We start from the raw sequence: 115,343 nt of genomic DNA, 5'->3' as shown, positions 1-115,343 counted from the left end.
CACGGCGCCCGCTGGGACCCACCCCACGTTATTCGGTGATGCCCCGCTGGACGCTGATGGGCGGGCCGATTCATGCTGCGGCACAGTCGAAACCGGGGGAGCGGCAGGCGCCTACCGCGCGCTCGCTGGAGAAGACGCTCGCTGCCGCGGTCGCCGCGCTGAGCGTCGCGGCCCTGGTGCACGCCCTGATCTATGTGCTGATGATCATCAATCGCACCATGCTCTTGAATCCCCTGATCGCCGGTGGCGCGGTGTGGCTGGGACGGCTGGCCGGACTGGCCGCGATCGCCGCAGTCGTCAGCTGTGCCGTGGTGCTGACCAGGTGGCTGCTCGCCCGGCGTTCGGCGGCCTTTGCCCGGTTGCACCTGCCCGATTCTCGCCCGGCCTGGGCGGTGTGGGCCGGTTGCCTGGTGCCGGTGGTCAACCTGGCCTGGGCGCCGGTGTTTGTCATGGAGCTGGCCAAGCGTGAGGACCGGCTGGACCGGCTGCGCAAACCCATCGTGGTGTGGTGGGTCGTGTGGGCCGCCAGCACGGCCGTCGCGATCTTCGCTACCGCCACTAGCTGGGCCGACGGAGCCCAGGGCATTGCCAACAACATGGTGGCGACCGTGGTGGCGTACCTCTTCGGGCTGGCAGCCGTGGTGACGGCGGCTCGGGTGGTCGAGGGATTCGAGCGGCGATCGATGGGCCGGCCCGCCCACCACTGGGTAGTGGTGGCCGATGGGCGCGATACCGCCGCTGCACCGCCGGCTCCGGCCGCGGCGCCGAAGCCGGAAGAAGATGCGGCCCCGGCCCCGGCTCTTGAGTCCGACGGACGGGAACCGGCAGCATAGGCCCATGACCCCGGCCGGCGATGTCGTCTCGGAACACCCGTTCGTGGTCGCACACCGGGGTGCGTCGATCGATCGCCCGGAACACACCCTGGCCGCCTACGACTTGGCGCTGCAAGAGGGGGCGGATGGCGTCGAGTGCGATGTGCGGCTGACCAGTGACGGCCACCTGGTCTGCGTGCACGACCGCCGGGTGGATCGGACCTCCAGCGGGGCCGGGGTGGTCAGCGAGATGACGCTGTCGCAGCTGCAGCGCCTGGACTACGGCGCGTGGCACCGTAACGGGCAAACCGGCTCAGCGGACGGTGCCGATATCGGCGACACCGGTCTGCTCACCCTCGACGCACTGGTTGCGCTGGTTCTGGACTGGCACCGGCCGGTGAAGATCTTCATCGAGACCAAGCATCCGGTGCGATATGGCTCGATGGTTGAGCGTGAGGTGCTCGCGTTGCTGCATCGATTCGGGCTCGCCGCGCCGGCGTCGGCCTCGCGGTCGCGTGCGGTGGTCATGTCGTTCTCGGCGGCTGCGGTGTGGCGGATTCGCCGGGCCGCCCCCCTGCTGCCGACGGTTCTGCTCGGGTCAGGCGCGCGCTATCTGGGTGGCGGTGCGGCGACGACGGTCGGTGCTACGGCGATCGGTCCGTCGATCGAGACGCTGCGGGAGCATCCCGAGTTGGTGGACCAGGCCGCCGCACGGGGGCGCGCGCTGTATTGCTGGACCGTCGACCGCCATGAAGACGTCGACTTCTGTAGGGATGTCGGGGTCGCGTGGATTGCGACAAATCAGCCCGCCCGAACCAAGGCGCGGTTGCGGGCGGGCTGATCGGCGGGCGAGGGGTTTACCCGCCGGCGATACGCGGGGCGCCGGCTTCTTGGCCGACCGTGACCTCGCGTGCGAGGAAGGTCTCCAACTCGAACAGGTTGTGCCCGGCGCGGTCGGCGACCCGCAGCAGCCGGGTCATCACGGCGACCTCCTCGACCTGTTCGCGCAGGAACCACTGCATGAACTGCTCGCCGAGGTAGTCGCCCTCGTCGCGCGCGGCGCTGGCGAGCCGGCTGATCTGCTCGGTGACGGTCCGCTCCTGCTCCAGTGTCAGCGCCAGTGCATCCCGCGGGGCGTCGAAGTGGTTGCGCACCGCGTCGACGCCGGGAATCTCGACGCGGATGTCCCGGTCGAGCAGGTACTGCACCAGCATCATCGCGTGGTTACGTTCCTCGACGGCCTGGGCGTAAAAGAATTTAGCCAATTGAGGCAAATCCTCGCCGTCGAAATAAACCGCGACCGCGACATATTGCTGTGCCGCGGTAAATTCGTGATAGATCTGCTCTTGAAGCAGTGCGTGGAATTTCGTCTTGTGGCTGTCGTTGTCGATCATGAACGCGATGCTACCCCTGGTCAGAGTGGGTTTGCATCCAAGGCGAGGCTTACTCAGGTCAGCATTGCCTAAGTAAAGATAGGGTAGGCTGAAATTGCGCAATCGCGGGTGATAATTAGGTTCGACTCAATTGTCGGCGCTCGATGGGGGCGGTGTATCTCGGCGCAATGCCTCGAATAGCTGGGTGGCCTCTGCGTGGTTCCAGACCACCGCGTCGCCGACGTTGGTCCGGAGGAACTCACCGATCGGCACGGTCAGCGTGGTGGTGGTGCCATGCAGCGCCCAGCCCAGGGCCGCCAGGTCGATGACGCCGGAGCTGTCGTCCAGGGTCACCGCGTGTGCGGCAGCGTGGGGCACGGTGTACCAGCGCAGCGGATTGAGCCAGACGGCCGGATCGGCGATGCGGGCCAGCAACGCCGACAGGAACAACCGCTGGTGGGCCATCCGGTCCAGATCGGCGCGCGGCGTGGCCCGACTACGCACGTAGCCGAGCGCGGCCGCGCCGGAGAGCTGCTGGCAGCCGGCCGGCAGATTCAGCCCGGCTAGCGGGTCGTCGATCGGTTCGTCCGGGCACAAGATGACGCCGCCGAGGGCGTCGACGAGCGAGGCGAACCCGCCGAATCCGATCTCCAAGTAGTGGTCCAGCCGCAGGCCGGTGGCCTGTTCCACCGTCCGGGTCAGAAGGGGAGCCCCGCCGAGGGTGTACGCGGCGTTGATCTTCTCGTGGCCGTAGCCGGGGACGGGCACATAGGAGTCGCGTGGGATCGACACCACGGTTGCCGGGGAGTCCGAGCCCGGACCCGGCAGGTGGATGAGCAGCAGGGTGTCGGTGCGCCCATTGCCGACGTCCCCGCCGGTGCTCAGGTGCTGCTGCTGCTCCTCGTTGAGATCGGCGCGGCTGTCCGAGCCGACTAGCAGCCACGTCGTCCCGCGGCCTGGCGTCGGACGGTCGGCGTAACCGGCGAACGCCGCGGTCCGCTGCAGCGCGGTGTCGAGCCAGGCCGCAGCGCCGACCAGGGACGCGGTGGCGAGCAAGGTCAGCAGCGCAGCGAGCACCAACAGGCGGCGCGGCCAAGATCGGCGTCGGCGCGAACCGGGAGGCCGCGGCGTGTGGGGACGTGCAGCGGGCGGGCGCGGTGCCGGCGGGCGTGGTACGGGTGGGGCCGCCGGGTAAACGCGGGGTTCTGCGGCACGCGGCGGGGGCTGAGTTGCCGGCCGCCCGACGGCCCGCGGCGGGGACTGAACCGGCCGGCCATGGGGGCCGCGGTACAACATCGGCGGCGGTTCACGACGCGGCGGTGGAAGGTGCCAGGGCTGGCCCGGCCCGCGATCGCCGTTCACCTGCCCAATCTACGTAGCGAAAGGCGTCGGGGCGATCTCGAAGGCCGGCCCAACTGGGCGGTGGATGCCGAACTTTCCCAGTTTGTTGCCCGATTTCCGCGGGATTCTCAGCGATTATTAGTAATCTTCCGAAGAAATCGTTATCTTGGCCACGTCATTCGCCGCCGCGATCATGGAGAGAGGTCTACCCGCAGATGACTCGTCAGTGCAGCACGAAGCGGAGCCGCCGGGTCAATGCGGCGGTCCCAGCTTCGCCTCTCCTACGTCGATCCTCGCTGAACCGCCGGGTGGGTACGGCCGTGGGGGCGTTTCTGGCGTTCGGGGTGATGCCCCTGGCGCCGGCGCCGGTCGCGTCTGCCGAGGGCTTCGAGGACGTGTTCGATCAGGTGCTGGCTCCGTTTATGGATACGACCACCGGCGGCCTGGACTGGGATGCGGTGTTCAGCCCCGCGGCCTGGGACGCGTTCGCCTCCTCGGCCAACTGGGATGGTCTGCTGGCCGGGTCGGCAGCTGCGTCGTTGAACTGGGAGAGCCTGCTCTACCCGGACATTGCGGGGATGGTCCAGAACTGGGTCTACAACCCGCTCTACACCGGTATCGACAGCTTGGTCAGTAGCTCGTTGATGGCACCGGTCGTCGACGGCTTCAACCAACTCAGTAGCGCGCTGGGCCTGGGCCTGATGATCGGCGATGGCGCGGCCGGTACGGCGGAGCATGCCGCCGGTGGTGCCGGCGGCTGGTTGTTCGGTGACGGCGGGGCCGGCTGGGACAACACCGAGACTGGCGGCGCCGGTGGAGCCGGTGGCTCGGCCGGGTTCTTCGGCAACGGCGGCGCCGGTGGTGAGGGCGGCGAGGGCGGCAGCGGTGGTAGCGGCGGCGCCGGTGGGTGGTACATGGGCGTCGGTGGCGCGGGCGGGGCCGGTGGCGACGGCGTCAACGGTGGCATCGGTGGGGCCGGTGGCGACGGGCGCGGCTGGATGCTCGGGATCGGCGGCGCCGGCGGCGACGGCGGCGACGGCACCCACCTGGGCGGCAACGGCGGTGACGGCGGCAACGGGTCGCTCTGGTTCGGCGGGGGTGGGGCCGGTGGTGACGGCGGCAACGGCGTCTACCTGGGCCAGGGTGATTTGCCTGCGCTGGGCGGAGCCGGCGGCCTCGCCGGCTCGCTGGGCACCCACGGCGCGGTGGGCCACTTCGGCGCCCTGGACGGAGCGCCGGAGAAGGCGCTGGCCGAACTCCACACGGCCGGCAAGTGGATCGTCGACCAGGACGGCCGGGTGGTCATCCTGCAGGGCGTCAACCAGGTGTACAAGTCGCCGCCGTTCACGCCGGGCGGCGACGGGTTCGGCGCCGACGACGCGGCGTTCCTGGCCGCCAACGGCTTCACCGCCGTGCGGCTGGGCCTGTACTGGGACCAGATCGAACCGCAGCCCGGGGTGTACAACTGGGCCTACCTCGAGTCGGTCAAGGAGACCATCGAGACGCTCAAGTCGCACGGCATCGTCAGCATCCTCGACATGCACCAGGACCTCTACGGTGTGGACGTCGGCGGCCATGGCGCACCGGACTGGGCGACGATGTTCAACCCCGACAGCAACGACACCACCCAGCCGTTCCCGTTCGCCTACGCGCTCAACCCGGCGCAGAACCAGGCTTGGGATGCGTTCTGGGCCAACGAGAAGGTCGACGGCATCGGCCTGCAGAACTACTACGCCCGGATGTGGCAGACGGTCGCCGACTACTTCGGCGGCACGCCCGGCGTGGCCGGCTACGAGATCATGAACGAGCCGTGGGCGGGCTCGCCCTGGTTGGCCAGCCTGCTCGGCAACCCGCACTTCGACCGCGAGACGCTGACCCCGTTCTACGACCAGGTGACTTCGGCGATCCGGTCGGTCGACCCGAACACCACGGTGTACTACGAGCCGAACGTGTTGTTCGGCAACGCAACCGCGCTCACCAACCTGCGCCCCATTGACGACGACAACGCCGTGTTCGCGTTCCACGACTACTGCATCTTCGACGCCCTGGGCGCCGGCAGTTCCGCCGGTTGCTCGCTGTGGGACGGGATGATGATGGAAGGCGCCCAGCGCTTCGTCGATCGCTACAACGTCCCGGGGGTGGTCACCGAGTTCGGTGCCACCGGCAACATCGACACCATCTCCAGTCAGCTGAACTCGATCGACCCGCACAAGTTCGGCTGGCTGTACTGGGGCTACAACGACACTGGCCGGCTGGTGTACGACCCCACCCAACCTCCGACCGGAGACAACGTCGCGGAGTCGATCGTGGCGACGCTGGCGCAGCCGTATCCGCAGGTGATCGCCGGTATCCCGAACAGCTGGTCGTTCGCCAATGGCGTTTTCTCGTTCAGCTACTCCACGGCGATGGCAGACGGCTCGGGCAGCTTCGCCGCCGGGTCGGAGACCCGGATCTCGATTCCGGATCTCCAGTTCCCGAATGGCTACCAGGTCAGCGTGACCGGGGGCCAAGTGGTCTCGGCGGACAACGCCTCGGTGCTGGTCATCGGATCCAACGCCGACGCGGGTACCGTCACGGTGACGGTGACGCGCGCGAGCTGAGGTCTGCGCGGCGCCGTCGCGATCAGCGCAGCCAGCCGAGTTTGTCGGCGAACAGCGCGTACCCGACGAACGCCACGGTGTCGATCAGGCCGTGCGCGAGGATCAACGGCCACAACCGCCCGGTGCGCTGCCAGGCGTAGCCGAACACCAGGCCCATGGCGACGTTGCCCAGCCCCGCGCCGAAGCCTTGATAGAGGTGGTAGGCGCCGCGGAGTAGCGCTGAACAGGCCAGCGCCACCCGCGGCGATACCCGCAGCTGCCGCAGCCGGGTCAGCAGGTAGCCGACCACGATCACTTCCTCGGCGAACCCGTTGGCGAACGCGATCACGATCAGCATCGGAGCGCGCCACCAGGTGTCGTTGATCGCGGCGGGGATGACGTCGGCGTTGAGTCCCAGGGTTCGCGCCAGCAGGTACAGGCCCAGGCCAGGCAGCCCGATCAGGCCGGCCAGGCCGAGCGCGCCGGCCAGGTCGGCGCGGCGGGGTCGCCCGTTCAGTCCGATGCGGGCGGGTCCGAATCCGCTGCGCCACAGCAGGTACAACGCCAGTGCGCCCCAGGCGATCAGCTGCACCGCCCAGGCGGCGTTGAGGCCGAGGTCGATCACGTCGAAGTAAGACCGGCGAGGGTTAAGTGCGATCCGCTGCGCGCTGAGGTCGCGCAGCACCGCGTCGGCGAGCTGCAGAATCGCGGTGACGGCGCTCAGTCCATAGGTGACCGCCAGAACCAGGACGATCTCCAGGCGCAGCGCGTGTCGCGGGGTCTGGCGCTCGGTCACCTCGCCACGGTAGCGGCTGGGCTGATGGCGACGATCTGCTTCGGCCGGCTACTGCTCCTGGCGCCGGGCCTGCAGCCCGTTGAGAAATGGGCAGCCCATCAGTGCGCGTACCGCCCGGTTCAGGCTCATTACGTCCTCGACCGGCCGCGGGAAGCTCAGTCGCACGTCGCGGTCACCGTCGGGTGCCTCCACCCGCAACCACATGCCGTAGCGATCCACGGCAAGCGGGCGAGCCTGGCCGCGGCGCAGCTGCGGCGGCAACTTGGCGGCGGCGAGCCGGGCGACCATGTCGGGGTGCGCCGAGTCGAGGTGCTGCAGCCAGTGCGCCTCGATCGCGCAGAACGGGTCGGGTCGGGCCGCCAGCAGCTCGTGCACGTCGACCGCTTCGGCTCCGGTGGCGTCGGCCAGCACCGCCGATTCGGGCGTTAGCCGCAGCAGCGCGTAGTCGACGTCGGCATCGCTGCCCTCCGGCGCATCCACATCGCGGGAGTGCGACGCCGAGTGCGGCGAGACGACCTGGAGCAGAGCAGGGTTGGGGTCCACCGCCGCGATCCGGTCCAGAAGTATCGGGATCTCGCGGTCGGGCACCGGGCGCAACAGGCCCCGGATCCACGCCAGCGCACGCACGCGTTCGCGCAGCCGCAACGGCGCGTGATCGGTCAGCTCGAGCATCGCCTGCACTCCGGAGTCGGCCGCGGCCAGCGTGACCGGGTCCTCGACCGGGACCGCGACCACCAGAGATCCGTCCCGCAGCAGGTGGCAGACCGGGACGTTGACCGGGGCGGCGTCGGTGGCGTCGGCGATCGCCAAGAGGGCCTGACCGCGGATGCAGGCGCTGCGAATCCGCTCGGCGGACGTCGGGACGGTTGCTGCTGTAGTCGTGGCCATCGATCACCTTTCGAAGTGAGGTAAGCCTAACTTAATTAATGACTCGGGTGGGCGCAACAGGAATTGCGGAATGACCTCACGCCCGCGCCGCCGGTGAGCGCGCCGACGGGCCACGGCCGATAGGGTTGTCCGGTGACCCGCATCAGCTATCTCGGCCCGGCGGGGACCTTCACCGAAGCGGCGCTGCTCGCGTTGAACGGCGCCGGACGGGTTCCCGGCGCCGACCTTCAACCGGTGCCGGCCGAGAGCACACCGGCCGCCCTCGAGGCGGTGCGCTCCGGAGCCACCGACTACGCGTGTGTGCCGATCGAGAACTCGATCGAGGGCGGGGTGACGCCCACTCTGGACGGCCTCGCGGTCGGGCCGCCGCTGCAGATATTCGCCGAAACCGCCCTGGACGTCTTGTTCTCGATCGTCGTCGCGCCGGGGCGCGGTGAGGCGGACATTCGCACTGTGGCCGCCCATCCGGTGGCGGGCGCCCAGGTGCGGCGCTGGCTGGCCGAGCACCTGCCCGGGGCCCACACCGTGCCGGCCAACTCCAATGCCGCTGCGGCGCAGCAGGTCTACGACGGTGAGGTGGACGCCGGCGTGAGCACCGCGCTGGCTGCCCAGCAGCGCGGGTTGGTGACGCTGGCCGAGGGCGTCATCGACGAACCCAATGCCCGCACGCGCTTCGTGCTGGTGGGTGCCCCGGCGTCACCGCCGGCGCGCACCGGCGCCGACCGGACGTCGGTGGTGCTGCGCCTCGACAACGCGCCGGGAGCCCTGGCGGCAGCACTGGCCGAGTTCGGAAGTCGCAGTATCGATCTGACTCGCATCGAGTCGCGCCCGACCCGCACCGAGTTGGGCACATATCTGTTCTTCCTGGACTGCGTCGGACACATCGACGACGAAGCCGTCGCCGAGGCACTGCAGGCCCTGCGCCGCAGCTGCGCCGACGTCCGTTACCTGGGCTCCTGGCCGATCGAGCCCGTAGGTCGATGCGGGGTGGTGTCATGAGCGGGCGGCTGGTACTGCTGCGCCACGGCCAGTCCTACGGCAACGTCGACCGTCGACTCGACACCCGGCCGCCGGGATCGGAACTGACCCCGCTGGGCCGCGACCAAGCCAGGGCTTTCGCCGCCGAAGGCATCCACCGTCCAATGCTGGTCGCCCATTCGGTGGCCACCCGCGCGGTTCAGACCGCTGCCGAGATCAGCGGCCGGCTCGGCGTGACCGCCCGCACCCTGGAAGGCATTCACGAGGTGCAGGCCGGCTCGTTGGAGAACCGCAGCGACGACGACGCGATCGCCGAGTTCAACGCGATCTATCAGCGCTGGCACTCCGGCGAGCCCGGAATCGCATTGCCCGGCGGGGAATCGGCCGAGCAGGTGCTCGACCGCTACCTGCCGGTCATCACCGACCTGCGGCTGCGCTACCTCGACGACGACGACTGGACCGGAGACATCGTCGTGGTCAGTCACGGCGCGGCGATCCGGCTTGCGGCGGCGACGCTGGCGGGCGTGGACGGCAGTTTCGTGCTGGACAACCATCTGGAGAATGCCACCGCCGTGGTGCTGGCCCCGATCACCGACGGCCGATGGAGCTGTGTGCAGTGGGGCTCGCTGACGCCGCCGTTCTATCCCGAACCGCACCCGGACCCGGTCGGCGACGCGTTGCGGTCCGACACCGACCCGATGGGCTGACGGCTAGACCGCCAGCGCGTACACCTGCGCGCAGCGGCATCCGACCGCCTCGCAATCCAGGGCGAACGTGTGCGGCAGCACCTCACCGGGGCAGCCGTCCTCGGTGCACTCCACGGCCTGCTGTACGTGGTGGATGAGTGTGCCGTGGCAGTGTTCGAGCCCCGCCCGGCAGTCTCGGCAGTGTTCATCCATGGATCGTTCATAGCACCGCGCGCCGACAAGCTAGTTCCGGCGCGCCGCGTCGGGTGCCGTCAGCTCCAGCCCAGTTCGTGCAGCCGGTCGTCGTCGATACCGAAGTGATGGGCGATCTCGTGGATCACCGTGATCCGGACCTCGTCGACCACCTCGTCGTCGGACTCGCACATCTCCAGCAGCGCATCCCGGTAGATGGTGATGGTGTCCGGCAACGACCCGGCATAGCTGGAATCGCGCTCGGTCAGCGCCACCCCTTCATAGAGGCCCAGCAGGTCGGGTTCCTCGGCGTTGCGGTCGGCCACCAGGATCACCACGTTGTCGAAGGCGGCGGCCAGCTCGGGCGGAATCAGGTCCAGCGCGTCGGACACGAGGTCGTCGAACCGGCGCGGGTCCATTTGGACACTCACCGCGGCTGGCTACCGGTGGGCAGTTGGTTCAGCCGCTCCGCGGGAATCGACGGCGGCGGGATCGGGGGCTGGCCGTTGATCAGCAGCGACCCGCGGGCACTGTTGATCAGGGCCGCCCAGCCGCCGTTTCCCAGCGTGGCGCCCAGGCTGCAGGCCACCTCGCGGCTGCCCGCCGACCAGCTGGGCAGGGAGACAGTGGCGTAGGTCAACGTCAGCGTCGTGTCGCGCAGCTGCACCGGATCCAGGTAGGCGTCGGTGAGCCGGGTGCAGGACTCCTTGATGAACGCATCCTGCTCGGGCTCCGGCGGCAGCGCGTCGGGGAACCGTTCGGCCAGGTTGACCGTGCCGGTGACTTCCTTGGTATGCGGTGCCGCGCAGTCGACGGGAACGTCGTTGGGCTGGTTGGTGGCCGGATCGATGCCCAGGCAGGTTCCCGGCGGCCAGACCTTGGACTGGTCGATGTCGGCAATCTTGCCGACGAACGCGGTCTGCTGGCCGCCCACGCCCGGCAGTTGCAGGCCGCACAACATCCGGCGCTCACCGTGCTGGCGCCACGCACGTTCGCCGGCCCACAGCATGCTGGCCACGAACTTGCTGTGCGGGTCGAACTTGGCGCCGAGATAGCGGCGCACCGACGACTCGCACTGTTCCTGGGTGATCTGCTCGATGCGGGCCATCGACGGCGGCGGGGCATCGGGACCGTATTCGGCGCCCGGGAACATCTTCATGTCCACCGGGCCGGCCACCTCGAACTTGTGCTCGTCGGCGCAGCTGACGATCGTCGCCGCATCCAAGTCGTTCTCCGGCCAGTTCAGACAGTCGCCGGCAACGGCATGGTCGATCGCCTCGTTGCCCTTGACCGTGCCCAGCCCCAGTCCCGGACCGGCGCCTTTGCCGCCCGCTCCCGGTGCCGGCTCGGCGTTCAGATGGCCCAGCAGTCCGCCGGGACCCTCGCCGAGGACGGGCACCACGGTGATCAGACCGGCGATCAGCAGGCCACCCAGCGCGGTCAGCAACAGGGCGCGGCGCGTCGGGGCGGCCGGGAGCGTGCGTCGCCAAGACACCCGCTTGGCGGGTGGATTCTCCTGGTCGGCTGCCTCTGACATCGCGTCCATTCTGACAGGCAGCCGCGAGCGCGTGACAAATGATGCGAAAGTGATGCAGCCGGCCAGGTTGTAGGGTTTTGCCGTGATCGACCTGAAGCTGCTGCGTGAAGATCCCGACCGTGTCCGCCGCTCCCAGGTGGGTCGCGGCGAGGACCCGGCCCTGGTGGACGCCTTGCTGGCCGCCGACACCGCACGCCGTGCCGCCATCGCGGCCGCGGACTCGATGCGTGCCGAACAGAAGACCGCCAGCCGGTCGGTCGGAGCGGCCTCACCCGAGGAGCGCCCCGCCCTGCTGGCGCGGGCCAAGGAGCTGGCCGAGCAGGTCAAGGCCGCCGAGACCGCCCAAGGAGCGGCCGAGACGGCGTTCACGGCGGCGCACATGGCGATCGCCAACGTGGTGATCGACGGCGTGCCCCCGGGCGGCGAAGACGACTTTGCGGTGCTCGACGTGGTCGGTGAGCCATCGGCCATCGAGAACCCGCGAGACCATCTCGAGCTCGGCGAGGCGCTGGGTCTGATCGACATGGGCCGCGGCGCCAAGGTCTCCGGTTCGCGGTTCTACTTCCTGACCGGTCGCGGCGCGCTGCTGCAGCTGGGTCTGTTGCAGCTGGCCGTGCGACTGGCCGTCGACAACGGGTTCACCCCGATGATCACCCCGTCGCTGGTCCGTCCCGAAGTCATGTCCGGCACCGGATTTCTGGGTGCGCACGCCGACGAGGTGTATCGACTCGAAGCCGACGACCTTTATCTGGTGGGCACCTCCGAGGTGCCGCTGGCGGGCTACCACTCCGACGAGATTCTCGACCTGTCGGGCGGACCGCTGCGCTACGCGGGCTGGTCGTCGTGTTTCCGGCGGGAGGCCGGCAGCTACGGCAAGGACACTCGCGGCATCATTCGGGTGCACCAGTTCGACAAGGTCGAGGGGTTCGTCTACTGCCGGCCCGAGGACGCCGAAGCCGAACACGACCGGCTGCTCGGCTGGCAGCGCGAGATGCTGGCCCGTATCGAGGTGCCCTACCGGGTGATCGACGTCGCCGCAGGTGATCTCGGGTCCTCGGCCGCCCGCAAATTCGACTGTGAAGCGTGGGTGCCCTCCCAAGGCACCTACCGGGAGCTGACGTCGACGTCGAACTGCACCACTTTCCAGGCCCGCAGGCTGGCCACGCGCTACCGCGACGAGAACGGCAAACCGCAGACCGCGGCCACCCTCAACGGCACCCTGGCCACCACTCGGTGGCTGGTGGCGATCCTGGAGAACCACCAGCAGCCCGACGGCAGCGTGCGGGTGCCGCAGGCGCTGGTGCCCTACGTCGGCGTGGACGTGCTGGAGCCGACCGCCTCCTGATCCACGGCCTCGTCAGGCGGCGAAGAGCCGGCGGGAGCAGTCCAACAGCATCCGGTGCAGTTCCTCGTTGGGAATGTCCGAAACCGCGGGATCGGCTGCCGCGCCCAGAATTCCGGGCACCAGAACAGCGATCGTGATGAGGGTGTCCGGGTCGGGCTGTGGCCCCGCCAGGATGGTCTGCAACCGGCGCGAGGCGTCCCGGAATTCTCCGATGGCCTCGACGATCCCCACCACGGCGGGATCGGTGTGGACCAGGGCCGTGGTGCGGCGGTGACGGACCGCCAGTTCGATGATGCCGCTGATGGTGGCCTCGCGTTGAACGTCGCGCGAGTCGATGGCCTCGGCGATGGTGACCACCCGGGCGATGTCCTCGAACACCGGGCGGAACACCGCTACGACGATGTCGTCCTTGCAGTGGAATTGGTAGTACACCGCCGATTTATTGACACCCAATCGGTCGGCGATCATCTGCAGCGACGTGCCGCTCACCCCGTACTCGGCGAACAGCCCTTGCGCGGCCTCTAATACGCGCTCCCGCGCGAAACCCCGCGGCGCCACCGTCTTCGCCACTGCATGCCTCCCTGCTCCGGTCGACCGCTCACGGGCGTGAGCCACGTCGCACAGTTCTACTGACCGATCGCTTGATTCTACTTTACTGATCGTATAACTTTGCCTTCCGTCACGCTTAACCTCAGATCTCGGCTGAAAGGGGCGTCGCTGATGCTGAACCCACAGGTGCACAGGCTTTCCCGGCCTGAACCGGCCACGCCCGGCTTTGGTCAGATGTCCCCGGGCGTCACCGCGTATGTAGTTGACGCGCCGGAGATCGTGGCCGGCGACCACCCGCTGTTCGATGCGATCGCCGAACTGGGCGCCACCGCCAATCGGTTCGCGGCCGACACCCATGTCCTGGTGGTGGTCAGCAAGGCCACCGTCAAGACCGGGTCCACCCGATGAAGGCGTTGCGGCGGGCGTGGATGCCGCTGCTCATCGTGGTGGTGGTGGTGCTCGGGACGCTGACCGTGCTACGGCTGCGCACCTACTTCGGTGGCGACAACTCACACCTGATCAGCACCAAGGTCGACGACACCAAGCCGTACAACCCGAAAGTCGTCACCTATGAGGTGTTCGGCGAACCCGGCGCAACGGCCGACATCAGCTACCTCGACCTCGACAGCAGGCCGCAGCGCGTCGACGCCGCGACGCTGCCCTGGTCGGTGACCCTGAGCACCACGTTGTCGGCGGTATCGCCGAACCTCTACGCGCAGGGCAAAGGCTCCACCCTGGGCTGTCGCATCAGCATCGACAACGAGCTCAAAGACGAGAGAACCACCACCGGCGCCAGCGCCCTGACCTTCTGCTTGGTGAAATCTGCATGAGCACTTCCACGGACAACTTCCCCCCCGAGGCGCCGACCGAGGCCATCCCTGCTGTTGCTGACCACGCCAAGCCCGGCCGGATTGCCAAATGGATTCGGCGGCTGGCTATTCCGATCATGCTGGGCTGGATCGGGATCATCGTGTTGGCGAACGTGACCGTTCCCCAGCTGGAGAAGGTCGCCGAGATGGCCGCGGTCCAGATGACCCCGGACGAGGCACCGTCGATGATCGCGGTCAAACGTCAGGGTGAGGTGTTCAAGGAGTTCACCTCCAACAGCTCGGTCATGCTGGTCCTCGAGGGCGACGAACCGCTGGGCGCCGACGCCCACCACTACTACGACCAGATCATCGCCAAACTTAAGACCGACACCGCCCACATCGAACACATCCAGGACTTCTGGGGTGATCGCCTGACCGCCGCCGGAGCCCAGAGCCCGGACGGCAAAAGCGCCTACGTGCAGATCTATACCGCGGGCAACCAGGGTGAGGCGCTGGCCAACGAATCGGTCCGAGCGGTCAACCAAGCAGTAGACAGTGTCACCGCGCCACCGGGTGTGAAGGCGTATGTGACCGGCGGTGCGGCGCTGGCCGCCGATCAGGACAAGGCCGGCACTCGCAGCATGCACATGATCGAGGGCCTGACATTCGTGGTCATCATCACCATGATGCTGGCGGTCTACCGATCAATCACCACCGTGGCGTTGGCGCTGGCGATGGTGGTGACCGGTCTGGCCTCAGCCCGCGGCATCGTGGCATTCCTTGGCTATCACGGGCTGATCGGCCTTTCGCCCTTCGCCACCAGCTTGCTGGTGACGCTGGCGATCGCGGCAGCCACCGACTACGCGATCTTCCTGATCGGCCGATATCAGGAAGCCCGCAGTGCCGGCGAAGACCGGGAACAGGCGTACTACACCATGTTTCGCAGCACCGCCCATGTGGTGCTCGGTTCGGGCATGACCATCGCGGGCGCCACCTTGTGCCTGCACTTCACCCGGTTGCCCTACTTCCAGTCGCTCGGTATTCCGCTGGGGATCGGCATGACGATCGTTGTCATCACCTCGCTGACGATGGGGTCGGCCGTCATCGCGGTGGCCGGTCGGTTCGGCACCCTGCTGGAGCCCAAGCGGGCCAACCGGGGACGCGGCTGGCGGAAAATCGGTGCGGCCGTGAGCCGTTGGCCGGGACCGATTCTGATCGCCGCCACCGCGGCAGCACTGGTCGGCATCCTCGCGCTGCCCGGATACAAGCCCGGCTACAACGACCGTGCCTACATGCCCGCGGATCTACCGGCCAATCAGGGCTTCCTGGCCTCCGACCGGCATTTTCCGTCCGCGCGGATGAACCCCGAGATGCTCATGATCGAAACAGACCATGACATTCGAAATTCCGCGGACTTTCTGGTGATCGAGCGAATCGCCAAGCGGGTCACCGGGGTAGAAGGTGTCTCGCGCGTCATGTCCATCACCCGGCCCCAGGGCATTCCGATGGAGCACTCCACCTTCGGCTACATGCTTGGCATGCAGGCCGTCAGCCAGGACATGACCCGCAAGTTCAACGATGATCGCACGGCGGACATGCTGGCCCAAGCAGAGGATATGCAGGTCAACATAGACACCATGACGAAGATGATCGAGCTCATGGAGGAGATGAACGCCACCATGGGGCGCATGGTCGGCAAAATGCACCTGATGGTCGAGGACATCGAAGAACTGCGCGACAAGATCGCCAACTTCGACGACTTCTTCCGGCCGATGCGCAGCTACTTCTATTGGGAACCACACTGTTTCGACATTCCGGTCTGCCACTCGCTGCGGTCGGTCTTCGATGCCATGGATGGTGTCGACACCATGACCGACAACTTCAAGCAGATCGTTCCGGACATGGACGCGATGGCGGCGCAGCTGCCGCAGATGCTCACGCTGATGCCGCCGATGATCCAGATGATGAAGAACGCCAAGGCCATGATGGAGGCCACCTACGCCACCCAGAGCGGACTGGCCAAGCAGGCGCAGGAAGCTCAGGGCGATCCCGCCGCGATGGGGGAGGCCTTCGACAAGGCCCGCAACGACGACTCGTTCTATCTGCCGCCGGAGATCTTCGACAACGCCGAGTTCCAGCGTGGCATGAAGAGTTTCGTGTCGCCCGACGGGCATGCCGTGCGGTTCATCGTCAACCACGAGGGCGATCCGCTGAGCGCAGAAGGCATCAAGCACATCGACGCCATCAAGCTCGCTGCCAAGGAAGCCATGAAGACCACCCCGTGGGAGGGCTCGAAGATCTACGTCGGTGGGACCGCCGCGATGTTCAAGGACATGCAGGAGGGCTCCAACTACGACCTGATGATCGCCGGTGTCGCGGCGCTGTGCCTGATCTTCATCATCATGCTGATCATCACCCGCGCCGTGGTGGCCGCGCTGGTGATCGTGGGCACCGTGGTGGTGTCACTGGGCAGCGCCTTCGGACTATCGGTGTTGTTGTGGCAGAACATCATCGGTCTGCAGGTGCACTGGATGGTGATGGCCATGGCGGTGATCATCCTGTTGGCGGTGGGCGCCGACTACAACCTGCTGCTGGTTTCCCGCCTGCGAGAGGAGATCCACGCCGGGCTGCACACCGGCATGATCCGGGCGATGGGCGGCAGCGGGTCGGTGGTCACCGCCGCGGGACTGGTGTTCGCCTTCACCATGATGACGATGGCGATCAGTGAACTGCGGGTGATCGGTCAGGTGGGCACCACCATCGGATTGGGGCTGCTGCTCGACACCCTGATCATCCGCTCGTTCATGACGCCGTCGATCGCGACGCTGCTCGGGAAATGGTTCTGGTGGCCGCAGGTGCCGCGGCTGCGGCCCAAGCCCTCTCCCTGGCCGGCGCCGTTGCAGCGCCACCCGAGCGACGAGCTCGTGGAGTCCGGCGGTGGAGCGCATCGGGGAGGTTGGTGATGAGGTTCGGAGCCATGGCCGCGTTGGCAGGTGTGTCGGCGGCGATCTTTCTTGCGGGGTCGGCGCATGCCGATGTCGACACCGATTTCGCCGGCCGGTTGCACGGCTACGGGATCTACGGGGCGCGCGACTACAACGCCTGGATCGGCAAGCTCACCTGCAAACGGTTGACCAACCACGTCGACCGCGACGCCCACGAGTCGGCGGCGTTCGTCGCCAAGAACATCAAGGGCGCCGACACCCAGCAGGCCTGGCAGTTTGTGGGTACGGCGCTGAGCACCTACTGCCCCGACAAGCTGACCGTTCTGGAACAGGCTGGAGTTACCCGATGAAGCGAAAGCTTTGGCACAACGCAATGCGAGTTTCCGCTGGACTGCTGCTGGCCGGTACGGCCGCAACGGGGACCGCCTCGGCCGATGCGACGGAGAACTTCCCGATTCCCAACCGGATGCTGCACACCAGCTGTACCGCCGAACAGATCATGGCAGCCGCCCGCGACGTCACACCGGTCTACTACGAGCGCTACATGATCGACTACAACAACAAGTCCCCGCAGGTACATGAGGCGGTGCAGGACCGGATTCACTGGTTCTACGCGATGGACTACCCGGGCCGGCGCGCCTACTCCGAGAACCTGGCCACCGACATCTACTACGAGAAGCTTGCTTTCGCGTGGCCGAACTGGGCCAAGCTGTTCTTCAACAACCACGGTGTTGCTGCCCGGACCACCGACGTGTGCGAGCACTACCCAGCTGCCGACATGGGCGTGTGGAACTGGACCTGACCCGCTAGGTCAGCGGTCCCACCACCTGCCGTGCGAGGGCCAGCAGGATTTCGTGCAGTTCCTCGTCGGCGATGTCTGCGAGCTCCGGATCGGCTGCCGCGGTGAAGGTTCCCGCCATCAGCACCGTGGTGATGACGCGGGCCGTCGCATCCGGCTCGGGGCCGTGCAGGATCGCCGCCGCGTCATCGCCGACGGCCACGAAGTCTTCGCGGGAACGCACGGTGTGCTCGACCGCGCGGTCGTAGAACAGGATGGTGAGACGGCGGTATCGCACGGCGAGCTCGACGACGCCGCTGACCATCACGTCCCGCTTGCCCTGCTGAGTGGGCATGGCCTGGGCGATCTTGATGACCCGGACGAGGTCGTCGAACATCGGCTGCACCAGGGCGATGACGATGTCGTCGCGGGACCGGAATTGGTAGTAGACGGCCGGCTTACTCACACCCAGCCGGTCGGCGATCATCTGCATGGACGTGCCGCCCACGCTGTGCTCCACGAACAGCTCTAATGCCGCCTGCAGCACTCGTTCGCGCGCGGATCCGCGCGGCGCCACCGGCTTGGCCACGACATTCCTCCCGTCGACGCGGCCAGCCTATCGCGGTGCGGTTGGAGGCAGTCCTGCAACGACCCCGCTAGGTCGAAGCCTTGGCGTGCCGGTGCTGGCGCTCCATGGTGGCGAAGTAGAAGGCGTAGGCGAACGCGCAGCTGGTGAACAGGCTCGACACGAAGTAGAGCCACGGGCGTCGCAGCCCACGGCGGTAGCCGTCGACAATAGTGAACAGGGGCAGCAGAACGACGTTGATGATCGTGTAGTCCTGGCTGGCCGAACCGGCGGCCGGGTTGGTGAACATCAGCTCGATGTACTGCGTCCAGCTGCCCGGCCCCCAGATCGGATTGTGGTTGGGGCCGTGCGCGTATTCCTGGACGAATCGGATGTTGAAGTACCAGCCCAGCACGATCGACGCGATGCCGATCGCGTAGTACACCATCTCCAGCGGTGAGAAATCGTTGCCCCCAGAGGGTTTCGCGAAGACCACACGGTTGGACGCCACGATCCACCAGATAGTCGCCAGGCCGAGCACTGCATGCACGATGAGCGAGATCATGCGGTCAGTCTCATCACGCGCCGTAAGTTTTGTCAATAATGACATTTTCGGTGTGATTGCGCTGAGGTACCTTTACCGGCATGCCCAGAGCGCCCCAGACCGCCCGCAGCGAACGCACCCGTGAAGCGTTGCGCCAGGCTGCGCTGGTCCGCTTCCTGGCGCAGGGCGTGGAGGACACCTCGGCCGAGCAGATCGCCGCCGATGCCGGGGTGTCGCTGCGGACGTTCTATCGGCACTTCACCTCCAAGCATGACCTGTTGTTCGCCGACTACGACGCCGGACTGCAGTGGTTCCGCAGCGCCCTGGCCGCCCGCCCGCCGGCCGAGCCGATGATCGAGGCGGTCCAGGCGGCGATCTTCGCCTTCCCCTACGACGTCGAGGCGGTGACCCGGATCGCCGCACTGCGTGCCGAGGAGCTCGATCCAGAGCGGATCGTGCGCCATATCCGGCAGGTGGAGACCGATTTCGCTGACGCGGTGGCCGAGCGGCTGCGGGCCACCGCGGCCAGCGAGCCGGCTGATCCGCTGCGCGTGGCCGTGACGGCCCGCTGCATCGCGGCTGCCGTGTTCGCCGCGATGGAGGTCTGGATGCTCGGTGCGGACCGCTCGCTGGCCGAGCTGGCCCGGATGTGCCGCGCCGCGCTGGACTCGCTGGGCAATCTCTAGTTGCGTCAATATTGACAAAACTATCCACTCGTGCCAGCGTTCCCGGAAAGCGGGAAGGGGCGGATGAATGACCGATTACGACGCGATCGTGATTGGCGCCGGACACAACGGCCTGGCCGCGGCGCTCATCCTGCAGCGCGCCGGACTGCGCACGCTGTGCCTGGAGGCCGGGCGCTACGCCGGGGGGATGGCCTCCACGGTGGAGCTGTTCGACGGCTATCGGTTCGAGATCGCCGGCTCGGTGCAGTTCCCGACGTCGGCCGCGGTCAGCGCGGAGCTGGGCCTCGACGGCCTGGAGAGCATCGACCTCGAGGTCATGTCGGTGGCGATGCGCGGCGTCGGTGACGACCCGCTGATCCAGTACACCGACCCGATGAAGCTGTTCAGCCACCTCAGTGAGGTGCATGGCGCCGAAGCGGTCACCGGCATGGCCGGGCTGCTGGCCTGGAGTCAGGCGCCCACCCGGGCGCTGGGGCGCTTCGAGGCGGGGCGAGCGCCGAGATCGCTCGATGAGATGTACGCCTGCGCCGCAAATGAATTCGAACGATCAGCGATCGACGACATGCTGTTCGGATCGGTCACCGACGTGCTGGATCGCTACCTGCCCGACCGGGAGAAGCACGCGGCGCTGCGCGGCTCCTTCACCGTGCTGGCCGTCAACACCCTCTACCGCGGACCCGCCACCCCCGGAAGTGCCGCGGCACTGGCCTACGGCCTGGGTGTGCCCGACGAGAACACCGTGCTGATGAAGAAGCTGCGCGGCGGAATCGGCGCGCTCACCGGGCACCTGTGCGACACGTTCACCGGCCTGGGCGGAGCGCTGCGGCTGCGCGCCGCGGTCGCGGAGATCCTTGTCGCCGATGGGGCGGTGGCCGGCGTGCGCACCGAATCCGGTGACACCGTGAGCGCACCGGTGGTGGTGTCGGCGATCGCCCCCGACGTCACCGTGGCCGGGCTGCTCGACGCGGCCGTGGTCCCAGACGACGTCCGCGCCCGCTATGCCCGCACCGACCATCGGGGCAGCTATCTGCAGATGCATTTCGCGCTGGACGAGGCGCCGGTGTTCGCTACGCCCTACGAGGCGCTCAATGATCCCGCCATGCAGGCGTCGTTGGGAATCTTCTGCACGCCCGAGGAGGTGCAGCAGCAGTGGGAGGATGCGCGCCGCGGCATCGTCCCGGCCGATCCGACCGTGGTGCTGCAGATCCCGTCGCTGCACGATCCCGAGCTGGCCCCGCCGGGCAAGCACGCCGCGTCGGCGTTCGCGCTGTGGTTCCCCATCGAGGGAGACGGCAACTACGGCGAGATGAAGGTCGAGATGGGGCAGCGGGTGATCGACAAGATCACCAGGCTGGCACCGAATTTCGAGCGCAGCCTCACGCGGCACACCACCTTCACCCCGCGTCATATGGGAACCATGTTCGGTGCGCCCGGCGGCGACTACTGCCACGGCTTGCTCAATCCGGATCAGATCGGCCCGAACCGTCCCGGGCCGCGGGGCTTTCTCGGCCAGCCGTTACCGGTGGCAGGACTGTATCTTGGCAGTGCGGGTTGCCATGGCGGGCCGGGGATCACGTTCATTCCCGGCTACAACGCCGCACACCAGGTGTTGGCCGACCGCTGAAGGAACGCCGAGCGTGTAACCAGCGCGAAAAATCGCACTGAAATTCGCGCTGAGTGCACGTTGGGCGAGTTAGCCCGGATTGGCCAGGTCTGGATCGAGGCTTAGATCGGCATAGGTGAACAGGAGAATGGACACGCCACCACGTCTAGTCGCTCAAAGGCGGGCAACTGTCGTTATGGGGTCCGCCGGGTATCCCTTTGGGTCCGGACGTGATTAGCCCGCCAGCAGCTCGTCGAGCAGTGCCCGGAACGTGTCGGGATCCGCCGGGGTGAACGCCGGGTGTGGCCACGGGTCGCCGTGCAGCTCCAGGGTGATCAGCGTGGACCGCGTCGGACGCTTGATGTCCAGCGGGAGCCAGCGCCGCAGATCCGAGCTGCCCCAGATCCGGAATCGGTGGGTCAGCATGCCCAGCGGCTCCGCGCGGTAACCGCGGATCGCCGACAGCGGGATCACCTTCGCGGTGCCGGAAGGGAAGTGGTAGCGGCGCAACGTGATCGCCTGGCTATCCAGAACGACCAGCCCGTCATCGTAGGAGCCGTAGGAGTCGCCGGTCACAGCTTCTCGCAACGCAATTCGTGGCCCTTGGCGGTCAGGCAGCGACCGGACTTGAGATCCCATTCCCAACCGTGCTGATTGCAGGTGAGAATGTCGCCGTCGACAACCCCGAACTTCGACAGGTCGGCCTTCATGTGCGGGCAGCGACGCTGAACCTGCCAGTCGCCCAGTGTGATGGTTGCCGAATCGTCGTGGCTCTCGCCGAACCAGCCTTCGGCGTAGACGATCCGGTCCTCGGTGAGGCACTTGAAGAAGGTGTAGAGGTACTCGTTGTAACCACCGACCCGCCACGCCCTGAATCGGGTGGACAGGAAGATGGTGTTGACCCAGTCCGGTTCGCCGTCGCGCAGCACGGTGCGCACCAGCTCAGGCGGAATGCCGAAGCCGTAGCGGAACTTCTCGCCGGGAATCGGCTCGCGCACCATGCGTTTGGGGAAGTCCAGCACCACCGTCTCGGTATGGCCTTCCCCGTCCAGCACGAGCTCGACCGGATAGCCGATGCCGTCGCAGATCTCGTTGCTGCGGGCCATGATCGGCTCGAACAGCGCGCGCAGCGGCTCGAGCATCGCCGGGCCGGCCGCCGGCGCCCAGGCGGCCTTCTCGGCGGCCAGCACCGGCGCCATCCGATCGGCGTAGGCGGCGATGTAGTCCGCTTTGCCGGTGGTGAAGATGGCCTCGACGTCGGCTTCGTTCAGCGGGTGGATCAGCGAATCCAGCTGCGCTCCGGTGAAACTCGCGGTGCTCCCCGGGATCATCAACAGCCCGCCGTCATGACCGTTGCGGCGTAGCTGGTCGAGGAACACCATCTCGTCGGGGAAGATGTTGGCCGGATCGCCGTGGTCGTCGTTGAGGTAACGCAGCTCGGAATCCAGGAAACATGGCGGTCCCGCCGACGGCACCACCCAGGTCGCCCCGACGTGGGCGATGTACTGGCGGGCGCGGTCCATCTGCCGCTGGCGCTTCTGGGTGCCGAACGCCTCCTTGGCCCGGGCCGGCATGTCGTAGACCATCGGGTACCAGATCGCCCCGGAGTACTGCACCAGGTGCACGTCGATCGAGTCGAAGGCCTGGAGCACGTCCAGGTCGATCGGGCGGGAATCGTTCATATTGAAAAGGGTCGTTACACGGTCCGAAATCACCAGGCCGGAGTCGCCGATCGGGCCGTCGGCCGGGGCGCGAAGCGCGATGATCATGACGTCCAGATCGCCCTTGGGGCCGGACACGGTGTGCCGCTGCGAATCGGCCGTCTCGAAGAACCGGTGAAAGCCGAGCTTTTCCAGCTCGCGGCGCAGATCGGGCACGGGGTAATCGGGCAGCAGCACCACCGCGTCCTTGTTGACGTGCGCCGCCAGGTGCCGCGGGTCGAAGTGATCGTGGTGCAGGTGCGAAATGTAGAGGTAGTCGCAGTCGCCGAGGGCGTCCCAGTCCAGCGCCGAGTTGTCCGGGAATGGGAACCATGAGCCGAAGTAGGCCGGATTCACCCACGGGTCGCACAGGATGCTGCCTGCGGCGGTCTCGATCCGGAAGCCGGCGTGCCCGACGCTGGTGACCTGCACTAGTTCTACTCCCGACGCTGTAAGAGATCCCTCCCGAGCTTACCGGCGGCCGAGGCGGTGTCATCGCCTAGGCTTGAGTGCTGTGGAGGCTTGGTACGGCGGTGTCGCCGCCGCTGCGCGAACGCTGTGGCGCTATGAGGGTCTGAAGATCACCGTCACCGGCCGGGAGCACATTCCCGCCACCGGCGGCGCGGTGGTCGCGATCAACCACACCGGCTATTTCGACTTCTTGTTCGCCGGAGTGGCCTCCTACGACGCGAAACCACGGCGTTGGGTGCGCTTCATGGCCAAGAAGGAGACCTTCGACAACCGCTTCACCGGCCCGATCATGCGAGGCTGCAAGCACATCGCGGTGGATCGCAGCCAGGGCGCGGAGTCCTATGCCGCCGCGGTCTCCAAGCTGAAGGCCGGCGAACTGGTCGGGGTCTATCCGGAGGCGACCATCAGTCGCAGCTTCGAGCTCAAGGAGTTCAAAAGCGGCGCCGCACGGATGGCGATCGAGGCGCAGGTGCCGATCATCCCGCACATCGTGTGGGGCGCCCAGCGGCTGTGGACCAAGGACCACCCAAAGCAGCTGGGCCGCACCAAGGTGCCGGTCACGGTGACGATCGGTGAGCCGATACCGCCCACGCTCCCGGTCGACGAACTGCGTGCGCTGCTGCAGGCCCGGATGCAGCACCTGCTCGAACAGGCGCAGGACTCCTATCCCGACGACCATCCCGGCGGTGCCTTCTGGGTGCCGCGGAGCCTGGGTGGCAGCGCCCCCACGCCCGCTGAGGCGCTCGAACTCGACGCCGCCGAAGCGGTGCGCAGAGCCGAGGAGCGGTCCGCCCGGCAGAAGAAGCCGCCGAGCCCGACGGGTGCCGCGGAGTAGCGCGGACATGCAGCCGGTCTTTCGAGCGCTGGAACTCACTGCACTGAGCGCGGTGAGGATTGCCGGGGCACGGGTCGACTACCTCGGCCTGGAATACATCCCGGCTGAAGGCGGTGCGGTGATCGCGATCAACCACACCGGCTACGTGGACTTCCTGCCCGCGGGGCTGGCGGCGTATCACCGCGGCCGCCGGATGCGGTTCATGATCAAGGCCGAAATGCAGCAGGTGCGGCTGGTCAATTACCTGATCCACCACACCGGGACCATCCCGGTGGACCGTGGGGCCGGCGCCGACGCCTACCAGCACGCGGTCACCGCGTTGCGTGCCGGCGAAGTGGTGGGCGTCTACCCCGAAGCCACCATCAGCCGCAGCTTCGAGCTCAAGGAATTCAAATCCGGGGCGGCCCGCATGGCCCTAGAGGCGCAGGTGCCGATCGTCCCGCTGATCGTCTGGGGTGCCCACCGGCTGTGGACCAAGGATCACCCGAGGGCGCGGTTGGTGCGCAGCAAGATTCCGATCACCGTCATGGCGGGCGAACCGCTGGCCCCCTCCGGTGACGCCGCCGCGCTCAGTGCCCGATTACGCGAGCGAATGGCGCCGCTGCTGGCTCAGGTTCAGCAGGACTACCCGCACCCCGCCGGCGAGTTCTGGGTGCCCCGGCGACTCGGCGGGGGCGCGCCCACCCCCGACGAGGCTAGGGTTTTAGAAGAGCAGGAGCTGGCGGAACGGATGCGCAAGCGCGCGGGCGACCGCCGGCCCGACCCATCTGGCACGGAGCAGTAGAGCATGGCAGAACCCTTCTTCCGGGCCCTGGAGATCGTGGTTCCGCGGCTGGCGAATGCCAACGGGCCGCACGTCACCTTCGACGGCCTGGAGAACATTCCCGAGCACGGCGGGGCGGTACTCGCCGTCAACCACACCAGCTACCTGGATTGGTACCCGGCCTCGATCGCGGCCCTACAGCGGCGTCGCCGGCTGCGGTTCATGATCAAGGCCGAGATGACCGAGGTCCCGGTGGTCAACTACGTGATCAAGCACATCAAGTTGATCCCGGTCGACCGCTCCGCGGGGGCCGGCGCCTACGACGAAGCGGTGGCGCGGTTGCGGCAAGGTGAGCTGATCGGTCTGAATCCGGAGGCCACCATCAGCCGCAGCTTCGAGTTGCGGGAATTCAAGACGGGGGCTGCCCGGATGGCCCACAGCGCGGGGGTTCCGCTTATCCCGGTCATCGTCTGGGGAATCCACCGGGTCTGGACAAAAGACCACCCGAAGCATCTGTGGCGCAACCATATTCCGGTGCTGGCGAAGATCGGTGAGCCGATGGCTGCCGGCGCTGATGTGGCGGCGACCACCACTGCGTTGAGGAACACGATGGCGGCGATGCTCGAAGCGGCGCAACTGGAATACCCGCATCCGGCGGGGGCGTACTGGGTGCCGCGCCGGCTGGGCGGCAGCGCGCCCACCATGGCCGAAGCGTTAGAGCTGCGGGCAGCTGAGCTGGCCGAGCGTGATCGCAAACGTATTGAGCAGGCCCAGGGCGGACGGCTGCGGCGGACCCTGGCCGAACGGAGTTCGCGCTGATGCAGCCGCACGGCGGACCGCCCGCGCTGATCGCCAGCGACGTCGACGGCACCCTGCTCGACGACACCGAGAACATCACCGCGCGGACGCGTGACGCGGTGCATGCAGCGGTGGACTCCGGCGCCCGCTTCGTACTGGCGACCGGACGCCCGCCGCGGTGGATCGCACCGGTGGTCGACGCGCTCGGGTTCGCCCCGATGGCGGTGTGTGCCAACGGTGCGGTGCTCTACGACCCGGCCACCGACCGGGTGGTCTCGGCCCGCACGCTCTCGGCGGACAGTCTGGTCAAGCTGGCGGAGGTGGTCGGCCGCGCCATTCCGGGGGCGGGTCTGGCCGTGGAGCGTATCGGCGAGAGCGCGCACGACGCGGCCACCCCGCAGTTCGTCAGCTCGCCGGGTTACGAACACGCCTGGCTCAACCCGGACAACACCGAGGTGTCTTTCGAGGATCTGCTGTCGCAGCCGGCGATCAAGCTGTTGATCCGCAAGGCGGGGATGTCCAGTGCCGCGATGGCGGAGCAGCTGCAGGCCCACATCGGCACGGCCGCGGAGCTGACCTACTCCACCAACAACGGGCTGATCGAGGTGGTGCCGGCGGGCATCACCAAGGCCAGCGGCATCGAGGAGCTGATCGCGCCGCTGGGCATCGGCATCGAGCAGGTGGTGGCGTTCGGGGATATGCCCAACGACGTGCCGATGCTGGTGCGTGCCGGACACGGCGTGGCGATGGGCAACGCCCATCCCGACGTGCTGGCGGCGGCCGCTGAGATCACCACACCTAACACCGACGACGGCCTGGCGCGGGTATTGGAGCGGATCTTCCTGCGTTGATGCAGAGCCAACCGAGCTAACCGACCGCGAACGGGTCGATCACCCGCGAGAAGCGCTCGAGCTGCACCGGCGGGCCCTCCGGGGGCGGCGGGGGCAACACCTCGGCATTGCCGTCGACGACCCGGATTACCGTCGCGTTGGCCCGGTTGTAGTTCAGGGTGCCGTGCTGGAAGTTCTGGCCCACCCACTCCGGTTCGGCGAGCTCGGCGCTGGTCGGCAGCCCGAGCACGCCACGCTCGTAACCCAGGGACGCCCAGGCGTCGTAGATGGCCCCGGTGATCGGCTGCGCGCCGGTCTCCGGCGACCAGTACACCGCGCCGTGCTCGAAGGTGGCGTACTTGGTGGACCCCTCGCCGATCGCCTCCGGCGACGTCGGGGCGCCGAGCATGCCCTCCGCACCGCCCAGTTCCATCCAGCGGGTGTGGATCGCGCCGCCCTCCATCACCCGGGCGAGGTCTTCCGGCCCGGGCGGTTCGTTGAACCGGGCGGCGATCTCCCGAATCTCGTTGAGTGCGACGTAGCCCTGCTCGCCGGGGCACTCGGTCGCGTCGAGGTCACGGTGGCCGATGATCGAGGGCAGCATCAGTGACGCACCGCGCGGAAAGTGGGTGAACGAGCCGCCGGCGGAGACCAGCTGGGTGGTACCGCGCGGATCGGTGCGGTCCAGACCCAACCGCCAGCCCAACAACCGGCCGACGGTCTCGAGTTGGATCGGCGGGGGAGGCGCGTCGTCGAAGGTGCCGATCATCGACACCCCCCAGGTGTTGCTGTTGAACCCGCCGGCGTGGCTGCCCATGATGCCCCGGGTCAGGCCGCCGGCCCGGCCCTCGAAAACCTGGCCGTACTTGTCCACCAGCGCGTTGTAGCCGATGTCGCACCAGCCCAGGGTGCGGGTGTGATAGGCGTAGATCGCCCGGATGATCTCCGCGGAGTCTTCGGGGGCGTAGTCGTTGGAGCCCGCGGTGTGGTGCACCACGGCCGCGTGGACCGGGCCGCTCTCCACCGGTTTGCCGCACCGGCCGTAGGCGCCCGCGCCCCAGTGGCTGCGCGGAATGATGTTGGGGGGCTGGCCCGGGCCCAGCACCGCTTTGGGCGGTTGCCACTGCGCGTCGGCCGGGGCTTTGGGCGGCGTGATCAGCACCGCTGAGACGTTCTGGGCGAAGGGTTGTGCGGCGGTGGCCGGCACATAACCGAGATCGCCCGGGGCGGAGTTCTTGGGGGCCGACTCCGACTTGGTGGGGGAGCCCTTGGGGGTGGCCGGCCCTTTGGCCTTGGGCTTGGGTTGAGCCGGATCGCCGGTTCGGGTCACCGCGATCTGTACCGCCGTGGTCCGGCCGACGAACACCGGCTCGGTCCCGTCCGGACCGGGAGCGGGCGCATCGGCCGCCCGCGGGCCCGGTGTCTCCTGCTTGGTCTCGTGCGCGGTCGCATACCAGGGCCCCCAGGTCCCGTCGGCGCGCTTGGCGCGAATCCGCGCCGAAGTACCGCTCAGGTCGGCCCCGGTGAGCGCGACCATGGTGAACGGTTCGTCCTGGGTGATCTCGCGGACGGTGATGCCCGGTTCCAGGTTTGGCAGCGGCTGCTGGTTCAGCTTGGTCGCGGCAGCGCTGGGGGGCTTCTCTGAGGCATCGATCGATTTGAAGCCCGACCCGGAGTTCAACGCCCACGGCAGGATCAGCACGGTCACGAGAGACGCGGTCAGCTTGATCGTCGGCGGGGGACGACGACGGGTTGGCACGTGCTGATGTTACGTATGTGTCATGTGTTGTTGGTGATGCGACACGCGTCCGCCGGCGCCGGCCGTTTCCCCGGCATTGTTAACGGCACCGCAGAGTCTTCCGGTGCCCGCCGGGTGCGGGCTGACTCTGCGGTGCCGTCGGGGCGGAACAGCTCCGCTGTTGTGTCTCGTTACGGCAGCGGCGGGGCCGGGGCGGCAACTGCCGGTCCGGCGCCCTGCGCGGCCTGTGCGATGGACGGGATCACCACACCCTTGAGCAGGTCGATGGCCTGTCCGGCACCCAGCTGGTTGGCAGCGCTCATCAGGTCGCTGACGAGCCCGCCCTTCTCCTCCGGCATGCCCAGGGACGGGTCGCCAAGGATCGGGTAGGTGCCGTCCAGGCCGGGGTCCAGGCCCACCGGCGAGGTGAGCGGCAGGCCGTCGGACCCGAGCAGGCCGGTGTCCGGGCTGGTCAACCCTGGGCTGGTCAATCCCGGGCTGGTCAACGGGCTGGTCAGACCGGGGCTGGTCAACGGGCTGGTCAGGCCGGGGCTGGTCAATCCCGGGCTGGTCAAGCCGGAATCGGTCAGCGGCGGCGTGGTCAGGCCGGGCGCCGTCAGTCCGGGCGTGGTCAGGCCGGATGTGGTGGACACACCGGGCGTGCCCAGCGGCGGCGTCGACAGCGACGGCGTGGTCAGCGACGGGTCGGTGAGCCCCGGCGTGCCCAGCCCGGGCGAGGTGAGCCCCGTTGTGCCCAGCGACGGGTCGGTGAGGCCCGGCGTGCCCAGGCCCGGTGAGGTCAGGCCGGGGTACATCCCGGTCGAGGCCCCGGGGTACATCCCGGTCGAGGCGGCTCCGTTGCCGAAGCCGGGCACCGGAGGAAGGTTCACCCCGAACTGGGACAGGCCCTGGGTCAGGGCGGTGATCAGCTCACTGGGCAGGTCGGCCACGGACGAAGCCGCGACGAAGTCGTGGTGCTGGGGCGCGCTGCTGCGGGCGGCCAGCTCGGATACTGCGACAACTGCGAACGGACTCGCGACCGCCAGGGCGGCGACTGCGCTCATGGTTGTCGAGAGCCTGCGTCGACGTCGGTTCGGCACGGAAGTCTCCTCAATATGTTTTGCCGTCGGGCCCCGCATCTTCGCGGGGCCATCGTGGCGCTCACTGCACTTGCATCTGTCCTACGTGACCGACGGTACGCGTGTGACTCGTGTGAAAAGAGTGACGAGATCGAATCGTGAGGAAACTGCTATCAACCCTTCCTCGGCGTGCGGAGACGGTCCTGAGGTCGCCAGATCGCCGCGCTGCCGGGAATCGGCGGGCGATAGTCAAGGTGCAAGCGGGGACGGCGGGGCGCCGACGATGCGCGCGGGCGCTGGTCGGCTACCCTTGGCGCCGATGACCGCTCGTTTTGACCTCTTTGTCGTGGGTTCCGGATTCTTCGGCCTGACCATCGCCGAGCGCGCAGCCACGCAGCTCGGCAAGCGCGTTCTCGTCGTCGAGAAACGCCCCCACATCGGCGGCAACGCCTACTCCGAAGCCGAACCGCAGACCGGCATCGAGGTCCACAAGTACGGTGCGCACCTATTCCATACCTCTAATAAGAGGGTCTGGGACTACGTGCGACAGTTCACCGAGTTCACCGGTTACCAGCACCGGGTGTTCGCCATGCACGACGGTCAGGCCTACCAGTTCCCGATGGGCCTGGGTCTGGTGTCGCAGTTCTTCGGACGCTATTTCACCCCCGACGAAGCCCGGGCGCTCATCAAAGAGCAGGCTGCCGAGATCGACACCGCCGACGCGCAGAACCTCGAGGAGAAGGCGATCAGCCTGATCGGCCGCCCGCTGTACGAGGCGTTCGTCAAGGACTACACCGCCAAGCAGTGGCAGACCGACCCCAAGGAACTGCCGGCGGCCAACATCACCCGGCTGCCAGTGCGCTACACCTTCGACAACCGGTACTTCAACGACACCTACGAGGGCCTGCCGGTCGACGGCTACACCGCGTGGCTGGAGAACATGGCGGCCGACGAGCGCATCGAGGTCCGGCTCGACACCGACTGGTTCGACGTCCGCGACGAGCTCCGCGAAGCGAACCCGGGGGCTCCCGTTGTCTATACCGGGCCGCTGGACCGCTACTTCGACTACGCCGAGGGCAAGCTCGGCTGGCGCACCCTGGACTTCGAGCTCGAAGTTCTCGACACCGGAGACTTCCAGGGCACGCCGGTGATGAATTACAACGACGGCGACGTGCCGTTCACCCGCATCCACGAGTTCCGGCACTTCCACCCGGAGCGGGACTACCCGGCCGACAAGACGGTGATCATGCGCGAGTACTCGCGTTTCGCCGACGACGCCGACGAGCCCTACTACCCGATCAACACCGAGGCCGACCGGGCGGTGCTGACGTCCTACCGGGCGCGCGCCAAGGCCGAGACGGACACCGCGAAGGTGCTGTTCGGTGGGCGGCTGGGCACCTACCAATATCTGGACATGCACATGGCCATCGCCAGTGCGTTGAACATGTACGACAACATCCTGGCGCCGCACCTGTCCGACGGGGTGCCGCTGGGGGAGGGCAGTAAGGCATGACCGACACTTCGCGCGCGGTGAGCCGGCTTTCGCGGATCATCCTGCCACGCCAGGGCGAGCCGCTGGATGTGCGCAAGCTCTACATCGAGGAATCCGAGACCAACAGCCGACGGGCACACCCGCTCACCCGCACCAGCCTGGAGATCGGCGAGGAGTCCGAAGTCTCGTTCGCCACGTACTTCAACGCCTTCCCGGCGTCCTACTGGCGTCGCTGGTCGATCGTCGAATCGGTGGTGCTGCAGCTGGAGCTGACCGGGGCCGGGCGCGTCGATGTCTACCGCTCCAAGGCGACCGGTGCGCGTATCGCCGTGGACGGCAAGCCTTTCGGGTCGGTCGAAAACAGTGACACCCCGACGGTGGTGGAATTCGAGATTGGTCTGCAGCCGTTCGAGGACGGTGGCTGGATCTGGTTCGACATCACCACCGACACCGCGGTCACGCTGGACCGCGGCGGCTGGTACGCCCCGATCGAGGCGCCCAGCCGGGCCGACATCGCCGTGGGCATCCCGACCTTCAACCGGCCCGACGACTGCGTCAACGCGCTGCTCGCGCTGACCTCCGACCCCGACGTCGACGAGGTGATCAGCGCGGTCATCGTGCCCGACCAGGGCACCCGCAAGGTTCGCGACCACCCCGGCTTCGCCGCGGCCGCCGCCGGTCTGGGAGATCGGCTGTCGATACACAACCAGCCCAACCTCGGCGGGTCCGGTGGCTACAGCCGGGTCATGTACGAGGCGCTGAAGAACACCGGCTGCGAACAGATCCTGTTCATGGACGACGACATCCGCATCGAGCCGGACTCGATCCTGCGGGCGCTGGCACTGAACCGCTTCGCCAAGACGCCGACCCTGATCGGCGGGCACATGCTCAACCTGCAGGAACCCTCGCACCTGCACATCATGGGTGAGGTCGTCGACTCGGGCGTGTTCATGTGGACCAACGCCCCGCACACCGAGTACGACCACAACTTCGCCACCGACTCGCTGGCCGAGTCTCCGGACCTGCACCGGCGCATCGACGTCGACTTCAACGGCTGGTGGATGTGCATGATCCCGCGCGCCGTTGCCGAGGAGATCGGCCAGCCGATCCCGTCGTTCATCAAGTGGGACGACGCCGAGTACGGGATCCGGGCCGGCGAGCACGGCTACCCGACCGTCACCCTGCCCGGAGCGGCGATCTGGCACATGGCCTGGAGCGACAAAGACGACGCGATCGACTGGCAGGCGTACTTCCACCTGCGCAACCGGCTCATGGTGGCGGCGCTGCACTGGGACGGCAACATCTCCGGACTGATCCGCAGCCACCTCAAGGCAACCCTGAAACACCTTGCCTGCCTGGAGTACTCGACGGTCGCCGTGCAGAACAAGGCGCTGGACGACTTCATGGCAGGCCCCGAGCACATCTTCTCGATCCTGGAGTCGGCGCTGCCCGACATCCACGCGCTCCGCAAGACCTATCCCGACGCGGTGGTGCTGCCGGCGGCCAGTGAGCTGCCTGCCCCGTCGCAGCGGCGCAAGCCGATGCGGCCCCCGGTGCAGCCGCTGTCCATCGGCTACCGCCTGGCCCGCGGCATCCTGCACAACCTCAAGGCCACCGAGCCGGAGCACCATCGGCGCCCGCAGCTCAACGTGCCGACCCAGGACGCCCGCTGGTTCCTGCTGTGCACCCAGGACGGCGTCACCGTCACCACCGCCGACGGACGCGGTGTGGTCTACCGGCAGCGTGACCGGGAGAAGATGTTCGCGCTGCTGCGCGAATCGTTGCGCCGCCAATACGAATTGGCGCGCCGGTTCGACACCCTGCGCCGGACCTACCGCCGGGCATTGCCCACGCTGGCAAGCAAACAGCAGTGGGAGACGGTGCTGCTTCCCGACGGTGCCACGTCGGCATGACCGAACTCGGTAGCGCCCCCGACCGCATGAATCTGGACGATTCGGTACCCCCGCACGGCGAGGATGCCGTGCTGGTCGGGGTGCAGTCGGCACTGACCGGTCGGCCCGGCGTGCTGCCGGTGGCCCGGGCAATGTCGCACTTCGGTGAGCACAGCCTGGGCTGGCTGGCGGTAGCGGCGCTCGGCGCCCTGCTCCAGCCGCAGCGGCGCCGCAGCTGGCTGCTTGCCGGCGCCGGAACATTTGCCGCGCACGCCGCCGCGGTGATCATCAAACGCATCGTGCGCCGCAAACGCCCGCACCACCCGGCGATCGCGATCAATGTCGGCACGCCCAGTGCCTTGAGCTTCCCCTCGGCGCACGCCACCTCCACCGCGGCCGCGGCCATCCTGCTGGGCCGCGCGGCCGGCCTGCGGCGTGGAGCCCTGCCGACGGCGCTGGTGCCGCCGATGGCGCTGTCGCGCATGGTGCTCGGGGTGCACTATCCCAGTGATGTTGCCGCCGGCGCGCTGATCGGCGCCGCCGTCGCCGCAGCCGCGATCCGTCTGGACAACTCTGGAGACTCGGCATGAGCGCAGAAACGCAAGATCGCACGTCGGAGCTCGGCCCGCCGGCCAACCTGCTCTCCGGGGTGATCAAGGCCATGCGGCCTCGCCAGTGGGTGAAGAACGTCCTGGTGGTCGCGGCCCCGCTGGCGGCGCTCGGTGGCGGAGTCCACTACGACTACGCCGACCTGGCCCGCAAGTCGCTGATCGCGTTCGTCGCATTCAGCCTGGCGGCCTCGGCGATCTACCTGGTCAACGATGCCCGTGATGTGGAAGCCGACCGGGCGCATCCCACCAAGCGATTCCGGCCGATCGCGGCCGGCGTGCTGCCGGTGAGCCTGGCCTACATCCTGGCGGTGCTACTGGGCCTTGCCTCCCTGGGCAGCGCCTGGTGGCTGACCCCGAACCTGTCGCTGGTGATGGCCATCTATCTGGCCATGCAGCTGGCCTACTGTTTCGGTCTCAAACACCAAGCGGTGCTGGATATCTGCATCGTGTCGTCGGCATACCTGCTGCGGGCTATTGCCGGCGGAGTGGCTGCCAGCATCCCGCTGTCGCAGTGGTTCCTGTTGGTGATGGCGTTCGGGTCGCTGTTCATGGTGGCCGGCAAGCGCTACGCCGAGAAGCAGTTGGCCGAACAGACCGGGGCCAAGATCCGTAAGTCGCTGGAGAACTACACCGCCACCTATCTACGGTTCGTCTGGACGGCGTCGGCGACCGCGATGTTGGTCTGTTACAGCCTGTATGCGTTCGAACGCGACAGCGGTTCGGGCTCGTGGTTCGCGGTATCGATCATTCCGATCGTCATCGGAGTCCTGCGTTACGCGGTCGATGTCGACGGCGGCATGGCCGGCGAAGCCGAGGACATCCTGCGTCGTGACCGGGTGCTACAACTGGCGGCGTTGGCCTGGATCGGAACCATCGGTGCTGCCGTCGCCTTCGGCTAGCTCGGCCCGGGGGGCCACGAGCGGCAGAGCGCCGGACCCCCGGGTCCGGCCGCTGGGCTGGCCCGCGGTCTCCTACAGCCCTTCGGTGCGGTTGAGCTCGTGGGCCGGCGTAGCGGTGGTGCTGCTGATGTTCGGCATCGGCGCGTGGCGGCGGCGCTGGATCTCCGACGACGGCCTGATCGTGCTGCGCACCGTGCGCAACCTGCTGGCCGGCAACGGCCCGGTGTTCAACGTCGGGGAGCGCGTAGAGGCCAATACCTCTACGGCCTGGACGTATCTGATGTATCTCGGCAGCTGGCTCGGTGGGCCGGTGCGAATGGAATATGTGGCGTTGGTCTTCGCGCTGGTGCTGAGCCTGGCCGGAGTGGCGATGCTGATGCTGGGCGCCGCCCGGCTCTTCGCGCCGGGACTGCAGGGTCGCCGCGCGCTGCTGCTGCCGGCCGGGGCGCTGGTCTACATCGCGATTCCCCCGGCCCGTGACTTCGCCACCTCCGGCCTGGAGGCCGGCCTGGTGCTGGCCTACCTGGGGCTGCTGTGGTGGATGCTGGTCTGCTGGTCCCAGGCGCTGCGGATGCCCCGATCCCGTGCTCGCGGAACCCTTTTCACCGGATGTCTGGCGTTCGTGGCCGGTTGCAGCGTGCTGGTCCGCCCCGAATTGGCCCTCATCGGCGGCGGCGCGCTGATCATGCTGTTGATCTCGGCACGGGAGTGGCGGCCCCGCGCGCTGATCCTGGTGGCCGGTGGCGCGCTGCCGGTGGCGTATCAGATCTTCCGGATGGGTTACTACGCCCTGCTGGTGCCGGGGACCGCGCTGGCCAAAGACGCGGCGGGCGACAAGTGGTCGCAGGGCATGATCTACCTGGCCAACTTCAACGCCCCCTACGCGCTGTGGGTGCCCGCCGTGTTGTTGGTGGCGCTCGGCGCGGCACTGTGGGTGGGCGCCGCGGTGCGTTACCGGCCGCGCCGGCCGGTGCCGCCCGGCGTCGGCCCGTGGGCCCGGCTGGTGCAGAGCCCCGGCGCGGTGGTCTGTTTCTTCGTGTTCAGCGGTCTGCTGCAGGCGGCCTACTGGGTGCGTCAGGGCGGCGACTTCATGCACGGGCGGGTGCTGTTGGCGCCGCTGTTCTGCATGCTGGCCCCGGTGGCGGTCATTCCGGTGCTGCTGCCCGACGGCGCGCGCTACCGCCGGGAAGCCGGCTACCCGCTCAGTGGTGCCGTCGGTCTGCTGTGGCTGGCGGTGGCCGGATGGGCGCTGTGGGCGGCCAACTCCCCGGGGATGGGCGATGACGCGACTCGCGTCACCTACTCCGGGATCGTCGACGAGCGCCGGTTCTACTCCCAGGCAACCGGCAACGCCCACCCGCTGACCGCCGCGGACTACCTCGGCTATCCGCGGATGCGCGCGGTGTTGACCACAATCGCCGCCACCCCCGACGGGGCGCTGCTGCTGCCGTCGGGCAACTACGACCAGTGGGACGTGGTGCCGGTCATCCTGCCGGTGCCCCCGGGCATCGGCGTTCCGACCGATCCCGATCCGGGCGACACCGGGCCGCACACTGTCTTCTTCACCAACATGGGCATGTTGGGGATGAACACCGGTCTGGACGTTCGAGTGCTGGACCAGATCGGGTTGATCAACCCGATCGCGGCGCACACCGAGCGGTTGGAACATGGCCGGATCGGCCACGACAAGGACCTGTTCCGGGACTGGGTGGTGGCCGACGGGCCGTGGGTCAAGTGGTACCCGCTGATCCCGCCCTACCTGGACCAGGACTGGATCGCCCAGGCGGAGGCGGCCATGCGCTGCCCCGACACCGCGGCGGTGCTGGGCTCGGTGCGTGCGCCGATGGGCCCGCGCCGGTTCCTGTCCAACGTGTTGCACTCGCCCGGCTTCACCCGCTACCGGATCGAGCGAGTCCCGCGCGACGAATTGATCCGCTGCGGACTGGCCGTGCCCGAACCGACCCGACCGACCTATACCGGGATGCCGCCTGAGCTCCCCTGACTGTCTGGTGCCGGGCCGACTCGAAAATTGTGACCGACGTCATTCTCCGGGCCCGGCAGCTACCCGCCTTGCCGGGTCTCACCGGCCGGTATGCCCACATGGGCGCAGGACGCCGACTGTCACAAAATCCGGTCACAGCCCGGGTAGCGGGCCCCGCGATGGAACCCGGGGCCCTCGATCGCGAGTGTTTTGTGGTTGACTACACCGGCACTGTTGCGTTGGTACGCACAGATCGGGTCCGACTCGGGCCACGCTATGAGCAAAGTACGGCACAACGAACGAATGAGGATGCCAAGGATGAAGCTGCTTGACAGGTTGATGGTCGCCGCCGGTGGCGCGGCCCTGCTGGCGGGACTGGTCGGTGTCGTCGGTGGTACCCCGGAGGCGAGCGCGTTCTCCCGGCCGGGTCTGCCGGTCGAGTACCTGCAGGTGCCTTCGGCGGGTATGGGTCGTGACATCAAGGTCCAGTTCCAGAGCGGTGGTCAGGGTTCCCCGGGCCTGTACCTGCTCGACGGCATGCGGGCCCAGGACGACTTCAACGGCTGGGACATCAACACCCCGGCGTTCGAGTGGTACCTGAACTCGGGCATCTCGGTGATCATGCCGGTCGGTGGCCAGTCCAGCTTCTACAGCGACTGGTACAAGCCGGCTTGCGGCAAGGCGGGCTGCTCCACCTACAAGTGGGAGACCTTCCTCACCAGCGAGCTGCCGGCCTACCTGGCCTCGGAGTACGGCGTGAGCCAGAGCCGCAACGCCGCGGTCGGTCTGTCGATGGCCGGTTCGTCGGCGCTGACGCTGGCGATCTACCACCCCAACCAGTTCACCTACGCGGGTTCGCTGTCGGGTTACCTGAACCCGTCCACCGGTAAGGGCTGGATCGGCCTGTCGATGGGTGACGCCGGCGGCTACAAGAAGAACGACATGTGGGGCGACGACAACGACCCGGCATGGTTGCGCAACGACCCGACGGTCAACGTCGACAAGCTGGTGGCCAACAACACCCGCCTGTGGGTCTTCTGCGGTAACGGCAAGGCCAACGAGCTGGGTGGCGACAACATCCCGGCCGTGTTCCTCGAGCAGAACTTCATGATCGGTGCGAACAAGAAGTTCCAGGAGCTCTACACCGCGGCCGGCGGCAACAACGCCATCTTCAACTTCCCGGAGTACGGCACGCACAGCTGGGAGTACTGGGGCCAGCAGCTGCAGGCCATGAAGCCGGACCTGCAGAGCCACCTGGGTGCTACCCCGGGCGGCGGCGCGAGCAGCAGCTCGGGCGAGTAGTCCAGCACGCTAGAGATGTACCGCCGACGGCGGCGACCTTCGGGTCGCCGCCGTCGGTCGTTTCCTGCCCTGCCCACTAGTGCCGTGTGATTGACTACCTCCCGGAGTCTGGGCGCGCGACCAGCGGGTGGAACCATCGGAGAATCTGTGCCGACGAGCGAGGTGGATATGAGCGGACTGTCGAAGTTGCTGCGGGCGCTGTGTGTGGCCGTGCTGATGCTGGGAATGTGGGGCGGGGGCACGATCGTCGGCTCCACCGCTCATGCCGCACAGTTCGAGAACCTGATGGTCCCGTCGCCCTCGATGGGCCGCGACATCCCGGTGGCGTTCCTCAACCAGGGACCGCACGCGGTGTACCTGCTCGACGCGTTCGATGCCCACCCGGAGGTGAGCAACTGGGTGACCGCGGGCAACGCGATGAACACCCTGGCGGGTAAGGGGATCTCGGTCGTTGCCCCGGCCGGCGGCGCCTACAGCATGTACACCAACTGGGAGCAGGACGGCAGTAAGCAGTGGGACACCTTCCTGTCCAGTGAGCTGCCGGACTGGCTGGCGGCCAACCGGGGCCTGGCGCCGGGCGGGCACGCCGTGGTGGGTGCATCCCAGGGCGGTTACGGGGCACTGGCGCTGGCTACTTTCCACCCGGACCGGTTCGGCTTCGCCGGCTCGATGTCGGGCTTCCTGGGGCCGGCCAACACCACCGAGGGCGGCGTCATCGCTGCGGGCCTGCAGAACTTCGGCGGGGTGGACCCGTACGGCATGTGGGGCGCACCGCAGCTCGGCCGGTGGAAGTGGCACGACCCGACCGTGCACGCCACTCTGCTGGCGCAGAACAACACCCGGGTCTGGATCTACGCTCCGCTGGGCGGCGCTTCCAACCCGGCCGCGATGATCGGTGACCCGTCGCAGGCGGCCGGCAGCGGTCGGTACTTCAACTCGCAGTACCGCCAGGTGCGCGGCAAGAACGGGCACTTCGACTTCTCGGCCGGTGACAACGGCTGGGGATCGTGGGCGTCGCAGCTGGGCGCCATGGCCGGCGACATCGTCGGCGCGATCCGCTAGCGCGGCGGAGCCGGGCGAAGCGGGATCGCGCTTAGGCCGAGCGATCCGCTAGCGCGGCGGAGCCGGGCGAAGCGGGATCGCGCTTAGGCCGAGCGATCCGCTAGCGCGGCGGAGCCGGGCGAAGCGGGATCGCGCTTAGGCCGAGCGATCCGCTAACTTGCGTTGACTCTGCGTCCACGGCGGGAAAGTTCGAGTAACCGCCGCCCTGGACGCAGAGTCAGTGTGTGCCGTCGCCGATCTGTACCGTGAAAGGCGATATGGCCAAGAAGAAGACATCGAGAACCCCGCGCAAATCCGCGAAATCTCCTCGGAAGTCCCCAGCCAACCGGCGCCGCGTCCTCGCCTGGGTCGCCGCCGGCGCGATGGCGCTCGTGGTGGCGCTGGTGATCGTGGCGGTGGTGATCTGGATCCGCCGCCCGGCCACACCCCCGATCGCAGAGCAGCCGGGCGCGGGCGTCCCGTCGACCAGTTCGGTCCCGACGCGGACTAAAAAGCCGCGCCCGGCCTACCAGGACGCCAGCTGCCCGGATGTGCAGCTGGTGTCGGTGCCTGGCACCTGGGAGACGTCGCCCACCGATGACCCGCTGAATCCGACCCAGTTCCCGATCGCGCTGCTGCTCACCGTGACCCGCCCGATCGCCGAGCAGTTCGACGCCGCCCGGGTGCAGACCTACACGGTTCCCTACACCGCGCAGTTCCATAACCCGCTGTCAGCCGACAAGCAGATGAGCTACAACGACAGCCGCGCCGAGGGCACTCGCGCCACCATCAAGGCGCTGACCGACATGAACAACCGGTGCCCGCTGACCAGCTACGTGCTGGTCGGCTTCTCGCAGGGCGCTGTGATCGCCGGCGACGTGGCCAGCAAGATCGGCAACTGGGAGGGGCCGGTCGACGAAGACCTGGTGCTGGGCGTGACGCTGATCGCCGACGGCCGCCGCCAGACCGGCGTGGGTGTAGACGTCCCGCCGTCTCCGCCCGGTCAGGGCGCCGAGGTGACCCTGCACGAGCTGCCGATCCTGTCCGGGATGGGGCTGACTATGACCGGCGCGCGCGAGGGCGGTTTCGGCGACCTCGATAAGCGCACCAACGAGATCTGCGCGGTCGGTGACTTGGTCTGCGCGGCCCCGCAGGAGGCGTTCAGCGTCGGCAAGCTGCCGGCGACGCTGTCAACGCTGGCCGGCGGTGCTGCTCAGCCGGTGCACGCGCTGTACGGCACCACCGACGTCTGGAGCCAGGACGGCATGTCCGCAACCCAGTGGACGCTGAACTGGGCGCGTGAACTCATCGACAACGCGCCCCGTCCGCCACACGGCTGACCCGGCGGTTCAGCGAGGCTCGACGAAGGAGAGGCGAAGCTGGGACCGCTTCGTGACCCGGCGGTTCAGCGAGGCTCGACGAAGGAGAGGCGAAGCTGGGACCGCTTCGTAACCCGGAGACTGGCGTCACACGCGGTACCGTTTGATTTGGCATGGACCGCACCGACCTCTAACATTAAGAGCAATTTAAGAGCGGCGGTCCGTGGCCGCAGGGCAGCAGCGCGTCGTCGGGTGCCGGCAACCATTACCATCTGTGAGGTCCCGGGCCCGCGCGATGTAACGCAGCGGCGTGGCCACACGCGCCCGGCAGCTGACTGAACGTATGTTCGTGACAGGAGATTTTGCATGGCCCCGGCAACACAGGCCAACTACCACAACCCGTTCGTCAAGGACGGCAAGATCCGGTTCCCGGACAACGCCAACTTGGTGCGCACCGTCGAGCGCTGGGCTGCGCTGCGCGGCGACAAGGTGGCGTACCGCTTCCTGGACTACTCAACCGAGCGCGACGGCGTAGCTCGTGAGATCTCCTGGGCCGACTTCGGCGCTCGCAACCGCGCCCTGGGTGCCCGGCTGCAGCAGGTCACCGAGCCCGGCGACCGGGTGGCGATCCTGTGCCCGCAGAACCTGGACTACCTGGTGTCGTTCTTCGGGATCATGTACTCCGGCCGGATTGCCGTGCCGCTGTTCGACCCGGGCGAGCCGGGCCACGTGGGCCGGCTGCACGCGGTGCTCGACGACTGCACCCCGTCGGCAGTGCTGACCACCACCGACTCCGCCGAGGGCGTGCGCAAGTTCTTCCGCAGCCGCCCGGCCAACGCCCGGCCGCGCGTGATCGCGGTGGACGCCGTGCCCGACGAGGTGGGGTCGACCTGGGTAATGCCGGAGGCGGACCGGACCGCGGTCGCCTACCTGCAGTACACCTCCGGCTCCACCCGCACTCCGACCGGGGTGAAGATCAGCCACCTGAACCTGCCCACCAACGTCGTCCAGCTGCTGGACGCGCTCAAGGGCCGCGAGGGCGACCGTGGCGTCACCTGGCTGCCGTTCTTCCACGACATGGGCCTGGTCACCATCCTGCTGTCGTGTGTGATGGGGCAGCAGTTCACCTTCATGACCCCCGCGGCGTTCGTGCGCCGGCCCTACCGGTGGATCAAGGAGATGGCCCGCAAGGAAGGGGAGACCGGTGAGTGCTTCTCGGTGGCCCCGAACTTCGCCTTCGAGCACGCCGCGGCGCGCGGCCTGCCCAAGGAGGGCGACCCGCCGCTGGACCTGAGCAACGTCCGGGCGATCCTCAACGGCAGCGAGCCGGTATCGGCCGCCTCGGTGCGCAAGTTCAACGAGGCCTTCGGCCCGTACGGGTTCCGTGAAGAGGCGATCAAGCCGTCCTACGGACTGGCCGAAGCCACCCTTTTCGTGTCCACCACCCCGCCCGACGAGGGACCGCGCGTGGTCTACGTCGACCGCGAGGAGCTCAACAACGGCAACCGGTTCATCGAGGTTCCCGCCGACGCCCCCAACGCGGTCAGCCAGGCCTCGGCCGGCCGGGTGGCCGTGGACCAGTGGGCGGTGATCGTCGACTACGAGACCGGCGCCGAGCTGCCCGACGGCCAGATCGGCGAGATCTGGCTGCAGGGCAACAACATGGGCATCGGCTACTGGAACCGTGAGAAGGAGACCGCCGACACCTTCCACAACGTGCTCAAGTCGCGTACCAGCCCCTCACGGGCCGAGGGTTCCGACGAGAACGGCTTCTGGGTGCGTACCGGTGACTACGGCGCCTACTACCAGGACGACCTCTACATCACCGGCCGCGTCAAGGACCTGGTGATCGTGGACGGCCGCAACCACTACCCGCAGGACCTGGAGTACTCCGCGCAGGAGGCCAGCCGGGCGCTGCGGGCCGGCTACGTCGCGGCGTTCTCGGTGCCGGCCAACCAGCTGCCGCAGTCGGCCTTCGACAACCCGCACTCCGGGCTGAAGTTCGACCCCGAGGACAGCTCCGAGCAGCTGGTGATCGTCGCCGAGCGCGCCCCGGGCGCCCACAAGCTCGAATACCAGCCGATCGCCGACGACATCCGGGCGGCGATCGCGGTGCGCCACGGCGTGACCGTGCGAGACGTGCTGCTGGTGTCGGCGGGCACCGTCCCGCGTACGTCCAGCGGCAAGATCGGCCGCCGCGCCTGCCGGGCCGCCTACCTGGACGGCAGCCTGCGTGGTGGCACCACCGGCCCAAACGCCTACCCCGACGAGGTCTAACCCCAGATGAGCGAGGCTCCGCAGATGACCGGCGACGGCGACGACGCAACCCTGCGCGGCACCAGCCGCACCGACCTGACCGTCGCCGACATGCGGACCTGGCTACGCGACTGGGTGGCCAAGGCCACCTCGCAATCGCCGGACAAGATCAACGAGACCGCCCCGCTGATCGAACTGGGCCTGTCGTCGCGTGACGCGGTGGCGATGGCCTCCGACATCGAGGACTTCACCGGCGTGACGTTGTCGGCGACGGTGGCGTTCCGGCACCCGACGATCGAGGCGCTGGCCACCGTGATCGTCGAGGGCGAGCCGGTGCTGGAAAACGGGGCCGACGATTCCGAGGACTGGTCGCGCGACGCCGACGTCGCCGACATCGCGGTCGTCGGCCTGGCCACCCGCTTCCCCGGCGACATGAACTCCCCGGAGGAGACCTGGGAGAAGCTGCTGGCGGGCTTCGACGCCATCACCGACTTGCCCGAAGGGCGCTGGTCGGAGTTCATGGAGGAGCCCCGGGTTGCCGAACGCGTCAAGAAGGCGCGCACCCGCGGTGGCTACCTGTCTGACATCAAGGGCTTCGACGCCGAATTCTTCGCGCTGTCGAAGATGGAAGCCGACAACGTCGACCCGCAGCAGCGGATGGCGCTCGAGCTGACCTGGGAGGCCCTGGAGCACGCCCGCATCCCGGCCTCGAGCCTGCGCGGCCAAGCGGTCGCGGTCTACATGGGTTCGACGAACGGCGACTACCAGAACCTGGCGCTGTCCGACCCGAGCATCACCCACCCGTATGCCATCACCGGTAACTCGAGTTCGATCATCGCCAACCGGGTGAGCTACTTCTACGACTTCCGCGGGCCGTCGGTCACCGTCGACACCGCCTGCTCGTCGTCCTTGGTCGCCGCGCACGCCGGTGTGCAGGCACTGCGCAACGGCGAGGCCGACGTGGCGCTGGTCGGCGGCGTGAACGCGTTGGTCACCCCGCTGGTGACGGTCGGTTTCGACGAGGTCGGCGGCGTGCTGTCGCCCGATGGCCGGATCAAATCCTTCTCGGCCGACGCCGACGGCTACTCCCGCGCCGAGGGCGGCGGCGTGCTGGTGCTCAAGCGGGTGGACGACGCGCGTCGCGACGGCGACCAGATCCTCGCGGTGATCGCCGGATCCGCGGTCAATCACGACGGCCGGTCCAACGGCCTGCTGGCGCCCAACCCCGACGCGCAGGCCGCCGTGCTGCGCAAGGCCTACAAGAACGCCGGTATCGACCCACGCACCGTCGACTACATCGAGGCGCACGGCACCGGCACCATCCTGGGTGACCCGATCGAGGCCGAGGCGCTGGGCCGGGTGGTCGGCCGCGGCCGCGCCGCGGACAAGCCCGCGCTGCTGGGCGCGGTGAAATCCAACGTCGGACACCTGGAGTCGGCCGCCGGCGCGGCCAGCCTGGCCAAGATCGTGCTCGCCATGCAGCACGACAAGATCCCGCCGTCGATCAACTACGCCGGACCCAACCCCTACATCGACTTCGCCGGCACCCACCTGAAGGTCGCCGACACCGTCAGTGACTGGCCGCGCTACGGCGGCTATGCGGTCGCCGGGGTGTCCGGATTCGGCTTCGGTGGAGCCAACGCGCACCTGGTGGTGCGCGAGGTGCTGCCCCGCGACGTGATCGAGCGTGAGCCGCAGCCCGAAGAGCCCGTTGTAACCGAGGTGGCCGAGCCGGCTGACGAATTTGCCGAGCACGAAGCCCCGCGCTTCGACGAGTACGGCGAGTTCATTGCACCCGAGAGCTCGCACGGCTTCGGCGACGAGCCCGAGTACGAGCTGCCCGGCCTGACCGAGGAGGCGCTGCGGCTGCGGGATGAGGCGCTGGCCGAGCTGGCCGCCGAAGAACCCGTGAAACCGCTGATCCCCCTGGCGATCTCGGCGTTCCTGACCTCCCGCAAGAAGGCCGCCGCGGCCGAGCTGGCCGACTGGATCGACAGCGAAGAAGGCCGGGCCACCCCGCTGACCTCGATCGGCCGGTCGCTGTCGCGGCGCAACCACGGCCGCTCGCGCGCCGTGGTGCTCGCCCACGACCACGACGAGGCCATCGCCGGCCTGCGCGCGGTCGCCGAGGGCAAGCAGAAGCCGAACGTCTACTCCGCCGACGGCCCGGTCACCAACGGGCCGGTCTGGGTGATGGCCGGCTTCGGCGCGCAGCACCGCAAGATGGGCAAGAACCTCTACCTGCGCGACCCGATCTTCGCCGAGTGGATCGAGAAGGTCGACGCCCACGTCCAGGACGAGCGCGGCTACTCGGTGCTGGAGCTGATCCTCGACGACTCGCACGACTACGGCATCGAGACGTCCAACATCGCCATCTTTGCCATCCAGATCGCGCTCGGTGAGGTGCTCAAGCACCACGGCGCCCGCCCGACCGCCGTCATCGGCCAGTCACTGGGCGAGCCGGCATCGGCCTACTTCTCCGGTGGACTGTCGCTGGCCGACGCCACCCGGGTGATCTGCTCGCGCGCACACCTGATGGGTGAGGGCGAGGCCATGCTGTTCGGCGAGTACATCCGGTTCATGGCGCTGGTCGAGTACTCCGCCGAGGAACTCAAGACTCTGTTGTCCGCGGTCCCCAACCCCTATCCCGGCCTGGAGGTGTGCGTCTACGCCGCCCCCAGCCAGACCGTGATCGGCGGTCCGCCCGAGCAGATCGACGAGATCGTCGCCCGCGCCGAATCCGAGGGCCGCTTCGCCCGCAAGCTGCAGACCAAGGGCGCCGGCCACACCTCGCAGATGGACCCGCTGCTGGGCGAATTCTCCGCGGAGCTGCAGGGCATCGAGCCGCACACCCCGAACATCGGCATCTTCTCGACCGTGCACGAGGGCAGCTACGTCAAGCCCGGCGGCGAGCCGATCCACGATGTGGACTACTGGAAGAAGGGGATGCGACACAGCGTCTACTTCACCCACGGGGTCCGCAACGCCGTCGACAACGGCTACACCACCTTCCTGGAGCTGGCGCCGAACCCGGTCGCGCTCATGCAGGTGGGTCTGACGACGGCCAGCGCTGGTCTGCACGATGCCCAGCTGATCGCCACATTGGCCCGCAAGACCGACGACGTCGACGCGATGACCATGGCAATGGCCCAGCTCTACGTCTACGGCCACGATCTCGACTTCCGCACCCTGTTCCCGCGTGAGGTCGAAGGTCCGGTCAGCCCGGCGGAGTTCGCCAACATCCCGCCGACGCACTTCAGGCGCAAGCCGCACTGGCTCGACGCCCGCTTCTCCGGCGATGCCACCGGTGTCATGCCCGGCTCGCACGTCGCGACCCCGGACGGTCGGCACGTCTTCGAGTACGCCGGTCGTGGCGAGACTGACCTGGCTGCCCTGGTGAAAGCCGCTGCCGCAACGGTCATTCCGGACTCGACTCTGGTGGCCTCCGAACAGCGGGCGGTGCCCGGCGAGGGTTCTCGCCTGGTGACGACGCTGACCCGGCACCCGGGCGGCGCCGCCGTGCAGGTGCACGCGCGCATCGGCGAATCGTTCACGCTGGTCTACGACGCGCTGGTGTCGCGTGGCGGCGCAGCCGGGGTGTTGCCGGTCGCCGTCGGTGCGGGCACCGCGGTAACCGAGTCCGCTACGACTTCCGTTGCGCCCGTTGAACAACAGGTCGACGACGCCGCGATCCTGCACGACAACCTCACCGCCGGTGCCGGTTTGGCTGCGGGCTTTGCCAAGTGGTCACCGGAATCCGGCGAGACCATCGCGGATCGGTTGGGCACGATCGTCGGCGGCGCCATGGGCTACGAGCCCGAGGATCTGCCGTGGGAGGTGCCGCTGATCGAACTTGGTCTGGATTCGCTGATGGCGGTGCGGATCAAGAACCGGGTCGAATACGACTTCGACCTGCCGCCGATCCAGCTGACCGCGGTCCGCGATGCGAACCTCTACAACGTCGAGGAAATGATCCGCTACGCGGTCGAGCACCGCGACGAGGTCGAGGCGCTGCACGAGCACCAGCAGACCCAGACTGCCGAGGAGATCGCCGCCGAGCAGGCCGCGATCCTGGCGGCGGCCAAGGCGGCGGAGAATGCTCCGGAGGCTCCCGCGGCACCCGCTGCATCGGAACCCGCTGCGGCACTGCCGGCTTCGGACATTCCGATTCCGCCGCCGCCCACCAACCCGGCTGGGCCCGCGATTCCGCCGCCGCCAACGGATCCGTCCGGACCGTCGGGGGTCAGCACCAAGACCGCCGCCGCAGCGGCTGCCAAGGTGCTCACCCAGGAGGCGGTGACCGAGGCGCTGGGCGCCGACGTGCCACCGCGTGACGCCGCCGAGCGGGTCACGTTCGCCACCTGGGCGATCGTCACCGGGAAGTCGCCGGGCGGCATCTTCAACGAACTGCCGACTCTCGATGACGACACCGCGACCAAGATGGCCGAGCGGCTGTCCGAGCGTGCCGAGGGCATCATCTCGACCGACGACGTGAAGTCGGCGACCACCATTGAGGCCCTGGCGACGATCGTCCGCGATCAGTTGGAAGACGGCGTGGTGGACGGTTTCGTCCGCACACTGCGCGCCAAACCCGAAGGCTCGAACAAGGTTCCGCTGTTCGTGTTCCACCCGGCCGGTGGCTCGACGGTGGTCTACGAGCCGCTGATGAAGCGCCTGCCCGCCGACACCCCGGTCTACGGCATCGAGCGGGTGGAGGGCTCCATCGAGGAGCGTGCCGCCGAGTACGTGCCCAAGCTGCTGGAGCTGCACGATGGGCCGTTCCTGCTGGCCGGCTGGTCGCTGGGCGGGGCGATGGCCTACGCGTGTGCGATCGGGCTGAAGCAGTCCGGTGCCGACGTGCGCTACGTCGGGCTGATCGACGCGGTGATGCCCGGCGAGCCGATCGACCAGAGCAAGGAAGGCATGCGCGCCCGTTGGGACCGCTACGCGCGGTTCGCCGAGCGCACCTTCAACGTCGAGGTTCCCGAGATCCCTTACGAGGAGCTGGAGAAGCTCGACGATGAGGGTCAGGTCCGCTTCGTGATGGATGTGGTGTCCCAGAGCGGGGTGCAGATCCCCGGCGGGATCATCGAGCACCAGCGCACGTCGTACCTGGACAATCGGGCCCTGGACACCGCCGAATACCAGCCCTACGACGGGTATGTCGCGCTGTACATGGCTGACCGGTATCACGATGATGCCATCGTGTTCGAGCCCGCCTATGCGACCCGCAAGCCCGACGGCGGCTGGGGCGAATACGTCAACGACCTGGAAATCGTTCCGATCGGGGGCGAGCATGTTCAGGTGATCGACGAGCCGTACATTGCCAAGGTGGGCGCCCACATGAGTGAGGCGATCAACCGGATCCAAGCCGAGAGCGAGAGCGCGTGAGTAACAAGACCACCGCCGAACTGCTGGCCGAGCTCCGCGAAAAGCTGGAGCTGGCAAAGGAACCCGGCGGTGAGGCGGCCGTCGCCAAGCGTGCGAAGAAGGGCATCCCGAGCGCTCGCGAGCGCATTCATGCGCTGCTGGACCCGGGCAGCTTCTTGGAGATCGGTGCGCTGTGCAAGACCCCCGGTGACCCGAATGCGCTGTACGGGGACGGTGTGGTCACCGGCCACGGCCGGATCAACGGTCGGCCGGTCGGTGTGTTCAGCCACGACCAGACCGTGTTCCAGGGCTCGGTCGGCGAGATGTTCGGCCGCAAGGTGGCCAAGCTGATGGAGTGGGTGGCCATGGTCGGCTGCCCGATCATCGGCATCAACGACTCCGCGGGTGCGCGTATCCAGGACGCGGTGACGTCGCTGGCCTGGTACGCCGAGCTGGGCCGGCGCCACGAGATGCTGCGCGGCCTGGTGCCGGAGATCTCGATCATCTTGGGTAAATGTGCTGGGGGGGCGGTGTATTCGCCGATCCAGACCGACCTGTTGGTGGCCGTGCGCGATCAGGGCTACATGTTCATCACCGGACCGGACGTGATCAAGGACGTTACCGGCGAGGACGTCAGCTTCGACGAGCTCGGTGGTGCCGACGTGCAGGCGCAGCGCGGCAACATCCACAAGGTGGTCGACGACGAGGCGGCGGCGTTCCAGTACGTGCGCGACTATCTGTCGTTCCTGCCGGCCAACCACTTCGACGACGCGCCGATCGTCAACCCCGGTCTCGAGCCGGAGATCACCCCGCACGACCTGGAGCTGGACTCGATCGTTCCGGACGCGGACAACGTGGCCTACGACATGCACGAGATCCTGTTGCGGATCTTCGACGACGGTGACGTCTTCGAGATCTCCGAACAGCGCGGGCAGGCGATGATCACCGCGTTCGCCCGGGTCGACGGGCATCCGGTCGGGGTGATCGCCAACCAGCCGATGTTCATGTCCGGGGCGGTCGACACCGAGGCCTCCGACAAGGCAGCCAGTTTCATCCGCTTCTGCGACTCTTACAACCTCCCACTGGTTTTCGTCGTCGACACCCCCGGCGCCATGCCCGGGGTCTCGGAGGAGAAGAACGGGATCATCAAGCGCGGCGGCCGGTTCTTCAACGCGATCGTCGAGGCCGACGTGCCGAAGGTGACGGTGATCATCCGCAAGGCCTACGGCGGTGGCTACGCGGTGATGGGCTCCAAGCAGCTGTCCGCGGACCTGAACTTTGCCTGGCCCACGGCCCGCATCGCGGTGATCGGCGCCGACGGCGCGGCCCAACTGCTGGTGAAGCGCTTCCCGGATCCGACCGCGCCCGAGGTGCAGAAGATCAAGCAGGACTTCATCGACGGCTACAACGAGAACATGGCGATCCCGTGGACCGCTGCCGAGCGGGGCTACATCGACGCCGTGATCCAGCCGCACGAGACCCGGTTGTTGCTGCGTAAGTCGCTGCGTCTGCTGCGGGACAAGCAGAACTTCCCCAAGGTGCAGCGCAAGCACGGCCTGCTGCCGATCTAGTCGGTAACTCCCCGGCGGTTGCGGCAATTCCGCGCCCTCGGTGAATGGGTATCGGTGTGGCTACCGACCGACGGAGTTGTTGTCTAAGTGTGCTCACCGACAGTCAGTTGTGCTGTCGCTCAAGGGAATTTGCCAAGGCTCACGGGACTGGCATCATGCCCACGCTTGCCTGCGGCGAACCCTACGCGTTCACCACACCTGCCCGGGCAGTACATCTAGCGCGCCTCGCCGCTTAGTGATGGCTCAGGGAGCGGCCGCGTGGGGCGATCTACGTTCTCAGGGTCGGCCGGTTCTTGCTGGTGGCGCTGGTTTCCAGATTAGTGAACCTGAATTTGACATAACAGAGTGTGATTGAAATCATTCAGGTCCGGCAGCGCCCCACTCATGTGCGGCCTCGAGAATCTGGCGAGGAATTATCGATGTTTGATGCGGTCTCGGCACGGTCCAGTCACTGCCAGTCCGGCCTGCGAGCTGCACTGGCTGCCGCGGTCCTGGCTGCAGGTATTGCCGGTGCTCCCCAGGTTTCGTCGTGGACTTCGGCTCCCGACCATGCCGGGGTGCTGCTGTCCGCTGCTGAGGGCGGCTCGCTCGCCAATTCCGGCATCGCGCTGATCATGGGCCCCAGCATGATGCCGACGCCGAGTGAGCATTACGCCGAAACCGTGAACGACCTCTTTCTGCAGCCGAACGGGTTCGGTGGCCAGCTGGAGGTGCTGACCACTCCGCAGGAGGCCTACCTGCTGGACGAGTCCATGGCCAAGGGCGCGAAGGCCCTGACCGACCGAGTGCTGACCTTGCTCGATGAAGGCAAGGTGGACGAGGACCACCCGGTGACGGTCTTCGGTTACTCGCAGAGCGCCGCCCTGACGACGCTGGCAATGCAGCAGCTCGACGAGGCCGGCGTGCCGAGCTCGGCGGTACATTTCGTATTGATCGGTGACTCGGCGAATCCGAATGGCGGTCTGCTGGTCGGATTCTCGGACATGCCGGGCATCACCGCCAATCTCGCGGATCAGGGCGTGACGCTGGGCAATCCGACTCCGAATGACCTGTACCCCACCAGCATCTACACCTTGGAGTACGACGGCTACGCCGACTTCCCGAAATACTTCCTGAACCCGCTGTCCAGCCTGAACGCAATCATGGGCATGGCCATCCAGCACATTGCATACCTGGGCTTGACTCCCGAGCAGATCGCGGACGCCGTCCTGCTGGAGTCCAGCCCGGACAGCATGATCAACTCCTACGTGATCCCCAGCGAGTACCTCCCGCTGCTGTACCCGCTGCTGTTCGTCCCGATTACCGGAAAACCCATCTATGACCTGCTGGAACCGGTCACGCGCATCCTGGTGAACCTGGGTTACGGCAACATCGATCACGGGTGGAACGACGGCCCGGCAGATGTCCCGAACATGGCGACCGAGGACATGCCGAACCTCGACTGGAGCGAGGTCAGCAACGCGCTGTTTACGGCGACGATGACCGGCGTGGGCGCTTTCGTTGCCGACCTGTTCGACCCGCAGACATACGTGGAAGTCGACATGCTCGACAACCCCGCGCTGGACGGGTTACTCGCAGCTATGGCCGGCGTGGGCGTCGCGGCTGGCGACGACCCGACGGTGGACGAGATGCTCAACGGTTTGACCAACATGATGTGGGAGTCGCTGGTCGGCCAATACCTGGACCCCGCTTACTGGGAAGCCGCGTCCTAGTCTCGGACGGATAAGTGTTGCGTAACGCTTCAGCAACACCAGTCACTTCTGTAGCAAACCAATTATCGTTTACCCCAGGCGATCCCATGATGGGCCGGCCGCCGAGGTTCCGATTGTGCGGGGCCGGAACGTGATTCCGGCTGCCCGGATCGCCGTGCGAACCGTCGGAGGCCTGACGAGGGGGTCGACGTGTGTACTGGCAGCGGATGCCCTAGCGGCGAGGCGCGATGAGCCTACTACTGCCGGCCAGGCCGTCGGCGCCGGATACGCGGAAATCTCGAACCGCTCCAGATGACCAAAAACGACTGCTGCGCAAAGCAATTGCAGCCTCAGCAATCGGCAACGCGACCGAATGGTATGACTACGGCGTCTATGCCGTCGTGGCGACCTATCTGACCGAAGCCTTCTTTCCGGACACGCTCGGCAACCTCGGGACCATGTTCGGCTTCGCCGTCTCTTTCGTGCTTCGGCCGCTGGGTGGCATGATCTGGGGCCCGATCGGAGACCGGTTCGGGCGGAAGTCTGTGCTGGTTGCGACCATCCTGCTGATCGCAGTGGCGACGACGCTGATCGGCGTCTTGCCCACCTATGCCACCGCGGGGTGGTGGGCGCCTGCGCTGTTGATCGCCCTGCGGGTGGTGCAGGGCTTCTCCACCGGTGGTGAATACGGCGGCGCCGCAACGTTTATGGCCGAAAGCGCGCCCGATGACAAACGCGGGGCCTATGGCAGTTTCCTGGAGTTCGGCGCGGTTGGCGGCTTTGTGCTGGGCAGTGCCGTCGTGTTGGTGCTGGAGGCGATGCTCAGCCACGAACAGATGGCCGCCTGGGGCTGGCGTATCCCCTTTCTGCTGGCCCTGCCATTGGGCGTGCTGGGGTTGGTGCTGCGCAGTCGGATGCCCGAGACGCCGGTGTTCGCCGAATGCGTCGCCTGCGACGCGATCAAGGGATCGGCCTGGGACCGATTGGTCGACCTGCTGACCAACTACACCCGACCGATCCTGGTGACGTTCGCGCTGCTGGTCGCGCTGAACATCATCGACTACACCCTGGTGACCTACCAGCCGACCTACCTGCACGCCTCTGTCGGCCTCGACGAGCGCAGCAGGACGGCTGTGGTGCTGATCGGGGAGCTGGCCATGATGGCCTGTATTCCGTTCGCCGGCGCCTGGTCGGACCGGATCGGTCGAAAGCCACTATGGCGTGGGTCGCTGATCGGGTTCATCGTGTTGGCATTGCCGATGTACTGGCTCATGGGCCAGGGATTCGCCTGCGCGCTGGTCGGATTCACCGTACTCAGTGTGCTGTTCGCTGCACCGCTGGCGACTGTGGCGGCGACGTTCCCGGCGATGTTCCCCACCCAGGTGCGCTACGCAGGCTTCGCGATCGCCGACAACGCGGCGGTCGCGGTCTTCGGCGGCACCGCACCGGTGCTGGCCGACTCGGTCATCGAACACACCGGTTGGCAGCTCTTTCCGGCGGCATATCTGGTGGCCGCCGCGGTGCTCGGGTTGGTCGCCCTGCGGTTCCTGCCCGAGACCCTCGGGTGTTCCCTGCGCGGCACCGGCATCCCCGGCGTGCAGGGCGAACTCGAGCGAGAGCTCGCTGCCGTCATCGCGAAGCAAGCCGACGGGCTCCGCGAGCGTGCACAGAGTGACGCGTGACACGCGTGTCGGCGTGCGGACACGCACGCTCGCAAGCGGGAGAGGTACCCCCAGCTCGCGGGAACGGAGGCTAGGCCTTGATCCGGATCTGGCCGGGTGACCACCAGCCCGAACGCGTAGCGCTGCCGAGGTCCAACTCCGCGGGCGTGGCCGGGGTGATCACCTCGAACTGACGCAACGAGCCCCAGTCGCGGCCCCAGTCGTAGTTCAGGTAGGTGGCCATCACGTGGGCGCGCAGCAGCATGTCGGAGATGCCGAGCAGCCCGCCGTTGACCCCGTCCTGCCAGGTGTCGGTGTCCTGCTTCTTGGCGTTGTAGTCCGGGGTGATCCGGTACTCGGGCACCTCGGTGACCCCATTGGCGTGCAGCATCGGGTGCTGGCACGGGAAGGCCAGGCCCACCGCCCAGTCCAGCAGCACCGGCCGTGAAGAGCCGATGTACTCCTGGATGGTCTTCACCTCGGGCAGCCGTGGCGGGGTGAACGCGATCCAGTCCCGCGGGTTCAGCGACTTGTCCACGGCCACAATGCGTACCGCGACGGCGTCGGCAGGGATCTGTGCCCGCGGGTAGCGCAGGTTGCGCCACATCCGCGGCCACTCGCCGAACAGGTCGTAGGGCACCAGCCGTCCGGCGGCCACCGGAACGCCGTCGGGCCCGGGGACGCCGTACTCCAGCTGCACGTCCTGGCCGGTGGTGTAACCCTTGAGCACGCTGTTGCCGGCGATGGTGCCCGCTGCGGTCACCGCCACCAGCGGGTGCCCGTCATCGGCAGGGGGCAGCGCGTACCAGGCCGACGTCAGCTTGGACTCCTGCTGACCGTCGGTGCTGTAGCTGCCCGCCAACGGAATCCGGGCCGGGTCCAGGCCATAGGGGAGCGGCACGGTCGAGCCGTTAATCCCGGCTGCCTTCAGCTTCTTCGGGGCGTCCCAGTCGTAGTCGGTGCCCGGTTGGGTGATTGGCATCCGCAGTGCCTCGGCCACCACCTTCTCCGGTACCCCGCTGGCGGTGAAGCCCACCGGATCCACCCCGCCCAACGGGCCGAGCTCGCCGTACTCACCGGGCAGCGGCGTCAGCGCCCCGTCGTTGGGGTCCGGCTCCACCAGCACGTTGTCGGCCAGCCCGCAGCCGCCCACGAACGCCCGCACGTTGGCCAAGCCGTTGGAATAGGTCGGGTATTCACGGATGATCCCGGCCACCATCGAGGCGACGAACACGCAGACCATGAAGCCGGCCGCCACCGGAATGGGTGCGGCGGTCAAGGCGCGGGCCAGCCGGCCCTCGCCGCGATCACGCGGCGCGAAGTGCAGCCAGGCCGCCCAACCGGCCGCGACGGCGAACATGGCGAACAGGATTGTGCTGACGGTGATCCCGCCGATGCGCGGCATGTCGGCGTTGAACGGCACGCCATAGCTCGAGACGTACCACCAGCCGTTGGTGGTGGCGAAACACAACGCCAGGATGAACAGCACCGCTGCCGCGAACGCCATTCGGTTTCTGGACCATTTCACCACTTGTCGCGATACCAGCACCGTGGTCAGCGCCGCCATCGCTCCGGCCACCGCGGCGAACAGCCCGAAGTGGTGCACCCACTTGGTGGGTGCGAACATCAGCGAGAACATGGTCGCCAGGATTACGCCCATCAGCCGCCACACCGGGCCGCTGGCGACACCGGGAACACGCTTGCGCCGCAACATGATGAACATCGCGGTGAACAGGCACAGCGCGCAGATCAGGAAACCGAACCGCCGCGACAGTGACCCGTCGACGGTCGGCAGGATCAGGTAGTAGTAGCGCAGGTTTTCGGTGTACCAGGCCTGGCTGGGGCCGATCGCGGTGCGAACCCTGGTGGCTTCCAGCACGGTACGGATGGTCTGGTCGGAAAAGACGACGGTCAGGATGACCGCGCCGGCGGCCAGCAGCGGTGCCACCAGCGGCCAGGTGCCGTGAATCTGGTGGCGACGCACCAGAATCCGCAGCAGCGGACGGCCGCCGGCCAGCAGCGCGGCCACTGCGATCAGCCCGGTCGGTTGGATGCCCAGGGTGAAGGCCGCGCAGATGATCGCCAGCGCCGCCGGCGTGAGCCGGCTGGAGATGATGGCCCGTTCCACCAGCACCCAGGTGATCAGCGCACCGACCGCGATGATGCCCTCGGGGCGCAGGCCGTTGTTGAACGGCATCCATGCCGCCAGCAGCACCAGGCCGGCCGCCCACAGGGCGGGCTTGCTGGCCGCCACCGCCGGGCCGAATCGGGGCAGCACCTCGCGGCTCAGCAGCAGCCAGCACACCAGCCCCGCGACCAAGTCCGGCAGCCGGATCCAGATGCTGGCGTCGGAGACGTGCGTCATCAGCGCCAGCAGGTTGTAGTACCAGCCGAACGGGTCCTCCGGGCTGCCGAACCACCGGAAGTAGTTGCTCATGTAGCCGGCGTGGTCGGCCACGCGGGCCATCCCCAGGATGTAGCCGTCGTCGGAGGAGTTCGCGCCGATCACGTACCAGAGCACGAACCCGAACACGACCGCCACGTCGGCCAGTGAGAAGAACCGCCACCGGCTCGGGATCAGCCGGTGCATCCGGTGGCCGTCGAGCCGGTCCAGGCGCCACAGCGCCAGCACCGCGATCACGGTGGCCAGGATGGCGGCGTAGATCGCGGCCCGCTTGAGTGCCGTGGGCTTGGTGGAGAACCGGGTGTCGATGTCGGCGGTCAGCGACAGCCCGGCCGGCGCGGGACCGGCCAGGTCGGTGAACACGCCGACGATCTGCGGGCGCAGGTTCGGGTCGGGCCAGCCGTAGCGCTGGGTGATCCCGCCGATGGTGGCGAAGGTTCCGGCGTGCGACGAGGTGACCTCGATGTCGGTACAGCCGGGGCCTTCCACCTTGGACCGCGGCGCGGTGGCCAGCACCACGTTGCGGTCGGTGACGTCCACCCGTTTCTCGGTGACGGTGATGAACAGCCCGTTGAGCGCGGCGTCCTTGCCCTTGGCCGGCGCGGTCGCCAGCAGCGTGCCGCCCTCGGCGGGCAGTGCGCGCACCAACGCGCAGGGCGCCTTCACCGTCATCGAGATCGGGGTCTGCGAGATCAGCGGTGCCGTCACACTGCTCAGCTCGCCGTGCTGCGGCCAGTTCAGCGTGGCGGTGGTCTGCACCACCGGCAGCAGCGGGGTGGCCACCGACAGCAGGAAGCCCACCAGGCCGGCGACGACGGCCACCCAGCGGGTCAATTTAAGGTCGCGCGTCATGGCAGTGCTCGAATCGGTCCGGGCCGGCTCCAGCCGGTAACAGTGACGGTCCCCTGCTCGATGACGGCGTCGGGCGCGTCCTTCGCGGGGATCAGACGGTGATAGGCCTCCACCGCACCCCAGTCGCGATACCAGTCATTGCGCAGGTAGGTCGGGACGGTGGTCGTCCACAGCATGGCCTGGGTGATCATGAACGGTCCGCCGTCCTCGGCCGACTGCCACAGGTTTGACGATGCCGCGGTCTGCTTGTGATCGGGCATGATCCGGTACTCCGGCAGTTCGGCGATGCCCAGGTGCTCGGTGAACGGCCGCTGGCACGGGAAGTTCGCCGCGACGGCGATGTCCATCAGCACCGGGGTCTGCGAGCCCATCAACTCACTGATGGTCTTGACCACCGGCACCCGCGGCGGGGTGAAGGCGATCCACTGCTCGGTGGACAAGTTCGGGTCGTTGGCGACGATGCGCACCACGTCGGTGCCCGGCGGCGCCCACGCCAGCGGGAAACGCAGGTTGCGCCAGGAGTTCTGCGGCCCGATGTCGATCGGTTCGGTCTGCCCGAGCGCCTTGAACGTGCCGTCGGGATTGCTGGCGCCCCACTCCAGGTTCAGCGGCTGGCCGTAGTCGAGCTTGCCGTCTTCGCCGTGCGACCAGATGGCGCCGGCGGCGGTGACCACCACGATCGGTGCCCGGGTGGCGGTGCGGTCGGGCTCCGGCAGCCGGTACCAGACGGAGGTGGCGTGCGCGGCGACCTGCTCCTTGTAGGAGCCGAGCACCGGGGTGACGGCCGGGTCCAGGCCGAACGGCAGCGCCACCCGGGAGCCGTTCACGCCGTCAGGGGCGTCGTCGGGGATCTTGCCGCCGGCGGTGCCCGCTGCGTCACTCTGGTTGGCGCTGGGCTTGTTCGGGGAGGCATCGGCGTTGGGCACACCGGGCTTGGCAATGACGGCCAGCGAGGTGAGGTCCTCGTCCACGGCGTTGGGGTCGAAGCCGTACGGGTCGGAACCACCCAGCGGGCCGAGCTCGCCGTAGGTCTGTCCGCTGACGGGTTGCAGCAAGCCGGCATTGACGTCGGGTTCGGCCAGCACGTCGTCGGCCATGGCACATCCGGCCAGGCCGGACATCAGCGCGTCGGCGTTGGCCTTGGCGGTGGTGTAGGCGGGGTAGCGTCCCGCGGCGGCCTTGGCCATCGAGCCGACCATCAGCAGCACCATCAGGCTGGCGACGATCAGCAGCGGGGTGGAGGCCAGGATCCGGTTGCGCCGGTTGGGCGTCACCTCGGTGTGCCCGGTGTAGTCCAGCCGGAAGTGCTGCCAGCCGGCCAGCAGGCCGGTGGCGATCGATGCCGCCAGGAACATCGACGTCACCGGGCGGCTGGCGATCACCGGCGGGATGTCGAACCACGGCACCCCATACCCGCCGACGTAGAACCAGCCGTTGACCCCGGAGGTCGCCACGGCCACCAGGAACAGCAGCGCGGTCACATACAGGGTCATGTTGCGTCGGCTGTGCAGCCCGACGCGGGCGAAGGTGAACGCGGTGAGCGCCGCCAGCGCCCCGGCCAGCCCGGCGAACCCGCCGAACTGCACCGCCCACTTGGTCGGGGTGAACGTCAACAGCAGCAGGCCCACCGCGGTGGAGCCGATCAGCCGCCAGGCCGGGCCACTGGCCACCCCGTTGATCCGGCCGCGCCGCAGCAGCACCACCAACATGGCGAACATGCAGAACAGCAGGACCAGCACGGCGAACCGGCGGGTCAGTGAGGCGTCGACGTTCTCTTCGACGGTCAGGAAGTAGTACCGCAGGAACTCCTGGTACCAGGCGATGGTCGGACCGACCACGTACTTGATGCGGGCCGATTCGGCGACCGCGGCCAGGGACTGAGACCGGCAGACCACCACGGCGATCACCGAGGCGGCCGCGGCCAGCACGGCCAGCGGCGCGAGGAGGCCGTCGGTGGCTCGCCGCTTGCGGATCACCGCCTCGATGGCCCGGGAGCCGGTCAGCAGCGGGGCCAGTGCGATCAGTCCGTGCGGCGCCAGCGTGACGGTGAAGACCGCCACCAGGACCGCCAGCGCGGTGGGCACCAGCCGGCGGGTGGCGATGGTGCGTTCCACCAGGACCCAGACCACCAGCGTGCCCAGCGCGATCAGCGGCTCGGGGCGCAGGCCGTTGTTGAACGGCAGCCACGCCGCGGCGAACATGGCCGCGGCGGTGAACACCGCCACCCGGTTACCGGAGAGCCGGCCCAGCCGGGGCAGGATGCGGCGGCTGATGATCAACCAGCAGGCCACACCGGCCAGCGTGGCGGGCAGGCGCATCCACACCCCGGCGGTGCTGATCGTGCTCAAGTGGCCGAGTAGCGATGGGTACCAGTCGAACGGGGCCTCGGTGGTGCCGAAGAACCGGTAGTAGTTGGCCACATAGCCGGCGTGCGCGGCGTTGCGCGCCATGGTGAGGTTGTAGCCGTCGTCGGATGAGATAGCGCCGATGACGTGCCACAGTGCGAGCGTGCCGATGACGCCCGCGTCGGCGAGTCGGGTCACCGCGTGAACCTTGGATCTGGCGCGCCGACGCCGCGGTCCGTCCAGTACTGCCAGCGCGACGATCGATGCCAGCACCGCCAGCACGCCGAGCGTCATCGCGGCGGTCTTGAGCATGGTGGGTCCGCTGATGAACCGGGTGTCGACGTCGATGCGGGCGTTCAGGCCCGGCTGCGGGCCGATCTCCAATTCGGTGAAGACGCCGCCGATCTGCGGCTTGTTCTCCGGTGGCAGGGTGCCGGCCGCGCCGGGGATGCCGACGAAGTCCGCGCCGACGCCGCCGGCCCCGGCCCACAGGTGCAGTTCGGTGCAGTCGGCGAGCTTGCTGCGGGGGGCGGCCGCGGCCACGTGGTCGCGGTAGGCGGCGAACACCGCGGTCTTGTTGGCCCGCACGAATAGGCCGTGCGCGGTGGCGTCGACGCCACCAGCCGGCACGGTCGACAGCACCAGTCCGCCCTTTTCGGGGAGGGTGGCCATCGCCGAGCAGGGAATGGTGATGTCCAGGCTGCGGGGCGCACCGGACACCAGCGGCGCGGTGACGTCGCTGACGTGGCCGTTGGCGTTGAGCCCCTGGGGCCAGGCGATGGTGGCGGTGGTCTGTTTGACCGGGAGCAGCGGGGTGATACCGCACAGCAGCACGCCGGTGAGGCCGGCCAGCACCGCGATCAGCCGGGCGATCCGATGGCGCTGCTTGGGCTGGTCGTAGGTGGAGGACACGAGCCCTGATGCTATGCGACGGGGTCAGCCGGGCGGGGAACCCGTCCCGCCCGGCGCCCAACACGTTCGGGAGTGCTCCAGCCGCCGCGAGTGGGAATCTCACGACATGACACGCCGATGGCGCGTCGTGAGATTCCCACTCGGCGACGCAGATCAGTGCAGATCAGTGCCGCAGTGGCGCCGGGCTCCACAGCCCGGAGCGCACGGCGGTGCCCAGATCCAGATGTGCAGGTGTGGCCGCGGGGTAGTACGGCGTCAACTGCTGCAGGGCACCCCAGTCGCGGAACCAGTCGTGGTTCAGATAACTGGGCACCGTGGTCGCGCGCACCAGCAACTCGGTGATGCCCAGGGGGCCACCACCGTTGTTGTCCATCACCGGAGAGTTCGCCTCGGCGCCGAAACGGTCCGGCAGGATCCGCCACTTCGGCACCTCGGTGACCCCGTTCTGGTGACCGAACGGGCGCTGGCAGGGGAACGCCAGGCCGACCAGCCAGTCCAGCAGCACCGGGTCTTCGGAGCCCACCACTTCCTGCAGGGTCCGCAGCTGCGGGACGCGCGGCGGTGTCACCGCGATCCAGTGCTGCGGGGCCAGGTCGTCGTCGCGGACCACCAACCGGATGCGGGTGGCCTCGGCCGGGATCGCCGACATCGGCGCGCGCAGGTTGCGCCAGGCCGGGACCGCGCCGATGTCACCGAATTCCACCGTCCCGCCCGGCTTGTCGTTCGCGGCGCCGGACTCGGTGGCCCACTGCGCGGTCACCTCGCCGCGGTCGAAGCGGCCCGCGGCCGCCACCACCAGCAGCGGTCCGGCGTTGGCGCGGTCGGCCGGCAACCGGTACCAGGCCGAGCGCAGCAGCGCGGGCACCTGAATACCCGCGCGCCAACTGCCCAGCACCGGTACCCGGGCCGGGTCCAGCTTGTAAGGCAGTCGGGCTCGCGAACCGTTGACACCCTCGGCGGCGGTGGTACCACCCTCCGTGCCGGCCTCACCGCCGGCGGTCTGTGCGTCGTCGTCGGCCAGCCGGCCCAACCCGGGCGGGCCGATCACCTGGTCGGCCGAGACGTCGGCGGGAATCCCGTTGGGGGTGAACCCGACCGAGAACGTCGCGCCCAGGGCCTCGTCGACGGGGGAGTCGATCGGGGTGAGCATTCCGGCGGTGGGGTCCTGTTCGACCAGCACGTCGTCGGCCAGACCGCAGGTTTTGCCTGTCAGCGCGCCCAGGTTGGAGCGGCCCACCGTCCACGCCGGGTATTGGCCGAGCATCGAGGCGGTCAGCGACACGACCTCGAACACGATCAGCATCCAGGACGCGATCGCCAGCGGGTAGCCCGACAGCGCCGCCCAGCGCGGTCGCCGCTCGGCGCCATTGGTGAAGTGGAACCAGGCCGCCAGCAGCGCCGCCGACACCGTCAGCCCCACGCCCATGGTGGCGAACGCCAGATGCCACTTGGGGAAGGCGTTCGACCACGGCACGCCGAAGTTGGACACGTACCACCAGCCGTTGACGCTGGCGAACGACAGCGCCGTGATGAACAGCACCACCGCGGTGAACAGCGTCCGATTGCGCCTCGAGTGCATCGCCGCGGCACCCACCGCGACGGCGGCCAGCGCCCCCACCGAACCGGCCAGCCCGGCGAACACACCGAAGTGATGCGTCCACTTGGTGGGCGTGAACATCAACGCGATGAACGAGATGATGGTGATCCCGATGATGCGCCGGCTCGGTCCGGCCGCCGTGCCGGGAATCCGGCCCTTGCGCAACGCCATCGCGACCGACACCGCCAGCGCGAGACCCAACGCCAGCACCGGGAACCGGCGCGCCACCGAGCCGTCGGGGGTGGCCAGGAACAGCCGCTCGTACCGGACGTGCTCCTCGAACCAGGCCAAGCTGGGCCCGACCGCGGACTTCAGCGTGCTGGCCTCGATCTCGCCGGCCAGGGTCTGGTCGCGGAAGATCACGATCGCGGTGATGCTGACCGCCGCGGCAATGGGTGCCAGCAACGGCGCCAGCCCGAACTGCTTGGAGCGCCGGTGCAAGATGGTGCGCAGCGGACCGATCGCCACCAGCAGCGCACCGATCGACGCGATCCCGGTCGGCCCGGAGAACAACGTCATCGCGCCGATGATGCAGGCGATCGCCAGCGGCAGCAGTCGGCTGGTGGCCACCGCCCGCTCCACCGAGCACCAGGTCGCCAGGATGCCCAGCGCGATGATCGGCTCGGGACGCAGGCCATTGTTCAGCGGCAGCCAGAACGCCAGGAACATGCCGGCCGCCGTCCAGGCCGCCGCCCGGCTGTGCTTGACGGCGTGGCCTAGGCGCGGGATCACCTCACGGCTGATCAGCCACCAGCAGGCCAGCGCCATAGCCAGGGTGGGCAGCCGCATCCAAATGCTGGAGGTGGACACGTGCGACCACACCGCGAGCAGGTCGTAGTACCAGCCGAACGGCGCCTCGGGGGTGCCGAACCAGCGGTAGAAGTTGGCCATGTAGCCGGCGTGCTCGGAGATCCGCGCCATGGTCAGGATGTAGCCGTCGTCGCTGGTGTTGGCGCCGACGAAGTGCCACCAGACCAGGACCAGGGTGACCAGCGCATCCAGCGGCGAGGCCGACCACCAGCGGGCCGGCAGGAAGCGCCGGTGCCGGGTGCCGTCGGCGGTGTCCAGGATGTGCAGGGCGATCAGCGCGACGATCGTCAGCGCCACCCCGAGGATCATTGCGGCCAGCTTGAGGGGAGTGGGCGCGCTGGAGAAGCGGGTGTCGACGGTGGCGGTGAAGTCCAATCCGTCGGGCGCCGGGCCGGACAGGTCGGTGTAGACCCCGACGATCTGCGGGCGGAAGTCGTAGCCGCTGCGGGTGCCGGTCAGCGGCGAGCCGGGCTTTTCGGCGTTGGGCCCGTACTTGAGGCCGACGAACTCGGCGGTGACCCGGTCGGCGTGCGCGGTGAAGGTCAGCTTCTGACAGTCCGGGCCGAGCACCGCCGACAGCGGCGCCACCACCACCGGCACGTTGCGCACCACCAGGACCAAGTCATCGTTGACGCGCTCGATGAGCAGTCCGCGGTCGACGGCCTTGGGGGCTTGCTTGGGCACCGTGGACAGCAGCACCGAGCGGGCCGGGGTGAGGCCGGCCGCGGCCTGGCACGGCACGCTGATGTCGAGGTCGGTGGCGACGTAGCCGATCAGCGGTGCCTGCACGCTGGCCAGGGCACCGTTCTGCGGCCAGTTGAGTTCGGCGGTGGTCTGCTTGACCGGTAACAGGGGGGTGAGGATCGCCAGTAGGGTGCCCAGCACGCCGGCGACGACGGCGACAGCCCGAGCGATCCGGAAGTCGGCGCGCGTATCGGTCACGGACCAGATGCTATCGGTGTGCTCGACGGCGCCCGTCAGGTGCGGATGGCAAGCACGAACGGGCCGATCTTCTGCACGTGGAACTGCGGCCCGGCGAACAGGGCCGCATCGAGCTCCACGGTGTAGCGCCGCACGTTGGGATGGTTGGGGTAGACGTCCTTGGCCAGCCGCAAGCTGTAGCTGTCGCCCGCGCCGGCCCGCATCAGAAATACCGTCGGCGCCGGCCACGCCAAGTCGTCGAGCGCGTGGGTGAACTGCTCGGGCGTCTCGAGCTTGGACCAGGCCTCGATCGCGGCGGCGCGCGCGGAGAACTGCGCCAGCGGGTTGGCGTAGTGCGGCGTCAGCCCTTGGAAGCCCCAATAGGGGTAGTAGGACAGAAAGCTGTAGTCGGCGGTGAGCACCACGGTCTCGTTGCGCGGCTTGCCGGTGCTGGCGGTGATGGCGGCGTCAATGGCCTCGTAGTACTTCGCGGCGCCCGGTGCCCGCCTGTCGCCGCGGTCGCCGTGCCCGTCGGTGTCGGTGTAGGCGACGGTGATGTCGGGCCGCAGCACCTCGGGAATGTCCTGGCTGAATGCGATCGCCCCGGCCAGCCCCACCGTGGTCGCGACCGGATAGACGATGGTGTGCCAGCCCTGCGCGGCCCGGCCGAGCGCCTGGGCCCCCTCGATGAAGCCGAATACTCCGGCCGTGGCCAAAAGCACCGTCAGCGTCGACTGGAGCCGGAAGCTCAGCAGCGTGGTGAGCGCCAGGGTGGACAGCATCGACAGCAGCGACCACAGGTAGACGCCGACGACGCCGATCGCCAGCGCCCCCGCCCGGGTTGACGTGGTGGCCCGCGCCACCAGCCACAGCGTGCCCAGCAGGCACAGCGCTCCGAGCAGCGTGAACTGCAGCATCGGGAAGCTCAGCTCGGCGCCGTCGCCGGGCAGGTAGTGGAAGGCGCTGCGAGACTCGCCGGCCGGATGGTAGAGCGCCTGGCGCAGGTAGGGCGTCCAGGTGATCGAGGCGATGGCCGCGGCGATCACGCCGATCACCGCCAGCCGGCCCAGCGGGCTCAATGCGGCTTTGGCGCCGGCGCGTTTGACCGCACGCGACGCCGCCAACAGCAGCGCCATCAGGGTCACCGTGAACGCGGTGTAGGCCACCAGCAAGGTGTAGAAGGTAGCGGCAAAGCCCAGGAAGACCCCGGCGCCGAGGATGGCCCCCCAGCCGCGGCCGGACGCCCGCAGGCCCGACCAGGTCAGGATCAGCACCGGCGGCAGCAGCACGGTGATCATCGCCGCGTAGGGCTCCGGGGAGCTGTAGGCCAGCGTTACCGCCGCCCCGGCGAGGGTGGCCAGCAGCGCGTACTCGAAGCGGAGCATCTTGTTCCACAGCACCAGCGCGACCGCGACGGCCACCGCGATCGAGGTGATCGCCCACGGCTTGTACATCTCCCAGGCCGGCAGCCCGGTCCAGGCCGCGGCCCGCCCGCCGAGCCAGAACCAGCCCGGCGGGTAGAACGGCGGCAGACCGAGATAGGTCATGTCGGCCAACGCGGGACTGTCGGTCAGCCGGGTCAGGTATTCGGTGCGGAACTGCTGGTCCACCGAGATCCCGAACAGGTAGAGCTTGGTGGCGCCCAGCGGCATCGCCAGGGTCACCACCGAGAACGCCGAGACGAACAGCACCGCGGCGATCCAGCCCACGGCACGCCGACCGCTCCGCCATAGCCACCCGGCGGCGGCCAACCCGGCCAGGCAACAGACCTGCCCGACGGTGGTCAGCGCATGCAGTTGGTTCGACGACGGATATGCGGGCCACTGCACCCGGGCGATCGCCATCAGCGCGACCACCGCGACGACGACGGCGAGTGCGGCGGCCAGCAGCATCTGGCCGACGGTCTTGAGTGAAGTGGTCAGCGCGTTACGCATGGTGAGCACCCCGGCTCGAGTGTGCGGTTTGGTGTGTACGAAGGCGGTTCTGCCGACCAAAACGCACACTCGATGAACGCGACCGGGGCAAGGTGCCGCGCATGGGCTAGATCGGCAACCGGCGGAAGATCGCCCGCGGGACGTGCCGCAGCACCATCATCACGTAGCGGAACGCCCCTGGCGCCCAGACGATCTCCTTGCCCTTGGCGGCCGCGGCCACAGCAAGTTCGGCGACGTCTTCCTTGTCGACGGTCAACGGCGCCTCTTTGACGTGCGCGGAGAACCGGGTGCGCACCTGGCCGGGCCGGATCACCAGCACCCGCACGCCGTCTTCGCGAAGCGCCTCGCCCAGGCCGAGGTAGAAGCCGTCGAGCCCGGCCTTGGTGGAGCCGTAGACGAAGTTGGTGCGGCGCACCCGTTCACCGGCCACCGAGCTCATCGCGATGATCTGCCCGAAGCCCTGGGCGCCCATCTTGCCGGCGAGCAACACGCCCACCGATACCGCTGCGGTGTAGTTGATCCCGGCGACCTGCACGGCCTTGGCCTGGTTGTGCCAGAGTTCCTCGGCGTCGGCGTCCATACCGAACGCCACGATCGCCACATCTATATCGCCGCCCGAGAACGCCGAGTCGATCATCGCCGGGTGGCTGGCGGTGTCCAGGGCGTCGAAGTCGACGATCCGCACCGACTTGGCGCCGGCCGCCTCCATCGCGGCCACGGCGCCGTCGCGGCCGGGGTCACCGGGCAGGCAGGCCAGCACCACGCTGGCCGAGGCGTTGCGCAGGTAGCGTGCACAGATCGCCAAACCGATCTCGGAGGTGCCGCCCAGCAGCAGAATCGACTGGGGATTTCCGGTCGCGTCGAACACCATCTAGAGCAGCTCCAAACGTCGGGCCATATCGGAGGCGAAGATCCCGTCGGGATCCACCTTGCGCCGCACCGCGATCCATTCGTCGATCCGCGGGTACATGGCGTGGAAATTCTCCGCGGTGGTGCGGGAATCCTTGGCGGTGTAGAGCCGGCCGCCGAACTCCATCACCCGGCGGTCGAGTTCGTTGAGCAGCTCGTTGACGCCGGGTTTCATCGGGAAGTCCAGGCACACGTTCCAGCCGGGCATCGGGAAGCTCAGCGGAGCCTCGTTTCCCGGTCCGAACAGCTTGAACACGTTGAGCGCCGAGTAGTGCCCGCTGGCCTGGATGTCGATGATGATGCTCTTGAATTCCTCGACGGCCTCGGTGGGCACCAGGAACTGGTACTGGGCGAAGCCGGCCGGGCCGTAGCCGCGGTTCCACTCACCCAGCAGGTCCAGCGGGTGATAGAACTGCGTCAGGTTCTGCACCTTGCCGCGATAGTGGCCACCGCGGCGGTAGTACAGCTCACCGATGGCGCTCAGGCTCAACTTGTTCATCAACCCGTTGGGGAAGACGTCGGGTACGGTCATCAACTGCGGTGCGTCGAACTTCAGCGGGTTGCGGGCCAGTTTCTTGGGCAGCTCGTCGCGCAGGGCCAAGCGCCCGCGGGTGATGGTGGCGCGGCCCAGTTTCGGCGGCGGGCTGATCGCGTCGAACCACGCAGAGGAATAGGTGTAGTTGGCTTCGCTGCCGTCGCTGTGGAAGGCGATGGTCTCATCAAGAGTGGTGGTGTTGTCGCCGTCGTTGATGAAGTACGCCGTCTCGGTCGGCGTCATGGCAATCGTGGCGCGCAGGATGATCCCGGTCAGACCGTTGCCGCCGACCGTGGCCCAGAACAATGCTGCCTCGGGGCCGTCCGGGGTCAGGTGCCGCACCGAACCATCGGCGGTCAGCAGCTCCATCGACACCACGTGGTTGCCGAAGCTGCCCTCACTGTGGTGGTTCTTGCCGTGGATGTCGCAGGCGATTGCGCCACCGATGGTGACTTGTCGAGTCCCGGGCAGCACCGGCACCCACAGCCCGAAGGGCAATGCCGCCTTCATCAGCTGATCCAGGCTCACCCCGCCGTCGACGTCGACGAGACCGCGGTCAGAGGAGATCGAGTGGATCCGGCTCAGCGCCGTCATGTCGATCACCAGGCCGCCGCCGTTTTGGGCGTTGTCGCCATAAGAACGGCCCAGGCCGCGGGCGATCACGCCCCGGCTTCCGGAATCGGCGGAGCGAGCCACCGCCTTGGCGATGACTTCGACATCCGGGGTCGACAACACCTGCGCCACGCTTGGCGCGGTGCGGCCCCAGCCGGTGAGGCGGCGTGGTGTGGTCTGCAGCTCGGTGCTCAACATCGCACATGAGGGTACCGTCAACGCGCCGGATCCCGGTTCAGCGTGACTATTCGCAGCTGTGCCGTTACGATCGCGCAATGCCTGAGACTCCTGCGAGCGAATCCTCCTCTGCCAAGCCCAAGACCGCGGGTTTTCCGCAATCTTCCACTCCCGCACCGGCCTTGTCGGTGCCCACGATCGCCGCGTTGGCGCTGGCCGTGATCGGCATCGTTTTGGCTATCTTCGGTTGGTTCCACCCGTCGACGAGCCAGAAGTTCTCCGACGACCAGCGCGCCGAGGCCAAGGGCAAGATCTGCGAGGCGCAGGGCGTCGTGCGTCAGGGCACCCAGTTCAACACCAACCTGCAGAACCCGGTGCCGGGCGACCTGGCCGGTGACCTGGCGGTGGGCACCAACGCGCGGCTTTCGCTGTTCGCCGGTGGCGCCTTCCTGCACCAGAACCTGGAGGCCAACCCGGCCACCCCGGCCGACCTGTCGAAGGCCGTGGGCGACATGGCCGACACGCTCGAGGCGCTGAGCATCAACTACCTGGCTGGGCACTCGCCCGAGGACGCCGTCCAGCAGCCGCTGCGCGACCAGCTGCGCGGTCAGATCGACGTCCTGGACAACCTCTGCCAGCAGCAGTAATTCAGCAGCAGTAACTCCGTTCGATCTGTAGGTGCGCTGGGCTATGTCAACGACAGAGCCCAGCGCATTTACGTTGGTGGACCTGCTCACGCAGCAGGCCGACCGCTACGACGACAAACCCGCCTTCCTCTTCTGCCCGGAAGGCGACGACGAACACGACCGGCTGACCTATCGGGAGCTGGATCGTCGGGCCCGGGCAGTCGCCGCCGGTCTGCAACAGCACGGTGCGGCGGGCCAGCGAGTGCTGATCTTCTGCCGGCCGGGCCTGGACAGCATCGTCGCCTTCTTCGGTTGCCTGTATGCCCGCGCCGTCGCGATTCCGGTGGACGCGCAATGGACCTCGGCGCGAATCGAGGCAATCGTGCCCGATGCGCGCGCCGAAATCGCTCTGGCCACCACGAAAACCCAAGACGGGATCCGGGCCGCGGCGGACCGCGCGGCCGAGGCGGCGGGCTTGCCGCCGCTGCAGTGGTTCGCCACCGAAGAATTGAGCGGTGATGAATCCGCCGCTGATCGCTGGGCGCTGCCGCCGGTGACCGCGGCGACCACCGCCGCAATCCAGTACACCTCCGGAACCACCAAGGCACCCAAGGGCGTGGTGCTGACCCACGGCAACTTCATGCACAATCTGGAGACCGTTCGCCAGACTTGGAACCCCGCGCCGGACAACCCGGTGTTCCATCGCCCGGTGGGTTCGGTGACCTGGCTGCCGCAGTATCACGACCTGGGTCTTATCGGCGGGGTCCTGATGACGCTGTATGTCGGGACGACCACGGTGGTGATGTCGCCGGGCGCTTTCTTGATGCGCCCGATGCGCTGGCTGGAAGCGATGTCCCGGCACGGAGCGGTCATCTCCGGCGCACCCAATTTCGCCTACGACTGGTGCGTCAAACGCAGCACGGCGACCGAGCGCGCGGCGCTTGATCTGTCCAACTGGCAGGTCGCCCTCAACGGTGGTGAACCGGTGAATCCCGCGTCGCTGCAGGCGTTCTCCGAGGCGTTTGCACCGGCCGGGTTCGCCCCCGAGACGTTTTTGCCGGTGTACGGCCTGGCGGAGGCGACGCTGGGCGTGTCCGGTGGATCGGATTCCCCGCTGCCGGTGGTGGTGCACGTCGATCGCGGGGCGCTCGGTGAAGACCGGATCGTCGAAGCTGCGCCCGACGATCCGGTCGGCGCCGCGGTGGTCGGTTGCGGGCGGCCGCGGGGCGGCCAACGGGTCATCATCGTCGACCCGGAGACCCGAATCGAGTGCGACGCTGACGAGGTCGGGGAGATCTGGGTCTCCGGCCCCAGTGTGGGGCAAGGATATTGGCGCCGCGGTGCGGAGACCGAGCAGACCTTCGCGGCGTATCTGGCCGATGCCGGCCAAGCCTTTCGGGGCCCGTTCCTGCGCACCGGGGACCGGGGATTCCTGCGCGACGGTGAACTGTTCGTCACCGGGCGCTGTAAAGACCTGATCGTCCTGGGCGACGTCGTCCACTACCCCAACGACATCGAGCGCACCGTGCAGGACAGCAACGCGGTGTTGTTGGCTGGGCGCGGCGCGGTGTTCGCGATAACCGGCGAGCGCGGGGATCCGTTCGCCTGCGAACGACTCGTGGTGGTCCAAGAGGTGCAGCGACACCGGCTGCCCGACACCGATGCCGACGGTGTGCTGGCCGCGATCCGCGACGCGATCCGGCGCCACCACCGGACCGAGGCGCACGATGTGCTGCTGGTCAAACCGATGAGCATTCCCACCACATCGAGCGGCAAGATCCAGCGGGCCGCGTGTCGGGAGAAGTTCAGTGCGGGCGAGCTGACGGCCGTTGCCCAGTGGAACGCACCGCCGCCCCCGGCCGCCGAACCGGGAATGGCCGCCAAGCAGCAGATGGCGCTCGGCCTGGCCCGGTTCGTCGGCCGGCTGGCACGCCAACGGCGCGAAGCGGACTGACAACCGACACGCCGGGGGATCTCGATCCGTACCGCTCGGCTGTAGGGTGTTCGCGACCCAGCAAACCCGGTCGCTGCCGCCGTCGTCCACGATGTGGCGGTGCGCGCAGCACGGGATCGAGACGCCGGCCAAGCCCTCGCTGCGCCATCTCCAGCCGCGGAAACTTCCCCGTCACGGCGGAACGGTCGGTAACGCGTTCGTGGACGGTTGTCCGCCGAGGTCGTCAGCGGCGATCCGAGATTGCTCAGCAATTTATCATCTTTTGACGGCCCATAAAGTTGTTAATCGCATTGCTTAAATGATGTTAATACGGGCGACAATGGTGGACTTCCCCGGAAGGTTAAGCGGTACCGCGGGTCTCCACCTCCCCTGACCACGCATGTTGTCAGTTTAGTGACTACGCATGTTGTCGGAATATTGACTACAGACGTTGTCTTTTAGCGCCTGAAAAATCCGCCTGTGAGCCTGAGAAATCTATATTGGAAATGTGATGCTGCTCATGTACTGTCGCGAACGTTTGATACCTCGAGATGGAAGAAATTTCCGATGCAGCAGTTACTTCGTCCCTACGCCACGACGGGCGTCGCCCTAGTAGGTGCCGGTCTCGTCAGCGTCACTGCTGTACCGATGCCGCAGGTAAGCCTGCATACTCTGCCGGCGCCAAGGCAGGATCTCGTGCCGGTCCAGCAACCGAACCTGCGGCTGGTGGCCAACACCTCCGACGTACTGGTCACCTGGGATCAGCTGTTCAGCAACACCGCCGCCAACCTGGCCAACCTGGGCCAGCACTTCGACCCCGGGATGCTGCCGTCCGAGCTGGGGCTGCTGTTGTCGTCGGTCGCACCGTTCGTCACGGTCGCCAATGCGTGGAACGAGATCTGGGCCGCGATCGCCATCGACCCGGCCAACACGCTCAGCATCCTGTTCAACGCGCCGGCCACCCTGCTCAACGCCTGGCTCAACGGCACGAACACGATCGAGATACTGGGCCTCACCATCCCGGCGTTCAACGGCCTGCTGACGGGTCCGCAGTCCTTCGACCTCGAATTCACCCTCGGTCAGGTCTTGGACACCGTGAACCTCGGGGACAAGAGTCTGACCACGATCCTGTCCGGAATCGGGATCGGCGACTTGCCGATCGGGTCGATGGTGACCAGCCTGCTCGACGGGGTGGGGCTGGGTCACCAGACCCCGCTGGATCTGATCAACGCGATCGGAATCGGGCCGCAGTCCGCCGCGCAGCTCGCCACCGGGCTGCTCGACGCGATGGGGCTGGGCCACAAGAACCTGATCGACATCCTGGGCAACGTCGGCCTCAGCGACGAGTCGGTGGCCGACTTGGGCACCAAGCTGCTCGACGCGATCGGCATCGGCAACCCGACGCTCGGCGATTTGCTCGGCAACGTCGGGCTGGCCGACCAGTCGGTCTCGGGCGCACTGCTGGCGGTGCTCGACGCCGCCGGCATTGGGGACCCCACCGTGACCGGCCTGCTCGACCAGCTCGGCTTTGCCGACCAGCCCGTCTCCGGTCTGGCCACCAGCCTGCTCGACGGCCTCGGCCTGGGGCAGCGGACCCCGGTCGACCTGCTCGACTCGCTGGGGCTAGCCGACCTGACCGTCGGCGACATCCTGCCCAAGGTGCTCGACGCGCTGGACCTGGGTCAGCGGACCCCGCTGGACCTGATCGACGCGATGGGCCTGGGCGACGTCAGCGTGGGTTCGCTGGCCGTCGACTTCCTCGGCGGCGCAGGCCTGGGCGACGCCACCGTCGGCGACCTGGTGAACGCCGCCGGCCTGGGCGGTCTGACCATGCAGAACATCGTCGACGCCATGCACCTGGGCAACGTCTCGCTGGGCACCGTCTTCAGCAACCTTGGCTTCGGCGGCCTGACCCTGAACAACCTGATCTGGGCCACCGGCGGCGACACCGTCGCCGACAAGATCGGTGGCCAGGGCATGATCGACGGGCTCAACGCCAACACGATCAACAGCATCCTGGCCGGGCAGGGCATGAGCGACCAGACAATCGCCCAGCTGCTCGGGCCGATGGCTGATCAGAAGCTCAGCGACCTGCTGGAAGCCAACCTCTCCATGACCCTGAGCTCGGTGCTCACCGGGATGGGCATGAACACCCAGACGCTGGACGAGCTGATCGCCAGCTTCGGCATGAACAGCACCAGCCTGGGCCAGCTGCTCACCGACATGGGGCTGAACAACACCACCCTCGACGAGATGCTCGGCAACCTGCTGGGCACCGGCACGCTGGGCGAGCTGCTCAACGGCGCGGGCATCGGAAACCAGCATCTGGGTGACCTGCTCGACGGCATCTTCAGTGGCCAGACCCTGGGCTCGTTGCTCGGCACCACCGACCTCGGCAACACCCACCTCGACGCCCTGTTGCACAGCCTGCTGGGCGACATGACGCTCGGGTCGGTGCTGGGCGGCCTGGGATTCGCCACTACCGACCTCGACACATTGGTCGGCGGCTTCCTGGGCGGACAGACCATCGCCGACCTGTTGAGCAGCTTCGAACTGGCCACCACCGAGCTGGACGAGCTGCTGGCGGACATCTTCGGCGACGGAACGTTGAACTCGATGCTCACCAACATGGGCCTGGGCAGCGACACCCTCAACGATCTGCTGGACCAGTTCGGCCTGTCGGACATGGTGCTGATCAACACCCATCTCGGCGATTTCGGCGGATTCTTCGCCTCGCTGTTCGGCGGCGTGTAACCGCCCTCATCCACCGAATCGACTCGGAGAACCTGATGCTGCAGACCCTTCGCCCCTACCTCACGCCCGGGATTGCCGTCGTCGGCGCCGGTCTGATCGCCGTCGTTCCGTCGGTGGCACCAATGCCCGCCGCCCCGACGCACTTTGCGCAGCAGCAGCATTCGGTGGTACTGACCGCCGACCCGGCGAACGACGTCACCGGCCTGCTGACCAGCTGGGGCCTGCTGCCGACGATCACCGTCAACGCGGTACCGCTGCCCGCGCAGATCAACATCGAGCTGGGTTCGACGCTGCACACGCTGCTGGCGATGATCGGCCCGTTCATCACGCTGAACAACGCGTGGAACGACATCATGGACCAGCTCGCCGCCGACCCGGCCAACGCGTTCATGATCCTGCTCAACGCCCCGGGCACGCTGATCAACGCGTTCCTGTTCGGCACGTCCGGCATCGACGTGGCGGGGATGAACATCCCGCTGTTCAACGGGCTGTTCGTCGCACCACACACCGCGACCATCGACCTGCAACTGGGCCAGTTGGTGGACCTGGCCGGCGTCGGAAACACGACGCTCGGCGACGTGCTCAGCCAGTTCGGCATCGGCGACGAGTCGGTGGAGGGTCTGCTGACCGGCCTGCTCGACAGCCTGGGCTTCGGCCACCTGAGCGTCACCGCGCTGCTGTCCGAGTTCGGGATCGGCGACCAGCCGATCGCGGACCTGGCGGCCAACCTGCTCGACGTGATGGGTATCGGGAACCCGACGATCTCCGGTCTGGCAGATCAGGTGGGGCTGGGCGACAAGTCGATCGCCGAGGTGCTGACCGGTCTGCTCGGCCAGGCCGGCATCGGCAATCCGACCTTGGCCGGCCTGCTCGACCAGTTCGGTCTCGGCGAGCAGTCGGTGGGCGAGTTGGCGACCGGCCTGCTGCACGCCGCCGGGATGACCGACACCAGCATCACCGGCCTGCTTGGCCAACTCGGTGTCGGTGACTTGACCCTGGGCGACGCGCTCAAAGACCTTGTGCACGCCACGGCGGGCGGCGACGCGACCATCACCGATCTGCTGACTCAGTTCGGTGGTGCGGATATGACGCTCGGCAGCGTGATCAACCCGCTGCTGGACGCCTCCGGTTTCGGGGACCAGAGCCTCGCCGAGCTGATCGACAGCCTGCTGGGCGGCATGTTCGGCGGCGGCGGCGCCGGCAGCATGACCGTCGGCGACCTGGTGATCGAGATCCTGCAGGGCGCCGGCTACGACATGTCGCTTTCCGAGCTCCTGCAGAGCGCGGAGATGTCGAACATGACGCTGGGTGACCTGCTCGAAGGCACCGAGATCGGCGACCAGAAGTTCACCGAACTCCTGACCCAGGCCGGGATGGGCGACAAGACGTTGCTCGAACTCGCGGACGGCGCGATCCCCCTTCCCGACATCACCTGCCCCATGCTGCCGGGCTTGTACAACGTGTCCTGCTACCAAACCCTCAACAGTTTGATGGGGCCCAACAGCCTGCTGGAGACGTTGCAGCGGCTCTACAGTGCCGGCGCCCCCGCCTTGGGCGTGGCACCCGGCACTCCGCTGTCCGACATCACCATCGGCCAGCTGCTGGGGGCGACCGGTGTGGGCGGTGAGAAGCTCAGCGAGCTGCTCACCGGTTTGAATCTGAGCACCCCTTTCGACACCGTCATGCACAACCTGGGGCTGGACAGTGTCACCCTCAGCGGCCTGCTCAACAACGGCTTCTCGTGGCTGATGAACACCTCGGTGGTGTCGATGCTGAGCTCCTGGGGTCTGAACAACCTGAACATCGACACGGTGATCGACCGGCTCGGCCTGGACGTCACGATCAACGGGCTGCTGGGCAACCTCGGCCTGAACAACGTCGACATCGGCGGCCTCATCGACCACGTCTTGGGTGGCATGACCCTCGGCTCGATCGCAAACGACCTGGGGTTGAACAACATTCACCTGGACGGCTTCTTGGAAAGCCTGCTGGGCGGTGCCAAGGTCGGCGACCTGCTCGACGACCTGAACCTCAACAGCGTCCACCTGGACGAGATTCTGCAGCGCCTGCTCGGCGGCGTCACGGTGAACGACATCGCCAACTCGCTGGGCCTGGGCAGCGTCACCGTCGACTCGCTGGTCGCCAGCCTCGGTCTGACCGGTCTGACGGTCAATGACGTGATCGACAACCTCGGTCTCGGCGGCCTGGACCTCGACGACCTGCTTTCCAACATGGGCATCTCCGGCACCGATCTGATCTCGGTCAGCATCGGGCAGCTCGGCGGCCTGTTCGGCTTCTGAGTTCAATCCATCGGCTTACCAACACTTCACGAAACAAGGGCGGAAAACAGCAATGGGCGGCAGGCGCGACGGTGTAGAACGGCGAACGGCGAACCCCCACGGGGCGCGTCGGCGCAAACGCGTCGCCGGGGCCGGGACCGCGGTGGGCGCGTTCCTGGCCTTCGGGATCAGCCCGATGTCCGCTGCGCCGCCCGCCCACGCCGACGAGCTGGGCTGGGTCGTCGACCTGTTCGGCCAGAGCCTGGGCGATGCCTTCACCAACCTGGGCGAGGCGTCGTCATGGCAGACGATTTTCGACGCCGACTCCTGGGCACCGCTGTTCGCTCAACTCGACGGCGGCTGGGACGCCGCGCTGGCCCCGATGTCCGCGGCCGCCGACGACCCGTTCGCTGACCTGTTCAACACCTTGTTCTACGAGCCGATGCACACCGGCATCGAGAACTGGATCGACAGCCCGCTCGGCCTGCAGGTCAACGGTGCGATCAACAGCTTCTTCGGGGTCTACCTGATCGGCAACGGCGCCGACGGCACGGCGGACAACCCGGACGGCGGCAACGCCGGCCTGCTGTTGGGCGACGGCGGCGACGGCTTCGGCTACAGCGGCAACGGCGGCAACGCCGGCTGGTTGTTCGGCAACGGTGGCAATGCCGGCAGCGCCGGTGACACCGGGGCCGGCGATTCCGGCGCCGGCGGGCCCGGGATGGTCACGTTCGCTGCCCTGGCGAGCGACCCGGCTCCGATCAACGGCGCCCCCGGAGTCGGCGGCAACGGCGGTGGCCTGTTCGGCCACGGCGGCAACGGAACCGACGGTACGGCCGGGCAGTTCGGCGGCGTCGGTGGCGCCGGTGGCGCGGGCGGCGACGGCGGGTTCTTCTTCGGCAACGGCGGCAACGGCGGCAACGGTGGTGCCGGCGGCGACGGTACGGCTGCGCACATCGACGGCGGGGCCGGTGGCGCCGGTGGCGCCGGTGGCCGGGGCGGGATGTCCTTCAGCAACGGCGGGGTCGGCGGGGCCGGTGGCGCCGGTGGTGACGGCTTCACCGGTGGCCGGGACGGCGGCAACGGTGGTGTCGGTGGCGCCGGTGGTGCGGGTGGCGGTGGCGGCACCATGTTCGGCAACGGCGGGTCCGGCGGAGTGGGCGGTGTCGGCGGTGACGGCGGCAGCGGCGCGGCCGGTACCGACGGCGCACAGGGCACGTTCGTAGGCGCGGGCAACGGAAACGGCGGTGCCGGAACCAACGGCGGCGTCGGTGGCGTGGGCGGCAGCGGCGGGATCGGCGGCGATGCCGGCGCGGGCGGCCTGTTCGGCTCCGCCGGCAACAGCGGCTCAGGTGGTGCGGGCGGCAACGGTGGCGACAGCGGTGCCGGCGGCAACGGCGGTAACGGGGCGGCCGGAACCGCGGCACACATCAACGGCGGCAACGGCGGTCGCGGCGGCGAGGCCGGGCTGGCCGGCGCCGCGGGCCGCGGCGGCGCGGCAGGCAGCGGCGCCGGCGGTGTCGCGGGCGTGGCCGGCAGTGCCGGCGAAGCGGCCACCGTCAGCGGTAACGGCGGCAACGGCGGCGCCGGATTCAGCGCGGTCAATCCGGGTCAAGTCGCCGGCAACGGCGGCCGGGGCGGTGACGCCGGGTCCACCGGTAACGGCGGCGCCGGTGGCGTCGGCGGTAACGGCGCGACGGGTGCCCTCGGCGGCAACGACGTCAACGGCAACGGTTTGCAGGGTGGCGCCGGTGGTGTCGCCGGCAACGGTGGTGCCGGGGGTGCCGGTGGATCGGTCTCGGGTAACGGCGGTGCCGGTGGCGCGGGCGGCATCGGTGGCACCGGTGGCGCCGGCGGGAGTGGCGCGACCGGTGGTGCCGGTCAGAACGCCGCCGCCGGAAGCGGCGCTACCGGCGGGACCGGTGGTAACGGCGCCAACGGTGGCAAGGGCGGCGTCGGTGGAATCGGCGGCAACGGTGGTGCCGGTGGTACTGCGGCACACGGCACGGCGGGCGCGGTCGGCGCGGGCGGCATCGGTGGCGCCGGTGGCGCAGGTGGTAACGCGGGCAACGGTGGTCAGGGCGGCACGGGCGCCGGCGGTGGCAAGGCCGCCGCAGCCGGTGCGGGTGGCCTCGGCGGTAACGGTGGTTCGGTAGGCGCGGGCGGTGCCGGTGGCGCCGGCGGCGTGGGCGCCGGCGGCGCGCATGCGGCCGGCGGTACAGCGGGCGCAACTGGTACCGGCGGCAATGGCGGCGCGGGTGGCACCGGTGGTGCCGGGCAGTTGCTGGCCAACGGCACCGCGCAGGCCGGTGGTGTGGGCGGTCACGGCGGTAACGCGGGTGCGGTCGGCGACGGTGGCGCGGGCGGTACGGGTGGTGCCGGGGCAACCGGCGCGGCCGGAATCACCAGCGGGTCGGGTAACGGCACCAACGGTGCGACCGGCGCGGCCGGTGGTGCCGGTGGCGTGGGCGGTGCCGGCGGCTCGATCTCCGGCAACGGCGGCGTCGGTGGTGCCGGTGGCGTAGGTGGAGCCGGCGGCGCCGGTGGTGCCGGCGCCAACGGAATCGATGGCGTGGATGCGATCGCTGGAAGCGGCGGCAACGGTGGCGATGGCGGCAACACCACCAGTGTCGGCGGTAACGGAGGCAGTGGTGGTGTCGGTGGAGCCGGCGGTGCGGGCGGCACGGCGGCGCACGGCTCCGCGGGCGGCCAGGGTGTCGGTGGCGTCGGCGGCGCGGGTGGTGCGGCCGGTAATGGCGGCACCGGTGGTGCCGGCGGCGACGGTGCCGGCGGCGGCACCAATGCGGTGGCAGGCCACGGCGGTAACGGTGGCAGCGGCGGCACGGCAGGTGTGGCCGGCGCCGGTGGCGCCGGTGGCAGTGGCGCCGGCGGCCAGGCCGCCAGCGGTGCCGCGGGCGCGGCCGGCAGCGCCATCGGCGGCGTGGGCGGCAACGGCGGCAACGGTCAGGTGCTGGCAGACGGCACGGTCCAGGCCGGTGGCGCCGGCGGCAACGGCGGCAACGCGGGTGCGATCGGTACCGGTGGCGCCGGCGGCAACGGCGGTAGTGGGGCAGCCGGTGCGACCGGTGGCCGCGACGCGGCCGGCAACGGGCTGACCGGTGGTTCCGGCGCGGCGGGCGGCGTCGGGGGTAAGGGCGGTGCCGGTGGCACCATCTCCGGAGACGGCGGGGCCGGCGGCGTGGGCGGTGCCGGTGGAGCAGGTGGCAACGGCGGTAATGCCGGCTTCGTCACCCCGGGCAGCGGCGCGTCCGGCGCGAACGGCGGCAACGGCGGAACCGGTGGCGTCGGTGGTGCCGGCGGCATCGGCGGTAGCGCCAGCAACGGCAACGGTGGCGCCGGCGGACAGGGTGGTACCGCGGGCGCGGCCGGAAACGGCGGCAACGGCGGCGTCGGCACCGGTGGTGGTACCGGTGCCACCGCCGGCAGCGGCGGAATCGGCGGCAACGGCGGCGAGCGCGGCACGGCGGGTGCAGGTGGCGCCGGTGGTAGCGGTGCCGGATCCGGCCATGCCGGCGCGGCGGGCGCAATCGGCAACGCCGGCGGCGGCGGCAACGGCGGCGAAGGCGGTCGCGGCGGCGACGGTCGCGAACTGGCTGACGGCACCATGCAGGTTGGCGGCGCCGGTGGGCGCGGCGGCAACGCCGGGTCGATCGGTACCGGCGGCCGCGGGGGCGACGGCGGCGCGGGCGCCAGCGGCGGGACCGGCTCGTTGAACAGCTCGAACGGCTCCAACGGTGCCACCGGTGGGGTCGGCGGCGCGGGCGGTAGCGGTGGCTCGATCGCCGGTAATGGTGGTGCCGGCGGCGTCGGTGGGCACGGCGGCAACGGAGGCAACGGCGCGGCCGGTCTGACCGGCGTCGCGGGCACCGATGCCGCGGCCGGCAGCGGCGGCAACGGCGGCAACGGCGGCACGGGTGCCGATGGCGGCAACGGCGGTACCGGCGGTGCCGGCGGCAAGGGTGGTGTAGGTGGCAGCGCGGTCAACGGGGCGGCGGGCAAGGCCGGGGTCGGCGGTGTCGGCGGCAACGGCGGCAACGCCGGTAAGGGCGGCGACGGCGGTGCCGGTGGGCAAGGTGCCGGCGGCGGCTTGAACCTGGTCGCCGGAAACGGCGGCGCCGGTGGTAGTGCCGGTACCGCGGGCCATGCCGGCGGCGCGGGCCAGGGCGGCCTGAGCGGTGACGGCGCCTCCCAGCGCGCCGGCGGTACGGCGGGCGCGGCGGCGGTCGGCGGCGGCAACGGTGGTGCCGGCGGTGATGGCGGTGCGGGGCAAGTGCTGTCCACCGGGGCCTCCCAGGCCGGTGGCAATGGAGGTGCCGGCGGTGACGCGGGTGCGGTCGGCACCGGTGGCGCAGGCGGGAATGGCGGCGCGGGCGCGACCGGGGCCGCGGGTGTTACGGACGCCGGCGGCGACGGAAGCCACGGTGGCGACGGCGCGGCCGGCGGCAACGGCGGGGTCGGCGGTAAGGGCGGCTATATCTCCGGTAACGGTGGTGCCGGCGGTAGCGGCGGTGCCGGCGGTAACGGTGGTGCCGGCGGTAACGGCCTGACCGGCACCGCAGGGTCCACCGACGCCGCGGGGCAGGGCACCGACGGCGGCGACGGTCGCGACGGCGGCGACGGCGGAAACGCAGGTCACGGCGGTAACGGTGGTGCCGGCGGCACCGCGGTCAACGGCAACGCGGGTGCGGCCGGGGCCGGTGGGGTCGGTGGCACCGGCGGAGCGGCCGGTAACGGCGGCACCGGCGGCCGAGGCGGCGATGGGGCCGGCGGTGGCCTTGACCTGGAGGCCGGCGCCGGTGGGAATGGCGGCGACGGCGGCGCGATCGGGCAGGCCGGCCACGGTGCCGCGGGCGGCATAGGCGCCGACGGCAGCCACGCCGCGGATGGCGCGGACGGCGCCGCGGGCCGCTCCGACGGTGGTGCGGGCGGCAACGGTGGCGCCGGTCAGATCCTGTACAACGGCACTCTCCAGGTCGGTGGTCAGGGCGGCAACGGTGGCAACGCCGGCACGGTCGGCACCGGCGGTGCGGGCGGCAACGGTGGTGCCGGTGCTACTGGCAAGGCTGGGATCACCGACGCCTCCGGCACTGGTACGCACGGCGGCGACGGCGGACTCGGCGGCAACGGCGGTACCGGTGGTGCCGGCGGCACGGTGTCCGGCAACGGCGGCGTCGGTGGTCAGGGTGGCGCGGGCGGCACGGGTGGCCTCGGCGGTGCCGGACTCAACGCCACCGTCGCCGGCCAGAACGGCGGCAACGCCGGTGACGCCGGCAACGGCGGTCAGGGCGGCGTGGGCGGCCAGGGCGGCACCGCCACCAACGGAATCGGCGGTACCGGCGGGCGCGGCGGTGCCGCGGGTGACGCGGGCACCGGTGGTCAGGGTGGTCAGGGTGTTGGCGGTGGCGCCGCGGCAAACGCCAGCAACGGCGGCAACGGCGGTACCGGCGGGGAACGCGGCACGGCCGGGCAAGGCGGTGCCGGCGGGGTCGGTAGCGCGGGCGATGGCGCGAACGGCGGCGTCGGCGCGGCCGGCGGCGGCGGTAACGGCGGCAATGGCGGCGCGGGCGGCAACGGCGTCGGCGTGATCAACAACGTCGGTCAAGCCGGCGGCAACGGCGGCCTCGGCGGTGCGGCCGGTTCGAACGGCAACGGTGGAGACGGCGGCGCCGGCGGTAAGGGCGCGCTGGGTACCAATCCGGCTGCACCTACCCAAGGCGGATCGAACCCGTTGGCCGGCAACGGTGCCACCGGTTCCGAATGTGGTAGCACCGCCGGCACCAGCTCGTGCACCGGCGGCGTCGGCGGTAACGGCACCGCGGGCAACAGTGCTAACAACGGCGGACACATCCAGGACGGTGGCAACGGTGGTACCGGCGGCCGAGCCAACACCGGCGCATGGCTGGGCCAGACGGCCACCGGCGGCAAGGGCGGCAACGGCGGTGCCGGCGGGGCTTCCGGTGACGGTGGAGACGGCGGCACCGGCGGCTACGGCTACGTCGGCGGCAGCTCCAGCAGCGCTCATGGCGGTACCGGCGGCAACGGCGGCAACGGAGGCAACGGTGTCAGCGGTGTGACCGGCGGCAACGGTGGTGCCGGTGGTGCCGGTGGTGCCGGCGGATCGGTGTCGGGTGTGGGCGGCAACGGTGGGGTCGGCGGCGCGGCCGGCAACGGCGGCGACGGCACCGTCGGCGGTGACGGCGGCAACGGCGGCAACGGCGGGCAGGCCTACATGTCAGCGCCGGTCGGTGGCACCTCCGCGGTCGGTGGCCAGGGCGGCAACGGCGGCAACGGCGGCTACGGCGGTAACGGTGGTGCCGGTGGCATCGGCGGCCAGGGCGGTGACGCGGGCGCGGCCGGTGCGGACGGCGCCGGGCAGGCCGGCGTGGGCGGCGCCGGCGGCAACGGCGGTGCCGGTGGCAACGGCGGCAGCGGCGGTGACGGCGGTGACGGCGGAAGCACCAGCCGCGGCACATCATTCGGAAGCCAAACGGCCGGCCAGGGCGGGACCGGTGGGACCGCCGACATTGGCGGAACCGGCGGCGCGGCCGGTGGGGGCGGCGCGGGCGGCCATAACGCCGACGGTTCGAGCGCATCCAGCGGTGCGGGGGGCACCGGCGGGACCGACGGCGCCAACGGCGCCGCCGGCAGTGGCGGATCGACCGGCACAACCGGCTAAGGCCGCCACGTCCTCAACGAATCAACCATCCCTGCTTAAGTAACGAGGTTCCCCCAGTGATTGGTAAGCGCCACAAGGCAACTCGGGCTAGTCGTCGAGTGCTGGGTGCGGGTTCGGCGGCAGGCGCGGTTTTGGCGTTGGGTGTGTCGCCGTTGGTGTCGGTGCCGGTGGCGCGGGCTGATGGTGAGTTTGATTGGTTGCTGGATCTGTTCGACCCGGCTGCGTGGTCACAGGCGGATGCCTCGGCTGGGTTTGATTGGGGGTCGTTGTTCGATTCGTCGGCGGGGTTGGCCAGTGGCGACCCGTTCGACCTGAGTGCCTACATCGACGAGTTCGTCTATACGCCGTTGCATGCCGGGATGGTCGATTGGATTGAGAGCCCGTTGGGCATCGAGGTCAACTCGTTTGTCAATGACACGTTCGGGTTCGGTTCGATCATCATCGGCAATGGTGCTGCGGGCATCGAGGGTGTCGATGGCGGCAATGGTGGCGCGGGCGGTTGGCTGTTCGGTGACGGTGGTGCTGGTGTCGCCGGCGGTGATGGTGGCGCGGCAGGGCTGTTCGGTAACGGTGGTGCCGGTGGTGCGGGTCTGGCGGGCCTGGCCGGTGGTGATGGTGGTGCTGGCGGTTCGTGGATGGGTGTCGGCGGTGCCGGTGGTGTGGGCGGTGATGGTGGTGGCGCCGGCGGTAATGGTGGCGATGGCACGGGTTGGTTGTTCGGTTCCGGCGGCAATGGTGGTGCCGGTGGGATCGGTGCGGCGGGTGCGGCGGGTCTGGCCGGTGCTACCGGTGTGTGGGCCAATGGAGGCAGCGGCGCGGGTGCGGTTGGTGGCAATGGTGTCCTGGGCGGTAACGGCGGCAATGGTGGTGCCGGTGGTAAGGCGTCGGGCTTGTTCGGCAGTGGTGGCAATGGTGGTGTCGGTGGTGTCGGTGGTGCCGGGGGTAGTGGTGGCCGCGGTGGTGACGGTGCTGGCGGTGAGTGGGATGTGGCCGCTAGCAATGGCAATGGTGGTGATGGTGCCGGTGGTGGTGATGGCGCCAATGGTGGTCAGGGCGGCCAGGGTGGTCTTGGCGGTGCCGGCACCAGCTGGGGGTCTGCGGGTGTCAACGGGCTTGGTGGTCAGGGGGGTGCCGGCGGCAACGCCGGGATCGCCGGCGATGGTGGCGCCGGCTTGGACGCCACCAGCGAGCATCCCGATGGCGGTGACGGTGGCAATGGCGGCGATCCGGGCGCGATCGGTCACGGCGGTCAGGGCGGCCTGACCGGTGGGTCGACCACCGAGCGTGCGGCCAGTGGCGTCGACGGTCAGGCGGCCGGCCACGGCGGTAACGGCGGTAACGGCGGTAACGGTTTCGATGTGGCGGCCTACAACGCCGCTCACGCAGGCGAACTGGGTTTCAAGGCGCTGAGCATTGCCGGTGGCAACGGTGGTAACGCCGGTGACGCCGGGCTGGTCGGTGATGGCGGTGCCGGTGGCAATGGTGGTAACGGCGGTGCCGGTGGCCCCGGTGGCAACGGTGGCTGGTCGGGTGGCAAGGGCGGTACCGGTGGTGACGGCGGCAATGGCGGCAACGGCGGGGCGGCCGGCGCACTAAGTGGTAGCGGCGGCCAGGGCGGCAACGGCGGCTTGGGTGGCGACGGCGGGCACGGCGGCAACGGCACTGGTGTCAACAGCAATGCCGGCAGTGGCGGCGACGGCGGCAAGGGCGGAATCGGCGGCCAAGGCGGGGCCGGACAGACCGGTGCGGCCGGCAGCTACCTCTCCGGTGACGGCAACGGCGGCAATGGCACCAACGGCGGCGCCGGCGGTACCGGCGGTGACGGTGGCAAGGGCGGTGACGCCGGGACCGCGACCGGAACCGGCAACCTGGGCGGCAACGGCAATGGCGGCGCCGGCGGTCAGGGTGGCATCGGGGGCGCGGCCGGTGACGGTGGCCGGGGCGCTGACGGCGACGCTTCAAACGTCAACGGTGGCAATGGTGGTAACGGCGGCAATGTCGGAGTCGCGGGCGCCGGAGGCAACGGCGGTGCGGCTGGCGCCGGCGGCCTGGGCGGTGACGCCGGCACGCACGGCGCCGAAGGCAGCGCACCGACCGGCGGGGGCAACGGCGGCGACGGCGGCAACGGTTTCGCCTCCTCGACCGCGGGCGTCAACGGTGGCGCGGGCGGCGCCGGCGGTAACGGCGGTGAACACGGCAACGGCGGCAACGGTGGCAACGGCGGGAACGGCTTCACCGGTGCGGCTGGCGTGAACGCCACCACCGCGGGCGGCTCCGGCACCAACGGTGGCAACGGCACCGACGGTGGCGCCGGGGGCAAGGGCGGCCTGGGTGGCTCGATCACCGGCAACGGTGGCAACGGCGGCCTGGGCGGCGCCGGCGGTTCCGGCGGTAATGGCGGCGACGGCCTGGCCGGTGCTCAGGTCACGGTGGCCGGGGCGAGCGGCAACAACGGCGGCTCCGGCGGCAACGGTGGCAATGCCGGCTCCGGCGGTGCCGGTGGCAATGCCGGCGGCACGGCCGGCGGTTCAGGAAGCGCCGGCAGCAACGGCAGTGGCGGCGCCGGCGGAACCGGCGGCAACGCGGGCACGGCCGGCGATGGCTCGGACGGCGCCAGCGGCAACGCCTCGAATGTCAACGGCGGCAAGGGCGGTAACGGCGGTGACGCCGGAACGGCGGGCGCTGCGGGTCAGGGCGGCGCGGTCGGGACCGGCGGAGCCGGCGGTAACGCTGGGGCCGAGGGTGCGGCCGGCGCGGCGATCACCGGACCGGCCGGCAACGGCGGCAACGGCGGCGCGGGATACAACGCGGCCGGCGACGGCGGCGCGGCCGCGGGCACCTCCGGCGGCAACGGTGGCGCAGGCGGTGACGGCGGCAACGTCGGCAATGGCGGCAACGGTGGTGTCGGGGGCAGCGGCAAGTCCGGTGTCGGCACCGCCGGCACGGCGGGCACGGCTAGCACCCCCAACGGCGGCGCGGGCGGTACCGGCAGCGACGGTGGCAACGGTGGCAACGGCGGGGCGGGCGGAGCCGGTGGTGCGCTGGCGAGCAACATCGCGGGCAACGGTGGCGTCGGTGGTGACGGCGGCGCCGGTGGTAACGGCGGCAACGGCGGCAATGGCTTCAGCGCGACGACCGCCGGTGCTAACGGCGGCAACGGCGGCAGCGGCGGTGCAGCGGGCTCCGGTGGCCACGGCGGCACCGGGGGCGCTGCCGGCACCACCGAACACGGGACGGTCGGCACCAACGGCAATGGCGGCCAAGGTGGCAACGCCGGCAGCGCCGGCCAGGGCGGCAACGGCGGTCGGGGCGGCGACGGCAACGCCAGCACCCCGAATGGTGGCCGCGGCGGTAACGGAGGCGACCCGGCCAGTGTTGCCGGAGCCGGCGGCGCAGGTGGCGCGGCCGGCAGCACGGTCGGCGGCGGTGGGACCAACGGTTCCGACGGCGCGAGCGGAACTGCGGCAGCGGGTGCATCCGGCAATGGCGGCGCCGGCGGTAACGGCTATAACGCGGCCGGAGACACCAACGCTGCGGCAGGTGCCAACGGCGGCAAGGGCGGTGCCGGCGGAGACGGTGGTGCGATCGGCAACGGCGGGAACGGTGGTGCCGGCGGTAGCGGCAAGGTCGGTGCCGACGGCCATACGCCGTCAAATGGCAAGGCCGCCAATGGTGGTACCGGCGGTGCCGGGTCCAGCGGCACCCAACCTGGACAGGCCGGTGGTGATGGCGGAACTGGCAACAGCGTGAGCAGCACGAGTTGGAGTGCCCCAACCATCACTGGCGGTAATGGCGGAAAGGGTGGCGACGGGGGGGCGGCCGCCGACGGCGGTAATGGCGGTAACGGCGGTGGCGCAAACGGGAAGACCGGCGGTATCGGCGCCAAGGCCTATGGCGGCGCGGGCGGTAACGGCGGTAACGGTGGCGACGGCGCGGACGGCACCGTCGGTGGGAATGGCGGCGCCGGGGGTGCTGGCGGCAAGGGCGGCGTGGTCTCGGGCAACGGCGGGAATGGCGGCGTCGGCGGTTCTGGCGGCACGGGCGGCGCGGGTGAACAAGGTGGCGACGGCGGCAACGGCGGTACCGGCGGCTATGGCGAGAACCACCAGGGCACCGGTTATGCCAAGGGCGGGAATGGCGGCAACGGTGGTAACGGCGGCGCGGGCGGTGATGGCGGCGCTGGCGGCAATGGCGCGGCCGGCGGCGCTGCAGGTGTTGCGCAGGGTGCCGGTGTCAACGGCACAGCAGGTACCGGTGGTAATGCAGGCTCTGGCGGGGCGGCCGGCTCTGGGGGAGCCGGTGGCGCCCGAGGTGCGGGCGGCGGAGCCGAAGCCGGTGGTGCGGTCAGCGCGGATGCGGGCTCTCCGGGACAGGCCGGTATCACCGGTGGCCAGGGCACGAAGGGCGCTGATGGCACCCCGGGATGATCGCCGCCAACGCCGATCTACGGCGACCTCGGGCATCGTCCGTTGTACCGAGGCGCTGCCGCATTGCCAGCGCCCGAACACCTCTCACTTCTCTTCGATCAACTCCACTCACCCAGATAGGGGTCGTCCCAATGGCTCGTAAGCACCACAGCAACCGTCGTCGCGCCGTCGGTGCCGCGGGGGCGCTGAGCGCCTTCCTAACCTTCGGGATGACCCCGCTGACACCGGCACCGGCAGCGCAGGCCGACGCCGACTTCGGCTGGCTGATCGACCTGTTCGACCCCGCCGCGGGGGCTGGCTTCGACGGCGGAGCCGACCCAGCGGAGTGGGACCTGGCCGCGTGGCTGAACCCGGCGGCGTGGGCTGACTACTTTGCCGGCCTGGACGCCGGTGCCGACTCGGCCGGCCTGGCCGCCGGTAATCCGTTCGACCTGACCGGGCTGCTCGATCAGCTCATCTACACCCCGCTGCACGACGGCATGGTCGACTGGATCAACAGCCCGTTCGGTAGCCAAGTCAACGGCTTTATCAACAACACCTTCGGCTTCGGCTCGATCATCATCGGTAACGGTGCCGCCGGCACCGAGCTCAACCCCGACGGCGGCAACGGCGGCTGGCTGTACGGCGACGGCGGCGCGGGCTACGACGGTTCGCTGACCGGGGTTGCCGGTGGCAATGGTGGCGCGGCCGGGATGTTCGGCAACGGTGGTGCCGGTGGCGACGGCGGCGCGGGCTTCGACGGCGGCAACGGTGGTGCCGGTGGCAGCTGGAGCGGTGTCGGTGGCGCCGGCGGTATCGGTGGCTCTGGCGGCGACGGCGGTAACGGCGGTGCCGGCGCCGGCTGGCTGTTCGCCATCGGCGGTGCCGGCGGTGCCGGCGGCGACGGACTGCTAGGCGCCTCGGGTGCGACCGGTGTCGCGGGCATCAACGGCGGCAACGGCGGTGTCGGTGGAAATGGCGGTGTCGGCGGCAACGGTGGGACCGGCGGCGCGTCCAAGGCATTCCTGTTCGGTGCGGGCGGCAAGGGAGGTGCGGCCGGCGACGGTGGCACCGGTGGCGTCGGTGGTGCGGGTGTTGCCGGCACCAACGGAATCGACGGCGAGACAGGCACGTTCGCCGGTGGTGGTACCGGCAACGGCGGCGACGGCACCGACGGCACCGACGGCGGTAACGGCGGCACGGGTGGCAACGGCGGCACGGCCGGTACGGCCGGTGCCGGTGGGACGGCCAGCTCCTTGTTCGGCAGCAAGGGCTCTGCGGGAGCCATTGGTCAGGCCGGTGACGGCGGCAATGGCGGGGCCGGCGGAGTCGCCGGACTCGGTGGCAACGGCGGTGCAGGCGCCGCCGGCACCGCGGCGAACGTCAACGGTGGCGCGGGCGGTGACGGCGGCGACACCGGCACGGCCGGCGCCGGCGGGGCCGGCGGACAAGCCGGTGGCGCCGGAGCCGTGGCCGGTCAGCAGGGCATCAACGGCGCCGACGTGACCGGTGTCGGCGGCAACGGTGGTGCGGGCGGCAACGGCTACAGCCCCACGGCCGCAGGCGAATCGGGCGGCAACGGTGGCGCCGGTGGTGACGGCGGCGCCTACGGCAACGGCGGCGCGGGCGGTAACGGTGGCGACGGTGCGACCGGCACCGCCGGCGGCGACGGCAATACCACCAACCCCAACGGCACCGACGGCCTCACCGGCGGAAACGGCGGCACCGGCGGCGTCGGCGGCAAGGGCGGTTCGATGGCCGGCAACGGCGGCGCCGGTGGTCGAGGCGGCCACGGCGCGGACGGTGGCGCCGGCGGTGACGGTGCGGTGGGCGCGACCGGCTCGTTCGAGGGCGGTGGCAACGGCACCGGCGGCAACGGTGGCGACGCGGGCAGCGGCGGCAACGGCGGTAGCGGCGGCGACGGTGGTGCGGGCGGTACTGCGGCCCACGGTGTCGCCGGCTCGACCGGTGCCGGAGGAAACGCCGGTAACGGTGGCAACGCCGGCACGGCCGGAGACGGCGGCGCCGGTGCGGCCGGCACAGCTGCGCATCGCGACGGCGGTAGCGGCGGTAACGGCGGCGACACCGGTAACGGCGGCAAAGCCGGCAACGCGGGCAACGGATCCCACACCGGCGCAGCGGGTTCGGCCGGCAGTACGGTCACGATCGGTCAGGGCAACGGCGGTGCGGGCGGCGACGGATTCAGCGCCGTTACCGCCGGCGAGTCCGGAGGTAACGGCGGCCTCGGCGGTGACGGCGGTGATCACGGCAACGGCGGCAACGGTGGCACCGGTGGATCCGGTGCGGACGGCACGAACGGGGCGGCCGGCAACGCGGTGAACCGCGACGGCGGCAACGGCACCGTCGGTGGCAGTGGCGGCAGCGGTGGTGCCGGCGGCAAGGGCGGTTCGATGGCCGGCAATGGCGGTGCCGGCGGTGTGGGTGGTGCAGGCGGCGCGGGCGGTAACGGTGGCAACGGGGTGACCGGCGCCAACGCGAGCACGGCCGGCGGCGATGGCGCGAACGGTGGCGACGGTGGCAACGGCGCCGTGGGCGGCAGCGGCGGTGCCGGCGGTGTCGGCGGAGCGGCCGAGAACGGTCATGCCGGTGCGAATGCCTCCGGCGGCGCCGGCGGTCGTGGCGGTGACGCGGGTGCCGCCGGCAACGGCGGTGCCGGCGGCAACGGCAACGCCGCACACATCAATGGTGGTAACGGTGGTGACGGTGGCGATGTCGGCATCGGCGCCGCGGGCGGTGTCGGCGGAGCGGCCGGCGGCGCTGGGGCGACGGTCGGTGCCACCGGTGCGCACGGCGCCGAGATCATCGGGGCCTCCGGTAACGGCGGCCAGGGCGGCGCGGGCTTCACCCCCACCGCGGCAGGACAATCCGGCGGCGACGGCGGCGCGGGCGGTAACGGCGGTGCCCACGGCAACGGTGGCAACGGCGGTGCCGGGGCGGCAGGTGCGGCCGGGACCAGCGGCCCGGTCGGCAACAACGGCACCCAGGGCAGCGTCAACGGCACCAACGGCGGACAGGGCGGTTCCGGCGGCAATGGTGGCAACGGCGGGGCCGGCGGCACCGGTGGCTCGCTGAGCATCAACACCGCCGGTAACGGCGGCATCGGCGGCGCGGGCGGCGCCGGTGGCAACGGCGGTGTCGGCGGGAAGGGCTTCTCCGCGACGACACCCGGTGCCGACGGCGGCAACGGTGGCAAGGGTGGTCAGGCCGGCTCCGGCGGCGTGGGCGGGGCCGGCGGTAACGCGGGCACCGCGGCCAACGGAACCGTCGGTAGCAACGGCAACGGCGGGGCGGGCGGTAACGCCGGCGACGCTGGAGCGGGCGGCAACGGTGGCGATGGCGCCGCCGGAAATGCCGCCAACCCCAATGGCGGCAACGGGGGCCAGGGTGGTGACCCTGGCAATGTCGCCGGGACCGGTGGCGCCGGCGGCACGGCCGGCGCCACCTCCGGCGGCGGCGGCTTCCACGGCGGCAAGGGCGCCGACGGCGTCTCGGCGACCACGGTGTCGGGTAACGGCGGTAACGGTGGGGCCGGGTTCAGCCCGACCAGCATCGCCGACAACGGCGGCAATGGTGGTGCCGGCGGTAACGGCGGTGCGGCGGGTTCGGCCGGCAACGGCGGCAACGGTGGTGCCGGCGGTGCGGGCGCGACCGGCGTCGGAGGTAGTGGCGCGGTCGGCACCGCGGGCACGGCCGAGAACCCCAACGGCGGTGCCGGCGGCTCCGGTGCGTCCGGTGGCAACGGCGGTAAGGGCGGCAATGGCGGGGCCAGCGGCGCCCTGGTGAGCAACCACGCCGGCAACGGCGGTGTCGGTGGTAAGGGTGGCGACGGTGGTGCCGGTGGCACCGGTGGTGCCGGATTCAGTCCGACGGCGGCCGGTGCCAACGGCGGTGACGGTGGCAAGGGTGGTCAGGCCGGTTCCGGTGGCGTCGGTGGTGCCGGCGGTAATGCGGGTGTGATCAACGGTGCGGCCACCGCGGGTGTCAACGGCAGTGGTGGCGCCGGCGGTAACGCCGGGACGGCCGGCCAAGGCGGCAACGGTGGCAATGGTGCCGCTGGAAACGCGAGCACCCCCAATGGTGGGAACGGCGGCCGCGGTGGCGACGCAGGCAATGTCGCCGGCACCGGTGGAGTCGGCGGCGTGCGCGGGACCGGCGGCACCGGTGGTGTCGACGGAGTGACCGGCGCTAACGGCACGGCGGTCAGCGTGGCCTCCGGTAACGGCGGCAACGGTGGGGCCGGGTTCAGCCCGACCAGCATCGCCGACAACGGCGGCAATGGTGGTGCCGGCGGTAACGGCGGTGCGGCGGGTTCGGCCGGCAACGGCGGCAACGGTGGTGCCGGCGGTGCGGGCGCGACCGGCGTCGGAGGTACCGGCGCGGTCGGCACCGCGGGCACGGCCGAGAACCCCAACGGCGGTGCCGGCGGCTCCGGCGCGGCCGGTGGCAACGGCGGTAAGGGCGGTGTCGGCGGCGCCAGTGGCCTGCTCGGCGTCAACCATGCCGGCAACGGTGGTGCCGGCGGTAAGGGTGGCGACGGTGGTGCCGGTGGCACCGGTGGTGCCGGATTCAGTCCGACGGCGGCCGGTGCCAACGGCGGTGACGGTGGCAAGGGTGGTCAGGCCGGTTCCGGTGGCGTCGGTGGTGCCGGCGGTAATGCGGGTGTGATCAACGGTGCGGCCACCGCGGGTGTCAATGGCAGCGGCGGTGCCGGCGGTAGCGCCGGGACGGCCGGCCAAGGCGGCAACGGTGGCAATGGTGCCGCCGGAGATGCGACGAACGCCAACGGCGGCAACGGCGGCCGCGGCGGCGATGCGGGCAGTGTGGCCGGGACCGGTGGTGCCGGTGGTGCCCGCGGCACCGGAGGCACCGGTGGCGTCGTCGGAGCGACCGGTGCCAACGGCACTTCCGCGGTCGGCCCATCCGGTAACGGCGGTAACGGCGGTAACGGCTACAACGCGGCCGCCGACCCCAACGCGGTAGCCGGCGCGCGCGGTGGCGACGGCGGTAAGGGCGGCACCGGCGGCTCGATTGGTAACGGCGGCAACGGCGGTGCCGGTGGCACCGGTACGGCGGGTCAGGCCGGCGGAAACGCCGCCAACGCCGGAGGTTCCGGGACGGCCGGGCTCACCGGTGGTGCCGGCGGCAACGGTGGTGCGGGCGGCAACGGTGGTGCGGTATCGGGCGCGGCCGGTAACGGCGGCGCCGGCGGCAAGGGCGGCGTCGGCGGTGCGGGCGGCAGCGGCGCGAACGGCTCGACCGGCATCACCGCCCCCGACGGCAGCGGTCTCACCGGCGGTAAGGGCGGCAACGGCGGGAGCGGGGCCATCGGCGGCGCCGGCGGGGTCGGTGGCAGCGGCGGCGTCGGCGGCACCGCCACCGACGGCAGCACCGGCAGCCACGGGGTCGGCGGTCAAGGCGGTGCCGGTGGCCAGGGCGGCAACGCCGGTAATGGCGGTACCGGCGGTGCCGGTGCCGGCGGCGGCACCAACGCGGCCGCCGGAAACGGCGGCCAGGGCGGCAACGGCGGAAACCGCGGTGGCGGCGGGGCCGGTGGTCTCGGTGGCGACAGCGGTAACGGCCAGCTGGCTTCCAGCGGAGCCGGGGGCGCGACCGGAGCCAGCGGCGGCAACGGCGGCAATGGTGGTGTCGGTGGCAACGGCCAGGGCACCGTCAATGGTGCTGGGCAGATCGGTGGCATCGGCGGCAAGGGCGGCGACGCCGGCATCATCGGCAACGGTGGGAATGGCGGAGTCGGCGGCAACGGTGCGGCCGGAACCGCCGGCTACACCCCCCCAACTGGCCAGGCAGCTGGTGGCGGTACCGGAGCGAACGGCGCTAACACCAACCAGGCCGGTCAAATCGGTGGCGCGGGCGGCACGGGCGCGTCCGCGTCGTGCGCGCTGTTCCTCGGCTGCGGCGACATCAACGCCGGTGACGGCGGTAACGGTGGCTACGGCGGGCAGGGCGCGGCCGGCGGCAACGGCGGCGCCGGCGGTGGCGCCAATGCGCAGACCGGCGGAACCCGGGGCTTCGCCTACGGCGGCGACGGCGGCAATGGTGGCAACGGCGGTAACGGCACCAATGGCACGGCCGGGGCCAGCGGTGGCGCCGGTGGCGCGGGCGGTAAGGGCGGTTCGATCGCCGGCAACGGTGGTGACGGCGGTATCGGCGGCCTGGGCGGCAACGGCGGCGCCGGGGAGAACGGTGGCAACGGTGGTGCCGGTGGCGGCGGTGGTACCGGCGAGAACCACCAGGGCACTGGCTACGCCAAGGGCGGCGACGGTGGTGACGGTGGCACCGGCGGTACGGGCGGTAACGGCGGCGCGGGTGGTAACGGCGGTGTCGGTGGCGCGGCGGGGACCGCGCAGGGCATCGGCGCCAACGGCAACACCGGTGTAGGCGGCGCGGGCGGCATCGGCGGTGCGGCCGGTTCCGGTGGCGCCGGTGGTACCGCCGGGGCGGGCGGATCGGCTTCGGCGGGCGGTGCGGTCAGCGCGGACAGGGGCGCCGCAGGCCAGACCGGTGCGGCGGGCAGCTCAGGAACGAAGGGCGCCGACGGTGTTCACGGCTAATCCGCCTCTGTTGCACCAACTGATCCAATCCAGCAGATCGGCGTCACCCCATGGCTCGTAAGCGCCGTAGCGCAGGGCAACATTTCAATCGCATTGACCGAGGCCGGCGGGCAGTCGGCGCTGCTGGGGCGGCGGCATTTTTGGCGTTGGGTGTGTCGCCGTTGGTGTCGGTGCCGGTGGCGCGGGCTGATGGTGAGTTTGATTGGTTGCTGGATCTGTTCGACCCGGCTGCGTGGTCACAGGCGGATGCCTCGGCTGGGTTTGATTGGGGGTCGTTGTTCGATTCGTCGGCGGGGTTGGCCAGTGGCGACCCGTTCGACCTGAGTGCCTACATCGACGAGTTCGTCTATACGCCGTTGCATGCCGGGATGGTCGATTGGATTGAGAGCCCGTTGGGCATCGAGGTCAACTCGTTTGTCAATGACACGTTCGGGTTCGGTTCGATCATCATCGGCAATGGTGCTGCGGGCATCGAGGGTGTCGATGGCGGCAATGGTGGCGCGGGCGGTTGGCTGTTCGGTGACGGTGGTGCTGGTGTCGCCGGCGGTGATGGTGGCGCGGCAGGGCTGTTCGGTAACGGTGGTGCCGGTGGTGCGGGTCTGGCGGGCCTGGCCGGTGGTGATGGTGGTGCTGGCGGTTCGTGGATGGGTGTCGGCGGTGCCGGTGGTGTGGGCGGTGATGGTGGTGGCGCCGGCGGTAATGGTGGCGATGGCACGGGTTGGTTGTTCGGTTCCGGCGGCAATGGTGGTGCCGGTGGGATCGGTGCGGCGGGTGCGGCGGGTCTGGCCGGTGCTACCGGTGTGTGGGCCAATGGAGGCAGCGGCGCGGGTGCGGTTGGTGGCAATGGTGTCCTGGGCGGTAACGGCGGCAATGGTGGTGCCGGTGGTAAGGCGTCGGGCTTGTTCGGCAGTGGTGGCAATGGTGGTGTCGGTGGTGTCGGTGGTGCCGGGGGTAGTGGTGGCCGCGGTGGTGACGGTGCTGGCGGTGAGTGGGATGTGGCCGCTAGCAATGGCAATGGTGGTGATGGTGCCGGTGGTGGTGATGGCGCCAATGGTGGTCAGGGCGGCCAGGGTGGTCTTGGCGGTGCCGGCACCAGCTGGGGGTCTGCGGGTGTCAACGGGCTTGGTGGTCAGGGGGGTGCCGGCGGCAACGCCGGGATCGCCGGCGATGGTGGCGCCGGCTTGGACGCCACCAGCGAGCATCCCGATGGCGGTGACGGTGGCAATGGCGGCGATCCGGGCGCGATCGGTCACGGCGGTCAGGGCGGCCTGACCGGTGGGTCGACCACCGAGCGTGCGGCCAGTGGCGTCGACGGTCAGGCGGCCGGCCACGGCGGTAACGGCGGTAACGGCGGTAACGGTTTCGATGTGGCGGCCTACAACGCCGCTCACGCAGGCGAACTGGGTTTCAAGGCGCTGAGCATTGCCGGTGGCAACGGTGGTAACGCCGGTGACGCCGGGCTGGTCGGTGATGGCGGTGCCGGTGGCAATGGTGGTAACGGCGGTGCCGGTGGCCCCGGTGGCAACGGTGGCTGGTCGGGTGGCAAGGGCGGTACCGGTGGTGACGGCGGCAATGGCGGCAACGGCGGGGCGGCCGGCGCACTAAGTGGTAGCGGCGGCCAGGGCGGCAACGGCGGCTTGGGTGGCGACGGCGGGCACGGCGGCAACGGCACTGGTGTCAACAGCAATGCCGGCAGTGGCGGCGACGGCGGCAAGGGCGGAATCGGCGGCCAAGGCGGGGCCGGACAGACCGGTGCGGCCGGCAGCTACCTCTCCGGTGACGGCAACGGCGGCAATGGCACCAACGGCGGCGCCGGCGGTACCGGCGGTGACGGTGGCAAGGGCGGTGACGCCGGGACCGCGACCGGAACCGGCAACCTGGGCGGCAACGGCAATGGCGGCGCCGGCGGTCAGGGTGGCATCGGGGGCGCGGCCGGTGACGGTGGCCGGGGCGCTGACGGCGACGCTTCAAACGTCAACGGTGGCAATGGTGGTAACGGCGGCAATGTCGGAGTCGCGGGCGCCGGAGGCAACGGCGGTGCGGCTGGCGCCGGCGGCCTGGGCGGTGACGCCGGCACGCACGGCGCCGAAGGCAGCGCACCGACCGGCGGGGGCAACGGCGGCGACGGCGGCAACGGTTTCGCCTCCTCGACCGCGGGCGTCAACGGTGGCGCGGGCGGCGCCGGCGGTAACGGCGGTGAACACGGCAACGGCGGCAACGGTGGCAACGGCGGGAACGGCTTCACCGGTGCGGCTGGCGTGAACGCCACCACCGCGGGCGGCTCCGGCACCAACGGTGGCAACGGCACCGACGGTGGCGCCGGGGGCAAGGGCGGCAACGGCGGCACCCTGGCGGCCAACACAGCCGGTAAGGGCGGAGCCGGCGGTACCGGTGGCGCCGGCGGCAAAGGTGGCGACGGCGCGGTCGGGACCAGCAACGCGACCCAGAAAGACGGCGGCCGCGGCGGCGACGGCGGTGCCGGCGCCGCGGGCGGTAACGGGGGCAATGGTGGTGCCGGCGGAACGGCCCAGGGCGGTGCTGTGCACGGCGCTGACGGTGTCAATGGCGACGGCGGTAAGGGTGGCGCCGGCGGTAATGCCGGTGCAGGCGGAGTAGCCGGCCGTACCAGCTCGAGTGACTGGACCTTGGGTAAGGGTGGGCTCGGCGGCAACGGTGGGCTCGGGGGCAACGGTGGGGTGGCCGGCGCCGGACCGAGCGCGACCGGTGTCGACGGCAACGGCGGCAACGGCGGCAACGGCGGCACCGGTGGCGTGTCGGCGGACGGCGGCGGTAACCCGCACACCATCCCGAACACCGCGGGGTCGGCCGGCAACGGCGGCCTCGGTGGCAACGGCGGCACCGGCTATATCGGTGGCGCCGGTGGCATCGGTGGCAACGGCGGCAACGCCAACCCGCTCGCCTCGGTCGGACAGAACGGACCCGGCGCGGCCGCCGGGGCCGGCGGCAACGGTGGTGCCGGCGGTACGGCCACCGGCAACAGCGCCGGCAGCACCGGCGGTGTCGGCGGTAACGGCGGCAACGGCGGTACACCCGGCTGGACCAACCAAGGTGGCGCCTCCGGCGGCAATGGCGGTGCCGGCGGCTCGGTGGCCGCCGGCGGTAACGGCGACGGTGGCGCTGGCGGCACTGGCGGTAACGGTGGTGCCGGTACCCGGGGTGTCGACGCCGGAGCCGGGAGCGGCTACAGCGGCGGGATGGGCAACGGCAGCGCCGGTGCGGCCGGTGGTTCCGGCGGTAGCGGCGGCAAGGGCGGTGACGCCGGACTCGTCGGTAACGGCGGTGTCGGCGGTAATGGTGGCGCCGCCGGTGCCGGTGGCAACGGCGGTAATGGAGTCGGCCAGTTGTCGGCCGGTAACGGCTATGACGGCACCACCGGTGGCAGTGGGGCGGTTGGCGGCACCGGTGGCAAGGGTGGTGCTGGTGGTGCGGGCGGCTCGGTCTCCGGTGACGGTGGTGCCGGCGGCCGCGGTGGTGCCGCTGGCAGTGGCGGTGTTGGTGGGACCGCCGGCAATGGCTACGACGCAGGAGCGGGCGCGACCCGCGGCGGCGCCGGCGGACAAGGCGGCATCGGTGGTGTCGGCGGTGTCGGTGGTGCCGGTGGTGCCGGTGGTGTGGCCACCAACGGTGCCGGCGGTGACGGTGGTGCGGGCGGTGTCGGTGGAACCGGAAACACTGGCGGCGCCGGCGCCAGGGGAGGCAACGGCTGGGGCCTGTACTCGGCCGGATCTGGTGGTGCCGGTGGTGCCGGAGGTAATGGCGGTTCAAGTGGCGCCGGAGGAGTCGGCGGGGCCAGCGCCACGGGGCCGGGAGGCGACGGCGGTGACAGTGGCAAGGGTGGCAACGGTGGCAACGGCGGCAACGGTGGCGCCGGTGGCGGTAGCTACGGCAGCAAGCCGGGCGGCAATGGCGGCGGTGCCGGAACCGCCGGTACCGCTGGCGCCGTGGGTACCGGCGGCGATGGCACTCCCACAGGTGGTCCGGGCACGTCGGGCGGCAGCGGGGCGGGCGGCACCGTAGGCACCAATGGACCGCACGGCTAGCTCGCTGGACGCGCTCCCCGACAACTCAACCAACTAATCCCGAACTCACCAGATAGGCGTCACTCCCATGGCACGTAACCGTTCCAGCGCAGCTCACCACGTCAACCGCGGCAGCGCACGTCGTCGCACCGTCGGTGCCGCCGGTGCGGTGAGTACCTTTCTGGCACTGGGGATGGCGCCGCAGGCGCAGGCCGACTTCGGTCTGGAAGACCTGTTCGACCCGAACGCCTGGGGCACGTTGTTTGACGGCAACACAGGCGATTTGGGCTTCAACTGGGATCAGCTGTTCGCCGGCGATGAACTCAGCACCGCCCTGAGTGCGGCTTATACCGAGCCGGGTTCGGCGGCGGCACTGCTGGGCGACCCGTTCGGCATCACCGGATTGCTGGGCCAGTACCTGTTTGAGCCGATGCACGCCGGGATGGTGGCGTGGATCAACGACCCCTTCATCGGCAAGCCGGTGGATGACTTCATCAACACCTGGTTCGGGTTCGGTTCGATCATCATTGGCAACGGTGCTGCGGGCACCGAGCTCAATCCCGATGGTGGCGACGGGGGTTGGCTATTCGGAGACGGCGGTGCGGGCTATGACGGTTCGCTGACCGGGGTTGCCGGTGGTGACGGTGGCGCGGCCGGGATGTTCGGCAACGGTGGTGCCGGCGGGGCCGGGGGCCTCGGCTTCGACGGCGGTGACGGCGGTAACGGTGGCACCTGGACCGGGTTCGGCGGCGCCGGTGGTGTTGGTGGCGCCGGCGGTAATGGCGGTGACGGGGGCGCCGGTCTGGGCTGGATCTTCGGCATCGGCGGCAACGGCGGAGCTGGCGGCGACGGACTGGCGGGAATCGCCGGGGCGGTCGGTGTTGCCGGTGTGGACGGCGGCAACGGCGGAGTGGGCGGTAACGGTGGTAACGGCGGCAGCGGTGGTGCCGGCGGGGCGTCCAAGGCGCTGCTGTACGGCTCCGGCGGGCAGGGTGGCGCGGCCGGAAACGGTGGCACCGGTGGTGCCGGAGGTCAGGGTCTGGGTGGCGAAGACGGCACCGATGGCGTGGCCGGGACGTTCGCCGACGGTGGCTCCGGCAACGGTGGCGATGGCACCGCGGGCTCCAACGGTGGTAACGGTGGTGCCGGCGGCAACGGTGGCGCGGCCGGGGCGGCCGGGGCCGCGGGTGTCACCCGTGCGCTGTTCGGCCTGGACGGCAGCGCCGGTGCGTCGGGTCACGGTGGCGACGGTGGCGCCGGCGGTGACGGTGGTGACTCCGGCGTGGGCGGTAACGGTGGTGCGGGTGCGGCCGGGACTGCCATCAACCTTCACGGCGGCGACGGCGGCAACGGTGGCGCCACCGGAACCGCCGGCATCGGTGGGGCGGGCGGTCAGGCCGGCACCGGTGGCGTGGACGGCCAGACCGGTAACGGCGGCGAGGCATCGACCGGTGCCGCGTCCGGTGGTCGAGGCGGCGATGGTTACGACGCCGCTGCCGACCCGAATGCGGCGGCGGGAACCGCCGGTGGCAACGGCGGCAAGGGCGGCAACGCCGGCGACAATGGCAGCGCGGGCGTCGGCGGTAACGGCGGCAACGGTGCCGCCGGAGCGGCCGGAACCAGCAGCACGACAGCCGGTGTGGACGGCACCGCCGGCACCGACGGTGGCGCCGGTGGGAATGGTGGCGCCGGTGGTTTGAACGCCGACGGAATTACTTACGCCGCTACCGGTTTCGGTGGCGACGGTGGTGCCGGCGGCCAGGGCGGCCACGGCTACACCGGCGTGTCCGGTGCGAGCGCCGGCGCGGACGGTGAGAGCGGCAGCAACGGTGGTGCCGGGGGCAACGGCGGTACCGGGGGTACCGGCTCCATCGCGGGCCAGCAGGGTGCCGGAGGTGTCGGCGGCAATGGCGGTAGCGGCGGTGACGGTGCGGCCGGTGATGCGGGCGTCGACGGCACGTCGAGCAACCACGACGGCACGGCCGGTGGCAACGGAGGCAACGGCGGCAACGCGGGCACCGGCGGTGTCGGCGGCCAGGGCGCCGGCGGCCCCGCGGCCAGCGGCAACGACGGCACCGCGGGCCTCGGCGGCAACGGCGGCAACGGCGGTGACGGACTCGCCGGAACCGACAGCACGCAGGCGGGTGTGGACGGCACCGCCGGTGGCAGCGGTGGTGTCGGCGGAAACGGTGGACAGGGTGGCCTGCTCGCGGGTAGCACCACCGACCGTGCCGCCTCGGGTAACGGTGGCGATGGTGGCGCCGGAGCCAAGGGCGGCAACGGATTTACCGGTGTCGATGGCGCGACGCCGGGCGCGGATGGCGTCAGCGGCACCAATGGCGGTGCCGGGGGCAACGGCGGCGCCGGCGGTTCCGGCGCGACGGCCGGCCAGCAGGGCGCCGGCGGTGTCGGCGGCAATGGCGGTAGCGGCGGCAACGGTGCAGCCGGTAAGGCCGGCACCGACGGCGTTATGAACAGTCACGACGGCACGGCCGGCGGTAACGGCGGCAACGGCGGGAACGCCGGCGCTGGTGGCGCCGGTGGTCAGGGCGCCGATGGCCCCGCGGCCAGCGGTAACGATGGCACCGCGGGCCTCGGCGGCAACGGCGGCAAGGGCGGCAACGGCCTTGCAGGTCTGGACGGCGCCGGGCCGGCTGTGAACGGCACCGCCGGCGGCAACGGTGGTGCCGGCGGCAACGGCGGTCAGGGCGGTCTGCTGGCCGGCAGCACCACCGACCGCGCCGCCTCGGGTGCCGGCGGCGATGGTGGCGCCGGAGCCAAGGGCGGCAACGGATTTACCGGTACCAACGGCCTCACGCCGGGTGCTGACGGTGGTAGCGGCACCAATGGTGGTGCTGGCGGTAATGGTGGTGTCGGCGGTACCGGCTCGACCGCCGGTGCGCACGGTGCCGGTGGTGCCGGCGGCAATGGCGGTAGCGGCGGCAATGGGGCAGCCGGTAGCGCGGGTGTCGATGGCACCTCGGCCAACCACGACGGCACGGCCGGCGGCAACGGCGGCAGGGGCGGCAACGCGGCACTCGGCGGCGCCGGCGGCGAGGGCCCTAACGGCACCCACGCAGCCAACGGGACCAATGGCACCGCGGGCCTCGGCGGCAACGGCGGCCAGGGCGGTAGCGGCTTGGCCGGCACCGACAGCACGCAGGCGGGTGTGGACGGCACGGCCGGCGGTAGCGGCGGTAGCGGTGGCAACGGTGGTCTGGGTGGTCTGCTGGCGGGCAGCTCCCCGGACCGGGCTGCCTCGGGTGCCGGCGGTAATGGTGGTGCGGGTGGTAAGGGCGGCAACGGATTTACCGGTGCCGACGGCGTTGCCCCCGGATCTGATGGTGTCAGCGGAACCAACGGCGGTCAGGGTGGAAACGGTGGTGCCGGTGGTACCGGCTCGACGGCCGGTGTGCACGGTGCCGGTGGTGTCGGCGGCAATGGCGGCAGCGGCGGCAAGGGCGCGGCCGGCAGCGTGGGTGTCGATGGCACGTCGGGCAACCACGACGGCACGGCCGGTGGCAACGGTGGCAATGGTGGCAACGCCGGTGCCGGTGGCGCCGGTGGTCAGGGCGCCGACGGTGCTGCGGCTAGCGGTACCAACGGCACCGCGGGTGTCGGCGGTAACGGCGGGTCCGGCGGTAAGGGTCTTGACGGCACCAGCAGCACGCAGGCGGGCGTAGACGGAACTGCCGGTGGCGCTGGTGGTTTGGGTGGCAACGGTGGTCTGGGTGGTCTGCTGGCGGGCAGCTCCACTCAACATGCGGCGTCTGGTACCGGCGGTAATGGTGGTGCGGGTGGTAAGGGCGGCAACGGATTTACCGGTGCCGACGGCGCGACGCCGGGTGCTGATGGTGTCAGCGGAACCAACGGCGGTCAGGGTGGAAACGGTGGCGCCGGTGGTACCGGTTCGACGGCCGGCCAGCATGGTGCCGGTGGTGTCGGTGGCAATGGCGGCAGCGGTGGCAAGGGCGCGGCCGGCAGTGCGGGCGTTGACGGCACTGCGGCTGACCACGACGGCACGGCAGGCGGCCAGGGGGGCAACGGCGGCAATGCCGGCTCCGGTGGCGCCGGCGGCCAAGGAGCCAGTGGGCCTGCGGCCAGCGGCGCCAACGGCACCGCGGGCGTCGGCGGCAATGGTGGCGCTGGTGGTAAGGGCTTCGACGGCACCAACAGCACGACAGCGGGGATAGACGGAACTGCCGGCGGCAATGGTGGTTTGGGCGGTAACGGTGGCCAGGGTGGTCTGCTCGCCGGCAGCACCACCCAGCACGCGGCCTCCGGTAACGGTGGCAATGGCGGCGCGGGCGGTCAGGGCGGCAACGGCTACGACGGCTTGACCGGCGTCAACGCCGGCAGCGGCCAATCCGGCACCAACGGCGGTCAGGGTGGCAACGGTGGTGCCGGCGGTACCGGCGCCGTCGGTGGCGTCGGCGGTAACGCCGGCAATGGTGGTGTCGGCGGCAACGGTGGCAACGGCGTCAACGGTGCCAACGCGACGTCCGCCGGTGCGGACGGCCTCAACGGCGGCAGTGGCGGCAACGGTGGTCAGGGTGGCGCCGGCGGTCAGGGCGGCAACGCGGGCACCTCCACCTCGGGCAACGCGGCCGCCAACGGTAACGGCGGCAGCGGCGGGCGTGGCGGTAACGCCGGCATGGCCGGCGACGGCGGCCGTGGCGCCGACGGCGACGCCACCAACCCCGACGGCGGCAAGGGCGGCGTGGGCGGCGAGGTCGGCACCGCCGGCAACGGCGGATCGGCCGGCGCGCACGGCACCGGTGGTGCCGGCGGCACGAATGGCACCACCGGGGCCGGCGGCACCGCGATCACCGGTCCGGCCGGCAACGGCGGCCAGGGCGGTAACGGCTTCAGCTCCACCAGCTCCGCTGAGAACGGCGGCAACGGTGGCAACGGCGGTGCAGGTGGCGCCGGTGGCTCGCACGGCAACGGCGGCGACGGCGGCAAGGGCGGTGCGGGTGCCACCGGAATCGGCGGGACCGGCGCAGCCGGCACCGCGGGCACGGCAGCCCATCCCGATGGCGGCGCGGGCGGTTCCGGTCTATCCGGCGGCAACGGCGGCAAGGGCGGCACCGGCGGCGCCAGCGGCAGCCTCGCCGCCAACCACGCCGGAAACGGTGGCGCCGGCGGCGCCGGTGGCGCAGGCGGCAACGGTGGCACCGGTGGAGCCGGCTATGACGCCGCCGCCGACCCCAGCGCGCCAGCCGGCACCAATGGCGGCAACGGCGGCAACGGCGGTGAGGCCGGCTCCGGTGGCACTGGTGGCGCCGGCGGTAACGCCGGTGCGATCAACGGCGCGGCCAGTGCGGGTGCCAACGGCAACGGCGGGGCCGGCGGTAACGCCGGTGTCGCAGGACAGGGCGGCAACGGCGGCAACGGTGCTGACGGCAACGCCACCACCCCCACCGGCGGCAACGGCGGCAACGGCGGTGACCCGGGCAACGTCGCCGGCACTGGCGGTGCCGGTGGCGCGCACGGCACCGGTGGCACCGGTGGCATCGACGGCGCACACGGCGCCAGCGGAACCCCGGTCACCACGGCGTCGGGCAACGGCGGCAACGGTGGCAACGGCTACAACGCGGCCACCGACCCCGCCGCCACTGCAGGCACCGACGGCGGTGCGGGCGGCGCGGGCGGCAACGGTGGCTCGGCCGGTAACGGCGGCAACGGTGGAGCAGGTGGCAGCGCGGCCACGGGTGTCGGCGGCTCCGGCGCGGCCGGTACGGCCGGAACTGCCCTCGACCCCAACGGCGGCAACGGGCTTCAGGGCGATGCCGGCGGCAACGGCGGCACGGGCGGCAATGGCGGTAATGGCGGTCTGCTGAGCGTCAACACCGCCGGCAATGGCGGCAACGGCGGCACGGGCGGTGACGGTGGTGCCGGCGGCACCGGCGGTGCGGGCTACAGCGCGACGGTCGCCGGGACCAACGGCGGCGACGGCGGCAACGGCGGCGAGGCCGGCTCGGGTGGAACCGGAGGTGCCGGCGGCAACGCCGGAACCGCGCAGAACGGCAGCGTCATCGGCCTCAACGGCAACGGCGGCAAGGGCGGCAATGCCGGCAGCGCCGGCCAGGGCGGCGACGGCGGCCGCGGCGCCGACGGCAATGCCACCACCCACGACGGTGGCGACGGTGGCGATGGTGGTGACGCCGGCAATGTCGCGGGCACCGGCGGTCAGGGCGGTGCGGCCGGCACCACGATCGGCGGCGGCGGCACGGCCGGTACCGCGGGCGCCGGCGGCACCCCGGCGGCCGGCCCGTCCGGTAACGGCGGTAACGGCGGCGACGGCTACAGCCAGCCGGGAACCGGCACCGGCGGCCGGGGCGGTGCCGGCGGCGACGGCGGCAACATGGGCAACGGTGGCGACGGCGGGCGCGGCGGCGACGGCAGCGCCGGCACGACGGCTGGCGGATAGGCGTCAGGTCGTCGAGTGAACGGATGTCCGCGATGAGATCGCTGCCCTGGTGCGCCAGGGCAGCTGGGCCGAGCACCTGTAAGCACAGGAAGCGCTCTGTATCCCGAGCTGCGTCCATCCGGATTCGGATGGTTCAGGTAAGTACCGCGATGACATGGGTGGATAGCTCGACGCCCGGCGGATTTTCCGTGGCGGATCGATTCCCGAGCTGACTGTGGCCGCGCAGCAGGCGCGGCGTCAGCGGAGCACAACATCACAACCATCCATGGGCCCATGCACTGGGCCACCGTTTGAGAACTTGGGGCAGCAAATGACTGGAAAGCGTCACGGCGCACGGCAGACCGGAGCCGGGAAGCACATCGGAGGCTCGCGTCGTCGAGTGCTGGGTGCGGGTTCGGCGGCGGCGGCCTTCTTGGCGTTCGGTGTGACGCCGTTGGTGTCGGTGCCGGTAGCGCAGGCCGATGGTGAGTTCGATTGGCTGCTGGATCTGTTCGACCCGGCGGCCTGGCCGAGTGCCGATGCGGACACGGCGGGTGTGTTCGACTGGGGGTCGTTGTTCGATTCGTCGGCGGGGATGGCCGGTGCAGATCCGTTCGATCTGACCGCGTTGGTCGAGGCCTACATCTACACACCGCTGCATGCCGGGATGGTCGATTGGATTGAGAGCCCGTTGGGCATCGAGGTCAACTCGTTCATCAATGACACGTTCGGGTTCGGTTCGATCATCATCGGCAATGGTGCTGCGGGCATCGAGGGTGTCGATGGCGGCAATGGTGGTGCGGGCGGTTGGCTGTTCGGTGACGGTGGTGCTGGTGTCGCCGGCGGTGATGGTGGCGCGGCAGGGCTGTTCGGTAACGGTGGTGCCGGTGGTGCCGGTCTGGCGGGCCTGGCCGGTGGTGATGGTGGTGCGGGCGGTTGGTGGATGGGTGTCGGCGGTGCCGGTGGTGTGGGCGGCGATGGTGGTGGCGCCGGCGGTAATGGTGGCGATGGCACGGGTTGGTTGTTCGGTTCCGGCGGCAATGGTGGTGCCGGTGGGATCGGCGCGGCGGGGGCGGCGGGTCTAGCCGGTGCCACCGGTGTTTGGGCCAATGGAGGCAGCGGCGCGGGCGCGGTCGGTGGCAATGGTGTCCTGGGCGGTAACGGCGGCAATGGTGGTGCCGGTGGTAAGGCGTCGGGCTTGTTCGGCAATGGTGGCAATGGTGGTGTCGGCGGCGTCGGTGGTGCCGGCGGAAACGGTGGCCGCGGTGGTGACGGTGCTGCCGGTGACTGGGATGTGGCCGCCAGCAATGGCAATGGTGGTGATGGTGCCGGTGGTGGTGATGGCGCCAATGGTGGCCAGGGCGGCCAGGGTGGTCTTGGCGGTGCCGGCACCAGCCTGGGGTCGGCCGGTGGCAACGGCCTTGGTGGTCAGGGAGGTGCCGGCGGCAACGCCGGAATCGCCGGCAACGGCGGCGACGGGGCCGAAGGGACTGCGGGCAACACCGGCGGTGGCCGCGGCGCCGACGGCGGAAATCCGGGCGCGATCGGTCACGGCGGTCAGGGCGGCCTGACCGGTGGGTCGACCACCGAGCGTGCGGCCAGTGGCGTCGACGGGCAGGCGGCCGGCCACGGCGGTAACGGCGGTAACGGCGGTAACGGCTTCGACGTGGCGGCCTACAACGCCGCTCACGCCAATGACGTGGGCTTCAAGGCGCTGAGCATCGCCGGCGGCAACGGCGGTCTTGGTGGCAACGCCGGCGCGGTCGGCGACGGCGGAACCGGTGGCAACGGCGGCAACGGCGGCGATGGCGGTCGCGGCGGCAACAGTGGCGTGCTGCTGGAGAACGGCCACGGCGGCAAGGGTGGTGCCGGTGGTAACGGCGGCAACGGCGGCGCGGGCGGCGCCGGCGGCTGGGAGGCCGGCCAGGGCGGTGCCGGTGGTACCGGCGGCAAGGGTGGTGCCGGCGGCGTCGGCGGTGACGCCCTGAACCCCAACTCCGGAACCGGTGGTGACGGTGGTGTCGGCGGTCGGGGCGGTCTCGGTGGTGCCGGCGGCGCCGGATACACCGGCGCGGCGGGCGTGCAAGGCGTCAACGACGGTGCGGGGGAGAACGGCGGCAACGGTGGTGCCGGCGGTACCGGCGGCGAGGGCGGCGCCGGCGGCAACGCGGGCAACGGTGCCACCAGCAACGGTGGAAACGGCAACGGCGGTGCGGGCGGCAAGGGCGGCGACGCCGGCGCCGGCGGTAACGGCGGCCGGGGCGCCGACGGCGATGCCACCCATGTCGACGGCGGTCAGGGCGGAAACGGCGGCAACGCCGGCATCGAAGGTGCCGGTGGCGCCGGTGGTAGCGCCGGCACTGGCGGCAATGGTGGCACGTCCGGCCTGCACGGCGGCGCCGGCAGCCAGGTGACCAGCGGCGGCAACGGCGGCGACGGCGGTAACGGCTTCACCTCCACGGTGGCCGGGGCCTCCGGTGGTAACGGTGGCGCCGGCGGTGACGGCGGCAACCTCGGCAATGGTGGCAACGGCGGTGCCGGCGGCAACGGCGTGGCCGGCACCAACGGCGTCGGGACCGACGCAAACGGCAACGGCAACTCCGGCACCAGCGGTGGCTCCGGAGGCTTCGGTGGCAAGGGCGGCAACGCCGGCACCGGCCTGAGCACCCTGACCGGTGGCATCGGCGGCGCCGGTGGTTCCGGCGCCGACGGCGGCGACGCCGTGGCCGGTGCGGCCGGTGCGGCCGGTTCATTCACCTCCGGCGACGGCAATGGTGGTGCCGGCGGTAACGCCGGTACGGCCGGCGCCGGCGGCAACGGCGGCAATGGTGGTGTCGGTGGCACCAACGGTGACGGCAGCTCGGCGGCGACTGGCGCCGGCGGCAACGCCGGTAGTGGCGGCGCGGGCGCCGTGGGCGGTGACGGCGGCGCGGGCGCCCACGGCGACGCGTCGCACCTCAACGGCGGCAACGGCGGTCGCGGTGGCGACTCCAGCCAGGGCGGTGCCGCGGGCACGGCCGGCACCGGTTCCTCGACGGGCAGCGCCGGCTCCCAGGGCGCGGGCGTGAGCGGCCCGGCCGGCAACGGCGGTCGGGGCGGTGACGGCTTCACCTCCGGCGTGGCCGGCGCGTCCGGCGGCAACGGTGGTGCCGGTGGTGACGGCGGCAACCTGGGCAACGGTGGCAACGGTGGCGCTGGTGGCGACGGTGTGGCCGGCGTCAACGCCGTCGGCACCGACGGCAACGGCAATGGCAACTCCGGGACCGCCGGTGGCTCGGGTGGCACGGGCGGTAAGGGCGGCAACGCCGGTACCGGCCTGACCTCGCTGACCGGTGGTGTCGGTGGCAATGGCGGTTCGGGCGCCGACGGTGGTGACGCAGCGGCCGGTGTGACTGGTGCGGCCGGATCGTTCGCCACCGGTGACGGCAATGGTGGTGCCGGCGGTAACGCCGGTACGGCCGGCGCCGGCGGTAGCGGCGGTAACGGTGGTGCGGGCGGCACCAACGGCAACGGTAGCTCCGCTGCGGCCGGTGCCGGCGGCAACGCGGGCAGCGGTGGCGACGGTGCCGCGGGCGGCAATGGCGGCGCCGGCGCCAACGGCGATGCGAACAACATCAACGGTGGCAACGGTGGTCGCGGTGGTGACTCCAGCCAAGGCGGTGCCGCGGGAACGGCCGGCACGGGTTCAACCACCGGCAGCACCGGCGCAGCGGGTGCCGGCGTGACTGGCGCGGTCGGCAACGGCGGCCGTGGTGGCGACGGCTTCACCTCCAGCGCGGCCGGCGCTTCCGGCGGCAACGGCGGCCGCGGTGGCGACGGCGGCAACCTCGGCAACGGTGGCGATGGCGGCGCTGGCGGCAACGGTGTCGCCGGCACCAACGGTGTCGCTGCGACGGTCGCAGGAGACAACGGCACCAGCGGTACCGACGGCGGGTCCGGCGGCAACGGCGGCGCGGGTGGTCTCGGCGGCTCCATCTCCGGGCATGGCGGTAACGGCGGTACCGGCGGTGCGGGCGCCCAGGGCGGAAACGCCGGCGCTGGCGCGGCCGGGGTGAACGGCAGCTACCTCAACAGCGGTGACGGTTCTGGCGAGAAGGGCGGCGACGCCGGTGTCGCCGGCAATGGCGGCCGGGGCGGCAACGGAGGTGCGGCCGGCGGTGTGGCCGCGGGCGGTACTGGAGCCGACGGCGCGGTGGGCGCAGCCGGGTCCGGCGGGGCCGGTGGCGACGGCGCGGCGGGCGGCAACGGCGGTGACGGTGCGGCCGGCGACGCGGCGAACCTCAACGGCGGCAACGGCGGAGCCGGGGGCAACTCGAGCACCGGTGGAACCGGCGGCGCGGTCGGTGCCGGCGCGGGCGCTGCGACCGGCGGAGCCGCGGGCAGCAGCCCCACCGGCCCGGCCGGCAACGGCGGCGCCGGTGGCGCCGGCTTCATCAATGCGACCGGAGTCGGTGGCGACGGCGGTAAGGGCGGCGACGGCGGCAACATCGGCAACGGTGGAGCGGGCGGCTCCGGCGGTTCCGGTGGCGACGGCGTCGACGGCAACCAGGGCACGGTCGCCCACATCAGCGGCACCGACGGCACCGCGGGCTTCCACGGCGGTAGGGGTGGCGACGGTGGTGTCGGCGGCTCCGCGTCGGGCAACGGTGGCACCGGCGGTGTCGGCGGGGCCGGCGGCAAGGGCGGTTCCGGCGGCGACGGTCTGGCCGGCACCAATGCCACCACGGCCAGTGGTGTCGGAACCGACGGTGGCTCCGGCGGCAACGGCCAGGCCGGTGGCTACGGCGGTGCCGGCGGCAACGGTGGCGCGTCGGCTCACGGGACCGCGGGTGCCAACGGCAACGGCGGCGCGGGCGGCGCGGGCGGTAACGCCGGCACCCCGGGCGACGGCGGCAACGGCGGCGACGGCGACGCGGTCACCATCAACGGCGGCAACGGCGGTGCGGGTGGCAACGCCGGCACCGCGGGCAGTGGCGGCGCCGGTGGTGCACACGGCACCGGCGGTACCGGAGGCATCAACGGCGGTGACGGGTCCGACGGCACCGGAGTCACCGGCCCGGCCGGTAACGGCGGCACGGGAGGCAACGGCTACAACGCCGCCACCGACGTCGGTGCCGCCGGCGGAACCAGCGGCGGTAACGGTGGAGCCGGCGGCAACGGCGGCAACATCGGCAATGGTGGCAACGGCGGCGTCGGCGGTGACGGTAAGACCGGCGTCGGCGGGACCGGCGCGGCCGGGACCGCGGGCACCCTCGCAGACCCGAACGGTGGTGCCGGCGGTCAAGGCTTGGCCGGTGGCAACGGCGGCAAGGGCGGTGCGGGCGGCAACGGCGGTTCGCTGGCGGCCAACGTGGCCGGCAACGGCGGCAACGGTGGCAACGGTGGGGCCGGCGGTGCCGGCGGGACCGGTGGCGCCGGGTATGACGCCAGCACCGGATCGGTGGCCGGCGCGAGCGGCGGCAACGGCGGCAACGGCGGTGAAGCCGGATCCGGCGGCAGCGGTGGAGCCGGCGGAAGTGCCGGCGCCACCAGCCACGGCACCGTCGGCACCAATGGCAACGGCGGCAACGGCGGCAGCGCCGGCACCGCGGGCGAGGGCGGCCAGGGCGGCGACGGCGCCGCCGGTGACGCCAGCACCCCCAACGGCGGCAACGGCGGTAACGGCGGTGACCCGGGCAGCATCGCCGGCACCGGCGGCAACGGCGGCGCGGCCGGAACCACGGCCGGTGCCGGGGGCACCGACGGGGCCGACGGGGCGAACGGAACCCAGGCCATCGGCCCGTCGGGCAACGGTGGCAATGGCGGCGCCGGATATGACCCGTCGCACGACCCGAACGCGGTGACGGGTGCTTCGGGTGGTGCCGGCGGCAAGGGCGGCAACGGCGGTGCGATCGGCAACGGTGGCGACGGTGGCGCCGGCGGTAGCGGCACGGCGGGCGTGGCCGGGCTCAGCGCCACCGTCGCGGGCGGTTCCGGCCTCAACGGCCAGGACGGCGGCGCGGGCGGCAACGGCGGTGCGGGCGGACTCGGCGGTGCCTTGTCCGGCAACGGTGGCGCAGGTGGCGCCGGTGGTTCGGGAGCCGACGGCGGCCAGGGCGGCAGCGGCATGAACGGTGCTGCCGGCGCGGTGGCCTCTGGAGTTGCCGGTCAGGCCAACAACGGCCAAGACGGTGGTGACGGTGCCATCGGCGGTCAGGGCGGCAACGGCGGTAACGGTGGCCTCGGTGGGACCGCGGCGCACGGCACCACGGGCAGCCTGGGAGCGGGCGGCAACGGCGGCAACGGCGGCGCCGGGGGCACCGCGGGTAACGGCGGTGCCGGAGCCAACGGCGATGCCACCAACCACAAGGGCGGCGATGGCGGCGACGGCGGCGATGTCGCTTACCCGAGCGCCGCAGGCGGCACCGCCGGGACCGGTTCCGGCAACGCTACGGCGGGCAGTGCGGGCAGCGTGCCCGGCGGCCCGGTCGGCAATGGCGGCAACGGCGGTGACGGCTGGAACAACACCGGTACATCCGGGACCGGCGGTGCCGGTGGCGCCGGTGGTGACGGTGGCAACCTGGGCCTTGGCGGCGACGGCGGCCACGGCGGCAATGGCCCGAACGGATCGGGCCCCAACGGCTGATTCGGTTCCGACAGACCGACGCGGCCGCCCCGGTAACGGGGTGGCCGCGTCGCTTTTTCTGGTGGGAAAAAGGGGGGAGAATGCCCGTTCTTATTACCAACCGTTGCACTTATCGCTACTGGTGACGAAGTGTTACCGGCCAGTAATAGCGACACTGGAATCGCGCGGGAAGTCGCGAAGTCCCGACCCAAACGGTCGAAGCTCTACGGCCGGTGCCGCAGCTGAGGCCGTCGCCCTTCTGTCGCCGTCTGGGCCGGCACGCCGTTGGAGTCGTTCCCCGAATGGTGGGAGCCGGGCCGGTCCGGCGACGTGGCCGCTGGTGGCCTGCACCTGGCGTCCTTAGGCGACCCGATCGGTGGCCGCTGCTCCCCGAGTCCGCACCTGCCAGCAAACACACCGAGCGCTCGATTCTGTTGCTGAGAGCATGTGGGTGCGACGCTTAGCTGTTAGCAACCTGTGGGGATGCAATTGACAACACTAGTTGTAAGTTGATTTACAGAGGACGACTAACCGTAATTAGGGTTCACAAGCGTAAATATCGACCATTGGTCTGTCAGAGTGTACTGGGGTTGACTGCTACCGAATCGCTGTTAACGTAGTTTCCCAATGCGAATGCTGTGCCCGCATTGTGCAGCAGTTAAGGGGGAAGCTGTCATGGCTAGTCATCGTCAGGGTGGATCTAAGGGTCGTCGCAACTGTGTCTTTGGTGCCGGGACCGCGGTCGGTGCGTTCCTCGCCTTCGGGCTGGGGCCGTGGGCGGTGGCGCCGGCCGCGCACGCCGATTTCGACGATGTGTGGGTGGATCTGTTCGGTGCCGACCTGGGTAACGCCGTCGCCGACCTGGGTGCCGATTGGGGCGACCAGGCCGCCTGGGCGGTGGTTCTCGATCCGGCTAGTTGGACGCCCTTCTTCGACGGTCTCGGCGAGCCGGCAATGTGGGATGCGATCCTGGCGGATCTGAATCTGGCCGGTATTGGGGCCGCCTCGGTTGATCTTCCGGGTGCCTCGGACGCGTCGTTCAATTGGAGCGAGATCAATTGGCTGATGCCGTTCGGTGACGGAGCGGACGGCACTGCCGCCCACCCGGATGGTGGGGCCGGCGGCTGGATCTTCGGCAGCGGCGGTACGGGCTGGGACTCGGACGGTACGGGCGGCATTGACGACGGCGGCTCCGGCGGGCAGGGCGGCCTGTTCGGTGGTAACGGCGGCGACGGTGGCTCCGGCTACGACGGTGGTGCCGGTGGCGATGGTGGTGCCGCCGGCCCCTTCGCCTGGTTCAGTCACGGTGGCGCCGGGGGCGATGGAGTTAACGCGGTCACCGCGGGTGGTGATGGTGGTGCCGGTGGCGCTGGCGGTGACGCCGCCCAGTGGGGTCTGTTCAGTACGCCCGGTATCGGCGGCCATGGTGGTGATGGATTGGCCGGGGCCGCAGGCGCTCTCGGCAGCTTTGTCACCGGCGACGGCAACGGCGGTTCCGGGCAGGCCGGCGGTAACGGCGGCAACGGTGGTGCCGGTGGTAGGGGCTCGACCTTCTTCGGCGCCGGCGGCAAGGGCGGCGCGGCGGGGAATGGTGCCGCGGGCGGCGAGGGTGGCGGCGGTGCCGCCGGGCACGACGCCGGCCTACTCGGCAATGCCGCCACCGGTGGTAACGGTGGGTCCGGCGGCGCCGGCGGTGACGCGGGCAAGGCCGGTGCGGGCGGCGCAGGCGGTTGGTTCGCCAGTGCGGGCGCTGCGGGTGCCGGAGCCGATGCCGGTGCCGGTGGTAACGGAGGCGTTGGCGGCAATGGTGGTAACGCGAACGGCGCGACCGGCGACGCCGGTGACAACGCTGTGGTCGGCAGCGGTGCTGACGGAGGCAATGGCGGTACGGGCGATGACGGTGGCGTCGCGGGCAATGGTGGTGTCGGTGGTGCCGGCGGCGCAGCGGGAACCTCAACGAACGGCACCACGGCCACCGACGGCTCGGGCGGTCAGGGCGGCAACGGAGGTGATGCCAACGGCGGAACCGGTGGTGCCGGCGGTAAGGGTGCCGGCGGGGGCAGCAATGCGGTTGCCGGCAACGGTGGCAACGGCGGGGCCGGTGGTGACGGCGGCACGGCCGGTACCGGGGGCGCCGGTGGCGCCAACGGTAGCGGCACCGGTACCGGCGCCAGCGGGACGAATGGGTCTTCGGCAGGAGGTACGGGTGGTGCCGGTGGCCAAGGCGGCAAGGGCATCAGCACGTACAACTTGTTCGGCGACGCCCAGGCCGGCGGCAGGGGCGGCACCGGCGGCATGGGCGGGACAGGCACCCACGGCAGCGTCGACGGCAACGGTGGTGCCGGCGGGGCCGGTGGTGACGGCGCCAGCAACGGCACCGGTGGAAGTGGCGGCAGCGGCGGTGCGGGTGGCGCCGGCGCTCAAGGCACTACCAGCGGGCCGGGCTACGGCGGTGGCGGCGGTGGCGGCGGCGGTGGCGGCAGCGTCTTCACCAACGGCGGCGCCTCCGCGAGCGGAACTGCCACCGGTGGCGACGGCGGAACCGGCGGTGCGGGCACTGCCACGGCAGCCGGTGGCCACGGTGGCACCGGTGGTCAGGGCAAAGTCTCCGCGTTCGGACCAGGCAGCAGTGCGAACGGCGCAGCTACCGGCGGCAACGGTGGCAACGGCGGGATCAACGGCGGTACCGGCGGTGACGGTGGCGCCGGGCTCATCGACGCGAAACTGGGCGGAAGCGTCACCGGTGGTGCCAGCACCACCGCTACCGGCGGAACCGGTGGCAACGGAGTGAACGGTGGCACCGGCGGCCACGGTGGCGCGGCCGAGATAACGACAACCGGTGGTGATGCTGCGACGATGGGCGGCACTTCTTCTGGCACTGCCAACGGCGGCGCGGGCGGAACCGGCACTGGTGCGGATAGCACAGGCGGTAACGGCGGCTCCGGGACGATCCGAAGCGGCTACCAGCAGACCTACCTCGGCCAGGGTGGACCCGGAGGTACCGCCAGTGGCACCGCGACCGGCGGAACCGGAGGTGACGCCACCGGCGGCGGGACCGGCGGCAATGCCGGCTCCGGCGGTGTCATCGCCGGCGGAACGGGGTCGACGTCCAACGGAACCGGCATCGGTGGCAACGGTGGCGATGGGCTGGACGGCGGCACCGGAGGCAACGGAGCCACCGGACAGATCACCGTCTTGAACAGCGGTTCGCACGCCAGCGGTACCGGCCACGGCGGTAACGGCGGCACCGGTACGGGTGACGGCAGCAAGGGTGGCAACGGCGGTACCGGCTGGGCTCAGGCCCTGAGTCAGGACAGCACCATCTCCAATGCCACCGCTACCGGCGGTGACGGCGGTGCCGGCAGTAACGGCGGCATCGGCGGCGCCGGCGGCACCGGCGTGATGCAAACCGCCGCGGGCCCGGGCAGCCCCGGCACCAGCGGCGCCAACAGCAGCATTACCGACAGTTCGGTCAGCGGCGCCAGGGGCGGTGACAGCAGTACGGCCGGCGTCACCGGCGGTGGCGGAGGCCGGGGGAACCTGGTCACCGGCAGCCGTTCTGTCAACACCACCGGGGGTGACCAGATCGATGGCGTCACGGTCGAAGGTGGCGACGCGAACGGCACTGCGGTAGGCGGTAGTGCCGATCTGTCCGCCACGAATGGCTCGACGATCACTGATTCGCAGGTTATCGCCGGCGACGGCGGGGCCGGTGGATACGTGACCATGACGGCCGACGACGGCTCCAGCATCTCCGGCAGCAGTGCCACTGGTGCTGACGGTGGGTCCGGGGGCCCGGGCGGTTATGCCACGGTGAGCGCTACCGACGGGGCCAGCATCTCCGACAGCCACGCGATCGGCGGCCACAACAGCGACAGTGCTGTTGGCGGCAAGGCAACGGTCTCGGCCGACGGCGCGAACAGCAGTGTGGATGGCAGCACCGCGACCGGCGGTAATGCCGGTGCGGGCGACACCAACGGCGGTGTTGGCGGCAAGGGCGGCGACGCTCTGGTCGGGGCGAGCCAGGGCGGCACGGTCAGCGACGCCACCGCTACCGGCGGTGACGGCGGATCGGGTGCCAATGGTGGACACGGCGGTGCGGGTGGCTACTCGGAGGTCACCGCCGGGCTGCAGGGCGGCACCGGAGGCAGCGCGACTGGCGCAGGCGCCGGTGGTGATGGTGGTAGCGCGGACGGTGCCGGCAGTGTCGGAGGCAACGGCGGCAGCGGCAATATCCAGGGTGGCTTTGTCCGGCCGGGCATTGGTGGAAATGACGGTGCGGCAAGTGGTTTCGGTACCGGTGGGCACGGAGGTGCTGCTACCGGTGGTGGCCACGGCGGCAACGGCGGCACCGGCAGTGTGGTGGCCGGCGGCAATGGCGCGGTAGCGGATGGTTCCGGTATCGGTGGCAATGGCGGCGCCGGATTGCTTGGTGCTACCGGCGGTAATGGCAGCGCCGGTCAGGTTGGGGCGTTCGCCGCGGGGGCCCATGCGGGCGGTACTGGGCAGAGCGGCAATGGTGGCGACGCCACAGGTGCGGGCAGTGTCGGCGGGAACGGCACCATCGGCAATATCCAGGCATTCGGTGTCAACAGCGCGGCCAGCGGGACCGCCACTGGTGGTGATGGTGGTGCTGCTGGCAATGGTGGTCACGGTGGTGCCGGTGGTCAGGGCAGGATCGCTGCCAACGCGACCGGTAGCCAAGCCACTGATAGCACTGCGACAGCTGGTGCCGGCGGCTCCGGCGCCGATGGCGGTCAGGGCGCCCTCGGCGGTCAGGCATATGTCTTTGCCGGGACGTTCGGTGACGCCGGCAGCGGCGGCGACATCTCTGGCAGCACCGCTATTGGCGGTGACGCCGGTGAGAATGCGGCCGGCGATCTCAGCACCCACAACCAGGGCGGAATCGGCCAGGTTGAGGCGATCAACGGCACCATCACCGACAGCAGTGCCGTCGGTGCCGATGGCGGTTCGGGTGGTCTAGGCGGCTATGCCACGGTCAGCGCCACCGACGGCGGCAGCATTTCCGACAGTCACGCGATCGGCGGCCACAACAGCGACACGGCTGTCGGCGGTAGCGCCACCGTCTCTGCCGACGGTGCGAACAGCACGGTGGACGGCAGCACCGCGGCCGGCGGCAATGCCGGAGCCGGTGACGCCAATGGCGGTGTGGGCGGCAACGGCGGTGCGGCCGATATCGAGGCGGTCCAGGGGGCCGCCGTAATCGACTCCACAGCCACCGGCGGCAGCGGCGGCAACGGCAGCGATGGCGGCACCGGCGGAACTGGCGGTGAATCCGGTGTCTATGCGGCTGGAGCAGGCACCACCGTTACCAACGCTGTTGCCAGCGGCGGCGCCGGCGGTGCCGGCACAAATGGCGGCGCCGGCGGTGATGGCGGCTGGGGCTGGGTCACCGGCGGATATGACGGACTTACGTACCCCGACAACACCGTCCACGATGTCACCGCCACTGGTGGCGACGGCGGCGCCGGCGACGGGGTCGGCAGCAGTGGTGGCAACGGCGGGACTGCCCTTGTCCAAGGTGGGAACGGTGAAGCCGTCAATGGCGGCAGCGCTACCGGTGGCCTCGGCGGTACCGGAACCGATGGCGGCACCGGCGGCAACGGCGGTAACACCCAGATCCTCGCCATCGACCAGGCCACCGTTAACGACGGCATCGCTGTCGGTGGCCTCGGCGGCGGCGGCACAAACGGCGCCACCGGTGGCAACGGTGGTAATGCCCAAGTGGTGTCCTGGAATGCCGGGGGCACCGCTACCGGCACCGGCATCGGTGGCGACGGCGGCGCAGGTAACGGCGGTAACGGCGGTAACGGTGGTACTGGATCGGTACAGGGCCACTCGCCGGGAATCTCCGTGAGCGGGACCGCCACCGGTGGTGCGGGCGGCGACGGCGGCTACAACGGCAGTGATGGCAGCCTCGGCGGCAACGGCGGCGCTGGCGGCCGTGGCAACGTCGAATCAATCCTCATCGCGGGCTTGTCCATCGACGCCGACGGTACGGGCGGGGCTGGTGGCGACGGCGGCGACGGAGGCATCGGCGCCGTTGGCGGTGCCGGTGGTGCTGGCGGCGTCGGCAATGCGAGCGTCGGCGGAGATGGTGTCGGCGGCAATGGTGGTGACGGCGGTTCGGTCGGGGTTGAAGGCAACGGAGACGGCGGTGCCGGTGGTGCCGGCGGCAACGGTGGAAACAGCGCCACCACCGGCGGCACCGGCGGCAACGGCCAAGCCGGCCAGGACGGTCAGCCCAATGGCGTGACCGGTGATAGCGGTCAGAACGGCGCGAACAACCCGTAGCGGGGGCGCCTCTAACTACCCTGTGCACCCATCACGGCCCGGTCCTTGGATCGGGCCGTGATGGCATTGGGGCCTTCGGACGACAGGTGCGCCGTCGCGTCCGCCCTCTGGCAAACAAGGCGTAGGTAGTTTTACCTAATCTGAGAAAAATATAAGTGATGTATATAAGCTGTGAATGTGCCACCGGACGTTCACTACGCAACAGCGATTTTCTCATAGTGACTGGTCAAAGCGCTGAAAACAATCGTTGTCGGCACCTCGCTGGATCCTCACAGAATTAGGGGTTGACTAAGAATCTGCCGCTGCTAACCTGGCCCCCCATTAGATTTGCCGACGCCGTCAATATCTTCAGCTAAGGGGCACGTGCCAT

Annotated in this window: 62 protein-coding genes (2 of these 62 running past the window's edge); 42 read left to right on the top strand and 20 right to left on the bottom strand. The window is 70.0% G+C overall.

What is annotated here, in order from left to right; genetic code table 11:
• Together ACKY0X_RS21760 and ACKY0X_RS21755 are read left to right on the top strand one after the other, a co-directional pair.
• Positions 1 to 833 carry the 3' portion of a DUF4328 domain-containing protein gene (locus ACKY0X_RS21760; RefSeq protein WP_409427677.1) on the top strand. 244 nt of this gene lie to the left of the window's left edge, so 833 of the gene's 1,077 nt are visible here — the last part of the coding sequence; its start codon lies off the left edge, out of view; the stop codon is at positions 831 to 833.
• 4 nt (positions 834 to 837) lie between these two features.
• Positions 838 to 1,653, top strand: coding sequence for a glycerophosphodiester phosphodiesterase (locus tag ACKY0X_RS21755; RefSeq protein WP_409427676.1), 816 nt, complete (start codon positions 838 to 840; stop codon positions 1,651 to 1,653).
• Between the two features lie 16 nt (positions 1,654 to 1,669).
• Here the strand turns inward: ACKY0X_RS21755 and ACKY0X_RS21750 are convergent, their stop codons facing one another.
• Positions 1,670 to 2,206, bottom strand: a complete 537-nt coding sequence (locus tag ACKY0X_RS21750) for a ferritin (RefSeq protein WP_409427675.1) — start codon at positions 2,204 to 2,206, stop codon at positions 1,670 to 1,672.
• Positions 2,207 to 2,332: 126 nt separating this feature from the next.
• Positions 2,333 to 3,547, bottom strand: a complete 1,215-nt coding sequence (locus tag ACKY0X_RS21745; RefSeq protein WP_409427674.1) for an LCP family protein — start codon at positions 3,545 to 3,547, stop codon at positions 2,333 to 2,335.
• Between the two features lie 299 nt (positions 3,548 to 3,846).
• Here ACKY0X_RS21745 and ACKY0X_RS21740 point away from each other — a divergent pair, with 299 nt between their 5' ends.
• Positions 3,847 to 6,126, top strand: coding sequence for a cellulase family glycosylhydrolase (locus ACKY0X_RS21740; RefSeq protein WP_409427673.1), 2,280 nt, complete (start codon positions 3,847 to 3,849; stop codon positions 6,124 to 6,126).
• A gap of 22 nt (positions 6,127 to 6,148) precedes the next feature.
• On the opposite strand, the gene ACKY0X_RS21735 is transcribed toward ACKY0X_RS21740, so the two are convergent.
• Together ACKY0X_RS21735 and ACKY0X_RS21730 are read right to left on the bottom strand one after the other, a co-directional pair.
• Positions 6,149 to 6,901, bottom strand: a complete 753-nt coding sequence (locus ACKY0X_RS21735) for a CPBP family intramembrane glutamic endopeptidase (RefSeq protein ID WP_409427672.1) — start codon at positions 6,899 to 6,901, stop codon at positions 6,149 to 6,151.
• 48 nt (positions 6,902 to 6,949) lie between these two features.
• A complete protein-coding gene (locus ACKY0X_RS21730) occupies positions 6,950 to 7,789 on the bottom strand; it encodes a DUF2470 domain-containing protein (RefSeq protein ID WP_409427671.1) in 840 nt (279 codons plus the stop codon).
• Between the two features lie 132 nt (positions 7,790 to 7,921).
• Between ACKY0X_RS21730 and pheA the strand changes: the two genes are divergently transcribed.
• On the top strand, positions 7,922 to 8,788 hold the full coding sequence (gene pheA, locus ACKY0X_RS21725; RefSeq protein WP_409427670.1) for a prephenate dehydratase: 867 nt from the start codon (positions 7,922 to 7,924) through the stop codon (positions 8,786 to 8,788).
• A complete protein-coding gene (locus ACKY0X_RS21720) occupies positions 8,785 to 9,474 on the top strand; it encodes a histidine phosphatase family protein (protein ID WP_409427669.1) in 690 nt (229 codons plus the stop codon). Before pheA ends, ACKY0X_RS21720 begins: the two co-directional genes overlap by 4 nt.
• A gap of 3 nt (positions 9,475 to 9,477) precedes the next feature.
• Here the strand turns inward: ACKY0X_RS21720 and ACKY0X_RS21715 are convergent, their stop codons facing one another.
• From ACKY0X_RS21715 to ACKY0X_RS21705, 3 genes are read right to left on the bottom strand one after another with little or no spacing between them, the layout of a single operon-like run.
• A complete protein-coding gene (locus ACKY0X_RS21715) occupies positions 9,478 to 9,666 on the bottom strand; it encodes a hypothetical protein (RefSeq protein ID WP_409427668.1) in 189 nt (62 codons plus the stop codon).
• Between the two features lie 59 nt (positions 9,667 to 9,725).
• Positions 9,726 to 10,076, bottom strand: coding sequence for a metallopeptidase family protein (locus ACKY0X_RS21710; RefSeq protein WP_065038668.1), 351 nt, complete (start codon positions 10,074 to 10,076; stop codon positions 9,726 to 9,728).
• Positions 10,073 to 11,191 carry a septum formation family protein gene (locus ACKY0X_RS21705; RefSeq protein ID WP_409427667.1) on the bottom strand — a complete coding sequence of 373 codons (1,119 nt, stop codon included), beginning with the start codon at positions 11,189 to 11,191 and terminating at the stop codon, positions 10,073 to 10,075. The genes ACKY0X_RS21710 and ACKY0X_RS21705 overlap by 4 nt, the downstream gene beginning before the upstream one ends.
• 73 nt (positions 11,192 to 11,264) lie before the next feature.
• Here ACKY0X_RS21705 and serS point away from each other — a divergent pair, with 73 nt between their 5' ends.
• Positions 11,265 to 12,527 (top strand): serine--tRNA ligase, encoded by a 1,263-nt coding sequence (gene serS, locus ACKY0X_RS21700; protein WP_065038670.1) that lies wholly within the window; start codon positions 11,265 to 11,267, stop codon positions 12,525 to 12,527.
• Between the two features lie 12 nt (positions 12,528 to 12,539).
• Here the strand turns inward: serS and ACKY0X_RS21695 are convergent, their stop codons facing one another.
• Complete coding sequence (locus tag ACKY0X_RS21695) at positions 12,540 to 13,097, bottom strand: TetR/AcrR family transcriptional regulator (RefSeq protein WP_409427666.1); 558 nt, start codon at positions 13,095 to 13,097, stop codon at positions 12,540 to 12,542.
• 150 nt (positions 13,098 to 13,247) lie between these two features.
• Here ACKY0X_RS21695 and ACKY0X_RS21690 point away from each other — a divergent pair, with 150 nt between their 5' ends.
• The 5 genes from ACKY0X_RS21690 to ACKY0X_RS21670 are packed head-to-tail and all read left to right on the top strand — an operon-like array spanning position 13,248 to position 17,632.
• Complete coding sequence (locus ACKY0X_RS21690) at positions 13,248 to 13,484, top strand: hypothetical protein (RefSeq protein WP_409427665.1); 237 nt, start codon at positions 13,248 to 13,250, stop codon at positions 13,482 to 13,484.
• Entirely contained in the window at positions 13,481 to 13,906 is a 426-nt protein-coding gene (locus tag ACKY0X_RS21685) for an MmpS family transport accessory protein (RefSeq protein ID WP_409427664.1), read from the top strand. The genes ACKY0X_RS21690 and ACKY0X_RS21685 overlap by 4 nt, the downstream gene beginning before the upstream one ends.
• On the top strand, positions 13,903 to 16,848 hold the full coding sequence (locus tag ACKY0X_RS21680) for an RND family transporter (RefSeq protein WP_409427663.1): 2,946 nt from the start codon (positions 13,903 to 13,905) through the stop codon (positions 16,846 to 16,848). The genes ACKY0X_RS21685 and ACKY0X_RS21680 overlap by 4 nt, the downstream gene beginning before the upstream one ends.
• The gene (locus ACKY0X_RS21675; RefSeq protein ID WP_409427662.1) at positions 16,848 to 17,180 is read left to right on the top strand and encodes a DUF732 domain-containing protein; all 333 of its coding nucleotides are present in this window, start codon (positions 16,848 to 16,850) and stop codon (positions 17,178 to 17,180) included. Before ACKY0X_RS21680 ends, ACKY0X_RS21675 begins: the two co-directional genes overlap by 1 nt.
• A complete protein-coding gene (locus ACKY0X_RS21670; RefSeq protein ID WP_409427661.1) occupies positions 17,177 to 17,632 on the top strand; it encodes a DUF5078 domain-containing protein in 456 nt (151 codons plus the stop codon). The genes ACKY0X_RS21675 and ACKY0X_RS21670 overlap by 4 nt, the downstream gene beginning before the upstream one ends.
• A 4-nt stretch (positions 17,633 to 17,636) precedes the next feature.
• Here the strand turns inward: ACKY0X_RS21670 and ACKY0X_RS21665 are convergent, their stop codons facing one another.
• Both ACKY0X_RS21665 and ACKY0X_RS21660 read right to left on the bottom strand, forming a co-directional pair.
• Positions 17,637 to 18,197 (bottom strand): TetR/AcrR family transcriptional regulator, encoded by a 561-nt coding sequence (locus tag ACKY0X_RS21665; protein ID WP_409427660.1) that lies wholly within the window; start codon positions 18,195 to 18,197, stop codon positions 17,637 to 17,639.
• Positions 18,198 to 18,264: 67 nt separating this feature from the next.
• Positions 18,265 to 18,738: a DUF2834 domain-containing protein gene (locus tag ACKY0X_RS21660; RefSeq protein ID WP_409427659.1), complete on the bottom strand. Its 474-nt coding sequence runs from the start codon at positions 18,736 to 18,738 to the stop codon at positions 18,265 to 18,267.
• Positions 18,739 to 18,818: 80 nt separating this feature from the next.
• Here ACKY0X_RS21660 and ACKY0X_RS21655 point away from each other — a divergent pair, with 80 nt between their 5' ends.
• Positions 18,819 to 19,403, top strand: a complete 585-nt coding sequence (locus ACKY0X_RS21655; RefSeq protein WP_409427658.1) for a TetR/AcrR family transcriptional regulator — start codon at positions 18,819 to 18,821, stop codon at positions 19,401 to 19,403.
• Positions 19,404 to 19,470: 67 nt separating this feature from the next.
• A complete protein-coding gene (locus ACKY0X_RS21650; RefSeq protein ID WP_409427657.1) occupies positions 19,471 to 21,027 on the top strand; it encodes a phytoene desaturase family protein in 1,557 nt (518 codons plus the stop codon).
• Positions 21,028 to 21,240: 213 nt separating this feature from the next.
• Here ACKY0X_RS21650 and ACKY0X_RS21645 read toward each other — a convergent pair whose 3' ends face one another.
• Positions 21,241 to 21,582, bottom strand: coding sequence for a hypothetical protein (locus ACKY0X_RS21645; protein ID WP_409427656.1), 342 nt, complete (start codon positions 21,580 to 21,582; stop codon positions 21,241 to 21,243).
• Entirely contained in the window at positions 21,579 to 23,138 is a 1,560-nt protein-coding gene (locus tag ACKY0X_RS21640) for a Rieske 2Fe-2S domain-containing protein (protein ID WP_409427655.1), read from the bottom strand. The genes ACKY0X_RS21645 and ACKY0X_RS21640 overlap by 4 nt, the downstream gene beginning before the upstream one ends.
• 82 nt (positions 23,139 to 23,220) lie before the next feature.
• Between ACKY0X_RS21640 and ACKY0X_RS21635 the strand changes: the two genes are divergently transcribed.
• The 4 genes from ACKY0X_RS21635 to ACKY0X_RS21620 are packed head-to-tail and all read left to right on the top strand — an operon-like array spanning position 23,221 to position 26,424.
• Entirely contained in the window at positions 23,221 to 24,012 is a 792-nt protein-coding gene (locus ACKY0X_RS21635; protein ID WP_409427654.1) for a lysophospholipid acyltransferase family protein, read from the top strand.
• A gap of 7 nt (positions 24,013 to 24,019) precedes the next feature.
• Complete coding sequence (locus ACKY0X_RS21630; RefSeq protein WP_409427653.1) at positions 24,020 to 24,796, top strand: lysophospholipid acyltransferase family protein; 777 nt, start codon at positions 24,020 to 24,022, stop codon at positions 24,794 to 24,796.
• Between the two features lie 3 nt (positions 24,797 to 24,799).
• Positions 24,800 to 25,594, top strand: a complete 795-nt coding sequence (locus ACKY0X_RS21625; RefSeq protein ID WP_409427652.1) for a lysophospholipid acyltransferase family protein — start codon at positions 24,800 to 24,802, stop codon at positions 25,592 to 25,594.
• A complete protein-coding gene (locus ACKY0X_RS21620; protein ID WP_409427651.1) occupies positions 25,594 to 26,424 on the top strand; it encodes an HAD family hydrolase in 831 nt (276 codons plus the stop codon). The genes ACKY0X_RS21625 and ACKY0X_RS21620 overlap by 1 nt, the downstream gene beginning before the upstream one ends.
• A gap of 16 nt (positions 26,425 to 26,440) precedes the next feature.
• Here the strand turns inward: ACKY0X_RS21620 and ACKY0X_RS21615 are convergent, their stop codons facing one another.
• Together ACKY0X_RS21615 and ACKY0X_RS21610 are read right to left on the bottom strand one after the other, a co-directional pair.
• Positions 26,441 to 28,162: an N-acetylmuramoyl-L-alanine amidase gene (locus ACKY0X_RS21615; protein ID WP_409427650.1), complete on the bottom strand. Its 1,722-nt coding sequence runs from the start codon at positions 28,160 to 28,162 to the stop codon at positions 26,441 to 26,443.
• Between the two features lie 170 nt (positions 28,163 to 28,332).
• Positions 28,333 to 29,241: a hypothetical protein gene (locus ACKY0X_RS21610; RefSeq protein ID WP_409427649.1), complete on the bottom strand. Its 909-nt coding sequence runs from the start codon at positions 29,239 to 29,241 to the stop codon at positions 28,333 to 28,335.
• A gap of 289 nt (positions 29,242 to 29,530) precedes the next feature.
• On the opposite strand from ACKY0X_RS21610, the gene glf reads away from it, so the two are divergent.
• The 13 genes from glf (at position 29,531) to ACKY0X_RS21545 (ending at position 52,327) form a co-directional block, all read left to right on the top strand.
• Positions 29,531 to 30,733: a UDP-galactopyranose mutase gene (gene glf / locus ACKY0X_RS21605; RefSeq protein WP_409429736.1), complete on the top strand. Its 1,203-nt coding sequence runs from the start codon at positions 29,531 to 29,533 to the stop codon at positions 30,731 to 30,733.
• Entirely contained in the window at positions 30,730 to 32,625 is a 1,896-nt protein-coding gene (locus ACKY0X_RS21600) for a glycosyltransferase (protein ID WP_409427648.1), read from the top strand. Before glf ends, ACKY0X_RS21600 begins: the two co-directional genes overlap by 4 nt.
• Entirely contained in the window at positions 32,622 to 33,194 is a 573-nt protein-coding gene (locus ACKY0X_RS21595) for a phosphatase PAP2 family protein (protein WP_409427647.1), read from the top strand. Before ACKY0X_RS21600 ends, ACKY0X_RS21595 begins: the two co-directional genes overlap by 4 nt.
• On the top strand, positions 33,191 to 34,114 hold the full coding sequence (locus ACKY0X_RS21590) for a decaprenyl-phosphate phosphoribosyltransferase (RefSeq protein WP_409427646.1): 924 nt from the start codon (positions 33,191 to 33,193) through the stop codon (positions 34,112 to 34,114). The genes ACKY0X_RS21595 and ACKY0X_RS21590 overlap by 4 nt, the downstream gene beginning before the upstream one ends.
• A complete protein-coding gene (gene zomB, locus ACKY0X_RS21585; RefSeq protein ID WP_409427645.1) occupies positions 34,092 to 36,116 on the top strand; it encodes a flagellar motor control protein ZomB in 2,025 nt (674 codons plus the stop codon). The genes ACKY0X_RS21590 and zomB overlap by 23 nt, the downstream gene beginning before the upstream one ends.
• A 288-nt stretch (positions 36,117 to 36,404) precedes the next feature.
• Positions 36,405 to 37,397: an esterase family protein gene (locus tag ACKY0X_RS21580; protein ID WP_409427644.1), complete on the top strand. Its 993-nt coding sequence runs from the start codon at positions 36,405 to 36,407 to the stop codon at positions 37,395 to 37,397.
• A gap of 168 nt (positions 37,398 to 37,565) precedes the next feature.
• Positions 37,566 to 38,459, top strand: coding sequence for an esterase family protein (locus ACKY0X_RS21575; RefSeq protein ID WP_082981063.1), 894 nt, complete (start codon positions 37,566 to 37,568; stop codon positions 38,457 to 38,459).
• Between the two features lie 362 nt (positions 38,460 to 38,821).
• Positions 38,822 to 39,778, top strand: coding sequence for a cutinase family protein (locus tag ACKY0X_RS21570; RefSeq protein WP_409429735.1), 957 nt, complete (start codon positions 38,822 to 38,824; stop codon positions 39,776 to 39,778).
• A gap of 345 nt (positions 39,779 to 40,123) precedes the next feature.
• Positions 40,124 to 42,034, top strand: coding sequence for a long-chain-fatty-acid--AMP ligase FadD32 (fadD32, locus tag ACKY0X_RS21565; protein ID WP_409427643.1), 1,911 nt, complete (start codon positions 40,124 to 40,126; stop codon positions 42,032 to 42,034).
• A gap of 24 nt (positions 42,035 to 42,058) precedes the next feature.
• Positions 42,059 to 47,404, top strand: a complete 5,346-nt coding sequence (gene pks13, locus ACKY0X_RS21560) for a polyketide synthase Pks13 (RefSeq protein ID WP_409429734.1) — start codon at positions 42,059 to 42,061, stop codon at positions 47,402 to 47,404.
• Positions 47,401 to 48,954 carry an acyl-CoA carboxylase subunit beta gene (locus tag ACKY0X_RS21555; RefSeq protein ID WP_409427642.1) on the top strand — a complete coding sequence of 518 codons (1,554 nt, stop codon included), beginning with the start codon at positions 47,401 to 47,403 and terminating at the stop codon, positions 48,952 to 48,954. Before pks13 ends, ACKY0X_RS21555 begins: the two co-directional genes overlap by 4 nt.
• A 419-nt stretch (positions 48,955 to 49,373) precedes the next feature.
• Positions 49,374 to 50,666, top strand: coding sequence for a PE-PPE domain-containing protein (locus ACKY0X_RS21550; RefSeq protein WP_409427641.1), 1,293 nt, complete (start codon positions 49,374 to 49,376; stop codon positions 50,664 to 50,666).
• Between the two features lie 227 nt (positions 50,667 to 50,893).
• Positions 50,894 to 52,327: an MFS transporter gene (locus ACKY0X_RS21545; protein ID WP_409427640.1), complete on the top strand. Its 1,434-nt coding sequence runs from the start codon at positions 50,894 to 50,896 to the stop codon at positions 52,325 to 52,327.
• A gap of 70 nt (positions 52,328 to 52,397) precedes the next feature.
• Here ACKY0X_RS21545 and ACKY0X_RS21540 read toward each other — a convergent pair whose 3' ends face one another.
• From ACKY0X_RS21540 to ACKY0X_RS21515, 6 genes are all read right to left on the bottom strand, one after another.
• Complete coding sequence (locus ACKY0X_RS21540) at positions 52,398 to 55,562, bottom strand: arabinosyltransferase domain-containing protein (RefSeq protein ID WP_409427639.1); 3,165 nt, start codon at positions 55,560 to 55,562, stop codon at positions 52,398 to 52,400.
• Entirely contained in the window at positions 55,559 to 58,819 is a 3,261-nt protein-coding gene (locus ACKY0X_RS21535; RefSeq protein ID WP_409427638.1) for an arabinosyltransferase domain-containing protein, read from the bottom strand. Before ACKY0X_RS21535 ends, ACKY0X_RS21540 begins: the two co-directional genes overlap by 4 nt.
• A 163-nt stretch (positions 58,820 to 58,982) precedes the next feature.
• The gene (locus ACKY0X_RS21530) at positions 58,983 to 62,207 is read right to left on the bottom strand and encodes an arabinosyltransferase domain-containing protein (protein ID WP_409429733.1); all 3,225 of its coding nucleotides are present in this window, start codon (positions 62,205 to 62,207) and stop codon (positions 58,983 to 58,985) included.
• A complete protein-coding gene (locus ACKY0X_RS21525; protein ID WP_409427637.1) occupies positions 62,204 to 64,081 on the bottom strand; it encodes a galactan 5-O-arabinofuranosyltransferase in 1,878 nt (625 codons plus the stop codon). The genes ACKY0X_RS21530 and ACKY0X_RS21525 overlap by 4 nt, the downstream gene beginning before the upstream one ends.
• Before the next feature lie 106 nt (positions 64,082 to 64,187).
• A complete protein-coding gene (locus tag ACKY0X_RS21520) occupies positions 64,188 to 64,952 on the bottom strand; it encodes a decaprenylphospho-beta-D-erythro-pentofuranosid-2-ulose 2-reductase (protein WP_406756719.1) in 765 nt (254 codons plus the stop codon).
• Positions 64,953 to 66,335, bottom strand: coding sequence for an FAD-binding protein (locus tag ACKY0X_RS21515; protein ID WP_409427636.1), 1,383 nt, complete (start codon positions 66,333 to 66,335; stop codon positions 64,953 to 64,955).
• A 77-nt stretch (positions 66,336 to 66,412) separates the two neighbouring features.
• Here ACKY0X_RS21515 and ACKY0X_RS21510 point away from each other — a divergent pair, with 77 nt between their 5' ends.
• The 12 genes from ACKY0X_RS21510 to ACKY0X_RS21455 all read left to right on the top strand — a co-directional run.
• Positions 66,413 to 66,961, top strand: a complete 549-nt coding sequence (locus ACKY0X_RS21510; RefSeq protein ID WP_233428711.1) for a hypothetical protein — start codon at positions 66,413 to 66,415, stop codon at positions 66,959 to 66,961.
• Positions 66,962 to 67,004: 43 nt separating this feature from the next.
• Complete coding sequence (locus ACKY0X_RS21505; RefSeq protein WP_409427635.1) at positions 67,005 to 68,894, top strand: fatty acyl-AMP ligase; 1,890 nt, start codon at positions 67,005 to 67,007, stop codon at positions 68,892 to 68,894.
• A gap of 675 nt (positions 68,895 to 69,569) precedes the next feature.
• Complete coding sequence (locus tag ACKY0X_RS21500) at positions 69,570 to 71,627, top strand: hypothetical protein (protein ID WP_409427634.1); 2,058 nt, start codon at positions 69,570 to 69,572, stop codon at positions 71,625 to 71,627.
• Positions 71,628 to 71,662: 35 nt separating this feature from the next.
• On the top strand, positions 71,663 to 73,927 hold the full coding sequence (locus tag ACKY0X_RS21495) for a hypothetical protein (RefSeq protein WP_409427633.1): 2,265 nt from the start codon (positions 71,663 to 71,665) through the stop codon (positions 73,925 to 73,927).
• 52 nt (positions 73,928 to 73,979) lie between these two features.
• Positions 73,980 to 80,603, top strand: coding sequence for a PE family protein (locus ACKY0X_RS21490; protein ID WP_409427632.1), 6,624 nt, complete (start codon positions 73,980 to 73,982; stop codon positions 80,601 to 80,603).
• A gap of 56 nt (positions 80,604 to 80,659) precedes the next feature.
• Complete coding sequence (locus ACKY0X_RS21485; RefSeq protein ID WP_409427631.1) at positions 80,660 to 85,030, top strand: PE family protein; 4,371 nt, start codon at positions 80,660 to 80,662, stop codon at positions 85,028 to 85,030.
• Between the two features lie 131 nt (positions 85,031 to 85,161).
• Positions 85,162 to 91,602, top strand: coding sequence for a PGRS repeat-containing protein (locus ACKY0X_RS21480; RefSeq protein WP_409427630.1), 6,441 nt, complete (start codon positions 85,162 to 85,164; stop codon positions 91,600 to 91,602).
• Between the two features lie 152 nt (positions 91,603 to 91,754).
• Positions 91,755 to 95,663, top strand: coding sequence for a PE family protein (locus ACKY0X_RS21475; protein ID WP_409427629.1), 3,909 nt, complete (start codon positions 91,755 to 91,757; stop codon positions 95,661 to 95,663).
• A gap of 67 nt (positions 95,664 to 95,730) precedes the next feature.
• Entirely contained in the window at positions 95,731 to 102,075 is a 6,345-nt protein-coding gene (locus ACKY0X_RS21470; protein ID WP_409427628.1) for a PGRS repeat-containing protein, read from the top strand.
• A 310-nt stretch (positions 102,076 to 102,385) separates the two neighbouring features.
• Positions 102,386 to 108,679 carry a PE family protein gene (locus tag ACKY0X_RS21465; RefSeq protein ID WP_409427627.1) on the top strand — a complete coding sequence of 2,098 codons (6,294 nt, stop codon included), beginning with the start codon at positions 102,386 to 102,388 and terminating at the stop codon, positions 108,677 to 108,679.
• Positions 108,680 to 109,333: 654 nt separating this feature from the next.
• The gene (locus ACKY0X_RS21460; protein ID WP_409427626.1) at positions 109,334 to 114,973 is read left to right on the top strand and encodes a beta strand repeat-containing protein; all 5,640 of its coding nucleotides are present in this window, start codon (positions 109,334 to 109,336) and stop codon (positions 114,971 to 114,973) included.
• A gap of 368 nt (positions 114,974 to 115,341) precedes the next feature.
• A protein-coding gene (locus ACKY0X_RS21455) for a hypothetical protein (protein WP_409427625.1) crosses the window boundary here: on the top strand, positions 115,342 to 115,343 show a 2-nt sliver of it. The gene runs 11,152 nt beyond the window's last position; a 2-nt sliver of its 11,154-nt coding sequence is all that appears in the window; its start codon straddles the right edge of the window (only 2 of its three bases are visible, at positions 115,342 to 115,343); its stop codon lies off the right edge, out of view.

Origin of the sequence: Mycobacterium sp. SMC-11 (assembly GCF_046250095.1) — a bacterium.
In the GTDB taxonomy this organism is placed as follows: Bacteria; Actinomycetota; Actinomycetes; order Mycobacteriales; family Mycobacteriaceae; genus Mycobacterium; species Mycobacterium heraklionense_A.
This window is presented reverse-complemented; position numbering and strand designations above follow the sequence as displayed.

What these genes read in the sequence shown, in the direction of transcription:
- ACKY0X_RS21505 (WP_409427635.1), top strand. Translation starts at nt 67,005, where the DNA reads ATGTCAACGACAGAGCCCAGCGCATTTACGTTGGTGGACCTGCTCACG.
- ACKY0X_RS21580 (WP_409427644.1), top strand. Translation starts at nt 36,405, where the DNA reads ATGCCAAGGATGAAGCTGCTTGACAGGTTGATGGTCGCCGCCGGTGGC.
- ACKY0X_RS21715 (WP_409427668.1), bottom strand. Translation starts at nt 9,666, where the DNA reads ATGGATGAACACTGCCGAGACTGCCGGGCGGGGCTCGAACACTGCCAC.
- ACKY0X_RS21600 (WP_409427648.1), top strand. Translation starts at nt 30,730, where the DNA reads ATGACCGACACTTCGCGCGCGGTGAGCCGGCTTTCGCGGATCATCCTG.
- ACKY0X_RS21480 (WP_409427630.1), top strand. Translation starts at nt 85,162, where the DNA reads ATGGCTCGTAAGCACCACAGCAACCGTCGTCGCGCCGTCGGTGCCGCG.
- ACKY0X_RS21620 (WP_409427651.1), top strand. Translation starts at nt 25,594, where the DNA reads ATGCAGCCGCACGGCGGACCGCCCGCGCTGATCGCCAGCGACGTCGAC.
- pks13 (WP_409429734.1), top strand. Translation starts at nt 42,059, where the DNA reads ATGACCGGCGACGGCGACGACGCAACCCTGCGCGGCACCAGCCGCACC.
- ACKY0X_RS21625 (WP_409427652.1), top strand. Translation starts at nt 24,800, where the DNA reads ATGGCAGAACCCTTCTTCCGGGCCCTGGAGATCGTGGTTCCGCGGCTG.
- ACKY0X_RS21575 (WP_082981063.1), top strand. Translation starts at nt 37,566, where the DNA reads ATGAGCGGACTGTCGAAGTTGCTGCGGGCGCTGTGTGTGGCCGTGCTG.
- ACKY0X_RS21680 (WP_409427663.1), top strand. Translation starts at nt 13,903, where the DNA reads ATGAGCACTTCCACGGACAACTTCCCCCCCGAGGCGCCGACCGAGGCC.
- ACKY0X_RS21545 (WP_409427640.1), top strand. Translation starts at nt 50,894, where the DNA reads ATGAGCCTACTACTGCCGGCCAGGCCGTCGGCGCCGGATACGCGGAAA.
- ACKY0X_RS21460 (WP_409427626.1), top strand. Translation starts at nt 109,334, where the DNA reads ATGGCTAGTCATCGTCAGGGTGGATCTAAGGGTCGTCGCAACTGTGTC.
- ACKY0X_RS21465 (WP_409427627.1), top strand. Translation starts at nt 102,386, where the DNA reads ATGACTGGAAAGCGTCACGGCGCACGGCAGACCGGAGCCGGGAAGCAC.
- ACKY0X_RS21510 (WP_233428711.1), top strand. Translation starts at nt 66,413, where the DNA reads ATGCCTGAGACTCCTGCGAGCGAATCCTCCTCTGCCAAGCCCAAGACC.
- ACKY0X_RS21570 (WP_409429735.1), top strand. Translation starts at nt 38,822, where the DNA reads ATGGCGCTCGTGGTGGCGCTGGTGATCGTGGCGGTGGTGATCTGGATC.
- ACKY0X_RS21750 (WP_409427675.1), bottom strand. Translation starts at nt 2,206, where the DNA reads ATGATCGACAACGACAGCCACAAGACGAAATTCCACGCACTGCTTCAA.
- ACKY0X_RS21490 (WP_409427632.1), top strand. Translation starts at nt 73,980, where the DNA reads ATGGGCGGCAGGCGCGACGGTGTAGAACGGCGAACGGCGAACCCCCAC.
- ACKY0X_RS21595 (WP_409427647.1), top strand. Translation starts at nt 32,622, where the DNA reads ATGACCGAACTCGGTAGCGCCCCCGACCGCATGAATCTGGACGATTCG.
- ACKY0X_RS21690 (WP_409427665.1), top strand. Translation starts at nt 13,248, where the DNA reads ATGCTGAACCCACAGGTGCACAGGCTTTCCCGGCCTGAACCGGCCACG.
- ACKY0X_RS21655 (WP_409427658.1), top strand. Translation starts at nt 18,819, where the DNA reads ATGCCCAGAGCGCCCCAGACCGCCCGCAGCGAACGCACCCGTGAAGCG.
- ACKY0X_RS21705 (WP_409427667.1), bottom strand. Translation starts at nt 11,191, where the DNA reads ATGGACGCGATGTCAGAGGCAGCCGACCAGGAGAATCCACCCGCCAAG.
- ACKY0X_RS21470 (WP_409427628.1), top strand. Translation starts at nt 95,731, where the DNA reads ATGGCACGTAACCGTTCCAGCGCAGCTCACCACGTCAACCGCGGCAGC.
- ACKY0X_RS21520 (WP_406756719.1), bottom strand. Translation starts at nt 64,952, where the DNA reads ATGGTGTTCGACGCGACCGGAAATCCCCAGTCGATTCTGCTGCTGGGC.
- ACKY0X_RS21540 (WP_409427639.1), bottom strand. Translation starts at nt 55,562, where the DNA reads ATGACGCGCGACCTTAAATTGACCCGCTGGGTGGCCGTCGTCGCCGGC.
- ACKY0X_RS21550 (WP_409427641.1), top strand. Translation starts at nt 49,374, where the DNA reads ATGTTTGATGCGGTCTCGGCACGGTCCAGTCACTGCCAGTCCGGCCTG.
- ACKY0X_RS21720 (WP_409427669.1), top strand. Translation starts at nt 8,785, where the DNA reads ATGAGCGGGCGGCTGGTACTGCTGCGCCACGGCCAGTCCTACGGCAAC.
- ACKY0X_RS21730 (WP_409427671.1), bottom strand. Translation starts at nt 7,789, where the DNA reads ATGGCCACGACTACAGCAGCAACCGTCCCGACGTCCGCCGAGCGGATT.
- ACKY0X_RS21590 (WP_409427646.1), top strand. Translation starts at nt 33,191, where the DNA reads ATGAGCGCAGAAACGCAAGATCGCACGTCGGAGCTCGGCCCGCCGGCC.
- ACKY0X_RS21670 (WP_409427661.1), top strand. Translation starts at nt 17,177, where the DNA reads ATGAAGCGAAAGCTTTGGCACAACGCAATGCGAGTTTCCGCTGGACTG.
- ACKY0X_RS21495 (WP_409427633.1), top strand. Translation starts at nt 71,663, where the DNA reads ATGCTGCAGACCCTTCGCCCCTACCTCACGCCCGGGATTGCCGTCGTC.
- ACKY0X_RS21630 (WP_409427653.1), top strand. Translation starts at nt 24,020, where the DNA reads ATGCAGCCGGTCTTTCGAGCGCTGGAACTCACTGCACTGAGCGCGGTG.
- ACKY0X_RS21660 (WP_409427659.1), bottom strand. Translation starts at nt 18,738, where the DNA reads ATGATCTCGCTCATCGTGCATGCAGTGCTCGGCCTGGCGACTATCTGG.
- ACKY0X_RS21755 (WP_409427676.1), top strand. Translation starts at nt 838, where the DNA reads ATGACCCCGGCCGGCGATGTCGTCTCGGAACACCCGTTCGTGGTCGCA.
- ACKY0X_RS21675 (WP_409427662.1), top strand. Translation starts at nt 16,848, where the DNA reads ATGAGGTTCGGAGCCATGGCCGCGTTGGCAGGTGTGTCGGCGGCGATC.
- ACKY0X_RS21515 (WP_409427636.1), bottom strand. Translation starts at nt 66,335, where the DNA reads ATGTTGAGCACCGAGCTGCAGACCACACCACGCCGCCTCACCGGCTGG.
- ACKY0X_RS21525 (WP_409427637.1), bottom strand. Translation starts at nt 64,081, where the DNA reads ATGCGTAACGCGCTGACCACTTCACTCAAGACCGTCGGCCAGATGCTG.
- ACKY0X_RS21685 (WP_409427664.1), top strand. Translation starts at nt 13,481, where the DNA reads ATGAAGGCGTTGCGGCGGGCGTGGATGCCGCTGCTCATCGTGGTGGTG.
- ACKY0X_RS21650 (WP_409427657.1), top strand. Translation starts at nt 19,471, where the DNA reads ATGACCGATTACGACGCGATCGTGATTGGCGCCGGACACAACGGCCTG.
- fadD32 (WP_409427643.1), top strand. Translation starts at nt 40,124, where the DNA reads ATGGCCCCGGCAACACAGGCCAACTACCACAACCCGTTCGTCAAGGAC.